The organism is Aliarcobacter faecis (assembly GCF_013201705.1).
GTDB lineage: Bacteria > Campylobacterota > Campylobacteria > Campylobacterales > Arcobacteraceae > Aliarcobacter > Aliarcobacter faecis.
In genome coordinates this window covers 1,787,819-1,903,161 of record NZ_CP053837.1, presented here as the reverse complement: position 1 = coordinate 1,903,161, position 115,343 = coordinate 1,787,819, and the positions used below count along the sequence as shown (strand labels likewise).

Annotated in this window: 117 protein-coding genes (2 of these 117 running past the window's edge); 67 read left to right on the top strand and 50 right to left on the bottom strand. The window is 27.8% G+C overall.

The window, feature by feature from the left end; translation table 11 throughout:
• The 4 genes in view from AFAEC_RS09565 to AFAEC_RS09550 are tightly spaced (each overlapping or abutting the next) and all read right to left on the bottom strand, a layout consistent with a single transcriptional unit that may run on beyond the window.
• Positions 1 to 52, bottom strand: the start of a protein-coding gene (locus AFAEC_RS09565; RefSeq protein ID WP_026805151.1) for an NADH-quinone oxidoreductase subunit NuoE family protein. 434 nt of this gene lie to the left of the window's left edge; only the first 52 of its 486 coding nucleotides appear in the window; the start codon lies at positions 50 to 52; its stop codon lies off the left edge, out of view.
• On the bottom strand, positions 52 to 1,683 hold the full coding sequence (locus AFAEC_RS09560) for an NADH-quinone oxidoreductase subunit D (protein ID WP_026805152.1): 1,632 nt from the start codon (positions 1,681 to 1,683) through the stop codon (positions 52 to 54). The genes AFAEC_RS09565 and AFAEC_RS09560 overlap by 1 nt, the downstream gene beginning before the upstream one ends.
• A complete protein-coding gene (locus tag AFAEC_RS09555) occupies positions 1,676 to 2,191 on the bottom strand; it encodes an NADH-quinone oxidoreductase subunit B (protein ID WP_026805153.1) in 516 nt (171 codons plus the stop codon). Before AFAEC_RS09555 ends, AFAEC_RS09560 begins: the two co-directional genes overlap by 8 nt.
• Entirely contained in the window at positions 2,182 to 2,544 is a 363-nt protein-coding gene (locus AFAEC_RS09550; protein ID WP_026805154.1) for an NADH-quinone oxidoreductase subunit A, read from the bottom strand. The genes AFAEC_RS09555 and AFAEC_RS09550 overlap by 10 nt, the downstream gene beginning before the upstream one ends.
• Before the next feature lie 254 nt (positions 2,545 to 2,798).
• Between AFAEC_RS09550 and AFAEC_RS09545 the strand changes: the two genes are divergently transcribed.
• Positions 2,799 to 4,613 carry a menaquinone biosynthesis decarboxylase gene (locus tag AFAEC_RS09545; protein WP_026805155.1) on the top strand — a complete coding sequence of 605 codons (1,815 nt, stop codon included), beginning with the start codon at positions 2,799 to 2,801 and terminating at the stop codon, positions 4,611 to 4,613.
• On the opposite strand, the gene AFAEC_RS09540 is transcribed toward AFAEC_RS09545, so the two are convergent.
• Both AFAEC_RS09540 and AFAEC_RS09535 read right to left on the bottom strand, forming a co-directional pair.
• A complete protein-coding gene (locus AFAEC_RS09540) occupies positions 4,610 to 5,077 on the bottom strand; it encodes a threonine/serine exporter family protein (RefSeq protein WP_026805156.1) in 468 nt (155 codons plus the stop codon). The genes AFAEC_RS09545 and AFAEC_RS09540 overlap by 4 nt on opposite strands.
• 1 nt (position 5,078) lies before the next feature.
• Positions 5,079 to 5,861: a threonine/serine exporter family protein gene (locus AFAEC_RS09535; RefSeq protein ID WP_026805157.1), complete on the bottom strand. Its 783-nt coding sequence runs from the start codon at positions 5,859 to 5,861 to the stop codon at positions 5,079 to 5,081.
• Between the two features lie 70 nt (positions 5,862 to 5,931).
• Between AFAEC_RS09535 and AFAEC_RS09530 the strand changes: the two genes are divergently transcribed.
• The 5 genes from AFAEC_RS09530 to AFAEC_RS09510 are packed head-to-tail and all read left to right on the top strand — an operon-like array spanning position 5,932 to position 9,036.
• Positions 5,932 to 6,264 (top strand): hypothetical protein, encoded by a 333-nt coding sequence (locus AFAEC_RS09530; RefSeq protein WP_026805158.1) that lies wholly within the window; start codon positions 5,932 to 5,934, stop codon positions 6,262 to 6,264.
• Entirely contained in the window at positions 6,251 to 6,886 is a 636-nt protein-coding gene (locus AFAEC_RS09525; RefSeq protein ID WP_026805159.1) for a type III pantothenate kinase, read from the top strand. The genes AFAEC_RS09530 and AFAEC_RS09525 overlap by 14 nt, the downstream gene beginning before the upstream one ends.
• Complete coding sequence (gene hisG / locus AFAEC_RS09520) at positions 6,864 to 7,472, top strand: ATP phosphoribosyltransferase (protein WP_026805160.1); 609 nt, start codon at positions 6,864 to 6,866, stop codon at positions 7,470 to 7,472. The genes AFAEC_RS09525 and hisG overlap by 23 nt, the downstream gene beginning before the upstream one ends.
• Positions 7,472 to 8,176 carry a class I SAM-dependent DNA methyltransferase gene (locus AFAEC_RS09515; RefSeq protein ID WP_034216077.1) on the top strand — a complete coding sequence of 235 codons (705 nt, stop codon included), beginning with the start codon at positions 7,472 to 7,474 and terminating at the stop codon, positions 8,174 to 8,176. The genes hisG and AFAEC_RS09515 overlap by 1 nt, the downstream gene beginning before the upstream one ends.
• 2 nt (positions 8,177 to 8,178) lie before the next feature.
• Complete coding sequence (locus tag AFAEC_RS09510) at positions 8,179 to 9,036, top strand: SdiA-regulated domain-containing protein (RefSeq protein WP_026805162.1); 858 nt, start codon at positions 8,179 to 8,181, stop codon at positions 9,034 to 9,036.
• Here the strand turns inward: AFAEC_RS09510 and AFAEC_RS09505 are convergent.
• The 13 genes from AFAEC_RS09505 to AFAEC_RS09445 all read right to left on the bottom strand — a co-directional run bounded on the left by AFAEC_RS09505 (position 9,033) and on the right by AFAEC_RS09445 (position 25,569).
• Positions 9,033 to 9,581, bottom strand: coding sequence for an SCO family protein (locus AFAEC_RS09505; RefSeq protein WP_026805163.1), 549 nt, complete (start codon positions 9,579 to 9,581; stop codon positions 9,033 to 9,035). The two genes, AFAEC_RS09510 and AFAEC_RS09505, sit on opposite strands and share 4 nt — an antisense overlap.
• Before the next feature lie 3 nt (positions 9,582 to 9,584).
• Entirely contained in the window at positions 9,585 to 10,634 is a 1,050-nt protein-coding gene (locus AFAEC_RS09500; protein WP_026805164.1) for an HD-GYP domain-containing protein, read from the bottom strand.
• Complete coding sequence (locus AFAEC_RS09495; RefSeq protein ID WP_026805165.1) at positions 10,631 to 12,721, bottom strand: ATP-binding protein; 2,091 nt, start codon at positions 12,719 to 12,721, stop codon at positions 10,631 to 10,633. The genes AFAEC_RS09500 and AFAEC_RS09495 overlap by 4 nt, the downstream gene beginning before the upstream one ends.
• A complete protein-coding gene (locus tag AFAEC_RS09490; protein WP_257119352.1) occupies positions 12,711 to 13,700 on the bottom strand; it encodes an Hpt domain-containing protein in 990 nt (329 codons plus the stop codon). The genes AFAEC_RS09495 and AFAEC_RS09490 overlap by 11 nt, the downstream gene beginning before the upstream one ends.
• 46 nt (positions 13,701 to 13,746) lie before the next feature.
• On the bottom strand, positions 13,747 to 14,493 hold the full coding sequence (locus AFAEC_RS09485; RefSeq protein WP_026805167.1) for a hypothetical protein: 747 nt from the start codon (positions 14,491 to 14,493) through the stop codon (positions 13,747 to 13,749).
• On the bottom strand, positions 14,484 to 15,818 hold the full coding sequence (locus AFAEC_RS09480; protein WP_026805168.1) for a diguanylate cyclase: 1,335 nt from the start codon (positions 15,816 to 15,818) through the stop codon (positions 14,484 to 14,486). The genes AFAEC_RS09485 and AFAEC_RS09480 overlap by 10 nt, the downstream gene beginning before the upstream one ends.
• A 1-nt stretch (position 15,819) precedes the next feature.
• Positions 15,820 to 16,785, bottom strand: a complete 966-nt coding sequence (gene trpS, locus AFAEC_RS09475) for a tryptophan--tRNA ligase (protein WP_026805169.1) — start codon at positions 16,783 to 16,785, stop codon at positions 15,820 to 15,822.
• Between the two features lie 138 nt (positions 16,786 to 16,923).
• Positions 16,924 to 17,463, bottom strand: coding sequence for a manganese efflux pump MntP (locus tag AFAEC_RS09470; protein ID WP_026805170.1), 540 nt, complete (start codon positions 17,461 to 17,463; stop codon positions 16,924 to 16,926).
• A complete protein-coding gene (locus tag AFAEC_RS09465) occupies positions 17,457 to 18,632 on the bottom strand; it encodes an MFS transporter (protein ID WP_026805171.1) in 1,176 nt (391 codons plus the stop codon). Before AFAEC_RS09465 ends, AFAEC_RS09470 begins: the two co-directional genes overlap by 7 nt.
• Positions 18,619 to 19,839 (bottom strand): MFS transporter, encoded by a 1,221-nt coding sequence (locus AFAEC_RS09460; RefSeq protein ID WP_026805172.1) that lies wholly within the window; start codon positions 19,837 to 19,839, stop codon positions 18,619 to 18,621. Before AFAEC_RS09460 ends, AFAEC_RS09465 begins: the two co-directional genes overlap by 14 nt.
• Positions 19,836 to 21,617 (bottom strand): ABC transporter ATP-binding protein, encoded by a 1,782-nt coding sequence (locus AFAEC_RS09455; protein WP_026805173.1) that lies wholly within the window; start codon positions 21,615 to 21,617, stop codon positions 19,836 to 19,838. Before AFAEC_RS09455 ends, AFAEC_RS09460 begins: the two co-directional genes overlap by 4 nt.
• Positions 21,610 to 23,394 (bottom strand): ABC transporter ATP-binding protein, encoded by a 1,785-nt coding sequence (locus AFAEC_RS09450; RefSeq protein ID WP_026805174.1) that lies wholly within the window; start codon positions 23,392 to 23,394, stop codon positions 21,610 to 21,612. The genes AFAEC_RS09455 and AFAEC_RS09450 overlap by 8 nt, the downstream gene beginning before the upstream one ends.
• A 90-nt stretch (positions 23,395 to 23,484) precedes the next feature.
• Positions 23,485 to 25,569, bottom strand: a complete 2,085-nt coding sequence (locus AFAEC_RS09445; RefSeq protein ID WP_026805175.1) for a TonB-dependent receptor — start codon at positions 25,567 to 25,569, stop codon at positions 23,485 to 23,487.
• A 111-nt stretch (positions 25,570 to 25,680) separates the two neighbouring features.
• Here AFAEC_RS09445 and AFAEC_RS09440 point away from each other — a divergent pair, with 111 nt between their 5' ends.
• The 3 genes from AFAEC_RS09440 to AFAEC_RS09430 all read left to right on the top strand — a co-directional run bounded on the left by AFAEC_RS09440 (position 25,681) and on the right by AFAEC_RS09430 (position 28,134).
• On the top strand, positions 25,681 to 26,652 hold the full coding sequence (locus tag AFAEC_RS09440) for a helix-turn-helix domain-containing protein (protein ID WP_026805176.1): 972 nt from the start codon (positions 25,681 to 25,683) through the stop codon (positions 26,650 to 26,652).
• Between the two features lie 110 nt (positions 26,653 to 26,762).
• Positions 26,763 to 27,062, top strand: a complete 300-nt coding sequence (locus tag AFAEC_RS09435; protein WP_026805177.1) for a metal/formaldehyde-sensitive transcriptional repressor — start codon at positions 26,763 to 26,765, stop codon at positions 27,060 to 27,062.
• A 10-nt stretch (positions 27,063 to 27,072) separates the two neighbouring features.
• Positions 27,073 to 28,134 (top strand): cation diffusion facilitator family transporter, encoded by a 1,062-nt coding sequence (locus tag AFAEC_RS09430; protein WP_026805178.1) that lies wholly within the window; start codon positions 27,073 to 27,075, stop codon positions 28,132 to 28,134.
• Positions 28,135 to 28,142: 8 nt separating this feature from the next.
• Here AFAEC_RS09430 and AFAEC_RS09425 read toward each other — a convergent pair whose 3' ends face one another.
• The 5 genes from AFAEC_RS09425 to AFAEC_RS09405 form a co-directional block, all read right to left on the bottom strand.
• Positions 28,143 to 29,234 (bottom strand): ABC transporter permease, encoded by a 1,092-nt coding sequence (locus AFAEC_RS09425; protein WP_026805179.1) that lies wholly within the window; start codon positions 29,232 to 29,234, stop codon positions 28,143 to 28,145.
• Positions 29,234 to 30,322, bottom strand: coding sequence for an ABC transporter permease (locus AFAEC_RS09420; RefSeq protein ID WP_026805180.1), 1,089 nt, complete (start codon positions 30,320 to 30,322; stop codon positions 29,234 to 29,236). The genes AFAEC_RS09425 and AFAEC_RS09420 overlap by 1 nt, the downstream gene beginning before the upstream one ends.
• Positions 30,319 to 32,019, bottom strand: a complete 1,701-nt coding sequence (locus AFAEC_RS09415; RefSeq protein ID WP_026805181.1) for an ATP-binding cassette domain-containing protein — start codon at positions 32,017 to 32,019, stop codon at positions 30,319 to 30,321. The genes AFAEC_RS09420 and AFAEC_RS09415 overlap by 4 nt, the downstream gene beginning before the upstream one ends.
• A 1-nt stretch (position 32,020) precedes the next feature.
• The gene (locus tag AFAEC_RS09410; protein WP_026805182.1) at positions 32,021 to 32,998 is read right to left on the bottom strand and encodes an efflux RND transporter periplasmic adaptor subunit; all 978 of its coding nucleotides are present in this window, start codon (positions 32,996 to 32,998) and stop codon (positions 32,021 to 32,023) included.
• A 323-nt stretch (positions 32,999 to 33,321) separates the two neighbouring features.
• Positions 33,322 to 35,319 (bottom strand): TonB-dependent receptor domain-containing protein, encoded by a 1,998-nt coding sequence (locus AFAEC_RS09405; protein ID WP_026805183.1) that lies wholly within the window; start codon positions 35,317 to 35,319, stop codon positions 33,322 to 33,324.
• Positions 35,320 to 35,474: 155 nt separating this feature from the next.
• Here AFAEC_RS09405 and serS point away from each other — a divergent pair, with 155 nt between their 5' ends.
• Positions 35,475 to 36,716: a serine--tRNA ligase gene (gene serS, locus AFAEC_RS09400; protein ID WP_026805184.1), complete on the top strand. Its 1,242-nt coding sequence runs from the start codon at positions 35,475 to 35,477 to the stop codon at positions 36,714 to 36,716.
• 280 nt (positions 36,717 to 36,996) lie between these two features.
• Here serS and AFAEC_RS09395 read toward each other — a convergent pair whose 3' ends face one another.
• The 12 genes from AFAEC_RS09395 to AFAEC_RS09340 form a co-directional block, all read right to left on the bottom strand.
• The gene (locus AFAEC_RS09395; protein WP_026805185.1) at positions 36,997 to 37,383 is read right to left on the bottom strand and encodes a hypothetical protein; all 387 of its coding nucleotides are present in this window, start codon (positions 37,381 to 37,383) and stop codon (positions 36,997 to 36,999) included.
• Entirely contained in the window at positions 37,380 to 38,999 is a 1,620-nt protein-coding gene (locus AFAEC_RS09390) for an EAL domain-containing protein (protein ID WP_026805186.1), read from the bottom strand. Before AFAEC_RS09390 ends, AFAEC_RS09395 begins: the two co-directional genes overlap by 4 nt.
• 63 nt (positions 39,000 to 39,062) lie before the next feature.
• Positions 39,063 to 39,506: a PAS domain-containing protein gene (locus tag AFAEC_RS09385; RefSeq protein ID WP_026805187.1), complete on the bottom strand. Its 444-nt coding sequence runs from the start codon at positions 39,504 to 39,506 to the stop codon at positions 39,063 to 39,065.
• A gap of 1 nt (position 39,507) precedes the next feature.
• Positions 39,508 to 39,894, bottom strand: a complete 387-nt coding sequence (locus AFAEC_RS09380; protein WP_026805188.1) for a chaperone NapD — start codon at positions 39,892 to 39,894, stop codon at positions 39,508 to 39,510.
• 4 nt (positions 39,895 to 39,898) lie between these two features.
• The gene (locus tag AFAEC_RS09375; RefSeq protein ID WP_026805189.1) at positions 39,899 to 40,864 is read right to left on the bottom strand and encodes a hypothetical protein; all 966 of its coding nucleotides are present in this window, start codon (positions 40,862 to 40,864) and stop codon (positions 39,899 to 39,901) included.
• Positions 40,861 to 41,346 (bottom strand): ferredoxin-type protein NapF, encoded by a 486-nt coding sequence (locus AFAEC_RS09370; protein ID WP_026805190.1) that lies wholly within the window; start codon positions 41,344 to 41,346, stop codon positions 40,861 to 40,863. The genes AFAEC_RS09375 and AFAEC_RS09370 overlap by 4 nt, the downstream gene beginning before the upstream one ends.
• A gap of 1 nt (position 41,347) precedes the next feature.
• Positions 41,348 to 41,950 carry a nitrate reductase cytochrome c-type subunit gene (locus AFAEC_RS09365; RefSeq protein ID WP_026805191.1) on the bottom strand — a complete coding sequence of 201 codons (603 nt, stop codon included), beginning with the start codon at positions 41,948 to 41,950 and terminating at the stop codon, positions 41,348 to 41,350.
• A complete protein-coding gene (napH, locus tag AFAEC_RS09360; RefSeq protein ID WP_026805192.1) occupies positions 41,947 to 42,750 on the bottom strand; it encodes a quinol dehydrogenase ferredoxin subunit NapH in 804 nt (267 codons plus the stop codon). Before napH ends, AFAEC_RS09365 begins: the two co-directional genes overlap by 4 nt.
• Positions 42,747 to 43,550 (bottom strand): ferredoxin-type protein NapG, encoded by an 804-nt coding sequence (gene napG, locus AFAEC_RS09355; protein ID WP_026805193.1) that lies wholly within the window; start codon positions 43,548 to 43,550, stop codon positions 42,747 to 42,749. The genes napH and napG overlap by 4 nt, the downstream gene beginning before the upstream one ends.
• Before the next feature lie 9 nt (positions 43,551 to 43,559).
• Positions 43,560 to 46,370: a nitrate reductase catalytic subunit NapA gene (napA, locus tag AFAEC_RS09350; protein ID WP_026805194.1), complete on the bottom strand. Its 2,811-nt coding sequence runs from the start codon at positions 46,368 to 46,370 to the stop codon at positions 43,560 to 43,562.
• A 123-nt stretch (positions 46,371 to 46,493) separates the two neighbouring features.
• Positions 46,494 to 47,486: a type IV pili methyl-accepting chemotaxis transducer N-terminal domain-containing protein gene (locus AFAEC_RS09345; RefSeq protein WP_026805195.1), complete on the bottom strand. Its 993-nt coding sequence runs from the start codon at positions 47,484 to 47,486 to the stop codon at positions 46,494 to 46,496.
• On the bottom strand, positions 47,483 to 48,148 hold the full coding sequence (locus AFAEC_RS09340) for a Crp/Fnr family transcriptional regulator (RefSeq protein ID WP_026805196.1): 666 nt from the start codon (positions 48,146 to 48,148) through the stop codon (positions 47,483 to 47,485). Before AFAEC_RS09340 ends, AFAEC_RS09345 begins: the two co-directional genes overlap by 4 nt.
• An 85-nt stretch (positions 48,149 to 48,233) precedes the next feature.
• On the opposite strand from AFAEC_RS09340, the gene AFAEC_RS09335 reads away from it, so the two are divergent.
• The 6 genes from AFAEC_RS09335 to AFAEC_RS09310 all read left to right on the top strand — a co-directional run bounded on the left by AFAEC_RS09335 (position 48,234) and on the right by AFAEC_RS09310 (position 52,515).
• A complete protein-coding gene (locus tag AFAEC_RS09335; RefSeq protein WP_026805197.1) occupies positions 48,234 to 49,151 on the top strand; it encodes a glycosyl transferase in 918 nt (305 codons plus the stop codon).
• A gap of 12 nt (positions 49,152 to 49,163) precedes the next feature.
• A complete protein-coding gene (gene moaA / locus AFAEC_RS09330; RefSeq protein ID WP_026805198.1) occupies positions 49,164 to 50,135 on the top strand; it encodes a GTP 3',8-cyclase MoaA in 972 nt (323 codons plus the stop codon).
• A gap of 99 nt (positions 50,136 to 50,234) precedes the next feature.
• The gene (gene rpsO / locus AFAEC_RS09325; protein WP_026805199.1) at positions 50,235 to 50,507 is read left to right on the top strand and encodes a 30S ribosomal protein S15; all 273 of its coding nucleotides are present in this window, start codon (positions 50,235 to 50,237) and stop codon (positions 50,505 to 50,507) included.
• A 121-nt stretch (positions 50,508 to 50,628) separates the two neighbouring features.
• Positions 50,629 to 51,027 carry an RrF2 family transcriptional regulator gene (locus tag AFAEC_RS09320; RefSeq protein ID WP_026805200.1) on the top strand — a complete coding sequence of 133 codons (399 nt, stop codon included), beginning with the start codon at positions 50,629 to 50,631 and terminating at the stop codon, positions 51,025 to 51,027.
• Positions 51,027 to 52,064, top strand: coding sequence for a DHH family phosphoesterase (locus tag AFAEC_RS09315; RefSeq protein ID WP_026805201.1), 1,038 nt, complete (start codon positions 51,027 to 51,029; stop codon positions 52,062 to 52,064). The genes AFAEC_RS09320 and AFAEC_RS09315 overlap by 1 nt, the downstream gene beginning before the upstream one ends.
• A 10-nt stretch (positions 52,065 to 52,074) precedes the next feature.
• The gene (locus AFAEC_RS09310) at positions 52,075 to 52,515 is read left to right on the top strand and encodes a CoA-binding protein (RefSeq protein WP_026805202.1); all 441 of its coding nucleotides are present in this window, start codon (positions 52,075 to 52,077) and stop codon (positions 52,513 to 52,515) included.
• A gap of 12 nt (positions 52,516 to 52,527) precedes the next feature.
• On the opposite strand, the gene AFAEC_RS09305 is transcribed toward AFAEC_RS09310, so the two are convergent.
• Entirely contained in the window at positions 52,528 to 53,679 is a 1,152-nt protein-coding gene (locus AFAEC_RS09305) for a HAMP domain-containing sensor histidine kinase (protein ID WP_225442372.1), read from the bottom strand.
• Positions 53,680 to 53,815: 136 nt separating this feature from the next.
• Positions 53,816 to 54,496 carry a homeostatic response regulator transcription factor HsrA gene (hsrA, locus tag AFAEC_RS09300; RefSeq protein ID WP_026805204.1) on the bottom strand — a complete coding sequence of 227 codons (681 nt, stop codon included), beginning with the start codon at positions 54,494 to 54,496 and terminating at the stop codon, positions 53,816 to 53,818.
• A gap of 195 nt (positions 54,497 to 54,691) precedes the next feature.
• Between hsrA and AFAEC_RS09295 the strand changes: the two genes are divergently transcribed.
• The 3 genes from AFAEC_RS09295 to AFAEC_RS09285 all read left to right on the top strand — a co-directional run bounded on the left by AFAEC_RS09295 (position 54,692) and on the right by AFAEC_RS09285 (position 58,208).
• The gene (locus AFAEC_RS09295; RefSeq protein WP_026805205.1) at positions 54,692 to 55,498 is read left to right on the top strand and encodes a peptidylprolyl isomerase; all 807 of its coding nucleotides are present in this window, start codon (positions 54,692 to 54,694) and stop codon (positions 55,496 to 55,498) included.
• A gap of 9 nt (positions 55,499 to 55,507) precedes the next feature.
• A complete protein-coding gene (gene fbaA, locus AFAEC_RS09290; protein ID WP_026805206.1) occupies positions 55,508 to 56,575 on the top strand; it encodes a class II fructose-bisphosphate aldolase in 1,068 nt (355 codons plus the stop codon).
• A gap of 136 nt (positions 56,576 to 56,711) precedes the next feature.
• The gene (locus AFAEC_RS09285) at positions 56,712 to 58,208 is read left to right on the top strand and encodes an aldehyde dehydrogenase family protein (protein WP_026805207.1); all 1,497 of its coding nucleotides are present in this window, start codon (positions 56,712 to 56,714) and stop codon (positions 58,206 to 58,208) included.
• Positions 58,209 to 58,254: 46 nt separating this feature from the next.
• On the opposite strand, the gene AFAEC_RS09280 is transcribed toward AFAEC_RS09285, so the two are convergent.
• Both AFAEC_RS09280 and AFAEC_RS09275 read right to left on the bottom strand, forming a co-directional pair.
• Positions 58,255 to 59,013, bottom strand: a complete 759-nt coding sequence (locus AFAEC_RS09280; RefSeq protein WP_026805208.1) for a response regulator transcription factor — start codon at positions 59,011 to 59,013, stop codon at positions 58,255 to 58,257.
• The gene (locus AFAEC_RS09275; RefSeq protein ID WP_026805209.1) at positions 59,013 to 60,287 is read right to left on the bottom strand and encodes a sensor histidine kinase; all 1,275 of its coding nucleotides are present in this window, start codon (positions 60,285 to 60,287) and stop codon (positions 59,013 to 59,015) included. The genes AFAEC_RS09280 and AFAEC_RS09275 overlap by 1 nt, the downstream gene beginning before the upstream one ends.
• Before the next feature lie 137 nt (positions 60,288 to 60,424).
• Here AFAEC_RS09275 and AFAEC_RS09270 point away from each other — a divergent pair, with 137 nt between their 5' ends.
• The 20 genes from AFAEC_RS09270 (at position 60,425) to AFAEC_RS09175 (ending at position 76,706) form a co-directional block, all read left to right on the top strand.
• Positions 60,425 to 60,658, top strand: a complete 234-nt coding sequence (locus tag AFAEC_RS09270) for a phenol hydroxylase subunit (protein ID WP_034216083.1) — start codon at positions 60,425 to 60,427, stop codon at positions 60,656 to 60,658.
• A gap of 15 nt (positions 60,659 to 60,673) precedes the next feature.
• The gene (locus AFAEC_RS09265) at positions 60,674 to 61,666 is read left to right on the top strand and encodes a ferritin family protein (protein ID WP_026805210.1); all 993 of its coding nucleotides are present in this window, start codon (positions 60,674 to 60,676) and stop codon (positions 61,664 to 61,666) included.
• A gap of 30 nt (positions 61,667 to 61,696) precedes the next feature.
• Positions 61,697 to 61,972, top strand: coding sequence for an MmoB/DmpM family protein (locus AFAEC_RS09260; RefSeq protein ID WP_026805211.1), 276 nt, complete (start codon positions 61,697 to 61,699; stop codon positions 61,970 to 61,972).
• Between the two features lie 20 nt (positions 61,973 to 61,992).
• The gene (locus AFAEC_RS09255) at positions 61,993 to 63,507 is read left to right on the top strand and encodes a YHS domain-containing protein (protein ID WP_026805212.1); all 1,515 of its coding nucleotides are present in this window, start codon (positions 61,993 to 61,995) and stop codon (positions 63,505 to 63,507) included.
• A gap of 11 nt (positions 63,508 to 63,518) precedes the next feature.
• Positions 63,519 to 63,878 carry a phenol hydroxylase subunit P4 gene (locus AFAEC_RS09250; RefSeq protein ID WP_026805213.1) on the top strand — a complete coding sequence of 120 codons (360 nt, stop codon included), beginning with the start codon at positions 63,519 to 63,521 and terminating at the stop codon, positions 63,876 to 63,878.
• A 3-nt stretch (positions 63,879 to 63,881) separates the two neighbouring features.
• Positions 63,882 to 64,940 carry an NADH:ubiquinone reductase (Na(+)-transporting) subunit F gene (locus AFAEC_RS09245; protein ID WP_026805214.1) on the top strand — a complete coding sequence of 353 codons (1,059 nt, stop codon included), beginning with the start codon at positions 63,882 to 63,884 and terminating at the stop codon, positions 64,938 to 64,940.
• A gap of 67 nt (positions 64,941 to 65,007) precedes the next feature.
• Positions 65,008 to 65,814, top strand: coding sequence for a sulfite exporter TauE/SafE family protein (locus tag AFAEC_RS09240; RefSeq protein WP_026805215.1), 807 nt, complete (start codon positions 65,008 to 65,010; stop codon positions 65,812 to 65,814).
• 30 nt (positions 65,815 to 65,844) lie between these two features.
• Positions 65,845 to 66,777 carry a malate dehydrogenase gene (locus AFAEC_RS09235; protein ID WP_026805216.1) on the top strand — a complete coding sequence of 311 codons (933 nt, stop codon included), beginning with the start codon at positions 65,845 to 65,847 and terminating at the stop codon, positions 66,775 to 66,777.
• 145 nt (positions 66,778 to 66,922) lie between these two features.
• Positions 66,923 to 67,237 carry a 2Fe-2S iron-sulfur cluster-binding protein gene (locus AFAEC_RS09230; protein WP_051487454.1) on the top strand — a complete coding sequence of 105 codons (315 nt, stop codon included), beginning with the start codon at positions 66,923 to 66,925 and terminating at the stop codon, positions 67,235 to 67,237.
• Entirely contained in the window at positions 67,234 to 68,181 is a 948-nt protein-coding gene (locus AFAEC_RS09225) for a catechol 2,3-dioxygenase (RefSeq protein WP_026805217.1), read from the top strand. The genes AFAEC_RS09230 and AFAEC_RS09225 overlap by 4 nt, the downstream gene beginning before the upstream one ends.
• A gap of 2 nt (positions 68,182 to 68,183) precedes the next feature.
• Positions 68,184 to 68,606, top strand: a complete 423-nt coding sequence (locus AFAEC_RS09220; RefSeq protein ID WP_026805218.1) for a GlcG/HbpS family heme-binding protein — start codon at positions 68,184 to 68,186, stop codon at positions 68,604 to 68,606.
• On the top strand, positions 68,606 to 70,063 hold the full coding sequence (locus AFAEC_RS09215) for a 2-hydroxymuconic semialdehyde dehydrogenase (RefSeq protein ID WP_026805219.1): 1,458 nt from the start codon (positions 68,606 to 68,608) through the stop codon (positions 70,061 to 70,063). The genes AFAEC_RS09220 and AFAEC_RS09215 overlap by 1 nt, the downstream gene beginning before the upstream one ends.
• A gap of 9 nt (positions 70,064 to 70,072) precedes the next feature.
• Positions 70,073 to 70,861: a 2-oxopent-4-enoate hydratase gene (gene dmpE / locus AFAEC_RS09210; RefSeq protein ID WP_026805220.1), complete on the top strand. Its 789-nt coding sequence runs from the start codon at positions 70,073 to 70,075 to the stop codon at positions 70,859 to 70,861.
• Between the two features lie 136 nt (positions 70,862 to 70,997).
• Positions 70,998 to 71,879: an acetaldehyde dehydrogenase (acetylating) gene (locus AFAEC_RS09205; protein WP_026805221.1), complete on the top strand. Its 882-nt coding sequence runs from the start codon at positions 70,998 to 71,000 to the stop codon at positions 71,877 to 71,879.
• 1 nt (position 71,880) lies between these two features.
• Positions 71,881 to 72,909, top strand: a complete 1,029-nt coding sequence (gene dmpG, locus AFAEC_RS09200) for a 4-hydroxy-2-oxovalerate aldolase (RefSeq protein WP_026805222.1) — start codon at positions 71,881 to 71,883, stop codon at positions 72,907 to 72,909.
• Positions 72,909 to 73,697 carry a 2-oxo-3-hexenedioate decarboxylase gene (gene dmpH, locus AFAEC_RS09195; protein ID WP_026805223.1) on the top strand — a complete coding sequence of 263 codons (789 nt, stop codon included), beginning with the start codon at positions 72,909 to 72,911 and terminating at the stop codon, positions 73,695 to 73,697. Before dmpG ends, dmpH begins: the two co-directional genes overlap by 1 nt.
• Before the next feature lie 136 nt (positions 73,698 to 73,833).
• The gene (locus AFAEC_RS09190; RefSeq protein ID WP_026805224.1) at positions 73,834 to 74,025 is read left to right on the top strand and encodes a 2-hydroxymuconate tautomerase; all 192 of its coding nucleotides are present in this window, start codon (positions 73,834 to 73,836) and stop codon (positions 74,023 to 74,025) included.
• 26 nt (positions 74,026 to 74,051) lie between these two features.
• Entirely contained in the window at positions 74,052 to 74,873 is an 822-nt protein-coding gene (locus tag AFAEC_RS09185; RefSeq protein WP_026805225.1) for an alpha/beta fold hydrolase, read from the top strand.
• A 12-nt stretch (positions 74,874 to 74,885) separates the two neighbouring features.
• Positions 74,886 to 75,824 (top strand): ketopantoate reductase family protein, encoded by a 939-nt coding sequence (locus AFAEC_RS09180; protein ID WP_026805226.1) that lies wholly within the window; start codon positions 74,886 to 74,888, stop codon positions 75,822 to 75,824.
• Between the two features lie 9 nt (positions 75,825 to 75,833).
• Positions 75,834 to 76,706, top strand: coding sequence for an AEC family transporter (locus AFAEC_RS09175; protein WP_026805227.1), 873 nt, complete (start codon positions 75,834 to 75,836; stop codon positions 76,704 to 76,706).
• Positions 76,707 to 76,813: 107 nt separating this feature from the next.
• On the opposite strand, the gene AFAEC_RS09170 is transcribed toward AFAEC_RS09175, so the two are convergent.
• The 3 genes from AFAEC_RS09170 to AFAEC_RS09160 all read right to left on the bottom strand — a co-directional run bounded on the left by AFAEC_RS09170 (position 76,814) and on the right by AFAEC_RS09160 (position 78,995).
• Complete coding sequence (locus AFAEC_RS09170; RefSeq protein WP_051487457.1) at positions 76,814 to 77,992, bottom strand: hypothetical protein; 1,179 nt, start codon at positions 77,990 to 77,992, stop codon at positions 76,814 to 76,816.
• A gap of 139 nt (positions 77,993 to 78,131) precedes the next feature.
• Entirely contained in the window at positions 78,132 to 78,524 is a 393-nt protein-coding gene (locus AFAEC_RS09165; protein ID WP_026805228.1) for an ExbD/TolR family protein, read from the bottom strand.
• A 3-nt stretch (positions 78,525 to 78,527) separates the two neighbouring features.
• A complete protein-coding gene (locus AFAEC_RS09160) occupies positions 78,528 to 78,995 on the bottom strand; it encodes a MotA/TolQ/ExbB proton channel family protein (RefSeq protein WP_026805229.1) in 468 nt (155 codons plus the stop codon).
• A gap of 61 nt (positions 78,996 to 79,056) precedes the next feature.
• Here AFAEC_RS09160 and AFAEC_RS09155 point away from each other — a divergent pair, with 61 nt between their 5' ends.
• The 11 genes from AFAEC_RS09155 to AFAEC_RS09105 are packed head-to-tail and all read left to right on the top strand — an operon-like array spanning position 79,057 to position 90,341.
• Positions 79,057 to 79,926 carry a 1-aminocyclopropane-1-carboxylate deaminase gene (locus tag AFAEC_RS09155; protein WP_026805230.1) on the top strand — a complete coding sequence of 290 codons (870 nt, stop codon included), beginning with the start codon at positions 79,057 to 79,059 and terminating at the stop codon, positions 79,924 to 79,926.
• Positions 79,927 to 79,941: 15 nt separating this feature from the next.
• Positions 79,942 to 80,463: a shikimate kinase gene (locus AFAEC_RS09150; protein ID WP_026805231.1), complete on the top strand. Its 522-nt coding sequence runs from the start codon at positions 79,942 to 79,944 to the stop codon at positions 80,461 to 80,463.
• Positions 80,450 to 81,745 carry a histidinol dehydrogenase gene (gene hisD, locus AFAEC_RS09145; RefSeq protein WP_026805232.1) on the top strand — a complete coding sequence of 432 codons (1,296 nt, stop codon included), beginning with the start codon at positions 80,450 to 80,452 and terminating at the stop codon, positions 81,743 to 81,745. The genes AFAEC_RS09150 and hisD overlap by 14 nt, the downstream gene beginning before the upstream one ends.
• Positions 81,745 to 82,047: a DUF2018 family protein gene (locus tag AFAEC_RS09140; RefSeq protein ID WP_026805233.1), complete on the top strand. Its 303-nt coding sequence runs from the start codon at positions 81,745 to 81,747 to the stop codon at positions 82,045 to 82,047. Before hisD ends, AFAEC_RS09140 begins: the two co-directional genes overlap by 1 nt.
• A complete protein-coding gene (locus AFAEC_RS09135; RefSeq protein WP_026805234.1) occupies positions 82,048 to 82,947 on the top strand; it encodes a polyprenyl synthetase family protein in 900 nt (299 codons plus the stop codon).
• A 1-nt stretch (position 82,948) separates the two neighbouring features.
• Complete coding sequence (hemA, locus tag AFAEC_RS09130; protein ID WP_026805235.1) at positions 82,949 to 84,271, top strand: glutamyl-tRNA reductase; 1,323 nt, start codon at positions 82,949 to 82,951, stop codon at positions 84,269 to 84,271.
• A gap of 29 nt (positions 84,272 to 84,300) precedes the next feature.
• A complete protein-coding gene (locus AFAEC_RS09125) occupies positions 84,301 to 86,007 on the top strand; it encodes a proline--tRNA ligase (protein WP_026805236.1) in 1,707 nt (568 codons plus the stop codon).
• A 3-nt stretch (positions 86,008 to 86,010) separates the two neighbouring features.
• Positions 86,011 to 86,874, top strand: a complete 864-nt coding sequence (locus AFAEC_RS09120; RefSeq protein ID WP_034216087.1) for a mechanosensitive ion channel family protein — start codon at positions 86,011 to 86,013, stop codon at positions 86,872 to 86,874.
• Entirely contained in the window at positions 86,849 to 88,081 is a 1,233-nt protein-coding gene (locus AFAEC_RS09115; protein ID WP_026805238.1) for a CCA tRNA nucleotidyltransferase, read from the top strand. Before AFAEC_RS09120 ends, AFAEC_RS09115 begins: the two co-directional genes overlap by 26 nt.
• A gap of 42 nt (positions 88,082 to 88,123) precedes the next feature.
• Positions 88,124 to 88,564 carry a DUF3015 family protein gene (locus AFAEC_RS09110; protein ID WP_026805239.1) on the top strand — a complete coding sequence of 147 codons (441 nt, stop codon included), beginning with the start codon at positions 88,124 to 88,126 and terminating at the stop codon, positions 88,562 to 88,564.
• Positions 88,548 to 90,341 carry an Lnb N-terminal periplasmic domain-containing protein gene (locus AFAEC_RS09105; RefSeq protein WP_026805240.1) on the top strand — a complete coding sequence of 598 codons (1,794 nt, stop codon included), beginning with the start codon at positions 88,548 to 88,550 and terminating at the stop codon, positions 90,339 to 90,341. The genes AFAEC_RS09110 and AFAEC_RS09105 overlap by 17 nt, the downstream gene beginning before the upstream one ends.
• A 41-nt stretch (positions 90,342 to 90,382) precedes the next feature.
• On the opposite strand, the gene AFAEC_RS09100 is transcribed toward AFAEC_RS09105, so the two are convergent.
• Positions 90,383 to 91,162 carry a TIGR02757 family protein gene (locus AFAEC_RS09100; RefSeq protein WP_026805241.1) on the bottom strand — a complete coding sequence of 260 codons (780 nt, stop codon included), beginning with the start codon at positions 91,160 to 91,162 and terminating at the stop codon, positions 90,383 to 90,385.
• A 54-nt stretch (positions 91,163 to 91,216) separates the two neighbouring features.
• Here AFAEC_RS09100 and AFAEC_RS09095 point away from each other — a divergent pair, with 54 nt between their 5' ends.
• Positions 91,217 to 92,038: an SDR family NAD(P)-dependent oxidoreductase gene (locus AFAEC_RS09095; protein ID WP_034216091.1), complete on the top strand. Its 822-nt coding sequence runs from the start codon at positions 91,217 to 91,219 to the stop codon at positions 92,036 to 92,038.
• Here the strand turns inward: AFAEC_RS09095 and AFAEC_RS09090 are convergent, their stop codons facing one another.
• Positions 92,039 to 93,271, bottom strand: coding sequence for an apolipoprotein N-acyltransferase (locus tag AFAEC_RS09090; protein ID WP_026805243.1), 1,233 nt, complete (start codon positions 93,269 to 93,271; stop codon positions 92,039 to 92,041).
• A 28-nt stretch (positions 93,272 to 93,299) separates the two neighbouring features.
• On the opposite strand from AFAEC_RS09090, the gene yajC reads away from it, so the two are divergent.
• From yajC to AFAEC_RS09070, 4 genes are all read left to right on the top strand, one after another.
• Entirely contained in the window at positions 93,300 to 93,575 is a 276-nt protein-coding gene (yajC, locus tag AFAEC_RS09085) for a preprotein translocase subunit YajC (protein WP_026805244.1), read from the top strand.
• Positions 93,576 to 93,637: 62 nt separating this feature from the next.
• A complete protein-coding gene (gene secD / locus AFAEC_RS09080; RefSeq protein WP_026805245.1) occupies positions 93,638 to 95,203 on the top strand; it encodes a protein translocase subunit SecD in 1,566 nt (521 codons plus the stop codon).
• Positions 95,203 to 96,171, top strand: a complete 969-nt coding sequence (secF, locus tag AFAEC_RS09075; RefSeq protein ID WP_026805246.1) for a protein translocase subunit SecF — start codon at positions 95,203 to 95,205, stop codon at positions 96,169 to 96,171. Before secD ends, secF begins: the two co-directional genes overlap by 1 nt.
• A gap of 27 nt (positions 96,172 to 96,198) precedes the next feature.
• Complete coding sequence (locus AFAEC_RS09070; RefSeq protein ID WP_154656338.1) at positions 96,199 to 96,369, top strand: hypothetical protein; 171 nt, start codon at positions 96,199 to 96,201, stop codon at positions 96,367 to 96,369.
• Here the strand turns inward: AFAEC_RS09070 and AFAEC_RS09065 are convergent.
• From AFAEC_RS09065 to motA, 3 genes are read right to left on the bottom strand one after another with little or no spacing between them, the layout of a single operon-like run.
• The gene (locus AFAEC_RS09065; protein ID WP_026805247.1) at positions 96,362 to 96,769 is read right to left on the bottom strand and encodes a hypothetical protein; all 408 of its coding nucleotides are present in this window, start codon (positions 96,767 to 96,769) and stop codon (positions 96,362 to 96,364) included. The two genes, AFAEC_RS09070 and AFAEC_RS09065, sit on opposite strands and share 8 nt — an antisense overlap.
• Positions 96,759 to 97,514 (bottom strand): flagellar motor protein MotB, encoded by a 756-nt coding sequence (gene motB / locus AFAEC_RS09060; protein WP_026805248.1) that lies wholly within the window; start codon positions 97,512 to 97,514, stop codon positions 96,759 to 96,761. The genes AFAEC_RS09065 and motB overlap by 11 nt, the downstream gene beginning before the upstream one ends.
• 2 nt (positions 97,515 to 97,516) lie before the next feature.
• Positions 97,517 to 98,275 carry a flagellar motor stator protein MotA gene (motA, locus tag AFAEC_RS09055; protein ID WP_026805249.1) on the bottom strand — a complete coding sequence of 253 codons (759 nt, stop codon included), beginning with the start codon at positions 98,273 to 98,275 and terminating at the stop codon, positions 97,517 to 97,519.
• A gap of 155 nt (positions 98,276 to 98,430) precedes the next feature.
• Here motA and AFAEC_RS09050 point away from each other — a divergent pair, with 155 nt between their 5' ends.
• The 6 genes from AFAEC_RS09050 (at position 98,431) to AFAEC_RS09025 (ending at position 105,661) form a co-directional block, all read left to right on the top strand.
• Entirely contained in the window at positions 98,431 to 98,775 is a 345-nt protein-coding gene (locus AFAEC_RS09050; protein ID WP_026805250.1) for a DUF6394 family protein, read from the top strand.
• Positions 98,775 to 101,240, top strand: a complete 2,466-nt coding sequence (gene leuS / locus AFAEC_RS09045; protein ID WP_026805251.1) for a leucine--tRNA ligase — start codon at positions 98,775 to 98,777, stop codon at positions 101,238 to 101,240. The genes AFAEC_RS09050 and leuS overlap by 1 nt, the downstream gene beginning before the upstream one ends.
• Positions 101,241 to 101,243: 3 nt before the next feature.
• Complete coding sequence (lptE, locus tag AFAEC_RS09040; protein ID WP_026805252.1) at positions 101,244 to 101,771, top strand: LPS assembly lipoprotein LptE; 528 nt, start codon at positions 101,244 to 101,246, stop codon at positions 101,769 to 101,771.
• Complete coding sequence (locus AFAEC_RS09035; protein ID WP_026805253.1) at positions 101,768 to 102,940, top strand: Mur ligase family protein; 1,173 nt, start codon at positions 101,768 to 101,770, stop codon at positions 102,938 to 102,940. The genes lptE and AFAEC_RS09035 overlap by 4 nt, the downstream gene beginning before the upstream one ends.
• Positions 102,927 to 105,044, top strand: coding sequence for a DEAD/DEAH box helicase (locus AFAEC_RS09030; protein ID WP_026805254.1), 2,118 nt, complete (start codon positions 102,927 to 102,929; stop codon positions 105,042 to 105,044). Before AFAEC_RS09035 ends, AFAEC_RS09030 begins: the two co-directional genes overlap by 14 nt.
• A gap of 101 nt (positions 105,045 to 105,145) precedes the next feature.
• Complete coding sequence (locus tag AFAEC_RS09025; RefSeq protein ID WP_026805255.1) at positions 105,146 to 105,661, top strand: rhodanese-like domain-containing protein; 516 nt, start codon at positions 105,146 to 105,148, stop codon at positions 105,659 to 105,661.
• A 24-nt stretch (positions 105,662 to 105,685) separates the two neighbouring features.
• Here AFAEC_RS09025 and AFAEC_RS09020 read toward each other — a convergent pair whose 3' ends face one another.
• Positions 105,686 to 107,392, bottom strand: coding sequence for a lysophospholipid acyltransferase family protein (locus tag AFAEC_RS09020; RefSeq protein WP_026805256.1), 1,707 nt, complete (start codon positions 107,390 to 107,392; stop codon positions 105,686 to 105,688).
• 126 nt (positions 107,393 to 107,518) lie between these two features.
• Between AFAEC_RS09020 and AFAEC_RS09015 the strand changes: the two genes are divergently transcribed.
• Positions 107,519 to 108,226 carry a hypothetical protein gene (locus AFAEC_RS09015; protein WP_026805257.1) on the top strand — a complete coding sequence of 236 codons (708 nt, stop codon included), beginning with the start codon at positions 107,519 to 107,521 and terminating at the stop codon, positions 108,224 to 108,226.
• Positions 108,227 to 108,244: 18 nt separating this feature from the next.
• On the opposite strand, the gene AFAEC_RS09010 is transcribed toward AFAEC_RS09015, so the two are convergent.
• Positions 108,245 to 108,481, bottom strand: coding sequence for a hypothetical protein (locus AFAEC_RS09010; protein ID WP_026805258.1), 237 nt, complete (start codon positions 108,479 to 108,481; stop codon positions 108,245 to 108,247).
• Between the two features lie 113 nt (positions 108,482 to 108,594).
• Here AFAEC_RS09010 and AFAEC_RS09005 point away from each other — a divergent pair, with 113 nt between their 5' ends.
• The 5 genes from AFAEC_RS09005 to AFAEC_RS08985 form a co-directional block, all read left to right on the top strand.
• Positions 108,595 to 108,900 carry a hypothetical protein gene (locus AFAEC_RS09005; protein WP_026805259.1) on the top strand — a complete coding sequence of 102 codons (306 nt, stop codon included), beginning with the start codon at positions 108,595 to 108,597 and terminating at the stop codon, positions 108,898 to 108,900.
• Positions 108,900 to 111,887 carry a transcription-repair coupling factor gene (gene mfd / locus AFAEC_RS09000; protein ID WP_026805260.1) on the top strand — a complete coding sequence of 996 codons (2,988 nt, stop codon included), beginning with the start codon at positions 108,900 to 108,902 and terminating at the stop codon, positions 111,885 to 111,887. Before AFAEC_RS09005 ends, mfd begins: the two co-directional genes overlap by 1 nt.
• 65 nt (positions 111,888 to 111,952) lie before the next feature.
• Positions 111,953 to 112,192 (top strand): hypothetical protein, encoded by a 240-nt coding sequence (locus AFAEC_RS08995; protein WP_026805261.1) that lies wholly within the window; start codon positions 111,953 to 111,955, stop codon positions 112,190 to 112,192.
• Positions 112,193 to 112,345: 153 nt separating this feature from the next.
• Positions 112,346 to 114,037, top strand: coding sequence for an autotransporter assembly complex protein TamA (locus tag AFAEC_RS08990; protein ID WP_026805262.1), 1,692 nt, complete (start codon positions 112,346 to 112,348; stop codon positions 114,035 to 114,037).
• Positions 114,034 to 115,343: the start of a translocation/assembly module TamB domain-containing protein gene (locus AFAEC_RS08985; protein ID WP_026805263.1), read on the top strand. Its footprint extends 1,459 nt past the window's final position; the window shows 1,310 of its 2,769 coding nt (coding positions 1–1,310); its start codon is at positions 114,034 to 114,036; the stop codon falls past the right edge of the window. The genes AFAEC_RS08990 and AFAEC_RS08985 overlap by 4 nt, the downstream gene beginning before the upstream one ends.

Below are 115,343 nucleotides of genomic sequence, written 5' to 3'. Positions count from 1 at the left end.
CATATTCTTGAAATTTTGCTTCATTTTGTGGTGTATATTTAAAACTACTCATTATCTATCAAACTCCCCAGCTATAAAATTCATACTTGCCATTGTAATAACTGCATCAGCAAGCATAGTTCCTTCAACAATTTTTGAATAAGATGCAAGTGAATAAAAACAAGGTGGTCTACATTTTACTTTATAAGGTCTTCCACTTCCATCACTTACAATAAAGAAACCTAACTCTCCATTTGCAGCTTCTGTTGAACTATAGTATTCTCCTTTTGGAACCATTATTCCCTCAAAAGTAAGTTTAAATTGATTCATCAAACCTTCAATATTTCCATAAACATCTTTTTTTAGAGGTAATACAATATTGGGAGCATATACATTGATTGCACCATCAGGAAGGTTTTTCATAGCTTGTCTAATAATTTTTATAGATTGAATCATCTCTTCAAATCTACACATCATTCTGTCATAAACATCTCCATGGCTTCCAATAACAATATCAAAATCAAAGTTTTCATATCCATAGTAAGGTTTATCTTTTCTTAAATCTCTTGCTACTCCAGCTGCTCTTAAATTTGGACCTGTAATCCCATTTTTAAGTGCAAAATCAGGTCTGATAACACCTACATCTTGAGTTCTATCTAAGAAAATTTTATTATGTGCAATTAAAGATAACGCATCATCTATACCTTTTTCAACAGCTTTTAAAACATTTTCTAAATCTTTATCAAAACCATCATATAAATCAAACTCTAAACCACCAATTCTTGTATAAGTGTTTGTAAGTCTAGCACCAGTTAATTTTGATAGTAGTTCATATGCTAAATCTCTTGGAGAGAATAGATACCAGAAATTTGTAAGTCCACCCATATCAACCATATTTGCAGCATTACAAACAAGGTGATCTATAATTCTACTTAACTCACCAATAATTACTCTAATTGTTTTTGCTCTAGGAGTTATCTCAATATTTAGCATCTCTTCGATAGCTTTTGCCCAACCAATGTTATTTAATATAGCACTACAATAATTTAATCTATCTGTATAAGGAATAACTTGAGAATAAGTGTGATGTTCACAGGCTTTTTCAAAACCTCTATGTAAATATCCAATCTCTGTAACACAAGCAGTTATTGTTTCACCTTCCATAGCAACGAAGTTTCTGATAGTTCCATGAGATGCTGGATGAGAAGGTCCTACATTTAAAAGCATTAAATCATTAGCTTCCTCTTTTGTATAACCTTTTGATTCAAGTAAAGGCGTCATCTCATCCATTAAATCTTCAGTCTCTGTACAAATTTGCCCTTTTGTAATAGTGTAATCTTTTCTTAAAGGGTGTCCAACAAACTGTTTGTGATTTAAAACTCTTTTTAAATTTGGATGATTTTTAAACTTAATTCCATATTGGTCATAAGTCTCTCTTTCTCCCCAATTTGCTGAATCAAAGAGGTCATAAATAGACTCTATTTCTAAAGATTCATCATCTACAAATGTTTTTAAAACAAACTCCTTTTTAAAATCACTTGTTCTAAAAATATAAATAACAGCAAAACGACTAGGAGTAGTATCTGGAAATTTTAGATAATCAATAGCTGTAACATCTAATAAAATTGTAAAGTCATCTTCTTTGAGTTTTAAAACAGTAGCTCTTAAATCTTTTGAATCAATTAATAAATCACATTTAAGCATCTAAAAATCCTTTATAATCTTTAACTCTATCTTTTATAACTGATTCAGTTTGAGCTTTTTCTTGAATTCTCATAATTGCATCAAGAACAGCTTCTGGTCTTGGTGGGCAACCTGCAACATATTCATCAACTGGAATAATTTGATCAATTCCTTGCACTGTTGCATAGTTGTCGTAAAAACCTCCACTACAGGCACAGGCTCCCATAGAGATAACCCATTTTGGTTCACACATTTGCTCATATATTTTTTTCAAAATAGGTGCTTGTTTATATGAAATAGTTCCAGCAACTATTAATAAATCAGCTTGTCTTGGTGAAAAACGTACAACTTCTGCTCCAAATCTTGAAACATCATATTTTGCTCCAGCAACAGCCATAAACTCAATTCCACAACAGGCTGTTCCAAATGCCATTGGCCAAAGAGAGTAAGATCTCCCCCAATTAACAGCAGCATCAAGCTTTGTTGTAACTATGCTATCGCCTAAACTTGATTCAATTCCTAATCCCATAATAAAGCCTTTTTCTTATAGATATAGATTAATCCAGCAAATAGTAATCCCATAAAGATAAACATTTTTACTAATCCAGCATATCCTAGTTCTACTACATTTATAGCCCAAGGAAACATATAAACTAATTCAACATCAAATAGTAAAAATGATATTGCAACTAAATAAAATTTTATTGAAAATCTTATTTTTGTAGTTCCTATAGGGTTTGTAACCCCACTTTCGTAAACAGAATTTTTAATTATAGAGTCTTTATTATTTGGTCCAATATATTTTGTTGAGACAAAAAATAAAGATAAAACTACTCCAATTACAATGAAAATAGTAGAAGCTAGGATTAACTCAAGTGACATATTTTTTCCTAATGAGTGAATTTTAAACTAAAAACGATTGTATCTTAATTTAAATTTTAAGCAAAGTTTATAGCATAATAAAACTATATTTATAAAATAGAATGAGAAAAAAAGTAATACTTATTTTAAATAGATTTATAAAGTTTTTATAATTAAAAGTTTATTTAAAAAAATTATTTTATTTTTTACTTAGTTTATCTTAAAGCATAAAATGATATAAAATCCAGATATTAAAATATATTTTAGGAATAAATATGAAAAAAGCCATAGAGATCTTAAAAAAACACAATCTTTTAAGAATTATTAATGATGAACTAGATATTAACCTTGAAATTCCCCATGTTGCTTATGTTGAAGTTAAAAAAATAGACTCTAAAGCAATTTTATTTACAAATGTAGTAGATAAAAAGAATGGAAAAAAGTTTTTAGAACCTGTTTTAATGAATGTTTTTTGTAATGAAGAGGCTGTTAGGCTTTTCATTGGAGATGCAGATAAAATAGGAGCAGAAATAGAGAGTTTATTAAAAATGAAACCACCTGTTACTTTTAGTGAAAAACTATCAACTTTGGGTAAATTATTCTCACTTAAAAATACTATTCCAAAAAAGTTAAAAACAAAAGGAGAATGTCAAGAAGTTATAAAATTGGGTAGTGATGCAAAATTAAGTGATTTGCCTATTATTACAACTTGGGAACAAGATGGTGGACCATTTATAACTATGGGGCAAGTTTATACTCAAAGTCTAAATGGAGAACTTAAAAATTTAGGAATGTATAGGCTTCAAGTTTATAGTGATAATACTTTAGGAATGCATTGGCAAATTCATAAAGACTCAAATCACTTCTTCCACGAATATAAAAAAGCTGGTAAGAAAATGCCTGTAAGTATTGGTATTGGTGGAGATCCTATGTATATTTGGTGTGGACAAGCTCCACTTCCTATTGGTATTTTTGAATTAATGCTTTATGGTTTTGTAAAAAATAGTCCAGCTAGACTTGTAAAATCTATTACAAATGATATTTATATACCAGAAGATAATGATTATGTAATTGAAGGTTTTGTAGATCCTAGTAAATTAAAAGTAGAGGGACCTTTTGGGGATCATACAGGGTATTATACTTTAGAAGAAGAGTTTCCTTTTATGGAAGTAAGTGCTATTACAAGAAAAAAAGAGCCAGTATTCTTGGCAACAGTTGTAGGGAAACCTCCTCTTGAAGATAAATATATGGGATATGCAACAGAGAGAATTTTTTTACCACTTTTAAGAACAACGGCACCATCATTAATTGATTACTATATGCCTGAAAATGGAGTTTTTCATAATCTAATTTTGGCGAAAATAGATACTTTTTATCCAGGACATGCAAGTCAAATGATGCATGCATTTTGGGGAGTAGGTCAGATGAGTTTTGTAAAACATGCAATTTTTGTTGATATTGATGCTCCAGAACTTACAAATCATGATGAAATAACAAAATATATATTAAATAGAGTAAATATAGATGATATTTTGGTTTCAAAAGGTGCAATAGACCATTTAGACCATACAGCTCCTAAATTTGCAGTTGGTGGAAAATTAGGGATTGATTGTACGCAAGGTGAGATAGCTGAAAGTGGGATTACTATTTTAGAAGATATTGAACTTTTAGAAAAAATGCAAAATATAAGTAAAGAGGTGAAAGCTCTTAAACAGTACTATAAAGATACAAAAAATCCTATTTGTGTTATAAGTGTTGAGAAAACTAGAAGTCAAAAATATCTTTTTGAAGAGTTAAAATCACTCTTTTCACATATAAAAATTTTGGTAATCGTTGATGAAAAAGCAAATGATTTGGAAAATCCTTATATGTTAATTTGGAGAGTAACAAATAATATTGATTCAAATAGGGATTTATATATAGATGGAAATACTCTTTGTCTTGATGCAACAAATAAAAATAGCTTTGATAATTTTCAGCGAAGATGGCCTGATGATGTTGATTGTACAAAAAGTGTAATTGATTCTCTAAGAGAGAGAAAAATTATTGATATAGATGATGAGTTTATTAAAAAATACCAGTTATATTAAATAACTGGTCGATTTAATCTTAAGAAGTATAGAGATGGTAAAACTAAACCAAAAGTAATAGCAAATAAAACTGCTATAGCTTTTAAGCCATTGTGAATAAAGAGTTCTATTAATTCGGCATTTGCCCCAAATCTATTTATATCTATTAATGTTATCATTGCACTAAAAGCATAAGTTCCAGGTAATACAGGAATAATAGAAGCAACTGTATAAACTGGTCTTGGGATTTTATATTTTCTTGACCAATATAGAGCAATTATTCCAATAATTGCTGTTGCTAAAAATGTTGAAATTTCTATTCCAAAATCAAGAGCTAAAAATATTGTTCTTAAATCATAAGTTATTGCTCCACCTAAAGCACAATATTTTAAAGTATGTTTTGGAACATTAAAAACCATTGCAAAGCCTAAAGAGGCGAAAGAAGCAAAAATTGCTTCAATAATTAATTTTAAAAGTAGTTCCATATTAAGCCTTCAATCCTAAAATTGCTATTGCTAATATTATTCCAACAGATGTTGCAAGAGTAAGAATTATACCCTCCATCCATCGCCCCCAACCCATCATCATATAACCTTTAAATGAGTCTAAAAAAGAGTTCACAAAAGCAAATCCAGGAGCTAGAAGTAAAACACTAGCTGCCATTGCAATATTTGGAGTTGAGGTAATTCCATATATTTTTGAAAAACCTGCAATAATTGTAGCTACAAAAGCAGTTATTCCAAAGACGATAATCATTACAAATCTTTTTCTTGATAACTCTTGTCTTACAAACATTGCAATACTTGAGGCTACAAATGTTGTTATTAGAGATATTAAATCTCCACCTTGTAAATAAGAAAAAGAGGAACAAGCAAGACCTACCATAAAAACAACTAACCAACGATTATAGTAGTTTGGCTCGATTTGTTTTAAAATATTGTATAAATAATTTATGTCATAGTTTACTTCATTCTCTTTTTTCTCCATTTTTAAAACAATATTTTGAATTTCACAAACTATACTCATATTTATTGGTTTATGATGAACTCTTCTTGTTGTTGTAACACTTTGCCCGTGATATAGAGTTGTAAGAACAATTGCAGATGGAATTAAAGATAGTTCAACACTTGAAGCTCCGAGAACTTTTCCTAATCTTTGTGCAGTTTGTTCTATTAAAATACTCTCTGCTCCATATTCACTCATTAAAACAGCCGCTTTTATAATACCTCTTGTGATTGTTGATTGTTCTTTATGAGAAATGTTTTCCATTTTTTTCTTTTTCTTTTAGATTTTATGAAATTATACAAATTTTGTTATAATAAAGGTTTTAAGGATATTAATGAGAGAAATTACAGAGTATTTTGCAAAGAAGAAAATTTTATTTAAAGAGTTTAAAGAGATTTTACCAAAAGAGGTAAATAGTAGGAAAAAGATAGGAATTTTTGTAGGAACTACAATAGATTTGAAATTTTATGCAATATTTATAATAGATTCAAAAAGTAGATTTATCCGAAAAAGTGCAGATGAATTGATAGTTTTATCAAATATTTTAGCTTCTTATGTAGGGCATAATTTTAAGGTAAAAGAGCTTTTAATAAAAAGTCCTTTATGTTCAAAAGCAAAAGAGTATTTAAAAGATAATGGTTGGAGTATAAGAGTTGATTTTATGTGATATTGGAAATACAACTTTCCATTTTTTAATTGATGGAAAGCATAAAAAATATTTTTTAGATGAAAAAATACCAAAATTTAAAGATGATATTTTTTATATAAGTGTAAATGAAAAAGCGACAAAAAAGCTTTTAAAGGTAAATAAAAAAGCAAAAGATTTAAGCTCTTTTATCAAATTTGATACCGATTATTTGGGAATGGGGCTTGATAGAAAAGTAGCTTGTACTTTCTGTGAAAACTCTATAATAGTTGATGCAGGAAGTGCTATAACAGTTGATATCATAGAAAATTCTACTCACAAAGGTGGATTTATACTCCTTGGAGTACATAGTTTTTTTAAAAGTTATGAGAAAATATCAAAAAAATTAAAAGTAGAAAAAACAGATTTTGAAAAAAATATTAATTTAGATAAAATACCGCTTCAAACAAAAGATGCTATTTTATATGCTTTGATGAAATCTATCATTTTGCCTATCAAAGAAGTAAGTTTTAATAAAAATATAATTTTTACTGGTGGAGATGGAGAGTTTTTATGCCAGTTTTTTGAAAATAGCCAATATAAAAAAGATTTAATATTTGAAAATATGAAAAGGATAATAGATGCTAACAATTGCATTGCCTAAAGGAAGAATTGCAGATGAGACTCTTGATAGATTTGAGAAAGCTTTTGGAGAGAAATTTGTTTTTGAAGATAGAAAACTTATTCTACAAAAAAGTGGTTTTAAATTTTTAAATGTAAGAAATCAAGATGTCCCAACTTATGTTATGCATGGAGCTGCTGATTTAGGTGTTGTTGGACTAGATGTTTTAGAAGAAAAAGAGTATGACTTAATTAAACTTTTGGATCTGAAATTAGGAAGATGTAAAGTTGCTTTTGGCTTAAGAGCTGGTGAAAAACTAAATTTAGATAAAAGTAAAATTACTATTGCTACAAAACATGAAAAAATAGCAAAAAAATATTTTGAACAAAAAGCTATGGCTGTTGAGATTATAAAACTTTATGGCTCTATTGAATTAGCTCCACTTGTAGGTCTTTGTGATTGTATAGTTGATATCGTTGAAACAGGAGAAACTATGAAGCAAAATGGTCTTGAAGTAGGTCCTACAATCATGGAGAGCTCAGCACATTTAATAGCGAATAAAAACTCTTTTTATGCAAAAAAAGAGGCAATTTTTGATTTAAAAGATAAAATAGAAAAATACTTATAATGACAAATTTAGATTTATATGCAAAAATAGAACCATATTTGGATTTAGAAGAGGCAACTTACTCTCTTCATAAAGAGTTTATGAGGTTTATTATGGAAAACTCTTTAGATAATATTTTAGATATTGGTTGTGGAAGAGGGTATTTTTTAGAGAATTTACGAATAAATGGTCTGAAATATTTAGGTATTGATAATAGTTTAACTCAAATAGAAGTTTGCAAAGAAAAAGAGTTAAATGTAACAAAACAGAGTTTAAAAGAGCTAGTAATTGAGAAAAATAGCTTTGATTGTGTAGTTGCTATTTTTGATGTTGTAAATTTTGTAGATAAAAAATCTTTAGAAGATTTTTTTAAAAATATTTACTCTGTTTTAAATAAAGATGGCTACTTCTTATTTGATATAAATACTCTTTTTGCTTTTACAAATATTGCTGAAGGTTGTATAAATATTAATTTAGAAGATAGATTTATAGCAATAAATTCAGATTTTGCAAAATCTAAACTTATTACAAATTTCTTTTTATTTGAGAGAGATGAAGATAAATATATAAAAAATAGTGGACAAATAATTCAAGAGTATTATAAAAATAGTTACTTAGAAAGAGTACTAAAAGAGATCGGTTTTTCAATAGTTGAAAAAAGAGAACTTTTTTTATATACAGATAAAGAAGCTGATAAAATTATGTTTATTTGTAAGAAGAGATAAATTTGAAAAAAGTTAAATTTCTCTTAATATTTTGTTTAACTATTTTTGGTATATCGCACTATACAGATTTAGATGATAAGTTGCTTTTCAATATTTTTCATCAAAAAGATAAAAACTTAATTAATGAAAATGAGCATATTTATAGTTTAAAAGAGATTAAAGATATAAAAAAGAATCTTTCAGGAATAACATATAATGAGCTTAGTGATACTCTTTTTCTTATAACAAACTCTCCAAGAAATATTTATGAATTAGATAAGAATGGTGAAGTTTTAAGAAAAATAGAGTTAAAAGGTTTTAGAGATACTGAAGATTTAACACATATAAAAGATAATTTATTTGCTATTTTAGATGAGGAGTTAAGTGCTTTTTATATTGTAAATATCTTTGATGATACAAAAGAGGTATCTATTAATAACTCTATCAAACAATATAGTTTTGATGTTAGAAACTTTGAAAACTTTGGTTTAGAAGGTATAAGCTATGATATACAAGAAGATGAATTTTATATTGTAAATGAAAGAAATCCTAAAAAAATTGTTTTAATAAAAGGGCTTATGAATAACTCTGAAATAGAGGTTAATATTAAAAATAAACTTCTTGATAATAACACATACTTAGGCGATTTTTCAGCTATTCATTTTGATTCTATAAAAAGAGCATTTTACATTTTAAGCCAAGAATCAACACTTTTAGGAAGAGTTGATGATAAAAAAGATTTTAGTAAATATTTAGATTTAAATAATAATGAAATCTCTTCAAAAATGGTAAATCCTGAAGGAGTAACAAAAGATAATGAAGGGAATATTTATATTGTAGGAGAGCCAAATCTTTTTTTAAGTATTAAAAAAAAGATTTAGTTTGAAAGAGCTTTTATAAGTAATTTTATATCATATGGGTGTGTAATATAAATTTTATATAGTTTATAACTATCATTTTCTCTTTTAAAAAGATATAAATTTGATGAGTGTGTTATTTCTAATACACTTTCATTAATCAATAAATTAAAATCTTGTTTTAGTTTATTAATTTGAGATGAGTCATTATATATCCCATTAAATCTTTTATCAAAACTTTTAGCAAAAATATCAGGTAGATTTGAAGGTATTTTATAATCTATATTTGCAAAATAAAAAGGTATATTTAGATTTTTTTCATCTAGTTTTTTATAGATTTCAGCTATCTCAGTTAAAGATGGAATACAAACTGTAGTACAAGCAACATATCCAAAATATACTAAAGCAAATTTCTCTTTTTCATTTTCTAAAAACCAAGGTTGAGTAGGAGACTCTTTTATTGATATTTCACTAAGATTTTTATTTGTAAAATTACTTAAAAATGGAAAAGAGAAAAATAAAACTAGAGTTAAGACAAGTATAGAAATACCAAAAACTTTTTTAAACATAAATTACTTTTCTTCACTTTCAAATTGATGATAGATATCTTTTACTTCTTCGATATTTGCAATAAACAGATCAATAAGTTCTGGATCGAAATGTTTCTCTTTTTGCTCCATTAAAAAATTAATTGCATCTTTGAAATTCCAAGCTTTTTTATATGGACGAATAGATGTAAGAGCATCAAATACATCTGCAATTGCAGTAATTCTTCCATAAATATGTATTTCATCACCTTTTAATCCTTTAGGATAACCACTTCCATCAAACTTTTCGTGATGAGAAAGAGAGATTATTGCTCCTGCTTCTAAGAAAGGATTTTTTGTACCTTTTAAAATCTCATAACCAATAAGAGGATGAGTTTTCATATGTTCAAGTTCTTGTTTATCTAATTTTGCAGGTTTTAGTAAAACATCATCTCTTATACCAATTTTTCCTAAATCATGAAGAGGAGAAGCGTGAAAGATTTTATCTTGTTCCTCTTTATCTAAGCCATAAGAACGAGCTAATAATTTTGAGTAGTGAGCAACTCTCGCAATATGACTTGCTGTTTCAGGGTCTTTGTATTCAGCTGTTTTTGATAACACTAAAAGAGTTTCATACTCTCTATCAATTAAATTTTGAGTGGCTTTTTTTACTTCAAGTTGTAGATTTTCATTAAATTTATTTAATATCTTTTGTGATTTTTTAAGTGTAAGAAGATTTTTTATTCTTAATTGAAATTCACTAATATGAAGTGGTTTTGATAGAAAATCATTTGCTCCTGCTTTAAGTGCTTGGATTTTTATAGCTTCATTATCTCCAGCAGCAGTTATAATTACACTTAAAATCTCTGGACATAATATTTTTGCTCGTTCAATTAGTTCTGCACCATTCATATTTGGCATCATATAGTCTGTGAGCATTATATCAACTGGATTATTTATTAAGTATTGTAAAGCATCAATAGGATTTAAAAATGATTTAAGTTCTATATCTTTTCCCATCTCTTTTGTAAGTTCTTCAATCAAAGTTATATTCATAGGTTCATCATCAACTGCAATTATATAGATATTACTCATTTTACTCCTTTACTAAATTTATTTAAAATATTCTCTAATTTTGTTGTATCAATAGGCTTACTTAGATAATCATCCATTCCAACAGAGATGAAATACTCTTCATCTCCATTTGATGCATTTGCTGTTAGTGCAATAATTGGTAAGGTATCATCAAAGGCTTCTCTTAGTTTCTTAGTTGCTTCAATACCATTTAATTCTGGCATATTTATATCCATAAGTATAAGGTCATAACTCTTTTCCATCGCCATTTCTACAGCTTTTGCCCCATTTTCGGCTATATCATATTTGATACCATAATTTTTTAATAGCTCACCTATAAGTATTTGATTTACTGGATAATCTTCTGCAACTAAAATATTTAAATTAAATTTTATATCCTCTTTATTCTCTATTTTTTGAGTTGTTCCATTTATAGCATTGAATTTTCTTAAATGGTTATATAAAGCTGAGTTTGAATGTTCATAATCCTCTACAAAACTTATAGCTGGGGCATCTTTTTTACTATCTTTTATTCCAAGTAGAATAATCTTTGGATTAGGTTTGATTTTTAGCCAATCATTTAAATACTCTTTTGAATTTGTAAGAACTATTTTTTCTTCTTTTGACTCTTGAAGTCTAGATGTAATTTGAAAACTATCTAAAATAGTAAATCGAAGGTTAAAATATCTTAGTTGATTTTCAAGCATAGAGTATGAATCTAAAGCCTCTCTTGAAACTATAATTTCACTTTTTTCATACATAGATGAGAGATTTTCTTTTAAAAAGCAAGTAGAAAGTTCTAATTCAAACTTAAATGTACTACCTTTTTCCTCTATACTATCTACTTTTAAAACTCCACCCATTAATTTAACATAAGAGGCACTAATATTAAGTCCAAGTCCTGTTCCACCAAATTTTCTTGTAGTTGAACTATCAACTTGTGTAAAGGCATCAAAAATAGTTTTTTGTCTCTCTTTTGGAATACCAATTCCTGTATCTTTTACACTAAATTTTATTCTTTGGCTATTTTGTGAAGATGAGATTTTCTCAATATTTACACTAACAGCTCCATTTGTTGGAGTAAATTTTATGGCATTTGAAACTAGATTTGTCAAAATTTGTTTTAGTTTTAAAGAATCGACAATAAGACATTCCGAGATTGCTGGGTCTATATTTATACTAAAATTTATCTCTTTTTTATTTGCAATTGGTATAAAAATCATTAAAGAGTTTTCAAACTCTTCAAATGGGTTTATTGAGACTAAGTCTAATTCTACTTTTTCACTTTTTATTTTTGAGAAATCTAAAACTTGATTTACAATACTTAAAAGAGTTTTTGTTGAGGTCTCTATAATATTTACAAATTTTTGTTGCTCATTTGTTAAAGAGGTTTGTTGTAAAAGATGAGTAAATCCAATAATTCCATTCATAGGAGTTCTTATCTCATGGGACATATTTGCTAGAAACTCTGTTTTAACTTGTTCTGCATTAACAGCTTCTAAATGATTTTTTTCAGCTTTTTGTTGTAACTTTTTCATTCTTAAAAACTGATTTTTTGATAAAGTTATTATATAACTTAAAACTAAAGCTTCAGCTACTACCATAACAATGTGTAAAAGTACATATTCTAAACCACAACCATAAGAGAAAATCTTAATAGGATCACCATTTATTGAGAAGTTATATAGTTGCAGATAGTTAAAAATAATGTGATGTAATGCTATAACTAAACTAGCTAAAAGCATAGGTTTTAAATCTTTATAAATAGTTAAAACAGCAAGAGCTATGAATACATGAAAATGCATCTCTATTCGTCCAAGATGTTGTTGTATAAATAGTGCTGAAAAAAACATTAAAACAATAGCTGCAATTAGTCTAAAATATAAGGTTCCAGCTAGGGTTAAATAAGATATTCCTGCTATTGTTAAAATTAATCCACTTGCAATTATTCCTAATGTATAAGTTTCATAATATTGAGAAGTTATAAATATTGCAACAAAAGCATGAATTAGAATAATCCATATCATTACTTTATCTGCTTGTAAATACTCCTCTTGTAAATCATATTTTGATTCATTTTTGAAAAGTAAAATTATATTATTTATCATATATTTCCACTCTCTTTACCTCTTCTTCAATTATTTTTAATAGTTGATTTATTTTTTCTAATTTATTCATTTGTTCAGTATCATTTTCTAAATTATCTTCAATCTCTTTTGCTAAAGATGAAATTTCTTCAAATCTTAAAGTTGAAGCTGAACCTTTTATATTGTGTGCAAACATTTTAACTAAGTCAATTTGCCCACTTTTTAAGGCTTCATTTAATTTAACAGTAGTCTCTTTTGTATTTGTAATAAATTTATCAATCAAGTTAAAAATTATCTTATCTGGAAGTTTTAAAGCTTCTTTAGTTTTTTCAAATAGTTGAAAACTATTTTCACTTTTTATATCTTCTTTAATAATATTTTTATTATCCTCTTTTAAACTCTCATTTTCTAATAGAGTGATATCTGTAAGTATAAAAAGATAGTAGTATGTTTTTTCAAAAGGAATTTTTTGAACTCTTACCCAGAAAGTTCTAATTTTCTCTTGTTTATCTTTCATAAGAGCTTTATAGATTTTATTTGGATTATTAACTACCTCTTTTATCCAATTGAACTCTTTTGAAAACTCTAAATAGCCATCTTTAGGGATAAATAGATTTGAGATACATTTATATTGATGATTAAACTCTTGTAGATTTTCAATAGCAAAAAGGTCGAAAAACTTTTGACTAATTTGTTCAAATCTATTATCTCTTTTTATTATCAATATCTCATCAATATGATTAAAGAAATTGTTTAATATTACTTTTTCAGATTTAAGTTCATTTGTTCTATTAATAAGGTTTGTAATATCTTCTCTTAAAGCAATAAACTCAACAATCTCATTTTTATCATTTAAAATAGGGGCAATTGTTGAGTGAACATAGTAATTCTCACCATTTTTTGAACGATTTTTTATAACTCCTTGCCAAGTATTTTTTGCTAAAATAGTTTTCCACATTTGACGGAAAAAAGGTATAGTTGAATCAGGATGTCTAACAATATTATGAGAATTTCCTATTAATTCTTCTTTTGTATAACCACTTATTTTACAGAATTGTTTTATTTACATAAGTTATTATACCTTGTGGATTTGTCTTTGAAACTATTACTGATTTATCAATAATATCTTGATATTGATGAAAAATCTTTATATTTTCTTCATTTCTTCTTTGTAGATGGATGTAGATAAAAATACCAATTACAATAAGAAAAGATAAAAATAAAAATTTTAATATTTCAGTTATTATTAGATGATTTAGTCCATTGTCTTTTTCTTTAGAAATTAAATATCCTATAAAATCATCATAAATATTTGTTATAGGTATAAAAGTATAAATAGTACTAACTGAAGATAGATTAATTGATGAAATAGAGAAAGGTTTTTTTAACTCTAATTTATAAATTAAAGAGTTAGATAAATCTTGTAAATCATTTTTTGTTAAACTATCTTTATTTAACTTCTCTTTTTCAAGAAATATATAATTTTTATCAAGATTTGTGTTTAACTCCTCTATCAATTTTGAAAGAGCTATTGGAGTTTGATTTGAACCAACACTTTTTTCATCTTTTATAATATTTTCAGGCAATAATTTACTAATAATCTCTTGATGTTTTAGTTGTAAATTATATGTACTTCTTAAATTTGTAATTTTCTCTTTTAAGTAACTACTTTTTGTAAAAGTAAAATCTATATATAAAAAAGTTGCAAAAAAGGTAATACTTGTTATGAAAAACCAAATCTGTTTACTTGAAATATTTACTCTATTCTCTTTTAAAATATTCTTTATAAACATACCTTATTTCTTCCAGAATTTTTTGCTTTATATAGGGCTTCATCTACTCTTTTAAATAAAGAGTCTCTCTCTTCATTTTTATGAAATTGACTAACTCCAATTGAACAAGTAATATGATTTACATCTTTGAATTTATGTTTTTCAATAGTTGCTCTTAGCTTTTCTCCTACTAAAAAAGCTTCATCTATACTTGTTTGTGGAAGCATTAAAATAAACTCTTCTCCACCCCATCTAGCAACAATATCTGTATTTCTTGAACAAACTGTTAATATTTTGCTTACCTCTTGTAAAATATAGTCTCCTACTAAGTGACCATATATATCATTTACTTTTTTAAAATAATCAATATCTAAAAGTAGTATAGATAGATATTGCCCTTGATATCTATTTGCTTTTGAAATTTCATAATCTAAAAAAGAGTTAAATTTTCTTCGATTATAGAGTTTTGTTAAAAAATCAAAAGAGGCATTCTCTTCTAACATAGAAGTTTTTGATAGTAACTCTTCATTTATTTTGGAAATTCTATTTCCCTCTTCTTTTATAAAATCAACCCATTTATTGTAAATAATTCTTAATAACTCTTTTTGAGTTAAAATACCTGTAATCTCTTCATCATCATTTGTAACAACTATTCTTTTAAAATGTTTATCTTTTATAAAATTTATTGCTTCATCAATTGTTGAGTATTCATTTAAAGTATAAACAGGCTTCGACATATACATATTAATAGGATTTTGTAGATTTGAATTTTTATAAATTAAATTTATAAAATCTTTTGTTGTAAAAATCCCAATTGGTTTATGCTCTTCATTTATCATAATAATAGAATCGCTATTATTATCTTTCATCATTTGTATTGCTTGAATTGTTGCTGTATTTTCATAAGTTGTTGTTGCTTTATATTGCAAAATCAAAGTTGCAATAGTCTGTTTTTTCATCAAAATTTTTGGGTCAATGTTGTTTATTATATCGCTATAAGAGAGTAATCCTATTAACTCATCATCTTCAACTATAACCATATATTTATCTGAATCTTCTACTTCATTTAAAACAGTAAAAATATTTTCATCTCTTTTTAATACTCTTGCCTTTGTTAGATTTAACTCTTTTAATAAAATATTTTCATCTAAATTTCTTAATTTATAATCAATTAAGTCTGTAATTGTAAGTAGATAAAAAGTTTTGTGTTTATCTATTGTATTTTCAATAACAACTATATTTCTAAGGTTTGAAGAAGCCATTAAAATTATGGCTTCTTTTAAAGATTTTTCTATATTTATAGAGATTATATTTTTTACTGCAATCTCTTCAATTGTTAGTATCATTTTAAATTAATCCAATAGTGTCTTTTATAATTTCCATTTTAGTTTTTGCTATTTTTCTAGCTTTTGAAGCTCCAAATTCTAAGATTTCTCGAACCTCTTTTTTATTGTTTAAGTAGTACTCTCTTTTATCTTCATAAGGAGCAAAATACTCCTCGATTTTTGCTAAAAGAGTTTGTTTAAAGTGACCATATCCTTCACCAGCTGTTTCATATCTAGTTCTTAAATTTGCTAATTCATCTTCATTCATAAATAGTTTAGATATAGCATAGATATTACAGTTTTGCCACTCTTTTACCTCATTTAACTCTTTTGAATCAGTTACTATTCCCATAACTTGTTTTTTTCTTATTTTAGGAGTTGTAAACATATCAATAGTGTTGTTATATGATTTTGACATTTTTGCTCCATCAGTCCCTGGAACTGTTGCTACAACTTCATCAACTTTTGCAATAGGCAATGTAAAAATCTCTTTATTATAAGCATGATTAAATGATATGGCAATATCTCTTGTCATTTCAACATGTTGAATTTGATCTTTTCCAACAGGAACAATATTTGAGTCAAATAGTAAAATATCAGCAGCCATCAAAACTGGATATGAAAAAAGTCCATGATTTGCCTGTATTCCTCTTGAAGTTTTATCTTTATATGAGTGAGCTCTTTCTAAAAGCCCCATAGAAGTATGATTTGATAATATCCAATATAATTCAAGAACCTCTTTTACATCATGTTGTATCCAAAAAGTTGATTTTTCTGGATTTATTCCAAGTGCTAAAAAATTAATAGCAGCTTCATAAGAGTTTTTTTCTAAACTCTCTTTATCTTTTACTGATGTTAAAGCGTGATATGATGCTAAAAATGCAAAAAGTTCACCATCATTTTGTGACTCTATCATTTTTTTTACCATACCAAAATAGTTTCCTATATGAATAGTTCCTGAAGGTTGAATACCTGATAAAATTCGCAAAATCAATTCTCCTGTTTTTTGCGCAATTATATCAAAAGTATCTAAAGCAAGAGTTAATCATATTTTTCATTTTTATAAATTTAAATGATAAATAGGAGTATCAAAGTTTGTATAAGAGTTTAAAATTAGAGTTAAATCTTAAAAAAGTAAAATTTTAAATCCTATTAGTATTAAAACAACTCCACCTAAAATTTCAGCTTTTTTCTCATATTTTTCACCACCATGATTTCCTACATAAACACCAATATAGCTTATAATAAAAGTAGTAAATCCTATAATAAATAGTGATAAATAGATATTTACACTAAAAAGATGTAAACTATATCCAGCCGCCATTGCATCTAAACTTGTAGCAATAGCAAGAGTTAATAAAATCTTATTTGTTACTTGAGTTATCTCTTCTTCAATATTTTCATTAAAAGCTTCATATAACATTTTCCCACCAATTGCAAGAAGTAAAAGAAATGCTACGATTTTATCATATCCTTGAATATACTCTCTTAATCCAATTCCACCTAGAAAACCAATAAATGGCATTAAAGCTTGAAAAATCCCAAAAAATATTCCTGCTTTTAGAGCCATAGTTTTTATACTTTGTTTATTTTTTATTCCAAGTCCGATAGAAACGGCAAATGCATCCATAGATAGAGCAAATGCCAAAATTAAAACTTCTAACATACAATTCCTCTTTTTTTATATAAGGCGGAAATTATAACTAAAATAGCAAAAATAAAACTTGCAAACAAAAAAGGAGACTCAGGAGAGATTTTGTATAAAACTGTACTTAAAAGAGGTCCAACAATTATTCCAAAACCTTGTGAAGATGAAACTGTTCCTGCTGCAACACCTTGTTCATTTGCTTCTACACTATTTGCAGTAATTGCCATAAATGCAGGCATTATCATACCTAAACCAATAGTTCCTATACAAAAAGCAAGAGTTAATTCAACTTTTGTTGATATTAAAGTTATTAAAAAATATCCTATTGTTGCAAAAATTGAACCTAAAATTAACCAAGTTATAGATTTTACATTTTTTAGTTTTGAAACTACAATTTGAGTAGCTATAAATACAACTCCGATTATTGCTAAGATATAGCCAGTAGTTTTTGCAGTATCTATTTCATTCATTTGAAATTTATCTAAGATAAAAAATCCTAAACACACTTGAGAAGTAACAATACTAAACATAGTAATAAACGAAGCAATCATTGGAAGTCTTAATCTTTTATCAAAAAAGTGTAAAGGAGTATCTTTAGTTCTTTCTATTTTTTTATCTTTTTCTAAAAAGAAAACCACCATAAATACTGCAATTAAAGGTAAAATAGCAGCAACATAAAGTGGAATAGCAAGTCCAAAACTAGCTAATGCTCCACCAACAATTGGTCCTAAAATCATTCCTAAACCATTTGAAGCCCCAATACTTGCCATATAAGAAGTTCTTTTTTCTGGACTTACTTTATCTGCAATTAAAGCATTTGTTACAGGTGGAACAGCTGAATAAAATACTCCTATTAATAATCTAGTTGCTATTAAAACTAAAAGTGAAACAATAACTAGAGGAGGAGTAATTACTGCATAATTTACGAATAGTGCTAAAATTAAATATGAGATAAAAAAGCCAAAAATTGCAAGGAGTAAAATATTTTTTCTTCCATAAATATCACTTTTTTTACCCCAAAATCTTGATAATAAAATCCAAGCAATTCCAGCAAGTGCGACCATAACTCCTGCATGCCACTCTTGTAAACCTAATTTTCGTATGATTGGTCCAACAACAGCTAAAAAAGCCATCATTGAAGATACACATAAAATTGTTATAACCATTAAAGGTTTAATCTCTTTCATAATTTCCCTTTTTTATTATATATTCTATTTTTGTTGATAAATATATTGATAAAAGCCCTATTAAGGCACAAATTAATATGATTTTTTCATAGCCTAGAATTCCTGACATAGATACTGATAGTGAGCTAAATAATATTCCTGAAAACATATAAATACTATGTTGAATAGCAAATTGTGAAGCAGGAGTTTTATTTGAGGATAAATCCATCATAAGTGTTGTCATAAGAACTTGTGAAGGAGTGTAAAACATAAATATAACTCCTATTACAAACATTACTAAAAAGTCATTATTATGATTTTTAAATAACAATAACATCATTAATATTCCAATAAACTGTCCAAAAGCTGCAATGATTAGAATATTCTTTTTCCCAAATTTATTTATTACATAAGAAGCACCAAAAGAGGCTAGAAATCCTATTCCATAACCAACTATATGAACTGCAAATCCTATTTTATCTAAGCCCCAACCTAAATCAACTAAAAGTGGAGTTGTAAGTCCAAAGGCTGAACTAATAGTAGCTGGGTATAAAAAAAGTAAAATAAACCAAAGTTTCATCTCTTTTGTTTTCCAAAAAGTAAAAAATTGTTTAAAATCAATCTTTTCTACAAAATGCTGATGTTTCATCGTTGATTCACTATAAAAAAATATTTGTATTAAAGATATTGTTGTAACGATTGCCATAATAAACATAGTAAAGTGCCAACCAATTTTAGAATAGAGTATAAGTCCAACTCCTCCACCTAAAACCATACCAATAAGTCCACCAGCTGTTTTAATAGCATTTATTATAGAACGCTCTCTTTTGAAAGTTATTTTAAATGCAAAGGCATCAAGAGCAATATTTTGAGAAGCTGCAAAAAAAGCAAAAAGTATCACTAAAAAAATAATGGCAGTTAAATGTTCATCTATATGTAAAATAGAAATTGTCAATATTGATAATACCATTAACGATTGAAAAATGATAATCCAAGCTCGATAATGTCCCATCTTTTTAAAGTATATTTTATCTATAAAAGGTGCCCATAAAAATCTAAATACCCAAAAAAGTCCAATCATATAGATAAAGCCAAGATTTTCTAAAGAAACTCCATTTTGTCTTAAAATTCCAATAAAGGCTTCCATAAAGAAGCCTAAACCTAAAAATTGAGTAGTATATAAACTAAACAACAAAGTCATTTGTGACCAAGTTAATTTTTTTTTCACAAAGTTCCTTTATTGTTTATATTCCACTCTTTGACTCTTTGTTGAGCTTCAAACATAGAGTAGTATTTACCTTTTAATGAAACTAAATTTTCGTGTCTTCCTTGCTCTTTTAATTTTCCATTTTCTATAACCAAAATATTATTTGCATGAGAAATAGTTGAGAGTCTATGAGCTATTACTATGACAGTTTTATCTTTGATTAGTTCATCTAAAGCACTTTGAACTGCAACTTCACTTTGTGTATCTAAAGCACTAGTTGGTTCATCTAATATTACTATTGGAGAATCTTTTAGTATGGCTCTTGCTATACTTATTCTTTGTCTCTCTCCTCCACTTAAGCTTCCACCAATTTCTCCAACTTTTGTCTCATAGCCTTTTGGTAATCTTGAGATAAATTCATGTGCATAAGCTTTTCTTGAAGCTTCTAAAACTTCTTCATCACTTGCATTTGGTTTACCCATACGAATATTATTTAAAATAGTATCATCAAACAAATATACATCTTGAAATACAACAGAGATATTTTTCATTAAAGTTTGTGGTTCTATGTTTTTTATATCTACATCACCTATTTTTACACTACCTTTTATTGGGTTATCATATCTCATTATAAGTTTTGTAATAGTTGTCTTTCCACTTCCTGATGGTCCTACAATTGCTGTTAAAGAGTTCTCTTTGATATTTAAAGAGATATTTTCTAAGACTTTTTGATTGTTGCTATCGTAGTTAAATGAAACATCATTAAACGATATATTGAAATTTTTTGGTTTTTGTATTGGTTTTATAACTTCAAACTCTTTTGTATCAAGTAATTTTTTAATATTTCTAAATCCAGCTTCCATTGTGTCAAATACACTTGCTACTGCTAAAAAATTTGCAAAAGGTTCACTTAGTCTTGAAAGAATAACTAAAAGAGCCAATAGTGTAGCAACTGTTAATTCTCCTTTTAAAATAAAAAGTGTTCCGATTACTAAAATAGTTAAAAACAAAAATTCAATTAAAGTATTCATCACAACCATAGGAATAGATGAACCAAATAGACCTTGTTTTTGAATTTTTCTTACATTTGAAATTGATTTTTGAAGTTGTTGAGCATTTTTTCCTATTTGATTAACAGCTCTTAAAACAGGAAGTCCTTGGATATATTCAACTGTATCAGCTTCAAGTGTAGAGTTAGCTTTAGCTATTTCATTTTTCTCCCATTTTGTACCTTTTCTACTCCATTTATAAATTGGTATTGATAAAATAATTGCAATTAAAAGTGTAAGAGCAAGTATTGGGTCTATAAAAAAAGTAGCAACTATTATAACTATTGGTACAACTGCTACTTCAAAAAACATTCCTGCAATTATTCCCATATGTAAAACTGAAGAATCAACATCACTAGCTAATATGGAGTTTAATTCACCTGTTCTATATGAATAGAGTTTTTGTAAAGGCATAGTTTTTATTTTTTCACCTAATCGTACTCTTAAGTTATGAGTAGTCTCTACTAAATCACCAGAGTAGTTAAAATGACTAGCTTTCCACTTAAAGATAAAAGAAACTAAACTTAAAATTGTAATAGTAGCAAACCAAAATAAGGCATCGTTCAAATTGAAATTATCAGCAAAGATAGTATTTAATAAAGGATAAAAAAATGCAAAAGCTAATCCTTGAAAGGCAAATGAGATAATAAAATAAAAATAGCTTTTTTTAATCAGATGCTCTTTTCCTTTTGCAACTTCAAGTGTGATTTTATAAGAGTCCCAAAATGAAGAGTGTTTTTCTTTATTCATTATCTACTCCTTTTTCTAGATTCCATAAACTAGCTTTTTCATAATTACTCCAAAGATTACTATAAACACTTTTTGTTTTTAAAAGTTCTTCATGTTTTCCAATTTCACAAATTTTTCCTTCATCAAATACTATTATTTGATCAGAATCTTTGATAGTAGAAAGACGATGAGCTATCATAATTACTGTTTTATTTACAGTTAAATTTGCTAAAGCTTTTACTATCTCTTCTTCATTTTCAGGATCTGCAAAAGCTGTTGCTTCATCAAGTACAATGATTGGAGTATTTCTTAAAATTGCTCTTGCAATTGTAATTCTTTGTTTTTGTCCACCAGAAAGATTTGCCCCTCTATCCCCAGCCATTGTTTCATAACCATTAGGTAAACTTAAAATAAAATCATGAATTTGAGCTGCTTTTGCAGCATTTATAATCTCTTCATCTGTTGCATTTAAATTTGCCATTTTGATATTGTTATAAATTGTATCTTGGAATAAAAAAGTATCTTGAAAAACAAAAGAAACAGTATTCATCAAAGTTTCACTAGAAATTTCTTTTATATTAATGTCATCTATTTTTATAGCACCACTAGTTACATCCCAAAATCTAGGAATAAGTTTAGCAACAGTACTTTTCCCAGCACCACTAGGACCAACAAGTGCTGTTACATTTCCTTGATTTACTTTAAAACTTATATCTTTTAAAGTATAATTATCTACATTGTCATATTTAAAAGATACATTTTCAAACTCTATATCAAAGTTTTTTACATCTTTAGGCTCTTTTGATATTTCAAGAGATTTAACTTCTAAAACTTCTTGAATTTTAAGTGCAGAAGTTTGAGATTTTTTAATATGATTATTTATCCACATAAGTGGCATCATAGCATCTGCCATTCCTGTACTTAAAAACAAAGCACTAATAAAAGCAAATAGTTCAAGTGAATTAAAATTTAAAAGAATAATTCCTGTGATTAGAACAGCTATTAAAGTAGGGAGCGGACTTAGAATAATCATTCCAAGTTTTGCACTAAAAGCACTTACATTCATCCAATGATGTAGATTGTTTTTATAGTCAATTAAAGCATCATTATATCTTTTAAATGAAGTTGTTCCATCATCAAAAGTTCTTACAACAGGCATAGCTTGTGCAAATTCAATAACAGCCTTATTTATATCTGATTGGCTTTGTTCATACTTTTGTCTTAAAACTTTTGAATCTTTCAAGGCAAATGACATAGTAATCCAACCTAGAATAAATACACTAAGTGTTGCAATAGCAAATCTATAATCAATAATTAAAAGTATAATTAAAGTAGTAATTGGTGCGATTATACTTTTTGCAATCATAGGAGTACTATCTGCAACAAAAGCATGTAGAGTTTTTACATCATCTTGAACTACTTTTTTTAAAGCTCCTGAACCATTTGAAATAATATATCCTAAAGGAACAGTTGCTAAATGTTGTGATAGTTTTGTTCGTAATATTTGCTCTAAATGAAAAGCACCTAAATGAGAGACCATAAAACTACCCAATCTTGCTAAAAAGGCAAGGATAGTTAAAGTTGCTAATAAAAGTATAGTATTAAACAAATCTAATTCAACTCCAAATATAACTAAAGGCGTATTTAGTAAAATATGAGTTAATGCAAATGATAAAAGCAATAAGCTTAAAATTAAACTTATTGCTCCAATGCTTGACATTAACATAGCTATTCGAATTTTAAATTTAACAGGTGATATAATAGCCCAAAGTCCCCGTTTTTGTTTTTCTTTTTTCATGATAAAATTCCTATAAAATTTTTAAGATAGAAAGTAAAGTAGATATTTATCTACTTTGCTTTAAAAGAATTATTTTTTATTTAATAAGTATTAAAATTTATAAATTGCTCCAATTCCAAACTGTCTTGGATCATTAAATCCAACCCAAGAAGAGCCAGCTTTTGACATATATGAAGTTACATAATCTTCATTTGTAATATTATTTATATAACTATAAATATCCCAATCTTTGAATTTATAACCAATTTTTGCATTTGAAACTATTCCTCCATCTGCTCTAATTAATCTATCATTATTTGCTCCATCAAGATAACTTGTTTTCCCTTTTGCATTAAAATCTAATCTTCCATAGATTCCATTATTTGCTAAATATGAAATCCCTAAATTTGCTGTGTAAGAAGGAGTATTTTCTATCTTTTCTCCATCATATTTTCTAGTTCCATTATCATAATCGTCATATTTTGCTTGGATTAATCCAACTGCTCCAAAAATAGTTAAATTATCAGTTAAAAAGTATGTACCATCAACTTCTATACCTTGAGAATGAGCTTTTTTAGCATTACTAGTAGCAAATACAGTTCCTCCCATAAGCTGTTTATAAACATGAATATCTTCTATATTCATTCTAAAAATACTTGTATTTAAAGAAAAATCATCTCCTATATATTTTGTTCCAACTTCATAATTTACTGATTTTTGTGGTTCAAAAGTATTGTCTTGTTCTTTTGAAGTTGAAGGATAATAGTTAAATCCTCCTGGCATATAACCTTTTGAAATTGAAACATAAGTTGTTAAGTTATCATTGATTTTATATGAAAGAGCAGCTTTGGGTAAAAAAGTATTCCAAGTTTTTTCAGCATTATATGGTACATCAGGCATTGGCATACCTGCCCAGCTTGATTTAGCTATTACATCTATCTCTTTTTTGATTTTTTGGTATCTTCCACCTAAAGTTAATTCAAAATTTTCTCCTAATGGAATCATAGTTTGTCCAAAAATAGCTTGTGTTTTACTATTTGAATCTGAATAAGCATCTCCTATATAAACAGCTCCAAAATAGAGTTGTTCTGCACCATAAGGACCTTGTTTTCTATCTTCTTTATCAAAATATAGTCCAGTTACCCATTTTATATCTTGATTTTTACTTGAAATCTTAAGTTCTTGAGAGTAAGTATCAAGTTCTGTATAATTAAATTGTTTTAATCCATCACTTGCAGTATTTGCTCTATTATCTGTATCAAATTCTGAATCATAGTCTGTTTTTTTATGAGTTGTTGTTGAATCAATTTTTATTTTTTCAAGTTCATAAGATAGATTTAAAGCTTGTGATTTTACCTTTGTTTTATCCCAAGCAGGTATATCAAAGTTTGCATTTTTGGCATCTTTTCGTTTTAAACTATTTATATCAAGACTTGGGTCTGAACTAAATCCATCCATAAAATATTTTTTTTGATAGTTATCTGCAACTGTTAGTTTTGCAGATAGGTTATCTGTTGGTTTATATAATAAAAATCCACTTGTTTTTCTATCATTTTTTTCATTGGCATGTTTATTCATACCTGGATAGTGATTTTCTATCCAACCATCAGTATGATTAAAAGAGCCATTTATTCCAGCAAATAGTTTATTATCTATTATTGCTCCACTTGTATTTAGTTTTGTATTTAAAGTATTGTCATTTCCATACTCTGCTCCAAGTGTTCCATGCCACTCATTTTTAGGGGCTTTTGTAACTATATTTACAACAGCTCCTATTGCATCTTTCCCATAAAGTGTTCCTTGTGGTCCTCTTAGAACTTCTATTTGTTCTACATCTGCTAAGCTAGGATTATAATCATATCTATCATAATATGGAACTCCATCTACATAAATAACAACTGGATTATTATTTGTAAACACAGAAGTATTTAATCCTCTAAATGAAACCATAGCTCCATTTGTGGCATTTAATAAATTCATATTTGGAACTTCTTTTGCTATATCAGAGATATTTTTAATTCCTTTTTGCTCTATATCTTCTTGAGTAATCACAGTAATACTTTGAGGAACATCTTGAATATTTTCTTCCATTTTATTTGCACTTACTGTTATATCATCAAGTTTAATTGTTTGGTTTTCATTTGCAATAAGTAATGAACTTACAAATAAAGAGACAAAAATTTTATTTTTTAACACTTTTTTTCCTTTTATCTATATTTAAATAAGTACATATTATAATAATAACTAATATCAACTTCAAGTAAAAATTTAATATATAAGTATTATTTTTTATGATTAAGGTTTTAAATGTCTTATAACTTCACTATGGATAATCTAAATGAGTTTATGAATTTATCTTCTAGAAAAGATTGTTCTATTATTTTTCCAAAAAATATTGGACAAATAATTTGTGAAAAAGAGATAATAACTAATGATATTTTACTTTTTAAAACACAGACTTTATCAAATGAAAATATAGCTATTTCTCAAATCTCAAAAATAGAAGGTCTTACAATAAATCTTTGTATAGATGGAAAAATTAAATATAAAGATAATATTCTTAAAAAAACAGCCAGCTTTAAAAAAAATGATACTTATATAAGATATTTAAGTGATTGTGATAGCACAATAATCTTAGATAAAAATCAACATGCAAGATCTTTAGGAATAGTTATAAGAAATGATTTTTTAGAAGATAATATTTGGAACGCTATTTCTTATAAAAAAGAAGATTTTATAAAATCTTCTTTAGACTTTATATTTAAGAATGAAAATTCAAAAAATATAAAATTGGCAAAGGAGCTGTTTTATTCACCTTTTCATAATGGTAATTTACATAATATTTATATTCAAAGTAAAGTTTTAGAGATAATTTATAATGAACTTAATGATATAAATAGATGTTTTTGTGTAGATAAATGTAGTTGTGAAAAAGTTAAATTATCAAAAGAGGATATAGACTCTTTATATAAAGCAAGAGACATTATTCTTTTAACTCATGATTTCCCTGATTTGGCAACTTTAGCTAGAAAAGTTGCATTAAATGAGTTTAAACTAAAATTTGGATTTAAAAAAATATTTAATACAACTCCAGGAAATATGATACTTGAACATAAAATGATTCATGCAAAACAACTTTTAGAAACTAGTGAATTTTCTATTAAAGAGATTTCAACCTTTGTTGGATATAAGTATCAACAAAGCTTTACTAATGCTTTTTTTCAATTTTTTAAAGTTTTACCAAAAGATGTTATGAAAACAAGAAAGTATTACTTTTAAAATTTTTATTTAAATATTTTCACTTGTAATATAAAAAGTTAATTTTTTTTAAGCTTTTCTATTATACTATACCCCTATATAGTATATTGAATATTTTAAAGGATAAAAGAATGGCATATTGTTGTGATGTAGAACGAAAAAAATTACAAAATAGAATAAATAGAATTCATGGGCAAGTTCATTCACTAAAAAATAGATTTAATGATGAAAACTTAAAATTAGAAGATGACCCTTATGAGATTATTAGGCAATTAACAGCAATTAAAGGTGCAGTAAATGGAATGATAAACTCATACATAGAACACTTTGCAAAAGGGCATATGATAGAAAATATTAAAAATGGAAGTTCTGCTGATGCAGAAGCACAAATAGATAATCTTTTAGAGATTATAAAAGTATATGGAAAATAAAGGGGATAAAATGGCAAATTGTAATTTTGGATTAAATGATCATAAACCATTTTTAGGTAAAGGTAAAGAAGATAATCATCATCACAACTATGATAAAGAGCATAAACATAATTTTGTAAATAATTCTTCAAAGCAAAAATTTGTATTTAGTACAAAAAAAGAAGAGCATATACACTCTCATAATCATACCGTTAGTTGTGGTCATGAGCATGGAGTATGTGGACATACTCATGATCATAGAAGTGCAGATAAAAAAGTTTTAAAATGGGCTTTATCAATAACAATGATAACTATGTTTGTAGAGTTCTTTTATGGATTTTTATCAAACTCATTAGCTCTTATTTCAGATGCAATTCATATGTTTACACACTCTTTTGCTTTGATTGTTTCACTTGTTGCAATAATAATAGCAAGTAAGGTTGCACCGATTTCTAAAACTTTTGGCTATTATAGAATTGAAGTTTTAGCTGCTTTTATAAATGGAATAACTATTATTTTATCAATAATTTGGATAGTTTATGAAGCAGTTGAAAGATTTTTAAATCCTCAAGTTATTGATATAAAAATGGCAATGATTGTTGCAATAATTGGGCTTATTGTAAATATTATTACAGGTATTATTTTAATGCAAGGGGATAAAGATAATATAAATTTAAAATCAGCATTTATTCATATGTTAAGTGATGCTTTATCTTCGGTTGCAATTATTGTAGGTTATATTGTAATTTACTATACTTCTTGGTATTTTATAGATATTATTTTAGCAGTTTTAGTCTCTCTTGTAATTTTAAAATGGGCTATAGATATACTTAAAAACTCTACAAATACTCTACTTGAAAGCTCACCTGTTGATGTAAAAGAGGTTCAAGAATATATTGAAAAAAATGAAAAAGTTTTAGAGTTACATGATATTCATATTTGGGAGATTACTCAAGATATGTATAATATGACAGCTCATGTAAAAATAGACAAAAAAGATTTACAAAATTATGAAGAGATTTTAAATCGAATAAATCATAATTTAAAAGAGAAATTTAAAATAGTTCATACAACTTTTCAGTTTGAGTGGTAGGATTGTAACTATCCTCTTTTATTATTAAAAAAGAGGATAGTAATAGCTAAAGATACAACACCAAGTAAAAACATTGGAACTAAACTTGTAAAAGCTATACTAAAACTAATATCTTTTAGAAATATCCCTTTTATTAACTCCAAATAATATTTTAAAGGAATAAAATCTGTAAATGGTTGCAACCAACTTGGCATATTTGAAATAGGAGTTGCAAAACCTGAAAGCATAAAAGATGGAAGTAATACTACAAAACTTCCTAAAATAGCTTGTTGTTGGGTTTTTGAAATAGCAGAGATAAAAAGTCCAACTCCCGACATAGAAAATAAAAATACAAAAACACTTAGATACAAAAGTCCAAAAGAGCCATTAAAAGGAATACCAAAAATAAAAATAGCAAAAAATAGTATAAGTGTTGATTCTAAAATACTTATAAATAGTGCTGGTAAGAGTTTTCCTAAAAGTATTTCAAATGAGTTTAGAGGAGATACTAAAATCTGTTCAAAAGTACCTAGCTCTCGTTCTCTTGCTATTGATAAAGATGTTAAAAGCATAGCAACAACCATAGTAATTGAGCCAAATAGACTTGGAATTATCCACCAAAAATTATCTAAATTTGGGTTATAAAAAGTTCGTGGAATGATATTAATTTTAGAAAAATGCTCCTCTTTTTTAAAGTAGTTTAGGATAATTTGATTTATATAACCCTCTACCACTTGAGCTGTATTTGATTTTCTTCCGTCTAAAATTAGTTGAATATTTGCATTTTGTTGTTGAAGATTTTTTACAAAATCATTGGGGATAACTATAAATGCGATAGCTTTTTGAGTATTGATTAGCTCTTTTCCCTCTTCATAACTTTTCACAAAAGTAAGAGATTTTATTCTAGTTGAACCTTCAAAATTTCGAACTAGCTCTTGACTAGTTTTGCTACTATCTTGATTTAAGATTATTAAATCTATATTTTTAACTTCTAAAGTTGCAGCAAAAGAGAATATCAAAACTTGAAAAATAGGTGGAATTACAACGACAATTAAGCTTTTTTTATCATTTTTTATAGATAAAAACTCTTTTTTTATTAGAGCTAATAATCTTTTGAACACTATAAATCCTTTTTAAGTTTTTTAAGAACTATAATAAAAAATATCGTACTTACAACAAGCATAGCAAAGATATCTACGATAAATATTTCATAGATATTTCCCACTAAAAATATTGTTTGTAGGGACTCAACAAAATATCTAGCAGGGACAATCAAAGTAACAATTTGTAACCATTGAGGCATATTATCTATTTCAAATAGAAAACCAGAAAGTAAAAAAGAGGGTAAAAACCCTGCAATTAGAGAGATTTGAGCTGCTACAAATTGGTTTTTAGCTAAAGTTGAAATAGTTAATCCTATCATCAAAGAGGAGATTAAATATATTGAACTTATAACTATAAGCATAAAAAAGCTTCCAATAAATGGTATCTCATACCAAAAATATGCTACAACAAAACATAAAAGCATAGAGAGCATTCCAAGAGCAAAATAGGGGATAATTTTCCCTAAAATAATTTCAGAAATTGTTGCTGGAGTTGCCATAATAGCTTCCATAGTTCCTCTTTCCCACTCTCTAGCAACAATTAAAGCTGTTAATAAAATACCAATTAAAGTCATCACAATAGCGATTGAACCAGGGATTAAAAAATATCTACTTAAAATTGGTGGATTAAACCAATATCTTGAAACTACTTTTATAGCATCATCTTGTACAATATTATTCTTTTTTGCCCAAAGTTTTACTACTCCATTTGCATAATTTTGTATAAGTCCTGCACTATTTGGCTCTGTTCCATCTGTAATTACTTGGATATTATATTTTTCATCAATTCCAAAATCATTCTCTATACTTAAAATGGCTTTTATCTCTCCTTTTTGCATAGCTTCTATTTCAAAATCTTTATTTTTACTTAAATTTACATCAAAATATTTTGAAACAACAAAAGAGTTTATTAAAGTATTTGAAGCTTGATTTTCACTTTTTGAAACTATTGATATGGGGATTTTATTTGCATCAAGACTAACAGCATAACCCATTAAAAAAAGTAAAATTAAAGGTAAAATAAATGCTATTAGAATTGAACTTGGATCTCTAAAAATTTGTAAAGTCTCTTTTAATAGAAGGCTTTTTAATCTTCTAAAATTCATTTTATATCTTCTTTATCATATTTTGTAACTAAAGTTATAAATGCATCTTGCATTGAGGCATTCTCCCCTACAAGTGCTTTTAACTCGTCTGGAGTTCCACTTGCTATATTTTTACCCTTATAAATTAGCATTATTTTGTCACAATATTCAGCTTCATCCATAAAGTGAGTAGTTACCATAATAGAAACTCCTTTTTTTACCAAACTATTTATGTGTGTCCAAAACTCTTTTCTAGTTATTGGATCAACTCCAGAGGTTGGTTCATCTAAAAATAGAACTTTTGGTTCGTGAATTACTGAACAAGCTAGGGCAAGTCTTTGTTTTATACCAAGAGGTAAAATTTGTGCATTCATTTTTAGATAGTTTTTAAAATCAAATATCTCTATAATCTCTTTTATTTTTTTATCTCGTAACTCTTTTTCTATTCCATAAACTCCTGCAAAAAACTCTAAATTATCTTTTATTGATAAATTTCCATATAATGAGAACTTTTGAGCCATATATCCAATAGAAGTTCGTATAGTTGATTTTGATTTATATAAATCTTCGCCCAAAACTTTTGCTGTTCCAAAAGTTGGAGTTAAAAGTCCACAAAGCATCTTAAAAGTTGTAGATTTCCCAGCACCATTTGGTCCTAAAAATCCAAATATTTCACCATTTCCTATCTCAAAATCTATATTGTCTGTTGCTATAAAATCACCAAACTTTTTAGTTAAATTTTTTGCTTCGATTAACTTTTTCTCTGATTTTTCCTGAAATTTCATATTCTCCACAAGTTTTGAGTAGGGTTTTGTTTTTACATTTAAAATATCAACAAAAGAGTCTTCAAATATTGGTTCAACCTCTTCTATTTTTATACTATTTCCTAAAGTTTGGATAATCTCTTTTGGTAAAAACTCATTTTTAAGAAGATTTACTCTTATTTTTGCACCAACTAAAACGGCATCTAATACCTCTTTTTGTTCCAATATTTTTGTAAGAGCATCTCTTTTTTTATAAAACTCTCCACTTACTAAAAAAACTCTATTCTTCATATTTTGTCTAAACTCTTTTGGAGTTCCTTGATATAGACAATCTCCTTCATTTAGTAAGATAACTTCATCACACATATCAGCTTCATCAAGATAAGAGGTGCTCCAAACTACTGCAATATCATCTTTTAATAACTCTTGTACCATTTTCCATAAATCTATTCTAGAAATAGGATCAACTCCAACACCTGGTTCATCAAGTAAAAGAAGTTTTGGCTTTTTTATCAAAGCACAAGCAAGTCCAACTTTTTGTTTCATTCCGCCAGAGAGCTTTCCTGTTAATCTATCTTTAAAAGGTTTTAGTGAAGTAAATTCCAAAAGTTCATCTATTCTCTCTTGTAAGTTCTCAACACCTTGTAAATTTCCATAAAGACTAAGGTTTTCATAGATACTTAAATCTTCATATAAACCAAATTTTTGTGGCATATATCCTATTTGTTGTAAAAATTCACTTGTTGTGTTTGGCATTTGATAACCCAAAACTTCAAGTTTTCCAAAGCTAGGTTTTAATAAACCTGTAAGCATTCTAATAAGGGTAGTTTTTCCTGCTCCATCAGGTCCTACAAGACCTGTGATTTTCCCACTAGAGATTGAAAAATCTATACTTTTTATAGCTTTATTATTGATAAAGTTTTTTTCAAGTTTTAAAGCTTTTATTATTTGCATTTTATTTTGCTACTTCTAAAGTTACAGGCATTCCTTGTTTTAGTTTATCATCAAAGTTTTTTATAATCACTCTAAAACTATAAACCAAATCTGCTCTTAACTCTTGAGTCTCTATATTTTTTGGAGTGAACTCAGCTATAGGTGAAATGAAAGAAATATATCCATTATATGGCTCTTTTCTTGAATCACTAAAAACCAATATTTCAAGTCCAGTTTTTATATCTCCTAATCTCTTCTCATCAATATAGGCTCTAACCCATAATTCATCACTTTTTGCTATTTCTAAAACAGTTTCACTTGGATTTGTAATTGAACCAATTTCTTTATATCTTGAAAGAATTGTACCATTAACAGGAGAGGTAATTATTGTATCTTTTAAATCAACTTTTAGTTTCTCTATTTGTGCTTCTAAAACTTTGATATTTGATTCTTGTATTTGTACATCTTCAATTCTATAACCATTTTTTAGTAGTTCATAATTAGCTTTTGCTTTTTCTAAAGTAGCAAAGGATTGTTTATAACTGAGTTCAGAAAGTATAAAACTTTGTTCTGAAACAGATTTTGTTTTATATAACTCTTTTTGTCTTGTATATGTATCAGTTGTTTTTGCTAGACTCATTTTTGCTTCTTCAAAATTGGCTTTTGCTTGAGAAATCTCTTCCTTTCTAAAACCAGTTTTTAACTTTTGTAATTCAAAATTTGAAGACTCTAACTTTGCCTCAAGTTCTTTTAATTGCTCTTTTAAATTTTGATTTTCTAAAGTTACTAAAATTTCATCTTTTGATACATTTTGCCCTTCATCTTTTTTTATATCTTCTATTTTACCTGTAAATCTAAAGCCCAATTTTACAGTTCTTTTATCAATGTTTCCATAATATTTTGTTTGACTTTCTTTATTTATAAAGAACTCATTATATATTTTCCATGATATTAAAACAAATATTAAAATGGCTAAGGTTATAATTATTTTCTTTTTCATATTAATCCTTCAAAAATGAGTTTAAAATATAAGATATATGTTCTTTTATTATACTTACTAATATCTTCAATACTTTTATTTGTGTGATTTTTTAAGCCAAGTCTTTGTTAAAACCTAAACTTGTACTCATTTGTTTAAGATTGAACTATACAATTATTATACTTACTAATATCTTCAATACTTTTATTTGTGTGATTTTTTAAGCCAAGTCTTTGTTAAAACCTAAACTTGTACTCATTTGTTTAAGATTGAACTATACAATTTTTTAGTTTAAATGGTAGATTTAGAGTTTATAAATAAGGTTAGACCTTATTTATAATAAATTAAAACTCATATTTTAGAGCAAATCTATAATCTCTTCCCATTTCGTGTCTATATTCGCCATTTCTATCTAAAGTTGTATGTTTTCCATAATCTTTATTTGTTAAGTTATTAACAGCTAAAAATATAGTCCAATCAGAATTTATATCATATTTCATATTAACATCATGTGTTGTATAACCACCTCTTACAACAGGATTATCTATTCCACCAACAGCATTTAAAGTATAATCAAAAACTAAGTTTTTCATAGGTTCAATTCCAACATTCCAAACAAATTTATCACTATCATAAGCTCCAATTCTTCTTAGAGTTATAGACTCATCAACTCCAGGTACAATACCAGAATCATCATTTATAGTATTTGTTTTAACTTTTGTAAATCCTAAAGCAGTTTGAAAAATATCATAAGCATAAGATAATTTCAATTCATAACCTTTTGATTCAAACTCATTTGAAGCATTGAAAATATCAACCAAAGTTCTTCCACCTTCTCCACTTCCACCATTTGTAGCTTTTGCTATTATTACATCTTTAATTTTAGTTTTAAATACATTTGCATTGAAACTTAAATAATCATCATTTAATAATGTATCTCTTTTTTCATATTTGTATCCAGCTTCATATCTTTTTGATTTTTCAGGATCAAGTTTTGATGAATATTGTGTATCTTTTTTGATATTTGTCATCCAAGTAAATGGTATAATTCCACCCATTCTACTTGCTTGTCCGTAGTTTGCATAAATTAAAGAGTTATCTGTGATAGCATAATCAAGTCCGATATTTGGTGAAAATGTATCTCCTGTTGCTTTTCCAAATCCAGTTTCAAAACTGTAATCATCAAATCTTAATCCATAATCAATCCCTAAATCAGAAATTTTTGTTCTACCTTGTAAAAATATAGCCTGATTTTTTGAGTTTACATCGGAATATTTTGTAATTGCTTTATCCAAATTATGTGGGTCAAAACTTCCTTTTCCATATTCTTTTGAATAATCAACTCCAAGAGAAATTTTGTTTTCCCAAGAAGATACATCAAAATCAAAATGATTTTGTACTTTTAAACCAAAAGTATCATTTTTATAATCTTTATTTTGTGTTTTTCTATCAATTTTTACTTCACTAAAGTTTAGATTTGTTTCTAAGTTTAGTAAATCATTTGGATTGTAGTTGTGATTTAAAGCATAGTTTGTTGTTGTCATTACTATCTTTTCAAGTTTTGATGGGTCAGTATTTAATCCAACATCACTTCCAGCTTGTCCCCACTGATATATTCCATTGTTTTCATTTTGACTAATAGTTGCTCTTAAATCATTGTTTTTTGTATCTAATAAACTTAGTTTAAATAGATAATCTCTATCTTTATATCCAGTTGCTAAAACTTTATCTCCTGCTCCATTTTCGTAATTCTCACTATTTACTCCACCAATACTTACATATGCTCCTAAATTTTCATTAAAAACTGAATATGCAGTTGCATTTCCTAGTTTTTGTTCAGCATTTGTATTATAACCAGCTTTAAAAACTGTCCCATGATTTTTTCCATTTTTAACAAAATCTTGTGCATCTTTTGTAGTCATATTTATACTTCCACCCAAAGCTCCACTCTTTGAAGCGTCAGTAGATGTTTTGATATCTACAACTTTTAGTAATTCAGGACTAACCCCTAATTCATTTCCTCTATGTTGAAACATATTTTTCCCTTGCTTTGCTCCATCGAGTGAAATATTTAGGTTTGAGCTTTCAATACCTCTTAAATATATCCTTTGTGCATTTTTTGCACCACCACCAATCTCTATTGAAGAGTTGTTTTTTAACATCTCTGTAAGAGAGTTTTCTTGGTGTTGTTCTACTTTTTGTAAATCAATATTTACTGTATTTGTATTTGTCTCTTTTTTCTCTTTTACACTAATTTCATCAAGAGTAATTGTTTGAGCAAATATTAAAGATGGGGCTAATATTAAAGATAGTTTTATAAGCTTAATATTATTTGTTTTCATTATGTTCCTTTTATAATATATAATTATTGCAACTAAGTTGCAAAAATGAATTCTAATAAAATGCAACTTAGTTGCATATTAATTGTAGAGATTTATTTCAGCCTAAATGGTTTGTTTTTTGGATATAATCGCCAAAAATTATATAAAGAGTTAATATGATAGATATAAAATTACTACAAAATGAGTTTGAAAAAACTAGCCTTTCTTTACAAAAAAAAGGAGTTTCAAATGAAGTTTTAGAAAATCTTAAAACTTTAGCTTTAACAACAAAACAAAAAAGACAAATTATGGAAGAAGTAACAGCTGAACAAAATTTGTTAACTAAAGAGTTTCCTAGATATAAAAAAGAGAATCTTGATACTAGTGAGCTTCAAGAAAAAATTAATAGTTTAAAAACTAAAAAACAAGAATTTGAAGATGAGGTTAGAAACCTAGAAGAGCAACTTTCAAATATTGTTTTAGGAGTTCCAAATCTACCAGATGAGGGTGTTCCTTTTGGAGCTGATGAGAATGAAAATGTAGTTTTGGAAGTAGTTGGTACTAAACCAACTTTCTCTTTTACTCCTAAAGAGCATTGGGATTTATCTTGTGATTGGCTAGATTTTGAAAGAGGAGTAAAGCTTGCAAAATCAAGATTTACAGCACTTAAAGGCGATGGAGCAAGATTAGAGAGAGCTTTAATAAATTATATGCTTGATTTTAATAGAGAAAGAGGATTTAATGAGTGGTATGTACCATTTATGGCAAACTCAAATTCACTTTTAGGAACAGGGCAACTTCCAAAATTTGCTGATGATTTATTTAAAATAGAGGGTGAAGATTTATATCTTATTCCAACAGCAGAAGTTAGTCTTACAAATCTTTATAATGATGAGATTTTATCTAAAAATGAGCTACCTTTACTTCTTACATCATATACACCTTGTTTTAGAAAAGAAGCAGGAAGTGCAGGGCGAGATACAAGAGGACTTATAAGACAACACCAGTTTGATAAGGTTGAAATGGTTGCTATTACATCTGCTGAACAATCTGATGAGGTATTTGAAAAGATGGTTCAAACTGCTAGTGATTTATTAAGCTCTTTAGGGCTTTGTCATCAAAAAGTACAACTTTGTACAGGAGATTTAGGATTTAGTGCAGCAGTTACAATAGATTTAGAGGTTTGGTTACCAGGTCAAAATAAGTATAGAGAGATTTCATCTATTTCAAATACAAGAGATTTTCAAGCAAGAAGAGCAAAAATAAGATATAAAGATGATAAGAAAAATATTTTTGTTCATACTTTAAATGGTTCTAGTTTAGCTGTTGGAAGAACACTGTTAGCTATTATGGAAAATTATCAAAATGAAGATGGAAGTGTTACTATTCCAGAGGTATTAAAACCATATTTAAAATAAAATAAAATTTTAGAGATATAAAAAAAAGGGAAAGTTTTAAACTTTCCCTTTTTTTATTGAGTTTTATTAAAAAAATATTAAAAAAAATACAATATAAAACCCAATTGGAGAGAACGACCTTTTTGACAGAGATTTTACCCAAAAAATGAAACATTTTTTACTAAGGAGAGATAAGTGTAAAAGGTAAAATCTCTTGATCGTTGAAATAATACAATTTTGAAACTTAAAAAATGCTATTTTATTGCTATGTTTATAAATAAAATTTGGAATTTAGTAAAAATTATTTTACAAAAACTTTAGAATCATAAAGTTTATTATCTACTTTTACTTCAATATGACCCTTTGTTACAGTATAGAATTTAAAACTATATTCATAACCTATCACAATATTTTTATTATTTGTTATAGGGATTTTTTCTTGAAAGTTCCCTATAGAGTTTCCTATATTTACTTCAATTTTTGAGTTATTTGATATTTTCCCAAAAATCGCTATCTTTACATAACAAATACCATTATAATCATTTTGAGTAGTTGTTTTATGCTGAATATTCTCACCCATTTTATTTTCATCATATATTGCAACTGCAAAGGCTTTATAAATATCATCAGAGTAAGAGTTAGAAAAAAAAGAGAAGAGTAAAAAAATAATACCTATTAATTTTGTCATAACTGTTTAGGTTTACCTATATAATAACCTTGTGCAAAATCTATTTCTAACTCTTTTAAGTGGTTAAAAATCTCTTGAGTTTCAACAAATTCAGCAACAGTTTTTATTCCTATCTTTTTTGCAAAGCTTGAGATTGTCTCAATAATAATTTTTTGTTTTTCATTTGAAGTTATATTTTTTATTAAAGAGCCATCAATTTTTATATAATCAACATTTAATTTTAAAAGGTGTTCAAAATTTGAATATCCACTTCCAAAATCATCTATTGCTATTTTTGCTCCAATAAGTTTTACTTTATTTATAAAATCTAAAACTTCATCATAGTTTTCAATTCCTTCTGATTCTAAAATTTCAAAAGTAACTCTTGAAGCAGTTCTTGTTTTTTTTAAAGTTTTAATTATAAAATCAACTGTCTCTTTATTTTTTATATCATCAATAGATAAATTTATAGAGAAAAAATCTCTTTTTCTTTTAAAAGTATTACAGGCATTTAAAATAACTCTTTGTGAGATTTTATGATATAACTTTATCTTTTTTGAGAAATTTAAGAATTTAAAAGGGGAAATTATATTTCCATTTGAGTCTTTTAGTCTTACAAGAGTTTCATAAGCTAAGATTTCACTATCATTTACATTCACAATTGGTTGATAAAAACAGATAATTCTATCTTCTGCAAGAGCTTTTTTTATCTCATAAGCCATATTTATATTATCTTTATATTTCTCTTCAATCTTCTCATCTTCATTATAAATAAATACTGTTTCATGTGAATTTTTTGCCATACTTACAGCAATATCAGCTTTTGAAAGAAGTCTATTACTTGCTTTTGCTATTCCAACAGAAAAACCTAAAGATATAGTTTTATCTTCTATTAAATACTCTTCATTTTCAAGTATAGATAAAATTTGGAAAGCTTTTTCTTTTAATTCATCATAAGAAAAATTATCATAATAAGTAATTGCAAATTCATCTCCACCAACTCTATAAGCTTTTAATCTATTTGAAAAAAATCTATTAGCTACTTCTTGAAGAATTTTATCTGCATTATAAATTCCAAAAAAGTCATTTACCTCTCTAAATCCATCTATATTAAAAATCATACAAGCTTTTGGATTGGTTTTTAAAATATCTAAAAGTATTTTTTGTCTATTTGGTAATTTTGTAAGTAAATCATAATATGTTAATTTGTAGTTTTCTTCTTCTAAAATTGCTTGAGAAGTTATATCTCTAGCAATCCCAATAATCCCGATTACTTTACCTTCTTCATTATAAAAAGGGGCTTTGTTTATTTCAAAGTGTCTTAAAACACCTCTTATTGTTCCACACTCTTTTACTGTAATTGCTTCAAGCTTTTCTAAAACTTCTAAATCAGATTCTTGACAATTTTCTCCAAAAGTATGCCAATTTGGACTATTTGAAAATCTATCTCTCTCTTTTTGTACAAAATATAGGTCATTTTTCCCAATAGCATCTTCTGGAAGAGCATTTAAAAACATTTTGCAAGTAGCATCATTTGCATAGATATAATTTCTATTTAAATCTTTAATCCATAATAAATCAGGAAGATTTTCTGTAATTAGTTTAAGAAGATTTTCTGATTTAATAAGATTAGACATTTTTTTCCTTATTTTATTTTTAAAATTCGGATATTATATCATCAAAAGCTTAGTCTTAGGTTGTTATTCATAGCTAACTTTCCTTATTTTTTCATTATTTTTAATTTTTAACTCATCATAAAAAAGCTGAAATTTCTTTTTTTCTTCAAAAGATATTGGTGTTCTAATTGATTTATACTCTACAATTTTCCCATCTTTTAAAACACCTGAGATTTCAGCATAAACCCAATAAAATCCACTATCTTTTCTAAGATTTTTTACAAAACCACTCCATTTCCCTTTTGTTTGTAAATCTTCCCAAAGCTCTTTGAAAATAGATTTTGGCATATCAGGATGTCTTACAATATTATGTGATTTTCCTATAAGTTCATCAATACTATAACCTGAAATTTCTGCAAAAGTTTCATTTGCATAAGTAATTATTCCTTTTAAATCGGTTCTTGAAACTATAAGTTCATCTATTGGTACAATAGTCTCTATTAAAAAATTACCACTATTAAATTGCATATTATTTTCCTGTTTCATCAAACTGTTTTGCGAAACCTATTAAATCTTTTCTTTTTAAATCACCATGATAAACAATATCTTCAACTCTTACATCTTTATCATTTAAAACTTTTGGAACAGCATCAGAATTTTCTAATACTTGCATGTGGCTAGCTAACTCCTCTTCGCTATAACTCATCTGCATATCTGCACTACCAATGTATGGAATTGCTTCAATAACTTTTAGTTTTTTTAGCTCCTCTTCTACATTTTCACCTTCAATAGTAATAATTATTCTTCCTTTTTCATCATGCATATGATAATCACAAACACCAGATTTTTTTAGATTTTCTATAACACTATCAAGATACTTTGGTAGAGTTTGTACAACTATACTTGAAATATTCATTTTTTTACTCCTTTAAATTATAAAAGTTTATATGTTCGTCATCACTTGCGACAAAAAGTTCATCTTCATTTAAGAATAAAATATTTGTCAAAATTGCTTTATTGTTTATAAGTTTATATAAAATCTCTTTTGAATTTGTATCAAAGACAGCAACACTATTTTGTTCATCAAAACAGAAAGCTGCTTTGTTTGAGCTAGGACTTAAAGCTCCTGTATATATTAAAAAATTTGTACTTAAATAGTAAGGTTTAGAAAAACCAAAATTGTAAATAGCAACCCTTCTATCTTGTCCAGCTGTTAGTAATCTATCTTTTTTTACATCAACTTGAAAAACTCTATCAACATTTTGTCCTTTAAAAGTTTTTGTTTTTTTAAAGGTTTTAATATCAATTTGTGAAATTATTCCACTCTCATCTGCAACAAAAAGAGTATCTTTCTTTTCATTTAAAACAAAGTGAGAAAAAGAGGATTGAGAAATTTGTAACTCATTTAAAATTCTCTTCTCTTTTATATTATATATATAAATTTGATTCGATAAAAGTGCATAGATTATATTTTGGCTATCTAAAAACTTTGCATAAGCTATAAAAAGTCTATCTTTATGGCTTATGATATTTTCTAATTTTTCATTTTCATAGATAAAAATATCTCTTCCTCCACTTTGACCTTGAGATAAAATTAGAATTTTATTATCTATTATATCTGTACTATAAACCTTACTATCAATTGCTTGATTTGTAAAATCTTTGATTTTCTCTATTTCAATCTTTTTTATTAACTCTTTTTTCTCTATATCAAAAATATCAACACTACTAGCAGTTGTTGAAGCTAGAAGAAGATTCTCCTTTAAAACTAAGTTTGTAACTCCACCACTAGCTTTTAAAGAGAATTTAGGATTTAACTCTTTTATATCATTTGAATATAGATTTAAAATAAAAACAAAAAATAAAATATATTTTAAAAATTTCATAAACTACTTACCTTTATTGCATTTGTTGGACAAACTTTTATACAAAATCCACAAGATGTACAATTTGTATTTATACTTGGACGAAACATCCCTAAAAAATTTATGGCATCATCTAAACAAGGGTCTTTACAGGAAAAACACATTGTACTTTGCCAAGATAGACAAGATAATACATCAATATCTATTTTAGCTTCAATTTGCTTTTTATACTCTATATCTAAAACCTTATTTTTACAAGCTTCTGCACATAAATTACAATATGTACAACCTGAATTTGAAAAATCAAGTATTGGTGTACCATCATTGAGAATTTTTATAATACTCTCTTCACAAACTTTTTCACAATCTTTAGTTTTACACTCTATACAGTTTGTCAAAAAAAGATTAATATCTTTAAAATAGGGTGGTCTTATAGCTGTTTCTTGCTTTTCTTTTGTTTTAAAAGGTTTTGCAAGAGAGCTAAAAAGCTCTCTTCTTTGCATTTTATTTTACACCTTCTGTTACAACATCAATTAAGTTTGATTTATCATTTAAATCGCTACTTCTAAATTCTGGTGCAAAGTTGTTTTTTGGAACATTTACACTATTAGATTGTGGAGCATGGCAAGCTGAACAGTTAAATCTTGCATTTGATAAATGATCTAAAGGTTTAATAATAGGTTTTAAATCACTACTATTTGCTACTTCTTTTCCATCTCTTTCTAAATTACCATCTTTAGCAATAGCAACCGCTTCTCTAAAGCTTGTAAAGTGAGATTTTGGAATAGGAGTTGCTCCCATTGATTCTGCAACAGCTGGATCATGACAAGCTGTACATTGGTTATTATCTATTGTAATAGGAAGCATTCCTTCTGTATCATGTGGAATCATAGGTGGAGCATTTTCAAATGCTCTTTTAATTTTTGTACTTCCACCAGCTGGATCTGTCCCATATTTTGTCTCATCACTTACAACTTTATCTTCAGAGAATAAAGTATCTTGTCTAAGACCAATAGAATCATCTTTTATAGTTTTTGTTGCAGCAAAGCTAATTGTTGTAACTATCGCAGCTACAAATAGACTTAAAGTTAATTTTCCTAACTTCATTTTTTATCCTTTATATAGTTTCTTATTGAAAAATTAAGTGCATCATCGTCGCACACTTCAACACATCTAGCACAAGAAGTACACTCTTGTAATACAGGCTCACTTGATTTTGTAATCATATGAAGTACTTGAACTTCAGGACAAACAACCTTACATTTCATACAAGCAGTACATTTTTCGTGGTCGTGATGAACTCTAATTAGGCTAAATCTTCCAATTAGTGAATAAAATCCACCAAGAGGACAAATATGCCCACACCAACCATTTTTTAAAACAAATAGATCAAACAAAAATATTACTAAAATTGTAGCCCAACCAAATCCAAGACCAAATATTATTCCTCTATGTACCATAGATACAGGAGATACAAGTTCAAATGCTGTTACTCCTGTAACTATTGATAAAATCAAAGTAAGTGCAACTGCCCAGTATCTAATATTTCTTGATGCTGGTTGATTCTTCTGAATTTGTTGGAAATTAAACTTTCTTCTTAAATAATTTGCAAAATCTGTTATTATATTTACAGGGCATACCCAAGAACAAAATGCTCGTCCTCCAAGAATAAAGTAAAATATAGCTACTAAAAAAGCACCTAGTAAAATATCAAAAGATAATATTGCACCTGCAAATAACATTTGAAGTACTGCAAAAGGGTCACTTAATGGAATTTTTTCAAAAATTAATGAGGCACTTAAATTTCCCATTAAGATATTTATTCCATATATATTTGCAAGACTATAAAGAACTAAAATAGAGATTTGTGTAAATCTTCTAGCTATTAAAAATCTATACTTTTTCATTCTAATAAATCCTTCATATCACTATTTAGCGAATCTATTGCATTCTTTTTATTGATATTTGTTTTTGTTTTCTCTATTGTTGCATTTTTTACTCTTTTTTCATCTTCTTCATCCCAACCTTTAATATAGTGGTCTCCTGCTTTTCCAAGAGCAACTTCTCGTGGAAGTACAAAAATTGCTGGTTTTTCAGTAATACAGGCTTTTTCACAAAGCCCACAACCTGTACAAATATCTGTATTTACAACTGGTTTTAAAAATGCATGTTTTCCTGTTCGTTCATTTTTTTCATAAACTATCTCTATAGCCTCTCCTAAAATTGGACAGGCTCTATAACAGGCATCACATTGTATTCCCCAAAAAGCAACACAAGATTTTATATCAACAACAGCAACTCCCATTTGCATCTGTTTTATTTCAAATGCACCTTCACTATTTCTTACTTTTTTCTCATCTAGTGCATCTGTTGGACAAATAGGAACGCAAGGAATATCAACACACATATAACAAGGAATATCTCTTGGAACAAAGAAAGGAGTTCCTAAAGGTAAATTATCACCAGGTTTTGCTAATTTTAGTGTATCAAAAGGACAAGCTTCTACACAAAGACCACACTTAATACAAGTTGCTAAAAAATCACTTTCAGCAAGAGCTGCTGGTGGTCTAAGTATTAAAGAACTAGCCTTTACTTCACTTAAATATGCACTCCAAGTTAAACCACCAAGAATAGCTAGACCTAATGCTCTAGCACTTTTAAGAAGAAATTTTCTTCTATCTTCTTGATAGTTTTTTACTATATTCATCTTTTATCCTTATGCTTTGTAAATTTTTACCGCACATTTTTTAAAGTCTGTTTGACCTGATTGTGGACAAGTTGCATCTAAACAAACTTTGTTTATAAATACTTTTTCATCAAACCAAGGAACAAAAACTAATCCTCTTGAAGGTCTATTTCTCCCTCTTGTTTCAACTCTTGCTTTTACTTTTCCTCTTCTACTTTCAACCCATGCAAGTTCACCTTGTTTTACACCATATTTATTTGCATCTTCTGGGTGCATATAACAAAGTGCTTCAGGAACTGCTCTATAAAGCTCTGGAACTCTCATAGTCATAGTTCCACTATGCCAATGTTCTAAAACTCTTCCTGTACTAAGCCATACTGGATACTCTTCATTTGGTATTTCAGGTGGATCCATATATGGTCTTGCAAAGATTTTTGCTTTATTTTTTAGAGATTTTTTAGTTTGGTCTTTAACTCCTAATAAATCTCCTTGAGCTAACTCTTTTGCTAATGTTCCATAAAATGCAAAATCACTATTTGGATTTGCTAGTTTTGCATAAGGGTCATATTTTGTATTAAATCTCCAAGATGTCTCTTTTCCATCAACAACTGGCCATTTTAACCCTCTTACTTTATGATAAGTATCAAAATCTGCTAAATCGTGTGCATGTCCTCTTCCAAAATCTGCATACTCTTCAAATAGATATTTTTGGATAAAGAATCCATAACCTTTCCATGGTTTTCCATCACTTCCTAGTACATTTCTATTATCTCCAAATGCTTCACTATTATCAAAACCAGCTTGTATTGGGTCTTTTTGGTCTGCTTTGTATGATTTTGCTCTATTATTTGCAAATAAAATCTCATACATTGTTGTATTTTCATTGTATCCCATAGCTTTTGCAGCCTCAATCATACTTGGAAGTTTTACCTCACCATTTGTACTAAGTAAGCTTTGTTCACCCCAAACATCTTTTACTGTAAATCTTTTAGATAGCTCTACCCATTGCCATGTATCACTCATAGCATCTCCAACAGGAACTACTTGTTGTCTCCAAAGTTGTGTTCTTCTTTCAGCATTTCCATATCCACCCCATTTTTCATAAATCATAGCAGATGGTAAAATAAGGTCTGATACTTTTGCAGAAATTCCAGGATATCCATCTGATGTTACGATAAAGTTATCCATCTCTCTTGCTGCTTTTATCCAGTGAGTTGCACTTGCTGTGTCTTGATATGGGTTACAAACATTTACCCAAGCAAATTTTATATTTCCATCTTCGATATCTCTATGAATTTTCATAATATGTTGAGTACCTTTTGGATTTATAGTTCCAAGTGGTACATTCCATACTTTTTCAGTAATTTCTCTATGTTTTGGATTTTCATTCATCATATCTGCTGGAAGTCTATGCGTAAATGTTCCAACTTCTCTTGCTGTTCCACAAGCACTAGGTTGTCCAGTTAGTGAGAATGCTCCACTTCCAGGATGTGCTTGTTTATTTAGTAAGAAGTGAACATTATATGAAAGTGTATTTACCCAAGTTCCTCTTGTGTGTTGGTTCATTCCCATTGTCCAGAAACTTACAACTTTTCTATCTTTTTCAATATACCAATCTGCTAGTTGTTGAAGTTTTTTCTTGAATACTTCAATATCTTCATCAGGGTCTCCTTTTGAGATTTTTGCAACATAATCAAGAGTATAAGGTTCTAGGAATTTTTTGTACTCTTCAAAACTAATCTCCCAGTGAGCAAGACCAGTGTTTTTATTTACCATTTTATCACCAGCTTTATATCCATAAGGAGCAAGAGCTGGAGCTTCTGTTTCAGAGACAGTTTTTTCCATCTCTTTAGAAATTATTTCCATTTCAGCTTTTGAATATTTTCCATCTATTATAGATTTCTCGTCACTTCTTCTCATTCCATAGCCAATATTAACTGGACTTGCAGCAAAAACAATATGCTCTTTTACAAAATCCCAATCAATAGCTTCTGGACGATTGTAAACAATCTCCCTAGCAATATAATTCCATAGAGCTAAATCTGTATTTGGAGTAAAAATTATTTCCATATCAGCAATATCAGAAGTTCTATGTCTATAAGTAGAGATATTTATAACTTTTACTTTCTCAGGATCACTTAATTTTCTATCAGTTACTCTTGACCATAAAATAGGGTGCATTTCAGCCATATTTGAACCCCAACAAACAACAGTATCTGTTAGTTCAATATCATCATAACAACCACTTGGCTCATCAATACCAAATGTTTGATAAAACCCAACAACCGCACTTGCCATACAGTGTCTTGCATTTGGATCAATAGCATTTGATCTAAATCCAGCTTTCATCATTTTAAGCGCTGCATAACCTTCCATAATTGTATATTGACCACTAGCAAATACACCAATTCCTTCTGGACCTTTCTCTTTTAAAGCTTTTTTAATATGTTTTTCCATCTCATCAAAAGCTCTTTTCCATGATATTGGAGCAAAATCACCTTTTTTATCAAATTCACCTTTAGAATTTACTCTTAAAAGAGGAGTTTTAAGTCTATCAGCTCCATACATAATTTTTGCATTAAAGTATCCTTTAATACAGTTAAGCCCTCTATTAACAGGAGCTGCTGGGTCACCTTTTACTGCAACAATTTTTCCCTCTTTTGTTGCAAGCATAATTCCACAACCTGTTCCACAAAATCTACAGGCTGCTTTATCCCAACGCCAACCACTTTCAGCATTAGATGCTTGTGCTTGAAGCTCTGATGGTACACTCATACCAATAGCTGCTGCTGCACTTGCTACTGCTGAACTTTTTAGAAAATCTCTTCTTGAAAGTGACATTTCTTCTCCTTTTGAAATAAATTTTTAAACAATAAATATTAACAAATAGGGGAATTAAATGCCTTGACACTAGTCAAATTATTTAATCAATTAAGTAATTTATAAGTTGTAAAAATAAATAAACTATTTACTTTTACAAAATAGCATAATTTTTTCAAGTTCGTTTTTAAGTTCCATTAATCTTTTATTTGAGTGAAGGAGTTGTTCTTGAGTTTGAATAGCTATATCTTCACTTCTATTTAGCTGTTTTGAGATATCACTTTTATCTTGAAGTTCATTTATAATCTCATCAAATTCGCTTGTTAGTTCTTCTAGTTTATATGAAGCATTTTTTGATTGTTCTAGGGCACTATTTGAATCAATAATTGCACTATTTATTTTATTTAAAAAGCTATTGAACATATTACTAGCTTCTATTAATTCTCCTTCAGCTTCAATTTTTAGTGGTTTTAAAGGCTCTTCTAAATCTTGATCCATTATTTTTTTAGACTCTTCAATAAATTTTAGAGCATTTTTTTCCATAGTTTTTAGCTCTAAAAAACTATATAAAATAAGTAAAACTATTAAAAGAGCGAAGAAATATTGAGTATTTTTTAAAAAGTTTATTTTTTGTTCACTATTTATTGTATGAAGGCTTACAAGAGCATCAACTTCAGATAACAAAATAGAGTTTGAATTATAAATATTGTTTACAATATTTGTAAGTTCATCTTTTTTAGATTCATCTAAAAGTAGCTCTTTGAAGAGTTCTATATTTTTAAGAAAATTTGTCCAAAGGAGTTCAACTTTTAACATCTGTTTATCTATTTTTATATTTGGGGAATCTTTTAATTTATCTAAATTATTACCACCTTTTAGACTTGAAAGGTTGTATATAAACTCGCTTATACTCTCATCTAGTTCATTTTGATTAGCTGTTTTATTTGAGTATAAGTAGAATATATTTTTAGAGATATTTTGAGTTAGCATTCTTTGTTTTCCAGCAATATTTATAATCATTGCATCTTTTTGATTTTTATTATTTAAATAGATTGTTGTTGTAACGATACTACTCATTAAAAGAGTAAATAAAATTCCTAATATTTTGATTTTTGTACTAATGCTACTTTTTTTCATATTGCTACCCCCGTAAAAATTGAATTTAATGCAAATTTATTTTTAATTATAATCTCTTGATTTTCAATATCAATTATATCATCTCTTGAAAGTTTTTTTAGAACTCTCGATAAAGTTTCAGGTTGAATGTGTAGCATAAAACTAACTTCTTGTCTTTTTAAGCTATTAAACATTTTTAAATCTTGAACTAACATATAAGCAACTTTTGCTGTTGCATCAAAAACCAACTCTCTATTTACTAAACATTGAAGTTGATGACTCTTATTTAAAAGAGAGTTCATAAGCTCTTTTACAAGAATATTATTATCTAAAAAGTGTTCTTGTAGTTTTAAAAAATCTACAGATAAAACTATTGAATCTTCTATAAAAGAGGCATTTGAAAAACAGTAAATATCACTACTATTAATAGAGCTAAGTTCACTAATAAGTGAATTAGAGTAAATATGATATAAAAATATTTCATTATCAAATTTATCATATTTATAAATTTTTATTAAGCCACTAACCAAAAAAAGAAGATGATTTTTTACATCTGTTTCATAAAATAAAATTGTATCTTTGTCATATTTTGATATATGTGAAAAATTGCTTAGTAATTCTATTTGATTATTATTTAGATTTTTAAAAAAATCTAAACTTTGAATACTCTCTTGAAGTGTCATAAAAATCCCTAAATAGTTTTATTTAAGCAAGTATATATTAAGCTTGTACAAAAGACAATTAAAACGCTATATAATCGGAGAGACAATGGATTTTAGAATTTTTATAAAAGCAGTTGGAACTGGAATTAAAGGAAATAGAGATTTAACTTTTGATGAGAGTTATGAAATAGTTAGACAGATATTAAAGCAAGAACTAACAGAAGCACAAATAGGTGCTTTTTTGATTGCTTGGAGAGTAAAACTTGAGACTAGTGAAGAGTTTAAAGGAGCAATTAAAGCTTTAAATAGTTTTATTAAATATAAAGAAGTTCCAAACTCTTTGAATTTAGGATATAACTTTGATGGAAGAGAAAAATACCCATATTTATTTCCTTTATATGAGACTATTTTAGAAGAGTTTTTCAAAAAAAATAGCGATGTAGAAAAATTAAATCTTGTTATTAGTGGAGATTTATTACAACCAGCAAAAAAAGGAATTACTACAAAAGATATATTTGAAAATTTTGACAAGGGTCAATATTTACACTACTTTGATAGAGTAGAATACTTAAACGAACTAAGTAGTTTAACATCTCTTAGAAATGAACTTAGATTAAGAACAGCTTTTAATACAGTTGAAAAGCTTTTAAATCCATCTAAGAGTGAATATGGAGTTTGTGGGGCATTTCATAAGCCTTATGTATCTAAATATCTTGATATGTTTGAAAATGATTTTAAAGATATTACGGTTATAAGAGGAAATGAAGGTGATATTGAAATATTTAAAGATTCAAAATTTTGGCAAAAAAAAGATGGACAAATTTTGGAAACAGAGTTTTTCTTAAAAGATTATGGAATAAATTTTGATAGAACTTTTGAAAATATAACTTTGGAAGAGAATTTAAATATTTTAAGAAATTATGATGATGAGATTTTAAAATTAGCGAAATTTAATGTAGCTTTATATCTTATTTTCGCAAAAAGAGTAGCTAATCTTGATGAAGCTTGGCAAAGGTTAAATTAAAAAAGGATTTGAATGCTTATAGATGGATTTGGAAGAAAGCATGACTATTTAAGAGTATCTGTAACTGAAAGATGTAATTTTAGATGTCATTACTGTATGCCAGAGAAACCATTTTCTTGGGTTCCTAGAGAGAATTTATTATCTTATGAAGATCTATTTAAATTTATAAAAGTAAGTATTGATGAGGGTATAAAAAAGGTTAGAATCACAGGAGGAGAACCTCTTTTAAGAGATAATTTAGATTATTTTATAAAATTAATAAGTGATTATAAAAGTGATATAGATTTAGCTCTTACGACAAATGGTTTTTTACTTCCACAAATGGCACAAAAATTAAAAAATGCAGGATTAAAAAGAATAAATATATCTCTTGATACTTTAAATCAAGAAAGAGCAAAACAAATAGCACAAAAAGATGTTTTAGATACAGTTTTAGAAGGTATAAGAAAAGCAAAAGAGGTAGGATTAAAAATAAAAATAAATTGTGTACCTTTAAAAGGGATAAATGATATTGATATTTTAGAGGTTTTAGAGTTTTGTAAAAAAGAGGGTTTTCCAGTTAGATATATTGAGTTTATGGAGAACTCTTTTGCAAAAAATAGTGCAAAAGGTTTAACTTCGAATGAAATTTTAGAAATTATTTCTAAAAAATATCCAAATTTTGTAAAAGTTCTAAGAGATACAACTTCTCCAGCTCAATATTATGCTTTAGAAGATGGATATGAGTTTGGAATAATCGAACCACACAAAGATGATTTTTGCTCATCATGTAATCGTATTAGATTAACAGCTGAAGGTTTTTTGATTCCTTGTTTATATTTTGAAGATGCAATGAGTATAAAAGAGGCAATAAGAGCAAATGATATAGATAAAGCAACAGAAGTTTTAAAGTTAGTTTTAAAAAATAAACCAGAAAAGAATAGATGGTCAAATGCAAGTGATAATAAAGTTTCAGGAAGAGCTTTTTATCAAACAGGTGGATAATTTAAGAAATTTAAAGTAAATATAAAGCAAACTTTATATAAAATTCGCACCTATTTTCATTTGGAAATAAATTTACATTATACCTATTAGGAGGTCAAAATGGCTTTAGATCAGGAATTAAAAGCAAGTATTATAGCAAAATATGCAAAAAAAGATGGAGATACAGGTTCAGCTGAAGTTCAAATTGCACTATTAACAGAGCAAATCAAAACTTTAACAGAGCATTTAAAAGTATTTAAAAAAGATCACTCTTCAAGATTAGGTCTATTAAAAATGGTTGGAAAAAGAAAAAAACTTTTAACATATTTAAGAAGAACAGACTATGCAAGATTTACTGAATTAGTTGCTTCTTTAGGAATTAGAGCAAAATAATTTTTCTTTAGAAATTTAAAAAAGGGACTATGGTTTTTCATAGTCCCTTTTTTTATACACAAAGATTAATCATAGTTTTTGTAGAATAAAGAAAAATTATGAATAATGGAAAAATTATAATATGTTATTAACAAAAAAAAGTGAATATGCACTACTATCTTTAATATCAATTGCAAAACATCAAGAACCTATAAATGTAGATATTTTATCAAAAGAGCTTGAAATCTCTAAATCATTTTTAGCAAAAATAATGCAAAATTTAGCAAAAGCAGAATTGGTTATATCTCATAGAGGAGTAAATGGTGGTTTTGTTTTAAATAAACCAATAGATCAACTTACAATTTTAGAGATAGTTGTAGCTGCTGAAGAGCGAAATCCTATGGTTTTTGAGTGTTCTGACTCGATTGATTCTTGCCCAAATAATAAAGCAAAACTTTGTAACATTTGGCCACTTTTAAATAATTTACAATTTAGAGTAAATGATTTTTTAGCACAATTAACTCTAAAAGATATAGCATAATGAGACTTTTTCATATATCGCATACAGATTTAGATGGTTTCTCTTGCCAATTTCTAACATCAAAAGTTTTCTCTAAAACTCACTATTTTAATGCAAATTATGGAGTAGAGGTAAAACTTAGTATTTCAAAAGTTTTAGAAGATATTAAAAATCACAAAGATGAAGAGATTTTATTAATTATTAGTGATTTGAATTTAACTTTACAAGAAAGTATCGATTTAGATATAGAGATAAATAGATTAAATAGTGATGGTTTCAAAGTAACTTTACAGCTTTTAGATCATCATATAACTGGTAAAAAGAGTGCAGAAAAATTTGATTGGTATTTTTTAGATGATAAAAGATGTGCTACAAAGATAGTTTATGATTATCTTTTAGAAAAGTTTAATGCTAATATCAAAAACTATGAAAGCTTAGTAAATTGTATAAATGCAGTTGATATTTGGCTTGAAAAAGAGAGAGATAATTTTGAGTTTGGAAAAGTTTTAATGTCAATGCTTATAAAAGCAAGAGAGATAAACTCTATACTATTTCCTAATCTTGATAGAGAGTACAAATTTTATTTACTTGAAAAAGCAAAAGATTTTTTAAGTTTTGAGAATGCAAATATAAAGTTAGATAATGAAGTTCATTTTTTAAAAAAAGAGTTCTTAAAACTTGATAATTTTGATGATACTTTGGATAATTTAAGTGCAAAATATCTTGTAAAAACTCTTGAAACTATCAAAGAAGAATTAACAGTTGTTTATAAAGAGCAAAAAGGTCTTTTAACTTATTGTTTAGGTGCTATTTCTATTCCTGCTAATACATTTTTAAAAGCAAATAAAGATTATGACTTTTTTATAGATATCAATAAAAAGGGAAATGCCTCTTTTAGAGCTGATGGAAAACTTGATGTTTCACTTCTTGCCCAAAAGATTGCAAATGGTGGTGGACACATAAATGCAAGTGGTGGAAAGTTTGAAGATTTTAAAGAGAGTATTGATTATTTATCAGTTAAAATGTATGTTCAAGAAAAACTTGACAATCTAAAGTAAGGAGAATATTATGGAGTGCGAATTTCCAACAGTAAACTCAAATAAAGATGAGATAAAAGCTATTTTTGAGGAGATAAAAACTATTGCAATAGTTGGGCTTTCTCCAGATAGTGAAAAAGCATCGTATAGAGTGGCAGAGTATTTAAAAAATGCTGGTTTTAAAATAGTTCCAATCTATCCAAAAGAAGATGAGATTTTAGGTGAAAAAGTTTATAGAAGCTTGGTTGAAATACCATTTGATATAGATATGGTTGATATTTTTAGAAAACCAGATGCTATTGCTAAAGTTGTAGATGAAGTTTTAAAAATAAAAGATGAAAAAAATATTAAAACTGTTTGGTTTCAATTAGGTTTAGCAAACAATGAAGCTGCACAAAAGGCAAAGAGTGCAGGGCTTAATGTTGTTCAAAATAAATGTACAAAGATAGAGCATAAGGCTATATTTAATTAACTCTTTTGATTTTTAAGTTTGAGTAGGATTAACTGTGTTGTAAAAAGTTATTTTTGCAACACATCCACTAATATTATCTTTTCTATTTTTTATTGATATTTTTGCATTTAAAGCATCACTTGCAATTTTGGCCAAATAAAGTCCTAATCCAACTCCATTTTTAGTTCCCATTTTTTTAAAAGGAGCAAAAACATCTATATTCTCATCAATTCCACTACCTTCATCTATTATTTTTATAACTATTTTCTCATCTATTTTTTTTAGTTTTATTAAGATTTTATGGTTATCAGGGGTAAATTTTATGGCATTTTGAACAAAGTTTTGCAAAATTTGATTAAATAGAGTTATTCTAATAGATGTATGTAAACTTGAAACATTTGATGTAAAAATTGTATCAATTCCTCTTTGATTTGAAAGCATTTTATAATCATTAGTTTTTCTTTTTATATAATCAACTAAATCTATTTCAATAGGACTTTCAAATTGTGCTCCTTCAGTTCTTCCAATGTCTAAAATAGAGCTAATCATTATATTCATATCATCAATTTGTTTAACTGTAAGTTTTAAAGCCTCTTCATACTCCTCTTTTTCTCTACTTTTTTTAAGCAATAGCTCATTTTTTAGTTTCATAACAGCAAGTGGAGTTTTAAGCTCATGAGCAATTCCTACAAAAAGCTCTTTTTTAAATTTTACATAAGTTGCAATTCTATTTGTCAAAGAGTTAATAGAGTTTGCAAGAGTTAAAAATTCATCTGGTAAATCTTTTGTATCAATTTGACTTAAGCTCTTTTCATCCATATTTGATAATTTTTTATTTATTTGCATAATTGGTTTTAAAAGTGATTTTGAAACAATAAGTGAATATAAAAGCATTAAAATAAAACCTGGAATTGCCAAAATAAAAAGATTTTTAAAAATAATTGAGTATAAAAGATTTCTTTCAAGGGTTATATCTTTTGTAATTTGTAAAGCTGTACCATCTACTAAAGGATAAATTAGTTTTAAATAATATTCATCGTTTTTTTGAAAATTTAAAAACTCTATTTTTTGTATATGTTCTGATATTAGTTCTATAGATTGAGATTGTGTTTTTACTGGCTTAAAACTATCTTTTATATACCCTTGTTCTATCTTTTTTGCTTGATAAAGTAAATTTTCTTGCATATTATCATAAAAAGAGCTTTTGGCATATTCATAAAAGATAAAAGAGAGGATTATTATAAACAAAGAGGAAGCAAATATTAGTTTTCTATAAAACTGTTTATAAATGCTTTTACTCTCCATTTTGCAAATTTAAAAGTTATTTATCTTCTGCTTGATTTGGATAACAAAATCTGTAACCTCTTCTTCTAATTGTCTCAATAGTTGAGATATTTAGAGGTTTATCCATTTTTTGTCTAATTTGGTTAATTGCAACTTCAATAACATTTGGAGTTACAAGTTCTGGCTCTTCCCAAATAGCATCTAATAGTTGCTCTTTACTTACAATTTGGTCTCTATGTCTAGCTAAGTGTGTTAAAACTTCAAAAGGTTTACCTTTTAGTTCAATCTCTTCACCTGCATATTCTATTTTTTCTTCATCTGGATTTATAACTAAATCATCAATTTCAATAATATTTGTTCCACCAAATCTTAGTCTTGCTTCAATTCTTGCTAGTAAAATATCAAAGTCAAAAGGTTTTTTAATAAAATCATCAGCACCAGATTTTAGTGCTTCAATTTCACTTTCCTTATCATCTCTTGCTGAAATAATTACAACAGCAGTTCGTGAACTTCTATTTTTAACAATTTTGCATAATTCAATCCCATCTCCATCAGGAAGCATCCAATCTGTTAAAACTAAGTCATAGTTTCTAATATCTATAAAATATTCAGCATCTTTGTAGTTTTCTGCAGTATCAACTTGATATCCAAAATCAGTCAATCCCTCTTGCAGAGTTCTATTTAATGTAATCTCGTCCTCAATTATTAAAATTCTCATAAAAATCCTTAAGTTAAATTTAATCTTAAATTTGTTCGCAAGTATATCATAAAAAATTCAAAATTTAAAGCTTTTTTAAGCTAAATGTTAAAAATTGTAAATATATTCATAAATATGGTTTAAAAATAGCGATAAATAAACTATTTATTAACTCAAAATAGATAAAATACCGCAAATTAAATTCTAAGGAAAAAAATGAAAAAAATAGTTACAAGCTTTGTAGCATCGTTGGCATTAGCTTCAGCATTAAATGCTGCAGAAATTTATGCAACAGTTGATGGAGAAAATATTACAAAACAAGATATTGAGATGATTATTCAAGACCCAAGAATAGATCTTGATAAAATTCCAGCAGAAGCTAGAACACAAGTTGTTGATCAGGCTATTAATAAAAAATTATTAGCAAAAAAAGCAATTAAAGATGGTATTGAAAAAGATGCTCAATATGTTGAAGCTATAGGAAAAATTAAAGAAGATTTAGCATTTCAAGTTTGGCAAAAAAATGAGGTTGATAAACTAAAATTTAGTGATGCTGAAAAAAAAGATTTTTATGAAAAAAATAAAGATAAGTTTAATATTCCAGAAACTTTTGAAGCAAGTCATATTTTAGTTGATACTGAAGCAGAAGCTCAATCAATTATAAATGATTTAAATAAAGCTAGTAATAAAGAGGCAAAATTTAAAGAGTTAGCAAAAGCTAAATCAAAAGATCCTTCAAAAAGTAATGGTGGATATTTAGGAAAATTTGCAGCTGAACAAATGGTTCCAGAGTTTGCAAATGCAGTTAAATTATTAACAAAAGGTGGATATTCAAAATCTCCAGTTAAATCACAATTTGGTTACCATGTTATTTTATTAAAAGATAAATTCCCAGGAAAAGTATTAGCATATAATGAAGTTGAGGGAGAAATTAATCAAGTTTTAATTGGAAATAGTTTTGGTAAAAAAGTAAAAGAGCTTATTGAGAATTTAAGAAAAGACGCAAAAATCGTAATTAAATAAGGAGATTAGATGGGTGTTTTAAATGTTGTAAATGCTGGAGTATTAACAGGAAGTGAAGCTAAAAAGCTTTTCAGGTTTGCAAAAGAGCAAGGTTTTGCAATTCCTGCAGTAAATGTTGTAGGAACAGATTCAGTAAATGCAGTTTTAGAAGCCGCAACAAAGGTAAAATCTCCAGTTATTATTCAATTCTCAAATGGTGGAGCAGGTTTTTATGCTGGAAAAGGTTTAAAAACTGCTGATGCTGCTGTTTTAGGTGCAATTAGTGGAGCAAACCATGTTCATATTATGGCAAAAGCTTATGGAATACCTGTTATTTTACATACAGATCATGCTGCAAAAAAACTTTTACCTTGGATTGATGGATTAATTGAAGCTGGAGCTGAACACTTTGCAAAAACAAAAAGACCTCTTTTTACATCTCATATGTTAGATTTAAGTGAAGAGAGTCTTGGAGAGAATATTGAAATCTGTGTTGAGTATTTTAAGAAGATGAATAAGCTTGATATGATGATTGAAATTGAACTTGGAATTACTGGTGGAGAAGAAGATGGTGTTGATAACTCAGATGTTGATAATGCACTTCTTTATACACAACCAAGTGAGGTGGCATTTGCTTATGAAGAGCTTAGTAAAGTTGGAGAAAATTTTACAATAGCTGCTAGTTTTGGAAATGTTCATGGTGTATATAAACCAGGAAATGTAGTTTTAAGTCCAAAAATTTTAGATAATTCTCAGAAATTTATTGAAGAGAAGTTTAAAACTATTAAAAATCCTGTTGATTTTGTTTTCCATGGAGGTTCAGGTTCTCTTTTAAGTGAAATTAGAGAAGCTATCTCTTATGGTGTTATTAAAATGAATATTGACACAGATACACAATGGGCAACTTGGGATGGAGTAAGAGCTTATGAGGCTAAATATAAAGGGTATTTACAAGGACAAATTGGAAATCCTGAAGGTGAAGATAAGCCAAATAAAAACTATTATGACCCACGAAAATGGCTAAGAGCAGGACAAGAGACTATGATTGCTAGACTTGAAACTGCATTTAGTGACCTTTTAGCTTTAAATAAAAACTAAAAAACTCTTTTTTTGTATCTATTTGTAACAAATAGATACAAAATCTTATAAAATAAATCTCTTTATGTTATTGTAACTCTAATGCTATTTTTATATGTTAGTATTTTGATACTTAATATCAATAAAGGAGTTTATTATGATTTATGAAAGACCACAATACAAAGAACAATATGAAAATTTTATAGGTGGAGAGTGGATTGCTCCAAATAGTAAAGAGTATTTCCAAAATATTTCACCAGTTGATGGGAAAGCTCTTACAAAAATCCCAAGATCAAATGAAAAAGATGTAGATTTAGCAATAGAGGCTGCAAAAAAAGGCTTTGAAGAGTTTAAACATACATCAGTTACACAAAGAAGTGCTTTATTAAATAAAATAGCTGATGTTGTTGAAGCAAATCTTGAAACTTTAGCTGTTGCAGAAACTTTAGATAATGGAAAAGCTATAAGAGAGACTTTAAATGCAGATTTACCACTATTTATAGACCATTTTAGATATTTTGCATCAGTAATTCGTGCAGAGTCTGGAACAGTTGCTGATTTAGATGAAAATACTATCTCTCAAGAAATTTATGAGCCTTATGGAGTTGTTGCACAAATTATTCCTTGGAATTTTCCACTTTTAATGGCTGCTTGGAAATTAGCACCTGCTATTGCTGCTGGAAATTGTGTGATATTAAAACCAGCTAGTTCAACACCACTTTCAATTTTACTATTCTTAGATTTAATAAAAGATGTATTACCAAAAGGTGTTATAAATGTTATAAATGGAGCAGGAGGAAAAATAGGAGAATATCTTGTAACACATCCAGATATTAAAAAAGTGGCATTTACAGGAGAAACATCAACAGGGCAAGAGATTATGAGATATGCCACAAAAAATATTATCCCTTCAACTTTGGAGCTTGGTGGAAAATCTCCAAATATCTTCTTTGAATCAATTATGCAAGAAGATGATGAGTTTTTTGATAAAGCAATAGAAGGGTTAGTTTTATTTGCATTTAATAGTGGAGAGGTTTGTACTTGCCCTTCAAGAGCTTTGATTCAAGAGTCAATTTATGAACCATTTATAAAAAGAGTTATTGAAAGAGTAAAAGCTATAAAATTAGGAAATCCACTTGATACAGAAAATACAATGGGTGCTCAAAATTCACTAAATCAAAAAGAGAAAATTGCAAAATATTTACAAATTGCAAAAGAAGATGGTGCTGAGTGTTTAGTTGGTGGAGATATTTATCATTCAACTATAAATCCAGATGGATTTTATATAGAGCCAACAATCTATAAAGGACATAATAAGATGAGAATTTTCCAAGATGAGATTTTTGGACCAGTTTTATCTGTTACAACTTTTAAAGATGAAAAAGAGGCTATCCAAATAGCAAACGATACAATCTATGGTTTGGGTGCTGGAGTTTGGTCAAGAGATGCTCATCAAATTCATAGAGCTTCAAGAGCTATTGAAGCAGGAAGAATTTGGGTAAATTGTTATCATTTATATCCAGCTCATGCCTCTTTTGGAGGATATAAAAAATCTGGAATTGGAAGAGAAACACATATGATGATGTTAAATAATTATAGACATACAAAAAATATATTAACTTCTTTTAATACAAAAGCTTTAGGATTCTTCTAAAATATAATTAAGCCCATATTTTATGGGCTTAAAAATAGCTCAAAGTTTATAAAAGTTCTATTTTATAACCTGTATTATTTTGATTTACTATTAAATCTTTATGTATTTTACTTCTTAGTCTAAATAGTACACTTCTAAATGCTGCATAACCAGCTGGTTCATCTTGCCAAATAGCATATTCAAGTTGCTCTTGAGATACATTGTGTCCAGGGTTTTCACAAAGATATTTTATAATTTTTATCTCTTTTGATGTTAGTTTTACAGGTTCATCTCCATAATATAAAATCTCTTTCTCTTTATCATATAAATAACCATATTTAAGTTGAATAGTCCGTGATTTTTGCTCTTGATTTAACTCTAATTTATGAATTAAAGTTTTATTTACATTCTCAATAGCATCTAGTTTTATATTTTTTTGTCTATCCTCTTTTGCTTTGCTTAGTGCTATTTCTATTGCTGCATGAAGGTTTGACTTTTTATAAGGTTTTAATAAGTAACCATAAGCAAAAGCCTCCGAAGCTTTTTTTATTGTTGCAAGTTCAGAGTTTGCAGTTAAAAAAACAACAGGAACAAAAGGCATAGTGATTTTTAACTCTTTTGCTAATTCAATACCTGTTGTTGGACCTTTTAAATAGATATCCATTAAAATCAAATCAGGAACTACCCCTTTTTCTAAAATACTAAGAGTTTTACATTTATTTGGTGCAATTCCACAAGGCTCATATCCCAAATCTACCAAATTCTCTTTTAAATTTAGGGCAATAATTGATTCATCTTCTACTATTAGAATTTTTACTTTACTCATTACTCTTCCTCTTCTTTTGAAAATATAATATTACACTCTAATCCTCTATTGTTTTTAAAATCTAGAGTTCCATCTAATTGGTTTTCTACAATAGAGTGAATTAATTGCATTCCTATGGATTCACTTTTATATAGGCTATTTATATTTTTTAAACCCTCTCCATTATCCCTGATTTTTACATTGATTTTATCTCCTATCTTTTTTATATGAATACAAAGTAGATTATCTCTATCCTCTTTAAAAGCATATTTTAAAGAGTTTACACATAGTTCATGGATAACCATACCAATTTGAATACATCTATTTGTTGAAAAAATTATTTTATCTATATGTAAATCTACTTCCAATTTTGTATTTTGAGATATATATAACTCTTTTATATCTTGAACCAATCTTTTTATATAATCTTGTAGATTTATAGAGGCTAAATTTTCACCTAAGTATAAAAACTCATGTACTAATGCCATAGTATTTATTCTACTTTTAGCTTGTCTTAAAATATATTTTATCTTATCATCATCTGCTCTTCTTAATTGCATAGCCAATAAAGATGAGATAATTTCCATATTATTTTTAACTCTATGGTGAATCTCTTTTAATAAAACCTCTTTTTCATTTAAAGATCTTTGAATTTCTAAATTCATATTTTTAATTTTTTTATTTATCTCTTGTTTTTTAGTAATATCTCTACCAAATGCACAAATGTACTCTTTGCCTTCAAAAATAAAACTATGTCCAGATACTTCAACAGGAAAAATATCTCCACTTTTTTTTCTTTGAGTTGTTTCAAGTAGAAAGTTATTAGTATTTTTTATCTTTTGCATAGTCTCTATAGCTGTTTGTCTATTGAAATTTGTATCAAAGACTTCAAGATATTTTCCTATTAATTCATCTCTTCCATAGCCCAAAATATTACAAGCAGTATCATTTAAATATACTATTTTTGCATCTATTGTAAACCAATAGATAGAATCAACAGAATTGTTTAATACAAACTCATAAGGAATTAATCTCTCTTTATCTTTATCTTTTAACTCTATATAAGATTTATAGACTCTTTGTATAGCTTTTTGCATATGAGTTAATATAAAAAATAGTAAGAAAACACTAAAAATAAGAAAGATAAATAGTAAATTTAGGGTTGAACTATAACTATTGCTAAGTTGGTCATATATAAAATAGATAAAAGTTACACCGATAATCAGATAAAAAACTGAAAATTTAGCAGGAATATGTTTGTTGTTATTTAGAAAATTTCTCTTTATTAAACTCATATAATTGCCTTTCATCTTTTTTATGTATTCTAACAAATTTTATTTCATTTGTTTTCTTTTGCGAATAATTTGCGATTTTGTTTAATTACTATTCGATTGTTTTAAGAGATAAATTATTAAGCCATTTAGGAGGTCTTATGTACGAACTTATGCCAAATGAGAAAAAATTTGTACAAGTCATAGATTTAAAGAATAATGGATTTGTAGAGTTTAATTTTGCAGTAGGTGAAGCTATTATGAATGTAGAACTTATGTTACCACACAAAGCTTTTATTGAGTTTTGTCAAAACAATAGAGTATCTTTTTTTACAAAAGAGCAAGAAGAAGAGCTACTAATTGATAATAACCATTGGAAATATGGTTTAAACTAAATTTAAGGAGAGAATATGGAATTAAATATTGCAAGTATTGAAATTGAACCAAAAAGACATACATATAAACATGTTGCTAAAAGGTTAGGTGAAGATAGACCAGCTTCAAGATATGAAGAAGCTGTTCTTGATGCACAACCAACTGAGAATTTTCATTATAGACCACAATGGGAACCTGAATTTGAAATCTATGATAAAAATAGAACAAAAATTAAAATGAATGATTGGTATGATTTATTAGACCCAAGAAAGTTTCATTATATGTCATATGTTTCAACAAGAGCTTCACAAAATGCCGCAAATGAGCAAAGTTTTGAGTTTATTGAAAAAAGAGGTTTAGTTAATTTTATTAAAAAAGATAATTTACAAAAAGTATATGATTATTTAACACCATTAAGACATTATGAATATGGTGCAAATATGAATAATCTTACAATTGTAGATAGAGTTTATGGAACAGCTATGATGAGTGCTTGTCTATTTCATGCAGAAGATAGAATTGGAATGGCTCAACATATAACAAAAATTATTTTACTTCTTAGTGAGAATGATGTTTCAAAATTAGATGCAGGAAAGGAAGCTTGGTTAAATTGTCCTAAATGGCAAGGTTTAAGAAAAGCTGTTGAAGATTCACTTGTAGAAAAAGACCCAATTAGATTATTTGTTAAACAAAATATTGTTTTTGACGCTTTTGTAATTCCTTTGATGATTAATGAGTTTTCAAAAGAGTTAATACAAAATGATGAAATGACATTTTCAATGTTGAGTGAATTTATAGTTTCTTGTTATGAAGAGACAGTTAAATGGCTAGATAGTGTTTTAAAAGTTATGGTAAATGAATCAAATGAAAATAGAGAATTATTAACTTCTTGGATAAAAGAGGATATAGAAATTATTGAAAATTCAATGGAATCACTAGCTACATTTTCAAGTAATCCTAAAGAATCAATATCAAGAGTGAAGCTTGAATTAATTGAAAGATTAAATAAATCAGGAATAAGTTTATAAAACTTATAAATTAAATAAAAAGGTGAATATATGTCAGCAAGTATAGCATTATTATGTCTTCAAGCAACAGAAGATGGAAGAGCAATAGCAGAAGCTATAAAAGAAGATAATGAGGGTGTAATAATTACAAATAAACCAGCAATGATTCAAATTGAGCGGCCAGAAAGAATAACTATAAAAGCTTCAACAGTATCTCAAGCTTTAGGAAGAGATTGGAATCCAGAAGAGTTACAGTTAGTATTGATTTCTTTAGGTGGACAAGTTGATGAGACAGATGAAGAGTTTATAGTTTATTGGAATAATTAATATTAAATAAGGGAGATATTATGAGTGTAGAACCTAGAAAAAAAAGATTAAATAAAAAAGATGCATATAAATATATGACGAGACTTGGTTGGAATCCAACTTATCAAAAAGAGGAAGATGTTTTTCCATATTTAGAAATGGAGGGATTAAAAATTCACGATTGGGAAGCTTGGGAAGATCCATTTAGAATGACAATGGACTCTTACTGGAAATTACAAGCTGAAAAAGATAAAAAGCTTTACTCAATTATAGATGCATTTGCTCAAAATAATGCACAAAAGAATATTACAGATGCAAGATATGTAAATGCTTTAAAACTATTTTTGACAGGTGTAACTCCACTTGAATATAAAGTTGTTCAAGGTTTTTCTCATGCTGCAAGAGCTTTTAAAGGAGAAGGTGCTTCTATTGCTTGTCAAATGCAAGCTATTGATGAGTTAAGACATTTCCAAACTCAAGTTCATACTATGAGTCATTATAATAAATATTTTGATGGTTTTCATAGTTTTCCTATTATGCATGATAGAATTTGGTATTTATCTGTTCCTAAATCATTTGGTGATGATGCAAGTACAGCAGGACCTTTTGAGTATTTAACTGCTATTTCATTCTCTTTTGAGTTTGTATTAACAAGTCTATTATTTGTTCCTTTTATGAGTGGAGCTGCTTATAATGGAGATATGGCAACAGTTACATTTGGTTTTTCAGCTCAAAGTGATGAATCAAGACATATGACTTTAGGTCTATCTGCTATTAAATTTATGTTAGAGCAAGATGAGGCAAATGTACCCATTGTTCAAAAATGGATGGATAAGTGGTTATGGAGAGGTTATAGAATGTTAGGTCTTGTAGCTATGATGATGGATTATATGCTACCAAATTCACCAACTTCATGGGCGGAAGCAGTTGAGTTATATATAGAGCAAAACTGTATGGCACTATATAAAGATTTAGAAAAATATGGAATTGTAATTCCTATGGATTTAGTAAATACAATTGTTGCTGAAAAAACACATTTACCTCATCAAGTTTGGAATATTTTTTATAATCATACAAATGCGGCAAATATTCATATTTGGATGCCAGATGAAAATAAAATGAATTGGTTAAGTCAAAAATATCCAGATACTTTTGATAAATATTATAGACCAATGTTTGAAAGATATATTGAATTAGAGAAAAAAGGTGAGAGATATTATTCAGAAACTTTACCTATAATTTGTCAAACTTGTCAAATTCCATTAGGATTTACAGATATTGAAGGTGGCAACCCTCATGTTTATACACATAAGACATCTGAATATAACGGTGAGATTTTCCATACTTGTTCTAATGGTTGTAAAAATATATTTGATGCACAACCTGAGAAATATATTCAAGCTTGGTTACCTCCTCATCAGATTTTCCAAGGAAATTGTGGTGGTGCTACAATTCCAGAAGTTTTAAAATGGTATCAAATAGAGTATGGTGTTGATAATATGGATTATGTAGGTTCACCTGATGAAGCGATGTGGAATAAATTAAAAAATATATAAAAGGAGAAAAAATGGCAATTCAATCAATCGGAGAATATCCAATTATAATGAAAGATGATGTGAAAAATTTTCATGGAAATCAGTTAGTTTATCTTTATTGGTATGGACATAGGGTAGTATCTTCTCCTAGAGCTTTTCCTTTATCTCCTGATATGCCTTTTGGTGCAATAATTTCGGATTTAATTCCTATAACATATAAAATTGAACCAGATTATGAAAATTTGGATTTTGATAAAACTGAAGTTATTTGGGAAATAGATGGAAAAAGAGTAAATCCTGATTTCTCAAAAAGTTTAAAAGATAATGGTGTAGGACATAAATCTTTTATAACATTTATAACACCTTCTTTAGTAGGGAAAGTAGGAGCATAAATAATGGCTTATAAATTAGAGATAGAACCAACAGGGGATATTGTTGAAGTTCAAGAGGGGCAAACTCTTCTTGATGCGGCACTAAGACAAGGGGTTTATATCCCTCATGCTTGTAATCATGGTCTTTGTGGAACTTGTAAAGTTGAGGTTTTAGAAGGTGAAGTTGATTATGGTAATGCTTCATCTTTTGCTTTAATGGATAGTGAAAGAGATGATGGATATTGTTTAGCTTGTACAGCAACTATTACTGAAAATGTAGTTATTGAAGCTGATATAGAAGTAGATATAGATGCAAGAACTATTCCTATAAAAGATGTTTGGGGAACAGTAATAAAAAGAGAGATGCTAACACCTAGAATTTTAGGATTATGGATAGAGCTTGATGCAGATTTGGATTTTCAAGCAGGGCAATACATAAATTATCATATTCCAGTTTTTGAAGAACCAAGAGCTTTCTCTTTAGCAAATCAACCTAGTTCGGGAAGAGTTATTGAATTAAATATTGGAATAATTCCAGATGGTGAGGCAACTCCTTGGATTCATAAAAATGTGAAAGTTGGAGATAAAAGAAAAATTACTGGTCCTTTTGGAAGATTCTTTGTAAAAAAATCTGCAAATAAACCTATGATTTTCTTTGCTGGAGGTTCAGGACTTTCTAGCCCAAAATCTATGATTTTAGATGAATTAGAAAATGGTTGTACTCTTCCAATAACTTTATTTCATGGAGCAAGAAATAAAGAAGAGCTTTATTATGCTGAGCTTTTTTGGGATTTAGAGAAAAAATATCCAAATTTTAGGTATGTTCCTGTTTTATCAGCAAATGAAGATCCCTTTTGGAGTGGTGAAGTTGGCTTTACAAATGATGTTGCTAAAAAGATGTATGATGGAAAATTTGATGGAAATAAAGCATATTTATGTGGACCTCCTATGATGACAGAAGCTTGTATAAAAGTTTTAATGCAAGGAAGATTATTTGAAAAAGATATTCATACAGAAAAGTTCTTCTCAAAAGCAGATTTATACTCAAATAGTGTAAAAAGTCCACTTTTTAAATCTATTTAAAGATACAATTACAATTGTATCTTTTTATATAATATAGGAGATTTCTATAAATTAATAAGGTTTATTTATGTTAGATATACAAACAATAATCTATTTTTTAGCATTAGGCTCATTTGTAGGTGTTATTGCTGGACTTTTTGGAATAGGTGGTGGTGGAATGATAGTTCCTATTTTAACTATCATATTTTTAAATAATAGTGTGATTGATGAGAAAAATGTTGTTCATTTAGCATTAGGAACATCTATGGCTATTATAATAGTTACTTCAATTTCAAGTATAAAAGCCCAGCAAAAGAAAAAAGCAATAGTTTGGGATATTGTAAAAATGATGGTTCCAGGGATTATAGTTGGTACTTTTTTAGCAACTTTTATAGCTTCTAAGTTAGATTCATTTTATCTATCAATAATATTTGCTTCTTTTATGTTTTACTCTTCAATTCTTATGTTTATGGGTAAAAAACCAAAATCAGAAAATAAAATATTTACTCCTAAAACTCATATTATTTCAGGTGGAGTAATAGGGGCTTTATCCTCTTTAGTATCAATTGGTGGAGGGATTATGAGTGTACCTTATTTATTGTTACAAAATATTGATATTAAAAAAGCTATTGCGACATCCTCTGCTATTGGTTTACCAATAGCGATTTCAGGAACAATAGGATATATGATAAATGGTTGGGAATATAGTTCACTAGATAATTATACTTTAGGATTCATATATCTTCCTGCCTTGGTTTGTGTCGCATTTGCTAGTTATTTAACTGCACCAATAGGAGTAATGTTAGTACATAAGATAAATGTAGATTTAATGAAAAAGATATTTTCACTTTTAACTTTGGCATTAAGTATTAAAATGTTGATTTCAGTATTTTAAAATATATAATAATTTTTTAGGAGTTGTACTTTGAGTTATAAAAGAGTTGGAATAGTTGGTGTTGGAAATGTAGGTTCATCAATAGCTTATAATTTAGCATTTCAAGATATATGTGATGAGATTTTATTAAAAGATATAAGAGAAGATTTTACAAAAGCTGTTGCTTTAGATATCTCTCAAGCCATTAGTTCTATAAACTCTAAAACTACAATAAAAGCAACTTGTAGTGATGAAGAGTTTAAGGATTGTGATATTGTAGTTATTACAGCAGGAATTGCTAGAAAACCTAATATGAGTAGAGATGATTTGCTTTTTACAAATGCAAAAATAATGAATTCAATTGTACAAAATGTTGTTAAATATAATAAAGATTCAATTTTAATAATAGTATCAAATCCACTAGATGCTATGGTTTATTGTGCCTTAAAAGCTTCAAATTTTCCAAGAAATAGAGTTTTAGGAATGGCTGGAATTTTAGATAGTTCTAGAATGTCATATTTTATAAAAAAGAAAATTGGATACAAAAAAATAGAAGCTATGGTTTTAGGTGGACATGGAGATGATATGGTTCCTCTTATAAAACATACAAAAGTGGATGGGATACCTTTAGATGAAGTTTTAAATGAAAATGAGATAGAAGATATTATAGAGAAAACAAAAAATGGTGGTATAGAAATAGTAAAACTTCTTCAAACAGGTTCAGCATATTTCGCACCAGCTCAAGCAACAGTTTTAATGCTTGAAGCAATATTAGAAGATAAAAAAACAGCTTACCCTTGTGCTGTTAATCTTGAAGGTGAATATGGATATAAAGATGTAGTAACAGGAGTTCCTATTGTTTTAGGAGAAAAAGGTGTTCTACAAATTATAGAAATGGAACTTTCAAGTAAAGAAAAAAAAGAGTTTGCAAACTCAGTAAACTCAGTAAAAACTTTGATTAAAAAGTTAGAAGAAAATATTTAACCCTACTATAAAAGAGGAGTTAATCTTCTTCTTTTTAATTTCTCAAAAAAACCTTATTTTGCGATTAATCTGCGAATATTTTTAAGTAAAGTTCAAATAGTTAAAAAGCCAAAAGCTTTTTAAACATATAACTTAAGGATAAGCTTTGAAATATGATGTTTTTGTGAAAGATAAAATTCAAACTCAAAAATGTACTGAAGATAAAAACTTGATGGATAGTTTATATGTATTCAAAGATTTAGTGCCAAAAGCTTGTCACAATGGTGCTTGTGGTTTATGTAAAATCAAAGTTCATAAAGGTTTTTTTATTAAAGACAAAATGAATAGAAAACATATATCTCAAGAGGAGGAGAACGACAATATTTTATTGGCTTGTAAAGTTTTTCCAAAATGTGATATGGAAATCGAATTCATATCAAAAAAGAACGATAGCATACTTAATTTAAGGAGAGCAAAATGAGTGGAGTTATGAGAATAGGACATGTTGATTTAAATGTATTAGATATTAATGTGTCAAGAAATTATTATGTAAATATTATGGGAATGGAAGTAACTAGAGAAGATAGTGATGGAACACTTTATTTAAAATGTTGGGATGAGTGGGATAAATATAGTTTAGTATTAAGACCTAGTGATGAGGCTACATTTAATAACGTTGCATATAAAGTTCAAAAAGACTCAGATATTGATGATTTAAAAGCAAAAATTGAAGCTTATGGAGTTTCAACTGAAATTTTACCAGCAGGAACTGTTGTAGAGTGTGGAAGAGTATTAAAATTTATTGCTCCAAGTGGTCATGAATTTAATCTCTATGCTGAAAAAACTTTTGTTGGTAAAGATGTAGGTTGTACAAATCCTAGACCTTGGCCATTTGAAGGTAAAGGAATTAAAGCTCACTGGATAGATCATGCTTTATTAATGTGTAAAGGTCCAGAAAAGGTTATGGAGGGAACTAAATTTTTTCAAGAAGTTTTAGAATTTAGCTTAGCAGAGCAAGTTTGTGTTGGTCCAAATGGTTCACTTCAAGCTGCTACTTGGTTATCAAGAACTTCAACTCCTCATGATTTAGCATTTGTTGCTGGTCACGAAACTGGTATGCATCACTTTGCATTCTTTTTAGATGGATGGAATGATATTTTAAGAGCAGCAGATGTTATGGCTATGCATAATGTAAAAATAGATGTAACTCCACAAAGACATGGTATTACAAGAGGAGAGACGATTTATTTCTTTGACCCATCAGGACATAGATTGGAGACATTTGCAGGATTAGGATATTTAATGCAACCTGATATGCCAACTGTAACTTGGACAGAAGATGAATTATGGAGAGGAATTTTCTACCATACAGGTCAAGAAAATGGTGCTTTTACAACAGCTTATACACTTTGTGCATATAAATAGATATGAATATAGTAGTTGAGAAAACAATATCAAGGCAAGCAGCAATTGAAGCTTGTCTTTGTGCTATTGAAAAAGCCGAAGAATTAGATATTGAAATTAATGTATCTGTTACAGATAATAAAGGTTTAGAGATGGCTTTTATTAGAATGGAAAACTCTTTTATCCACTCTATTAATATAGCTAAAGATAAAGCTTATACAAGTGCTAGTTTTGGTTTTCCAACTGCACAGTGGACACAAATTTTTAAACAGATGCCTCATTTAGAGCAAGGTTTTTCAAATAGGGATAGATTGATCCCTTTTGGTGGAGGATTACCAATTTTTGAAAATGGTGTTAAAGTTGGTGCGATTGGTGTTTCTGGTGGAACAGAAGACGAAGATATAATTTGTGCAGAGTATGCAATTAAAAAAATAGGATTAGAATAATGAAAAAAGTACAACACTATATTAATGGAAAATTTATGGATTCACAATGTGGTGAATTTTTTGATAACTTTAACCCAGCAACAGCAGAACTAATCTCTAAAGTAGCTCTTGGAAGAGAAGCTGAAGTAAATGCAGCAGTTGCTGCTGCAAAAGCAGCACTTACAGGGGAATGGGGACAGATGAAATTAAACGATAGAGTTGCTTTAATGTATGAAGTTGCAAATGAGATAAATAGAAGATTTGATGATTTTTTAGAAGCAGAGTGTTTAGATACAGGAAAACCATACTCAATTGCTAGACATATTGATATTCCAAGGGGTGGAGCAAACTTCAAAGTATTTGCTGATACTATGAAATCTTATGCAGACGAGGCATATAGAGCTGATACTCCTGATGGAAAAACAATGCTAAATTATAGTATGAGAAAACCAAAAGGGGTAATTGCTGTTATCTCTCCTTGGAATTTACCACTACTGCTTATGACTTGGAAAGTAGGTCCTGCTATGGCTTGTGGAAACTCTGTTGTAGTTAAACCTTCACAAGTTACACCAACAACAACTTCACTTTTAGGAGAAGTTATGAGTAAAGTTGGAGTTCCTGCAGGTGCTTATAACGTTGTTCAAGGAAAAGGAAGTATCACAGGAAATCTTCTAACAGCTCATAAAGATATAGATGCTATTACATTTACAGGTGAAACTGTTACAGGTGAGATGATTATGAAAGCTTGTTCTGTTGGAGTAAAAGATGTATCTTTAGAACTAGGTGGAAAAAATCCAGCAATTATTTTTGCTGATTGTGATATGCAAAAAGCAGTACATGAAACAACAAGATCTTGTTTTGCAAACTCTGGACAGGTGTGTTTGGGAACTGAAAGAGTTTATGTTCAAAGAGAGATTTTTGATGAGTTTGTTTCAAAACTAAAAGAATCAGCTTCAAAATTAAAACTTGGAGTTCAACATGATGAGAGTGTTGATATGGGTCCACTTGTAAGTGCTTCTCATAGAGATAAAGTTTTAGAGTACTATGAGATTGCTAAAAAAGAGGGTGCAAATATAGTTTTAGGTGGAGGAGTTCCTAAAATGGAAGGTTCTTTAGCAAATGGATTTTGGATTGAACCAACAATTTGGACAGGATTACCAGAGAGTGCAACAGTAGTTCAACAAGAGGTATTTGGACCTTGTTGTCATGTTACTCCTTTTGATACAGAAGATGAAGTTATACGAATGGCAAATGATACAAAATATGGATTGGCTTCTACAATATTTACTGAAAATTTAGATAAAGCTCATAGAGTTGCTTCACAAATTGATTCAGGAATTGTATGGATTAACTCTTGGTTCTTAAGAGATTTAAGAACACCATTTGGTGGAATGAAAGCCTCAGGTATAGGAAGAGAAGGTGGACATCACTCATTAGAGTTCTATACAGAGCTAAAAAATATTTGTATTAAAATGTAAAGGCAAAAAATGGAAAAAGCAAAAATTGAGAAATATGGAAATGAGTTATATGAAGCACTGAAAAATCAAAAAACAATTGAGCCTATTACTTCAAGAGAGCTAGATTGTACTATTGAAGATGCTTATGCTATTCAACACCATTTTTTAGCAAGAAGATTAGCTGATGATAAATCAAAGATTATTGGTAAAAAAATAGGGGTTACATCAAAAGTTGTAATGGATATGTTGGGTGTTCATCAGCCAGATTTTGGATATTTACTATCAGATATGATTTATAATGATGGCGATGTAATAGATGTAACAAATAGTATGATTCAACCAAAAGCAGAGGGTGAAATAGCCTTTGTTTTAAAAGAAGATTTAATGGGACCAGGTGTTACAACAGCTGATGTTTTAAGAGCTACAAAGTTTGTAATGCCTTGTTTTGAAATAGTTGATTCAAGAATTAAAGATTGGAAAATAAAAATTCAAGATACTGTTGCAGATAATGCCTCTTGTGGTTATATAGTATTTGGTGGACAGTTTGCTAATCCAAGAGATATAGATTTAATGACTTGTGGAATTACACTAGAGAGAAATGGAGAACTTCTTCATACAGGAGCTGGAGCAGCTGCATTAGGAAGTCCTGTAAATGCAGTCGCTTGGCTTGCAAATACACTTGGAGAATTTGGTGTAGGTTTAAAAGCAGGAGAAGTTATCTTATCTGGTGCATTATGTGCTATGGTAACTATTCAAGCTGGTGATAATATGACAATAAATATTGGTGGAATTGGTTCTGCTTCGTGTAGATTTGTATAATAAATAGTAATTTTTAAAGAGCAACTTGTTGCTCTCTTTAGAGTTTGCTTCTTTAGGTAAAATTTATTTTTACCCTTAAAAGAAGTTAATATAGAAAAGGTCCCTTCAAAATGGGGACAATTTTTAAGGAATAAATATGAAAATTAATTGTGCATTAATTGGGTCTGGAAATATTGGAACAGATTTAATGTATAAACTTCAAAGAAGTGAAGTTTTAAATCCATTATGGATGGTTGGAATTGACCCAGATTCAGATGGATTAAGAAAAGCAAAAGAAGCAGGAATGAAAATAACTCACGAAGGTGTTGATGGTTTAATTCCTTTTATAAAAGAAGATGGAGTAAGAATTGCATTTGATGCAACTTCAGCCTATGTTCATGGAGAAAATAATAGAAAATTAGCAGAACTAGGAGTTATGGTAATAGACCTAACACCAGCAGCAATTGGACCATTTTGTGTACCTTCAGTAAATTTAGATGAATTATTAAAACAAAATGCCCAAAATGTAAATATGGTAACTTGTGGTGGACAAGCAACTATTCCTATGGTAGCAGCAGTTTCAAGTGTGCAAGAGGTTGATTATGCAGAGATTATTGCAACAGTTGCTTCAAAATCAGCAGGTCCAGGAACTAGAGCAAATATTGATGAGTTTACAGAAACAACAGCACTTGGAATTGAAAAAGTTGGAAATGTAAAAAAAGGTAAAGCTATTATTATTTTAAATCCAGCAGAACCACCACTTATGATGAGAGATACAGTTCATTGTCAAACAAAAGATGAGCCAAATAAAGAGGCAATTACAAAATCTGTTCATGAAATGATAAAAAAAGTACAACAATTTGTACCAGGATATAAGCTAAAAAATGGACCAGTTTTTGATGGAAATAAAGTTTCTATTTTCCTTGAAGTTGAAGGATTAGGAGATTATTTACCAAAATATGCTGGAAATTTAGACATTATTACAGCAGCTGCTACAAATATTGCAGAAAAAATGGCTGAAAAAATCAAAGGAGCATAATATGGATTTAAGAGGTAAAAAAGTAACAATTCATGATATGTCTTTAAGAGATGGAATGCACTCTATTAGACATCAATTTACATTAGAGCAGATGAAAAATATGTCTAAAGCTATGGATGAAGCTGGTGTTCCTATGATAGAAGTTACTCATGGAGATGGTTTAGGTGGTAGTTCACTTAATTATGGGTATGGCTTACATAGTGATGAAGAGTGGATTGAAACTGCTGTTAAAAATGTAAAAAATGCAAAGATTTCTGCACTTTTACTTCCAGGAATTGGAATTGTAAAAGATTTAGAAAGAGCTGTAAAAAAAGGAATTACAACTGTTAGAGTTGCAACACATTGTACAGAGGCTGATGTTTCAGCTCAACATATAAAAGCAGCTGTTTCTATGGGGCTTGATACTGTTGGATTTCTAATGATGGCTCATATGGTTACACCTGAAAAACTTTTGCAAGAGGCTTCTAAAATGGTATCTTATGGAGCAAATTGTATCTATGCAACAGATTCAGCTGGATATATGTTACCAGATGATGTAAGTGCTAGAATTGCAATATTAAAAAAAGAGTTTGGAGATGATATAGAAATTGGTTTTCATGGACACAATAATATGTCAATGGGAGTTACAAATTCCCTTGCAGCCATTGAAGCAGGAGCAAATAGAATAGATGCAAGTTTAGCTGGATTTGGAGCAGGTTCTGGAAATACTGCAACTGAAGTTTTAGTTGCTGCATTAAATAGAATGGGCGTAGAAACTGGTATAGATTTAAATAAAATTGAAGATGCAGCAGAAGATATAGCACTTCCTATTATGGGACGACCTACAAGAATTTCAAGAGACTCTTTAACTTTGGGTTATGCTGGAGTTTACTCATCATTTTTACTTTTTGCTAGACGAGCTCAAGAGAAATATGGAATTGATGCTAGAGCATTGTTGGTTGAATTAGGAAAAAGAGGAATTATTGGTGGGCAAGAAGATATGATTGAAGATTTAGCACTAGATATGGCTAAAGCAAAAGGATTAATATAATGGGTTTAGATAAAGCAACAATAGAAAAATTGGCAAAACATTGTGAAGATGCCGAATTAGAAGCTTATGAGATAACAAAAATTACAGATGATTATCCAGATATGAGTTATGAAGATGCTTATGAGATTCAATGGACTGCAAGAAGAGCAAAAGAATCAAGAGGGCATAAAATTGTAGGTATGAAAATGGGATTAACTTCTCAAGCAAAGATGAAGCAAATGGGAGTTCCAAACCCTTGTTATGGATATTTAGCTGATTATTTTAGCTTTGGTGATGGAGCAGAAATTAAAATTGATGAGTTAATTCACCCAAAAGTTGAAGCTGAAATTGCTTTTGTTTTAAAAAGTGATTTAAGTGGACCAGGGTGTCATATAGGAGATGTTTTAGCTGCAACTGATTTTGTAATGCCTGCTGTTGAGATTATCGATTCAAGATATAAGGATTTTAAGTTTGATTTAAAATCTGTAATTGCAGATAACTCTTCATCTTCAAGATATGTTACAGGTGGACAAGCTAGAAGTGTTGAAGGTCTAGATCTAAAAACTTTAGGTGTTGTTATGCAAATAAATGGGGAAGTTGTAGAAGTAGGTGCTGGAGCTGCTGTTTTAGGACATCCTGCAACTGCTATTGCTATGCTTGCAAATATGCTATCAGATAGAGGAGAAATTTTAAAAGCAGGAACATATATTCTTTCAGGTGCAATTACAGCAGCAGTTAGTGTAAAAAAAGGTGATAATGTTACTGTTAAATTCCAGAATTTAGGAACAGTATCATTTAGATTTATTTAGAAATCGAACATTTTTTAAAAAAGCAACTCGTTGCTTTCTTTAGGATTTGCTTCTTTAAAGATGGCTTTGCCATCTTGCTAAAAGAAGTTAAAAGATAAGGTCCCTTTAAAAATGGGACATTTTTAAAGGAATATGTATGCCAATAGCAATGATAAATATTATTGAAGGAAGAAGTGATGAAAAAAAAGAGAAACTAATAGAAAAAGTTTCTCTTGCAATTGCCGAATCACTTGATGCACCTATTGAAACTGTAAGAGTTATTATAAATGAGATGCCAAAGCAACACTTTGGAATTGGTGGAAAAAGCGTTAAAAAAATGGGTAAATAAAAATTAATTTATAAGTAGGAGAGAAAATGTCAAATCCAGAGATAGCAAATATTGTGAAAACAGGTAGTTTTAATACAAACTATCATGATTTAGGAAAAGGTGAAACAATAATCTTTATTCATGGTTCAGGACCAGGGGTTTCAGCTTATGCAAATTGGAGATTATCTATGCCAGTTCTTGCTGAAAAGTTTAGAGTTATAGCTCCTGATATGGTTGGATTTGGTTATACAGATAGACCAGCAGGAATTAAATATAATATGCAAAATTGGGCAAAACAAATTATTGATTTAATGGATGCTCTTGATATCAAAAAAGCTCATTTAGTTGGAAACTCTTTTGGTGGAGCATTAGCTTTATATTTGGTTATTAATCATAAAGAGAGATTTGATAAATTGGTTTTAATGGGTGCAGTTGGAGTTGAGTTTGATTTAACTTATGGACTTGATAAAGCTTGGGGATATACTCCAAGTATTGAAAATATGAAAGAGTTACTTGATATTTTTGCTTATGATAGAAGTATTGTAACAGATGATTTAGCAAAATTAAGATACGAAGCTAGTATTCGTCCAGGTTTTCAAGAGTCTTTCTCTTCGATGTTTCCAGCTCCACGACAAAATGGGGTTGATTTAATGCAAAATGATGAACAAGATATTAAAAAAATTACAAATGAAACTTTAATTATTCATGGAAGAGAAGATAAAGTTATACCTTTACAAAATTCTATTAGATTAAATCAAATTATCTTAAAATCTCAATTACATATTTTTGGTCAATGTGGACACTGGACTCAAATTGAGCATAAAGATAGATTTAACAATCTATTATTAAATTTCTTTTTGGAGAAATAATAAAGGAAGAGTATGAGATTTTTAGTTTTGGGTGCTGGTGGTATAGGCTCTTATTTTGGCACAAGGTTAATAAATGCAGGTCATGATGTAACTTTTGTAGCAAGAGGAAAGCATTTAGAAGCTTTACAGCAAGGAAAGTTGAAGTTGCAGCACCCGGACTTCTTTTTTGAAAAGAAAGTTTTCTCCTATTCATTAAATGAAATTAAAAAAATTGAGGCACACAATTTTGATGCTGTTTTATTAACCACTAAATCAACTTCAACTATATCTTTGGCAAATGGCTTAAAACAGTGGTTTGCTAATGGTAAAAAACACCCATATATTATCTCTTTACAAAATGGAGTAGATAATGAAGATAACCTTTCTAGCGAATTAGACGAAACCTATATAATTGCAGGACTTACAAGAAAAATTGGTGCTCATATTGTAAGTCCTGCTTTTATTGAAGCAAAAGGTAGTGCGGAAACAATTTTAGGTGCTATCAAAAAAACACCACAAAACCAGATTTTTTTAAAAGAATTGACAGATATTTTTAATAAGGCATTAATACCAACACAAATTTCAAAAAATATAAAATTAGAATTATGGAAAAAATTAATAATAAATAATGGTGTAAATGCTATTTGTGCACTTTTAAGAAAAGAGACACAAGTTGTAACACAAGATGAAAAATTATCAAAAATAGTTTATGGGCTTATGAAAGAGACAGCACAGGCAGCTTTAAATCAAAATATAAATATTTCGCAAAAAGATGTTGATGAGATGTTTGAACTAATCAAAAAATTTGATTCTATAAAACCTTCTATGTTGGTTGATGTAGAGAATAATAGAGAGTTAGAATTAGATGAAATTTGTACAGTTGTAATAAAAAACTGTGAAGCTCAAGGTAAAGATGCACCATATACAAGAACAATATCTTCTTTACTTGAATTTACTTATAAAAACTCTTAAGGCTCTATATTGGTATATAAAATAATCGAAATACTTTTTCCAGTATTTGTTATAGTTTTAATAGGAATAATTTATTCAAAAAGAGTAAAAATTGATATAGACTCTATAAATAAAATCAACTTAGATATTTTTATCCCTTTTTTGGTTTTTTACTCTATTGCGACTCAACTACCACATATTTCACATCTTGGTTATTTCTCTTTAGGAGCTGTTATTGTCGTATTTGGTTCAGGAGTGCTTTTATATCCATTTGTTAAATTAATGAAAATAGATATTAATAGTTTTCTACCTGCTATGATGTTTAATAACTCAATAAATTTAGGGCTTCCTTTGGCACTACTATCTTTTGGACAAGAGGCTATGGCTTTGTTTATTGCCTTATCTTTGGTTCAAGTTATTGGACAATTTACAGTTGCTGAAATGATGTATGGAGGAAAAATAGATTTAAAAGCAATGCTTAAAAATCCAGTAATTATTGCAACAATTTTTGGACTATTTTTCAACTATTTTAATATCTCTTTTCCCAAAACTATCAATATTAGCCTTGAATTATTATCTCAAATTGCTATTCCTTTGATTTTGTTTGCTCTTGGAGTTAGACTTTCAACTGTAAAGTTTGAGAATATAAAAATAGGAATTTTAGGAGCTATTTTATGTCCACTTTCTGGACTTATTATGGCATTTTTGGCTATTTATATTTTTAATTATAGTGAACTTCAACAAAAACTTTTAATTCTATTTGGACTACTGCCAACAGCTGTTTTAAATGCAATTTTGGCTGAAAAATATAAAAAAGATTCTGCTATGGTAGCTTCGATAGTTGCAATTGGAAATCTATTTACAATTATTTATCTGCCAATAGCACTATATTTTTTACTTTAGGATTTTTATGAAATATTATATTCTACTTCTTTTAGGAGTAGCTTTTTGGTTTGGAAGTTATATTTTAGAAAGTTGAAATCCCCTCTTTTAAAAAGAGAGGATAATTATTAGAATTTGTAAGATAGAAAAACTCTATATGTATCAGTATTGTCTTTTGGTAAGATTTTTTTCTCAATCTCTACATGTTCAACTTCAGCTTTAAATAAAATATCTTTATAAACTGGATAAATAAACATTGTTCCTACAGCAGTAACATCACCTAAAGCATTCTTATTTGAGAAAGATTTTCCAGCATAAGGAATAAGAGTTGCATCTAAAATAGGTACAACAATAGCTCCTACAACAGTATTTGTATCCTCTCTTGTAGGAACTCCACCACCATGAACTGGCATAGCTGTAAATGGAGTATCAGATACTCCTAGCCCCTCTCCTAGATAAACTTCTCCATTTGTACTTCCATTGTAAGCAACTAAATAACCCAATTTCCAAATACCTAAAGGACCTGTTGCTTTAGCACCAAATAGTTGCCCTTTTTTATCCTTTTGAGTTTTATTATAAGAGTTTAAATATTGAGCAGATAGTGTATGGTTGCCTACTTTATAATCAGTTTGAAAATATGTAGCATTTTTATCATCATTTGAAGTTATACCATTTAGATTAAAATATTGAGCTTGTAGGGTTAAATTCTCAATAGATTCATTTTTTAAATAAGCTGTATATGCTCCATCTTCTATTTTCTCAAAATTTGCTATATCTTTAGAACTATCAGCTCCTTGATACTTATTTACATAACCAGCAATAATTGTTGTATTTGGAATATCTCTATTTGTCAATAAATAAGCCTCAAAAGAGTCTTTTACTATTGTTTCAGAAGATTTTCCTTCTAATGCTGAACTTAGAAGAGGTGTTTGGATAAATTGTCTTCCCGCTTTTATTGAAGAGTTATATAAAGTATACTCTAAATAAGCCTCGGATAATATAGCCCCAGAATCATAAAAATTAGTAACTCTATCATTGTTTATATTTTTAATATCATCAGTGAAAATATGAGAAGCTTGAAATGTTGCACCAGCTTTAAAACCATAAAAACTATCTGTTATAATTCCTAGCCTACCACCAATAGCAAAAATATCATCAGATTTTGCATTCCCCAAGAAATTTGAGTTTACATAAGCAGTTTTTACCTCTCCACTTACTTTTGAATTTTTAAAAGCATCTTCTAAATTATCTGCAAGTAGGGGAGCTGATAATACAAATGAAGCAATTATGCTAAGATTTTTTTTCATTTTATAACCCTTGATTTAAAATTTGTTATTTAAGAAAATCAATCTTGAAACTATTTTCCTAAATCTTAAACAGAATATATTTTAATTAAATCGCAGTTTAATCGCTTTTTGTAGATTTAGTATATTTGATGATTAAATATTATTTCTTCTCTTCATTTGTTACAAGAGCAAGATTATTCAAACTATATTTTTGGAGTAAGTCTAAAACTTTTACAACTCTTTCATAAGGAACTTTTTTATCAATTTTTACTATCACAGAATTTTCTTTGTTTTTTATAGCTTTTAAGTTATCTTCTAAAGAGTCAAAAGATACTTCTATTCCTTTTATAGCTAGTTTATTAACACTTAATTCAATAAAAACTTGCTCCTCTTTTATCTGTATCTCTTTTGCATTTGATGTTGGTAAATCAAGCATAAGAGCTACTTCCTCTTTTTTAAATACACTTGTTATTATAAAAAATATAAGTAGAATAAATACAACATCAACAACTGGCGTCAAATCTAAAGTTAAGGGGTCTCTTCTTCTTTTCATTTTTTAACCAATTAACTCTTTTTTCGCTTTTACTTCGATAGTATCAATGGCTGAAATCAAGTGATTATAGGCTATTTGATGGGGAATTGCTACAACAATTCCACTAACAGTAGTAATCAAAGCAACCGCAATTCCTCCTGTAACCATTGCAGGGTCACCTAAACCTTTTACAGTAATCTCTTCAAATATCATATAAATACCAATAACTGTACCTAAAAGTCCTAATAATGGAGAAATAATTGCAATATTTCTTATAATAGTAATCCCAAATTCTAATTTTTTTGTCTCATATTCAATTTGAGCTTCAAGAGGTTTGCTTCTATCAAGTTTATCTTTTATTTGAAGAATTACTATATTTTTTCTGTAAAGTGTAAGAAATTTCCAAATAATAATAGTAAATCCAATAATATTTAAAAATATCAAAATATATACAATGGCTCCACCTTTATCTATAAACTCTAAAATATTCATATAATAGCCTTTTTAATTTTTTGTAGTATTATATTGAAAAATTATTTATAGATGGATATTTATGCAGTTTTTTAACTCAAAAATAGATGAAATAAGGCTAAATGGTCAAAAATATTTTGTAAAAAGAGATGATTTATTAAGTAATGATTTTAGTGGAAATAAAGCTAGAAAATTTCACTATTTCTTAGATAAAGATTTAAGCTTTTTTAAAAAGATTATTTCACATGGAAGTATTCAGTCAAATGCAATGTACTCTCTAAGTATATTAGCTAAAATAAAAGGTTTAGATTTTATTTATTATGCTAAAAATCTCCCAAGTTATTTAGAAAAAAATCCAAGTGGAAATTATAAAGAGGCTCTTAAAAATAAGATGATTTTAAAATTAGAAGAGTTAAAAAATAATTTTTTAGAAGATGAACTTTTTATACCTGAAGGAGGAGCTTTAAAAGAGGCAAAATATGGTTTACAAGTTTTAGCAAATGAGATTAAAAGTTGGGTAAAAGAGCAAAAATTAGAAGATACAAAATTAAAAGTTTTTTTACCAAGTGGTACAGGAACAACAGCTCTTTATTTACAAAAATATTTACCTTTTGAAGTTCTTACTTGCTCTTGTGTAGGAGATGATGAGTATTTAAAAAAACAGTTTGATATGTTTGAAACTACAAATCATCCAACAATTTTAAAAAAAGAGAAGAAGTATCATTTTGGAAAGCTCTATAAAGAGTTTTATTTAAAACATTTAGAACTTTTAGAAAAGACTAATATCGAATTTGACCTGCTTTATGATAGTTTAGGATGGATTGTTTTTGAAAACTATGTAAAAAATTTTGAAAATAAAGATAATTATACTTTTTTATATATTCATCAAGGAGGAGTTTTGGGAAATGAAACAATGCTTGAAAGATATAGATATAAATTTACTAATATTTAGATATAATCCACAACTATGAAGAAAAATAATATTATACTAATTGGTTTTATGGGTGTTGGAAAAGGCACAGTTGCAAGAGCTTTGGTTAAAAATTCATCAATGTATGCAATAGATACAGATGATTTAATAGAAAGTATGGAAAATAGAAAAATTAAAAAGATTTTTACTATTGAGGGTGAACCATATTTTAGAAGTTTGGAAAAAAAGACTGCTTTATGGCTTGAAGAAAATGTACAAAATACGATTATTTCAACAGGTGGAGGATTTTTTAAACAAGAAAATCTTGCAAATATTGGAACAATAATCTATCTTGAATCATCTTTTGAGGGTATATTAAAAAGAATAAAAAAAGCTCCAAATGCAAAAAATAAGCTTAAAAAAAGACCACTTTTACAAAACAAAAAAGAGGCTTTAAAGTTATATAATAACAGAAAAGTGGAGTATGAAAAAGTTGCAGATATTGTAGTTAATGTTGAAAATAAAGATATAAATCTTGTTGTTAAAGAGATATTAGGAAAAGTAAATGAGAATAATTAATACAAAAGATAAAAACTTTAAAGTAGAGTTTGAAAATATTTTACAAAGAGCAAAAAGTGATATAAAAGGTGTTTCAAAAATAGTTGAAAATATTATTGATGAGATTGTAGAAGATGGAAATGAAGCTTTAAAAAGACATATTGAAAAATTTGATAAATGGATAGTAAAATCTGATGATGATTTACTAATTTCACAAGATTTAATGAAAAAAGCCTATGATAATTTAGATGAAAATTTAAGAGCTTCTCTTCACAAAGCTTTTGATAGAATTAAAAATTATCACGAAAAACAGCTTCCAAAATCTTGGATTGATTTTGAAGATAATGGAACTATTTTAGGACAAAAAGTAACTCCTGTTGATAGAGCAGGGCTTTATATTCCTGGTGGGAAAGCTGCTTACCCAAGTAGTCTTTTGATGAATGCAATTCCAGCTCTTGTAGCAAAAGTAAAAGAGATAGTAGTTTGTACACCAACTCCAAATAATGAGGTAAATGAGCTACTTTTAGCTGCCTGTTATTTGTGTAAGGTTGCAAAAGTTTATAAAGTTGGAGGGGCAAGTGCTATTGCAGCTATGGCTTATGGAACACAAACAATTTCTAAAGTAGATGTTATAACAGGACCTGGAAATATTTTTGTAGCAACAGCTAAAAAGATGGTTTTTGGTGAAGTAAATATTGATATGATAGCAGGTCCATCTGAAATTGGAATAATAGCTGATGAGAGTGCAAATGCAAAATATGTAGCTTTTGATTTATTATCTCAAGCAGAGCATGATGAGATGGCAAGTTCTATTTTGATAACTACAAGTGAATTTTTGGCAAAAAATGTAAGTCTTGAAGTTCAAAATATCTTAAAAACTCTAAGTAGAAAAGAGATTGCACAAAAATCAATAGATGATAGAGGATCTATTATTGTAGCTTCAAATATGGATGAAGTAATAGAACTTATGAATGAAATAGCACCTGAACACCTTGAAGTTATGACAAAAAATCCTTTTGAATTACTTCCTTATATAAAACATGCTGGAGCAATATTTTTAGGTGAAAATACTCCTGAACCAATAGGAGATTATATAGCTGGTCCAAATCATACACTTCCAACAGGAAGTACAGCTAAATTTTATAGTCCTTTAAATGTGGAAAATTTCTTGAAAAAAAGCTCAATTATTAGTTTTTCAAAAAAAGCTATCGATGAGTTAGGAGAAGCTTGTGCATTATTAGCTGATACTGAAGGGCTTGAAGCTCATGCAAAAAGTGTAAGAGTACGATTGGAAGATAAATAATGTCAAAATTTAAAGATTGGTTTACTGAAGATGAAGATGATATCTTTTTTGGAAGTCCAAAATCAAAGTTTTTTGATATTATGGAGCAAACACATAGAGATCTAGTTGAAGATGAACTGGATAAAGTTTTTGAAAAATTAGCTATTTTGGAACTTATTGTAAGTCAAGGAAAAGATGAAGATTTTGATATAAACTCATATTTACAAGAGTTTAAAGAAAAAAATCAAGATGATGTAAACTCTATGAAAAAAGGTCTTTATATGGAAGTTTCTGGAGAGATTATTAGTAGGTTGGATAGTTAAGTGGAAGTTTTAGAAAAAGTAAAAGAACAGATAAAAAAGTTTATAGAAGTTTGTGCTTATCCAAAGGCTTTAGAGTTATTAGACCAACTTGCAACTGGAAAGATGCTAAGAAGTAAGCTAATAGTTAAAATTGCTGGAGTAAATGAAGAGTCTATAAAACTTTGTGCAATAGTTGAGATGATTCATGCCGCATCACTTTTACATGATGATGTAATAGACGAAGCAGTTACAAGAAGAGGAAAACCATCTATAAATGCACTTTATAGTGATAAAACTTCTATTATGTTTGGAGATATTTTATATTCAAGAGCTTTTACAGAATTATCGCAAATGGATAAAAATATAGCTTATCATATCTCAAACTCTGTTACAAAACTTAGTATTGGTGAGATGATGGATGTTGATTTAACAGATGCTTTTAATAGCTCTTATGAGAATTACTTGATTATGATTTATAATAAAACAGCATCATTAATAGAAGCTAGTGCTAGAAGTGCTGCTATTTTAGCAAATCTTGATGAGGAAAAATATGCAAGTTATGGAAAGAATTTAGGACTTGCTTTTCAAATGATTGATGATATTTTGGATATTACACAAGATGAAAAAACTTTGGGAAAACCTGCTATGTTGGATTTTGTTGAAGGAAAAGTAACTATTCCATATTTATATCTTTATGATAGGGTTGAAGATAAAGAGTATTTAAAATCTTTATATAAAAAAGAGTTAGATGAAAAAGAGTTAACTTGGATAAAGGTACAAATGCAAAATACAAATGCCTTAGATGATGCAATAAAAGAGGCAAAAAATATAGGACTTTTAGCAATTGACTCTATAAAAGATGAAAAAAATAGTATTGAATTAGTTAATATCATGAAGGCTATGATAGAAAGAGATTTTTAATATGGGTTATTTAGTAATTAGTTTTTCACATAAAAATATTGATATAAAACAAAGAGAAAAATTAGCTTTTAGTGCAGATGAAGATAAAGAGAGATTTATAAGACAACTTTTAGATTTTAGTTTTACAAAAGAGCTAGTTTTATTATCAACTTGTAATAGAGTTGAGATTATAGGAAAAAGTTCAAATATAAAACAAAGTAGTAAAAATATTATTGAAAAATTAGCATACTATTCAGGGCTAGATTTTGATTTTTTATATGATAGAGCAGATATTTATGATGGAGATGCCGCTGTTCACCATCTTTTTGCTGTTGCTTCAGCTCTTGATTCACTTGTAATTGGAGAGACACAAATTGTTGGACAATTAAAAGATGCTTTTAGATTTTCGCAAAGTAAAAATTTCTGTGCAGAACATATGTCAAGAGTTATGCACTATGCTTTTAAGTGTGCAGCACAAGTAAGAACAGCTACAAGTTTAGGAACTGGTTCAGTCTCTGTTGCTTCAACAGCAGTTGCAAAAGCAAAAGAGTTAATAGGTGATACAAATGGTGTAAAAGCTTTAGTTATAGGAGCTGGAGCTATGAGTGAGTTAGCAATTAAACATTTAATTGCTGCTGGATTTAGTGTAACACTTACAAGCAGAGATATTAAAAAGGCTCAAATTTTAGCAGATAGTTTTCTTTCAGAGAGTACTAAATCACAAGAAGTAAGAGTTGAAGTTGAGCCATATTCAAATTTGGAAGATTTACTAGAGAGTATTCCAGTAATGATAACAGCAACATCAGCTCCATATCCAATAATCACACAAGAAAATGCACCAGTTTCAAGTATAAGTAGATATTGGTTTGATATTGCAGTTCCAAGAGATATAGATGAAAATATCTCTATGTTTGATTTAGAAATATATGCAGTTGATGATTTACAAGAGATTGTAAATGCAAATATGACACAAAGGTCAGCTCAAGCAAAAGAGGCTTATACTATTGTAGGTCGTTCTACTTTGGAGTTTTATGACTGGTTGAAAAATTTAGATATTGAGCCTGTTATTAAAAATTTGTATCTAAAAGGTGAACAAATTATAGATAAAAAGCTTCAAAATGCTATAAAAAAAGGTTATGTTCCAAAGGAGTATGAGGATAATATTAAAAAACTTTGTCAGACAATTATTACAGAGTATCTTCATCTTCCATCAAAACAGTTAAAAAGTATTTCAAAAAATATGGAGTGTGATTTAGTTACAACAACTGTGCAAAATATGTTTACACAAACAGCAAATAATGTTGAATCTTTAAAATGTGAACATATTTCAAAATCAAATAATTAATAAATATTTAAAAATATAGGAAAATTTATATGAAATTTAGCAAACTTTTTATTCCAACAACAAAAGAGATGCCATCAGATGCAACTTTACCATCTCATCAATATTTAGTTAGAGGTGGATTTGTAGCACAAACAGGTGCAGGGATTTATGATTTTATGCCTTTAGGAAAAATTGTATTAGATAAGATAAAAGCAATTGTAAAAAAAGAGATGGATGAAGCAGGAGCTTTAGAGGTACAATTTGGATTTGTAACACCACTTAGTCTTTGGGAAGAGTCAGGAAGAGACTTAACAATGGGTAGTGAAATGTTAAGATTTAAAGATAGAAAAGGTGGAAACTTTGTCTTAAGTCCTACAAATGAAGAAGCTGTTGTAAATATGGTAAAAAATAGAGTTACTTCATATAAAGATTTACCATTACATTTATATCAAATAAATACAAAGTTTAGAGATGAAGCACGACCTAGATTTGGGTTAATGAGAGGAAGAGAGTTTTTAATGAAAGATGGATACTCTTTTCACTCAAATGAAGAGGATTTAGTTAGAGAATTTAATCTTATGGAAGCTACATATAAAAAAATATATACAAAATTAGGACTTAGTTTTAGAGTAGTTGAAGCTGATAGTGGAGCTATTGGTGGAAGTGGCTCTAAAGAGTTTCATGTTCTTGCTTCTAGTGGAGAAGATACTATTGTAGTTTGTTACTCTTGTGAATATGCAGCAAATATAGAAGCAGCTAAAAGAAAAAAAGTTAATTATGATTTTTCTAGGGGTGAAGAGAAAAAAGTAGAAACACCAAATTGTAAAACTATTGATGAAGTTGCAGATTTTTTACAAGTTCCAACATCTCAAACTCTTAAAGCAGTTATAAAAAAAGCTATCTTTAAAGATGGCTCAAAAATAGTTGTTTTTTTTGTAAGAGGAAGTGATGAGTTAGAAGAGACAAAAGCCTTAAACTCTATTGATGCTTTAGAGCTTATTGAAGCAAATGAAGATGAGATAAAAGAGGTAGGATTAGTTGCAGGATATTGTGGTATTAAAAATCTGGTAAAAGATATTTTAGTAGTAATTGATAGTGAATTAGAAGCTTCAAACTCTTTAGTTTGTGGAGCGAATGAAGAGAATTATCATCTTATTAATGTAGATTTAACTAAAATAGCAAATTTAACTTTTAAAGATTTAATTGCTGTAAAAGAGGGTGATATTTGCTATTGTTGTGGTGGAACTTTGTCATATACAAAAGGAATTGAAGCTGGACATATTTTCCAACTAGGAGATAAATATTCTAAAGCTATGAATGCAACATTTTTAGATGAAAATGGAAAAGCAAAACCATTTATTATGGGATGCTATGGAGTTGGAGTTTCAAGACTTGTAGCAGCTATTATTGAACAAAATCATGATGATAAAGGTTGTATTTGGACAAAAGAGACAGCACCTTTTATGGTTGATATTATTGTTTCAAACTCAAAAAATGAAGAAGAGGCAAAAATAGGAGAAGATATTTATAAAGAATTAAAAAATTTAAATATTGAAACTATTTTAGATGATAGAATAAATGCTAGATTTGGTTTTAAAATGGGTGATTTTGAGCTTTTAGGTTTCCCTTATGCAATAATTATAGGAAAAAAATTAGCTGAAGGCTTCGTTGAAATAGTAGATAGAAAAACTTTGGAAAAAGTTGAAGTAAAAGTTGAAGATATTGTAGAAAAAATTTTTAATTTAATAAAGGGGTAAAATATGGATATAGAAAAAGAGTTAAAAGAGGAAGTTGTACAAATCACAAAAGATTTTGACAAATTGATTCCAGATAATATTCTTGAACTTCTAATTAAATATTCACTATCATTTCTAATGGCAATTTTAATATTTGTAATTGGAAAATGGTTTGCCTCAAAAGTTGTGAAAATTTTAGGAACAGTTTTAAAAAAAGCTGGAGTTGAAAGCACTTTAGTTAGATTTTTACAAAATATTGTTTATTATGTTTTAATAACAGTTATTGTTTTAGCTGCATTAAATAAGATTGGTGTTGAAACAACATCATTTATTGCTATTTTAGGGGCTGCTGGTTTAGCAGTTGGTTTGGCTTTAAAAGATTCATTAAATAATTTTGCTTCAGGTGTTATGATTATTTTATTTAGACCATTTAAAGCAGGAGATAGTGTAAATGCTGGTGGTGTTAGTGGAACTGTAACAGAAGTTACAATTTTTAATACAGTTTTTTTAACAGCTGATAATCAAAGAATAATTGTACCAAATGGAGCTATTACAAAAGGTTCAATTACAAATGTAAATGCAAATTCTACAAGAAGAGTTGATTTAGTTATAGGGATATCTTATGAGGATAATATTAAAAAAGTAAAAGAGATTTTAACAAATATTATAAATAACAATCCAAAGATTTTGCTTGATAAACCAGTTTCAATAAATGTTGCCGAATTAGCAGATTTTTCAGTTAATTTATCAATTAATGTTTGGGTAAATACAGGTGATTATGGTTCGGTTAAAGCTGAACTTTTAGAGACTATCAAAACAACATTTGATGAGGTTGGTATCTCTATTCCTTATCCAAAACAAGATGTATATCAATATAGTAAAAATTGAGATACCAAAACTATTAGTTCTTATCTTAACAAAACTACAAGAGAGTGGTTATAAACCATATCTTGTAGGTGGTTGTGTAAGAGATTTCTTTTTAAACAAACAAAATAAAGATTTTGATATTGAAATTTTCAATTTAGACTCTTTAGAAAATATAGTTCCTATTTTAGAAAACTTTGGCAAACTTAATAGTGTTGGAAAATCTTTTGGAGTTTTAAAACTTCATACAAAAGAGCTAGAGTTTGATTTCTCTCTTCCTAGAACAGAAGAGAAAACTGGTAAAACTCATAAAGATTTTTTAGTTAAAACCAATTCAAAATTATCATTTTTCGAAGCTGCAAAAAGGCGAGATTTTACTATAAATGCTATTTATTACGATTACTTTTCAAATAGTTTTATAGACCCATTTTTTGGAATAGATGATTTAAAAGATAGAAAAATAAAACATATAGATGATAAAACTTTTGTAGAAGATAGTTTAAGAGTTTATAGAGCTATTGGCTTTGCTTCAAGATTTGATTTTGAAATAGATTTAAAAACAAAAGAGTTATGTTTAAATATCATTAAAAATGGTGAACTAAATATTTTGCCAAAAGAGAGAGTTTTTGAAGAGTTAAGAAAGCTTTTTTTAAAATCTTTAAAACCCTCTATTGGATTAAAACTTTTTGATTATTTTCAAATCTTTTCTATAAATTTTGAAAGTAGTTATAAAGCAGTTGATAATTTTGCAAAAGATTTAAAAGATAAGAATTTGAAAGATTTTAGAAAACTATATCTATTTTTCACGATTTTTCTTAAGAATTTAGATGAAAAAAAGATTTTAAAGTTTTTAGAAAAGATTACAAATGATAAGAAATTTATAGAAAATATTTTACTTTTATCTGAAAATTCGACAAATTTTGATGAAAAAGAGTTAAAAAAGTTATCTTTAATTTTAAATTTAGAAGATTTGATTTTAGTTGAAAAAGCTTTAGAAAAAGAGAATATCTTAAAAATAGAAAATTTAGCAAAAGATTTAAATATTTTTGATAAAGCTTTAAAAATAGAGGTTTTAGGAAAAGATTTAATTAATTTAGGATTTAAAGAGTCAAGAGAGTTTAAAGAGATTTTAGATTTTGCTTTGAATTTACAAATAGAAAAAGGTTCAAATAAACAAGAAATAATAGATAATATTATAAAAAAGTATAAAATTAAAATATTTCAAAGTTAAAAATTAATACAATCACATATTTTAAAAAAGGAGATAGAAAAGATGAAAAAAATACTTTCGGTAGTTGCTGCTTTAGGACTTGCTAGTTCTTTATATGCAAATAATACAAATACAGGATGTGGGCTTGGTTCTATAGTTATCAAAAACCAAAACTCTTCAGTTTTACAAGCTTTAGCAGCTACAACAAATGGAACTTCAGGAAACCAAACTTTTGGTATTTCAAGTGGTACTTCAAATTGTAACAAACCATCAAACTTTGTTTCAAATGATAGATTAAATCAATTTGTAAATGAAAATATGGATGAACTTGCTATGGATATTTCAGCAGGAAAAGGTGAAACTTTAAATACAGTTGCAACTTTAATGAATGTTGAAAATAAAGATGAGTTTGCTTCAAAATTACAAGCAAATTTTTCTGATATTTATACAAGTGAAAAAGTAAGTTCAGCAGAAGTTATAGATAACATTGCAAAACAAATCTAATTTTATAAAATTGGGGTTTAAATTTTTTATATTTAAACTCCTTTTTTTTACTACTCTTTTTTCAAGTGATATTGAAATTTTTATAGAAAAAAATAAGATCTATGAAAATCCTTATTGGGCAAAACTTCTACACTATAGAAATGGTGAAAGCGAGATAGATTCAACTAACTTTTTTGTTTCTAAAGAGGGAAAGTATGATTTAAAAAAAGAGTTAATTGAGACTATAAAATCTTTAGAGAATAATGAAAATGATATTTTATGCAGATTTCCACTAAGAGTTGAGTGGTTAAAAGAGCAAATTCCAAATTTACAAAATAGTATAAAATCTTATAGTTGTGAAGAGTTAGATAAATATTTGGATTTAACAGATGCAAAATTTGTAACTTTGGTTTTTCCAACCTCTCATATAAACTCTCCTGCATCTATGTATGGACACACTTTTTTAAAGATTTCAAGTAGTAAAGATACTCCACTTATTTCAAATGCTATAAATTATGCTGCAAAAACAGATGAGAAGAATGGGCTTATTTTCGCTTTTCAAGGAATTTTTGGTGGATATGAAGGAAGATACTCTATTTTACCTTATTATGAAAAATTAAAAGAGTATAACAATCTTGAGCAAAGAGATGTTTGGGAGTATGATTTAAATTTAAATCAAGAAGAGATTAAAAAATTAACTCTGCACTCTTGGGAGTTAAAAGACTCTTATGCTGACTATTTTTTCTTTAAAGAGAACTGTTCTTATGCTATTTTATGGCTTTTAGAAGTTGCTAGACCAACTCTTGATTTAGTAGATAATTTTTTATTTAAAACTATTCCTCTTGATACGATTAAACTAATTTCAAAAAATAATTTGATTGAAAAATCAAATTATAGATATTCAACTATGAAAAAAATGAAGTTTATTGTAGATGAAAAGATAGAAAATAGAGCTTATATAAAAGAGTTTTTAAATGAAGATAAAAATTTAGAAGAGAGTTTAAGTAAAGATGACAAGATTGCATATTTGGATTTAAAGAGTACATATTTACAGTATGAAAGAGCTGAAAATAGGCTTGAAAAAGGTGAATACACAAAAAAATATCTGAATATCTTAAAACTAAGAAGTAGTTTTAAGGAACCTTCAAGTTTTGATATAAAAGAACCTATAAACCCTATAAACTCTCATGATTCAGCAAGAATTAGTTTATTTTATAACTCAAATGATAGTTTTTTATTTGGTATAAAACCAGCTTATAGCGATATTTATGATATTGAAGATGGTTATTTAGAAGGAGCTTATATTGATTTTTTTGATTTAAATTTAGAAAAAAAGAAAAATAGTAGTTTAAAACTAGATAGATTTACTTTTCTAAAAATAAAATCTCTAGCTTCACAAGATTTACTATTTAAACCAATTTCTTGGGGAGTTGATGTAGCAATCGAACATTTTAGTGATGAACTATTTTTTAAGCTAAAACCAGAAGCTGGAGTCTCTTATAGTTTTTTTAATACAATTTTTTACTCTAATTTAGTTTCAAATGTTTTATATAAAGCAAATGAACAGTATATCTCTTTGGGTTCTAATGTAGGATTTATAATAAATAGTTTTCAAAATATAAAATTTGGTAGCTCTTTTTCTTATGATAAATACAATGAAAAATTTGAAAATAGGGTTTTTGAAGCATTTTCTACTTATAAAATAGATAGAAATTTAGCTTTAAATCTAAATTATAAAAACAATAATCTAGAAAAAAAACAAGATATTTTTAAATTTGGTATTTATTACTATTTTTAACATATGTAAATAACTTTTACATACATAATAGTCAGAAAATATTATATAATCTTTTCTTGCCCCAGTCTATATATGGCGAAATCATATTTTATTGGGTCAAGATTATCAAACTCTTTTAGTTTATTTGTTATTTCCAAAGCAGATTTTAAATCATAACTCTTTCTATCTAAAAGCCCAAGTTTTACTGATACATTAAAAGTGTGAGTATCAAGTGGTAAAATCAAATCTTTTTTGTCAATATTTTTCCATAAACCTAAATCCAAATTATCATCTCGTACCATCCATCGCAAAAACATATTCCATCTTTTATATGGAGCATTCCCAATCTCTTTTATAAACCCTTTTTTATCTCTTTTTAGAGGATTTCCTATTAAAAAATCAAAACCTTGTGAGGAGTAGTTTGCTTTTAATTTGATTTTTTGTATCACAAAATCAATCCCTTCTAAAACACAATTATCTTTTTTATACCCATCATAGAACAAATCTTCTAAATTATTTTCATTTTTTAATCTTCTAAAAGTTTTGAAAATGGCTATTACATCAGCACTATTTTGGAATCTATAATAGTGATTTTTAAGCTCTTTTTCAATCTCTTCTTCACTTTTATTTAAAAGAGAAAAATCTAAACTATCTAAAAATTTTACTATTAATTTTGCATTTCCATAAGCAAACAAAGCACATAAAAGTATGGCAAAATCATCATTTTGTCTTTTTGCTACTAATAGTGGATCAGGTTTTTCATAACTTAATTCAAAATTTGTATTTCTACTATTTGACTCAATATCTAAGAGTTCTTTTAATTCTTTATCTTTTTTTAGCATTTTAACCCAAAACTTATTTTTGGATATAATAGCCAAAATTTTATTAGGAATATAATGCAAAATATATTAATTACGGGATGTTCAAGTGGAATTGGGCTTCAAACAGCACTTATTTTAAAAGAGAATGGAATAAAAGTTTATACAAGTGCAAGAGATGAAAAAGATGTACAAAAACTTAGAAATTTAGGTTTTGAAACTTTTAAAATTGATGTTCGGAATAAAGATGAGATAAGTTATGCCTTAAAAATTATTTTGCAAAATGATAAAAAACTAGACTCTGTTTTTAATAATGCTGGTTTTGGACAACCAGGAGCTGTTGAGGATTTAAGTGTGGAAGTTTTAAAAGAGCAATTTGATACAAATTTTTTTGGGCTTCACGAAGTAACTATTCAAACTATGAAAATATTTAGAGCTCAAGGTTATGGAAAACTTATTCAACATAGTTCTGTTTTAGGAATTATCTCTTTAAGATTTCGTGGTGCTTATAATGCTAGTAAATATGCTATTGAAGGGCTTTGTGATACTTTGAGATTGGAAACTTTAAATAGTAATATTTTTGTAAGTACTATAAATACAGGTCCTGTTACTTCAAAATTTAGAGAAAATGCTTTAAATAATTTTAGAAAAAATATTAAAATAGAAGAAAGCTTTTGGGAGAGTAGTTATAAAAATGAGCTAAAAGCTAGGCTTGAAAATAAAGATGATAAATCAGCTTTTAATCTTCCAGCTTCAAGTGTTGCAAATATAGTTTTGAAAATTTTAAATAGTAAAAAACCAAAGCCAAGATATTATGTTACAAAAGCAACACATATTTTAGGCTTTGCAAAAAGAGTTCTAAGCCAAAGTTGGCTTGATAAATTACTTGCAAAAGTATGACTAAGGCTTATAAACTCTATTTGGACTCCCATTTACAGTATGAAAAATCATAACACCATATTTTTTTGAGTAATATTTTAAAAGTAAATGTTGTAAAGTTGGCTCGATTGATGGAATAAACCAAGCATTATTTGATATAACCATCATATATTTTGTTTCATTTAGATTTTCAAAAATTTTATCTGTTGTTGCTTCATAACAAATAGCATTTCTAAATTTTTCACCTTTTATTAAAAAATCTGTAGCAGTAGAGGCTTTTGAATAATCACTAGCCCCATTATAAAAAATATTATTTATTAAATCAACTAAAAATTTTGGAAGTGGTATCTCTTCACCAAATGGAACAAGTACAACTTTTTTTGCAACTTCATAATTTCCTTCAAAAAAGTGATAAGAAGCATTGAAAATTTCTCTATTTTCTAGATATAAAGAACCAACTATAATATCAATATTATAAGAATATTCTAATAATCTATTTAAAATTTCTGGCTTTTTATTTAAGACAAAAGAGAAAGCAGTTTCAGGTAAAACAACTAAATCTTTTTTTTGTTCTATAGCTTCTTCTATTTTTGCAAAATTATTCTCAATTAAATCATTTACATACTCTTTTTGCCATTTTAAATCTTGATTTACCATCATTTGAGGCATTGAAATATTTATGTTTGGCTCTGCTAAATTTATATTTTTAGAAAAATCAAGTGCAAAAATCATTATAAATAAAGCAATAAATCTAAATTTTTTTAGATAAATAAAAAGTACTAAAGAGATAATAATTAGTGCAAAAGCCAATTTTGAAGTGCTAAAATATGAGTCAATAAAAAGAAGTTCTAGTTTTAACCAATTAAATCCAAAAGGAGAGATAAATGTAAAAATAAAGATAGCAAAGCTTCTAAAAATTAGATTGTCAATTAAAGCAAATAAATGAAATATTATTCCAAAAACTATACCAATCCCTAAAAGAACAATTGGAAAAATATATGTTAAATCATAGTATTGAAGACTAATTGCCATCCAATTACACCAAAAAATTCCAGTGAAAAAACCAGCAAAAAATAGAGACTTTTTAGGAATACTCAAAAGAAGATAAATTCCAAAAACTCCAAAAATAGAGTTGATGATTTTTATTTCAAAACTAAAATGGCTAAAATAGATAAAAGCACTAAGCATAAGTGCTGTTATGAAGCCTTTTATTATATTTATTTTGTTAAAATGATTGGTTTTTAATAAAAACATTATAAACTACTTTTTAAAAGGAAATTTAATGGAAGGTCAAAGTGCAGATATTTTAAGCTCATTATTACCTCTTGTTGCATTATTTGCAATATTTTACTTTTTAATTATTAGACCGCAACAAAAACAAGCGAAAGCTCATAAAGATATGATTGCAGGTCTTAAAAAAGGTGATAAGATTGTAACAAATGGTGGCTTAATGGTTGAAGTTGTTAAGGTTGAAGAGACATATTTTTTAATCAAAAACAACGATAATTCAGAAATGAAATTAGCAAAAGAGTTCGTTGCTAGATTAATAACTGAATAAATTATATAAGATATGAAATTTCATATCTTATACTTTCAAATCTCTTATTTTAAGGATTAAAATTGAAAATTTTTAATTTCAAACTCGTTATTTTTATAATTAGTATTATTTTTGGTGTTATTTTTGCTATCCCATCACTTTTACAAACAGATTATGGAAAAAAAATAAATTTAGGTCTTGACCTTCAAGGTGGACTTCATTTGCTTTTAGGTGTAAATACTCATGAAGCAGTAACTTCAAAGATGAAATCAATAGCAACAGCAGTTAAATATTTTAGTGATGATGAAGAACTTTTAATAGATGGATTAACTGTTGAAAATGATAATGTTGTTTTTTCTGTTTTAGACAAAGATGAGATGCCTAAAATAGACAAAATGTTAGCGGAGATTAGTGGTTTAGAAATCTCTAAAGATAATTTAGAATATAAATTAAAGCTTACAAATGAAGAAGTTTTAAAAACTAAAGATTTTTCTGTTGTTCAAGCTGTTGAGACTATTAGAAATAGACTCGATCAATTTGGGCTTAGTGAACCAACTGTTCTAAGACAAGGTGAAAGCGATATAGTTGTTCAACTTCCAGGTATTAAAACAGCTGAAGATGAAAAAGCAGCTAGAGATTTAATCTCAAAACCAGCAAATCTTGAGCTTATGGCAGTTGATGAAGATAAAAATGAGCAAGTATATCAAATGACTAGCTCACAAGCTGCAGCTTATGGAGATTTGATTTTAGAGGATACAAATAATCCAAATAAAAAATATTTAGTTAAAGAGATACCAATTTTAGATGGAAGTCAAATTGTTGATGCAAAAGTTGCATATAATCAATCAAATCAGCCAATTATTAATTTTACTCTAAACTCGGCAGGAGCTAGAATTTTTGCTGATTTTACAGGAAAAAGTGTTGGTAAAAGATTAGCAATTGTACTTGATGGAAAAGTTTATTCAGCTCCAAATATTAATGAAAGAATTGGTGGTGGAAGTGGACAAATTTCTGGTGGATTTACGGTTGCTGAAGCAGGAAATGTAGCAATTGCTCTTAGAAGTGGAGCATTATTAGCTAGTGTAAATCTTTTAGAAAAAAGAAGTGTTGGACCATCTCTTGGAGCTGATAGTATAAAGGCTTCGATGATAGCACTAATTAGTGGAACTGTTTTAATTTTCCTATTTATGATAGTTTATTATAGAAGAGCAGGACTTATTGCAAATATTGCTCTTATTGCAAATGTTTTTATTCTTTTAGCTGTAATTGCTCTTTTTGGAGCTACTTTAACACTTCCTGGTATGGCTGGAATTATTCTTACAATTGGTATGGCAATTGATGCCAATGTAATTATTAATGAGAGAATTAGAGAAGTATTAAGAAGTGGTGCAAGTGTCCATAAAGCAATAGAAGATGGATATTCAAATGCTCTTAGAGCTATTATTGATGCAAATATTACAACTTTACTTGTAGCAGTTGTTTTATACGCTTATGGAAGTGGTGCTATAAAAGGTTTTGCCGTTACTATTTCAATTGGAGTTTTAACATCAATGCTTACATCAATAGTTGGAACTCATGGTATTTATCAAGCAATTTTGCCAAAAATTGCAAAAGATAAAAATAATAAAAAATGGTTTGGAGTTGCATAATGGAAATTTTTAACAATAGTAAAACTTATGATTTTATGGGTAAGAAAATTACCTTTTTAGCTATTTCTGGAATTTTAATTATAGCTTCAATTTTTCTATTATTAACTAGAGGTTTAAATTATGGTATTGATTTTATTGGTGGTACAATAGTTCAAGTTAAATATGATGGTCCTGCACCAATAGATAAAATAAGAGAAGTTTTAGAAGGTACTAAATATGCTGGGTCTAATGTAACAGAGTTTGGAAACTCTGAGGAAGTAACTATTAGATTTACAGGTAGTTCAAGTGATGTAACAAATGATATTAGTGATCAAATGAATAAGATTTTGGTTCCAACTGGAAAATTTGAGATTAGAAAAATTGATATGGTTGGAGCAAAAGTTGGTTCAGAACTTAAAACAAAAGGAACTATGGCACTTATTATGGCTCTTTTAGCTTTGCTTATATATATAGCAGTTAGATTTGAGTGGAGATTTGCTATTGCTTCTGTTATTGGTCTTATTCATGATGTTATTATTACTTTAGGACTTTTAAGTCTATTTAAAATTGATATAAATCTGGATATGGTAGCTGCTATTTTAACCTTAGTTGGATATACAGTAAATGATACTATTATTGTAAATGATAGAATTAGAGAAAGTTTATATACAAGTAAAGAGAGAGATTTAGATAAATTAATAAATGAATCAGTTAGTAGAACATTATCAAGAACAATATTAACATCTTTAGCAACACTTTTTGTTGTTTCAACAATGTTAATATTTGGTGGTGAAATTATTTATGCCTTCTCCTTTACTCTATTTGTAGGAATTATAATTGGAACATACTCTTCAATTTTTGTAGTTTCTCCATTTATTAAATTCCTAGGATTTAATATTGATGCTTATAGAAGTAAAGAGGCTCAAAAAGAGGCAAATAGAAAAGAGAAAGAGAAGTTAAGAGCTATGTATGAACAAGGAAGAGTTTAAAACTCTTCTTTTGAAAAAGGCTTAATTATGAATTCAATTAAAGTTTTGATTTCAATTATTATTGCATTGACAATTGCTGTTATAATAATTTTTTCTATAATATTAAATAATGATACAAAAAAAGAGAAAGAACAAGTAAATAAAAATCCAAGCTCTATTCAACAAAGAAAAGATGCATTAAAAGAGGTTTTTAAATAGACTCTTTTTTTAAGAGTAAAAAGATAAAGTAAGCTCCAAAAAAACTTATTGGTGCTAAAACATATTTATAAATATATCCATCAACTACCAAATATCCAAAAAAGTTTAGAATAAAAATAAATATCATAATTTTTAAAGTTGTATCAATATATTTATTTAAAGAATCTATTTTTAGATATTCAAGCTTTGTCAGAACTATTACTAAAAAAAATAGATTAATAATTAAAGAAAAAAATGAGGCTTCATAATCTTTTAGATTTATGATATTTAATATTTGCACAAAAATAGATATAAGAACTACAAAAATTGAACCAAATTTTGAAATAGCATTTAGTTCAAAAAATTTCTTTAAACAACATTTTGAAGTTGGCCAAAGAAGCCTAGAATTTTTATTTTTCATCTCTTATCTTATCAAAAATAGATTCAATATCAACTTCCCCACTATTTTCAAAGTTTTTCATAGTGTGTAGTTCAAAAACAACAACCTTTTTATCTTTTAGATTTGAAGAATTACTTGCACCAAAGCCTGATGAAAAGAGTCTATCTCTTGGGATATTAAGTCTTATTAATTCTCTAATTACATTATTAGCTCTTGCAGTTGATAAATCTAATGCATCTTGATATTTTGATTTTTTAACTTCATTCTCTTCAGCATAACCTTTTACATTTATTTCTGTATCACTTGGAAGTGTTTCAAAAAGTTTAGCTAAACGTTTAAGGAAACTAGGGGCATGTTCATTTGTAATATCTGCTTTTCCTGATTCAAAGATAAGTTGAGCAGGAATTGTCATAATACTTCCTTCTGAAGATTCAATAATATGTCCACCTTTAATTCTTTTATTTTCTAATTCATCAAGTTTTGAATAAGCTTCCATTATCATTTTTTGACCCTCTTCAGAGTCATCATTAGGGTCATCTGTTGTTGATTTTTCGCTTTTATCTTGCTCTTTTAAAGTATCAGCTGCGGCATTAAAATTATAAATTTTTATAAACTCATCTTTTAATGCTTTTTGTTTTTCAATATTTGCCGAAGCTAAAGCATATAAAGCAATAAAAAGAGCTAGTAAAAGACTTAAAAAGTCTGCAAAAGGAACAGCCCACTTTTCACCAGCAGGACATTCACACTTACATTTTTTTTTAGACATAATTACACTTTATATGGCATTGCAGTTACCATTTTTGTAAGTTTAAGTTTAAGCTCACCTGGTGCATCACCTCTAGCCATACCCTTACAAGCGGCCACAATTAGTTGTTGCTCTTTTATTACTAAATGAGCTTTTGCTTTTAGTTTATGTCCCCAAGGACCTAAAAACATATAAGATCCAGCAATACCTGTAACAGTTGCTGTAAATGCTCCAGCAATACCAGCAGCCATTTCAGCAGGATTATCAAGTTTTTGAAGTGCTAGGATTAGTCCAAGTACTGCTCCAACAAGTCCCATTGTAGGTGCAGTTTCTCCAGCTAATAACCAATAATGAGAAGCTCCATGATAGTAGTGTTCAGTCTCTTCAATAATAGGTTCAAGGTTTTCTTCTATTTGTTCCTCTTTACTACCATCAACAACCATACTTAAAGCCTCTTTTAAAAAATCATGGTTAATATTCTGGATATCTTTTTCTAATGCTAAAACACCCTGTTTTTTTACAACAATTGCGTATTCAATTAATTCATCAATTCTTGCTTCAAAGTTAATTGGAAGTTTTTTAAAAACTAATTTAATCTCTTTAAAAGCAGCTTTTACTAGATGAGATTCAGTTGCAGTTATTGCTGCAAGCATAGCTGTAGGAATAACGATAAGAAATGAGGTAAAGTGCAGAAGATGAAGGGGATTTCCTCCCTCCATAATATCTCCTACTGAAATAGAAGTAAGTGCGCCTATCATTCCTATAAGTACTGATAAATCCATTTATTATCCTGTGAAAAATTTAGTTTTATTATATCTTAATTACTTAAAAATTTGCTGTCATAATTTATATATCTTTTTAAAAAGTGGATTTTTATCATTTTTTAGATATTATGTTTGCCTTATTTTAGAAAAACAAATATAAAAAAGGATGCAAAATGAATTGGGGAAAAGTTACCTTTATCTTTTTTACTTTAATGTCTCTTACAACAACGGCTGGATTTTTATATGAGCAAAATGTAGTTGCTCTATTTGTAGCTGCTGGGGTTAATTTAATCTCTACAATATTAAAAATGGGTGTTAAAAATCTTTTATCAGCAGAGCTACTTGCAAGCTCACTTGTTGCAGATTTACACTTAATTCCTGCATTTTTGGTATTTGTATTTTCTGGAAATTTAAAATTGGTAATAGCTTTGGCAATAGGTGCAATTATTGCAAATTTATTTTCAGTTGCTTTAACTTTAATTGAGAGTGCTAAAAATAATGATAAGGATGAGTTTTGATAGAATATAATTCAAAAAATATTGAAAAAAAATGGCAAGATTTTTGGCAAGAAAATGGCTCTTTTGAACCAAGTGAAGATTATAAAAAAGAGAAAAAATATATTTTAAGTATGTTTCCATACCCAAGTGGTAGAATTCATATGGGACATGTGAGAAATTATTGTTTAGGTGATGCTTTTGCTAGACATTTTAGAAAAAATGGTTTCAATGTTCTTCATCCAATAGGTTGGGATAGTTTTGGAATGCCTGCGGAAAATGCAGCTATAAAAAATAAGCTTCACCCAAAAAAATGGACTTATGAAAATATTGATTATATGAGAGAAGAGTTAAAATCTTTAGGATTGTCTTTTAGTAAGAATCAAGAGTTTGCAACAAGTGATGAGCTTTATACAAAGTGGGAACAAGAGTTTATCATTAAAATGTATGAAGAAGGAATTGTTTATAGAAAAAGTGCAACAGTAAATTGGTGTAATGATTGTCAAACAGTTTTAGCAAATGAGCAAGTTGTTGAGGGTTGTTGTTGGAGATGTGATAATGAGGTTGTTCCAAAAGAGATGCCAGGTTATTATATAGCAATTACAAAATATGCACAAACTTTACTTGATGATTTAAAACTTTTAGAAAACTCTTGGCCATCTCAAGTTTTAACAATGCAAGAAAACTGGATTGGAAGAAGTGAAGGTTTAGAGTTTAAGTTTGATTTATCTATGGAATCAAGAGGGAAATTAAATAGAGTATTTACAAAATATTTTGTATTTACAACAAGACCTGATACTATTTATGGAGTTACTTATTCAGCACTTGCTCCTGAACATCCAATAGTAAAATATATTTTAGAAAATGAACTTTTACCAAAGAATAAATTAAATGCAATAAAAAATATGCAAAAAATCCCAGAAAGAGAAAGGGGAGCTTTAGAAAAAGAGGGAATTGACCTTGAAATTGAAGCTGTTCATCCATTAACTGGACAAAAAATACCAGTTTGGGTTGCAAATTTTGTTTTAAGCTCTTATGGAGAGGGTGCTGTTATGGCAGTTCCAGCACATGATCAAAGAGATTTTGAGTTTGCAAAAAAATATAATTTACCAATTAAGCAAGTAATTATTGGAAGTAATGGAGTTGTAGAAAAACCAACAGAAGCTTTTGTTGATGATGGAATTTTAATTGATAGTGAGAGTTTTTCAGGACTTAAAAATAGTGATGCAAAACAAGCAATTATTTACCACTTTGAACAGAACTCTTTTGGTATTAAAAAGATTAATTTTAAATTAAGAGATTGGGGAGTTTCAAGACAAAGATATTGGGGAGCTCCTATCCCTTTTGTACATTGTAATAGTTGTGGATTAGTTCCTGAGAAGTTGGAAAATCTTCCTGTTGCCTTACCTAGTGATGTTGAGATTACAGGGGAGGGAAATCCACTAGACCTTCATCCTACTTGGAAAAAATGTTCTTGTCCAAATTGTGGTAAAGAAGCAACAAGAGAGACTGACACTTTAGATACTTTTGTTCAATCATCTTGGTATTTTTTAAGATATGCAACAAATTATAAAAAATGGAAAAAAGAGGGAATCTCAGAAAGTGATAGCTCTTATTGGATGGATGTTGATCAATATATTGGTGGAATTGAACATGCTATTTTACACCTTCTATATGCAAGATTTTTTACAAAAGTATTAAAAGATTTGGGATATACAGAATCAAATGAACCATTTAAAAGACTTTTAACTCAAGGCATGGTTTTAAAAGATGGTGCAAAGATGTCTAAATCAAAAGGAAATGTAGTAGATCCAGATATGATTATAGATAAATATGGTGCTGATACAGCTAGACTATTTATTCTATTTGCTGCTCCACCTACAAAAGAGTTAGAGTGGAATGATAGTGCTGTCGAGGGTGCTTATAAATTTATAAAAAGATTTTATGAAAGAGCGAAAAATGTAACAAAAGTTGGAATTGATAACTTTAAAAATCTTGAACAAAACTCTTTAAATAAAGATGAAAAAGAGGCTAGAAGAAAAGTATATGAAGCTCTTATTAAATCAAATGAGGTATTTAATAAAACTTATGCTTTTAATACTTTAATTGCTTCTTGTATGGAGGCTTTAAATGCTCTATCTGCTCAACAAAATGATAGTGTTTGGGCAGAAGCTTACTATATTTTAACAAATATTTTAGAGCCTATTATTCCTCATGCTAGTTGGGAATTAGCAAATAAATTGTTTGAGCTTAAAAACTTTGATAATGTTTTAGAAATAAAAGAAGAGGTATTTACAAAAGATAGTATAGTTTTAGCAGTTACAATTAATGGTAAAAAAAGATGTGAGATTGAAGTAAGTCCAAATGCTTCAAATGATGAGATTTTAGCTTTAGCAAAACAAAATTCTGCTAAATGGTTACAAGATTTTACAATTATAAAAGAGATTGTTGTTCCAAATAAGCTTGTAAATTTTGTAATTAAAGGATAAAAAATGAGAGTTTCTAAAGGTTTTTTAGTTTTAGTTTTTACAATAATTCTTGGTCTTACTTTTACAGCTTGTGGATATAGACCAAGTGTAAATTATGCAAAACAAGAGATGAGAGGAAATGTTTTTGTAAGATTAAATGTTAGTTTAGAAGACCCTAGAAACTCTGTTTTAGTAAAAGATGCTGTTACAAAAATTTTAATCCAGAAATTGGGTTCTAATATGGTTGATAACGAGAAAGATGCTGATGTTGTTATGGATTTAGGAATAAATAGAGTATCTATGGAGACTTTACAATATGATAGAGATGGATATAATAAATTATATAGAGCGAATGTATTTATTGGTGTAAAATATTTTAGAAAAGATAATAACAATAAAGTAAAAAGCTTTACAGTTGATGGTGAACATGATTTTGCAATTGAAACAGGAACTAGTATAAATGACTCTCATAGATTTGATGCAATTACAAAAGCAAGTGATAAAGCTGTAACTGAAGTATTATCAAGAATGGCAGTGTCATCTTTTAAATGAGTTTAAAAAATTTAACTTTAAAAGAGTTTTTGGAACATAAAACTCTCTATTATGACAAAATAGATTATAGTTATATAAAAAAATCTGCTGATATTTTGTTAAAACATATAAAACTTCCTTTTACTATTCATATTGTTGGAACAAATGGAAAAGGAAGTACGGGAAGATTTTTATCTTATTATTTATATAAAAATGGTTTTAAAACTCTTCATTATAGCTCTCCACATATAAAAAAATTTAATGAACGAATTTGGATAAATGGAAGTGATGTTAGTGATGAGTTGTTAGAAATATCTCATAATTTCTTACTTAATATTTATGATGAAGAACTTTTAAATAAGCTTACATATTTTGAATATACAACTCTTTTAGCTTTTTATATAGCAAAAGATTGTGATTATTTGGTACTTGAAGCAGGACTTGGTGGAGAGTTTGATGCTACAAATGTGGTAAAAAATGACTTAAGTTTAATTACAACTATTGGGCTTGATCATATCTCTTTTTTAGGGGATACCATAGAAAAAATAGCTAGAACAAAGATGCGTTCAGTTGATACAAAAATGATTATAGGTTATCAAGAGTTTGAAGAAGTTTATGAGACAGCAATTAAAGTAAAAGATGAGCTAAAAATTGAATTTAATAGAAATATAGAGATTTTAAAAGTTGAAGATTTTAATATAGATTATAATTTCTCTTTTGCTAACTATTTAAAAAGAAATTTAAGTCTGGTTTTAAAGGCTTTAAATGAGTTGCCTTTTTCTAAAACTAATCCTATAAATCTTGAAATCTTTAATTCAACACCACTTTTTGGAAGATGTCAAAAAATAAGAAAAAATTTAACTATTGATGTTGGGCATAATCCATTAGCTGCTACTGTTTTACTAAAAGAGTTTGAAAATAAAAAGGTAAATTTAATCTATAACTCTTATGCTGATAAGGATTATAAAGAGGTTCTTACAATTTTAAAACCAATTATAAAATCTATATTTATAATAGATTTACAGGATACTAGGATAGTTAAAAAAGAGAAATTAATAGAAGTTATAGATGAGTTAAATTTGGATTTAAAAGAGGATTTAAATTTTAAAGAAGATGAAGAGTATTTAGCTTTTGGTTCTTTTTTAGTTATTGAAAAGATTTTGGAAAAAATAGGTTATGAAAACTCTTGAACAACAACTGCAAGAGCTATATTTACAAAAGCAAGAGCTAGAAAGTAAAATATTAGAGTTAGAGAACTCTATAAAAAATCAAACTATAAAAGAGAAAAAAGAGTTTTCAAAGCTTGAAAAAATCGAGCTTTTTAGAAAAACTTTTATTTGTAGAGAAGATATTTTTGCAAAAAAATGGAAGAGTAAAGATGGTTTAAAAGAGGGGTTTAGTCCTGTAACTTCTACTTTTATGGGGGAAGATTATCTTCCTTTTACAAATAAAGATTTAGAAGAGCATTTAAGAGGAAATGTTTTTTTAGCTTCATATTTAATAAATAAAAATCAAGAGTGTAAATATGTTGTTTTAGAGCTAAATAGTGAAGATGTTTTTAGGCTTCAAAGAGCTTTATTAGAGCTAAATATACCAGTTTCTTACTCTCTTAGTTCATATAACTCTATTTTTGCTTGGATATTTTTTAAAGAGATGATAAGTTCAAAAATAGCATATAGTTTTTTATATTTTCTACAAAAAAAGGCAAATATTAGTGCAAAACTCTATCCAAATAGTGAGTTTGCAACAAGAGAAAAATTAGGAAATTATATAGAGCTTCCTTTACAACTTCAATATAGAAATAAAAACCGTACAGTTTTTTTAGATATTAATACAAAAAAAATTTATAATGACCAGTGGGGTTATTTATCAAATATAAAAAGAGCTACTAAAGAACAAGTATATAGTTTTGCTAAAGTTTTAAGCCCACAAAATGCACAAAAAGATTTGAAAAATATAGATTTTCCACTTAATAGTTTTGAGATTATTTTAGATAGTGGAATTAAAATTCCTATTATAAATCTTTCAAAAAGTTTTATAAGTAAATTAAAATCTTTTGCAACTTTTGAAAACCCTCAAATAAAACTTCTATTATCTTTGCGAAAACCACTATATAATACTCCAAAATATTTAAAAGGTTATGAAGAGAGTAGTGAATTTTTAACTCTTCCACGAGGATTAAAAGAGTTGATCTTCTCATATTTTAAAGAGAATTTACTAAATTTTAGTGTAAAAGATAATCGTATTTTTGAAGAAATAGAGACAAAAGAGATTAAATTTACTCTAAGACCAGAGCAAGAAGATGCTATAAGAGAGATTTTAAAATTTGATAGCTCTATTTGTGTAGCACCACCTGGATTTGGTAAAACACTTATTGGAGCAAAAATCTTTGAACAAAGAGCAGTAAAAACTTTGATTATTGTAAACAAAAATATGTTACTTGACCAGTGGATAAGCCGTTTTGTGGACTACTTTGGATATAAGAAATCTGATATTGGATACTTAGGAAAGAGTCAAAATAAGCTTAATGGAAATATAGATATAGCTACTATGCAAAGTTTAAATAATAGTGTGGAGATAATAAAAAATTACACTCAAGTAATTGTTGATGAGTGCCATCATATTCCTGCCTTGACTTTTGAGCAGATTGTAAAAAACTTCAAAGGAAGATATATTTTAGGGCTTAGTGCCACACCAAATAGAAAAGATGAGCTTGAAGCTATTTTATATCAGCAATTAGGCTCTATCTCTTATGAGTATAAAAAGCCAAAAACACACTCAAATAAGTTACAAGTTATAAAAACAGAGTTTACAAGTTCTAGTGATAACTACTCAACAATAATAAATGAATTGGTTGTAGATGAAAATAGAAATCAAAAAATTATAGAAACTATAAAGAAAAATGTTGATAGAAAAATACTTCTTTTGAGTGATAGGATTGAACATTTAAATATTTTAGAAACTATGTTAAAAAATGAAAATATTCCTTTTATTGCAATTCATGGAAGTCAAAATAGAAAAGAGCAAGTAGAAAATATGCAAAAGGTAAAATCTAGCTCTTTGATATTAGCAACTAGCTCTTTTTTTGGAGAAGGGATAGATTTCCCCCATTTAAATACTATTATTTTTGCAACTCCCATCTCTTTTTATGGAAGATTGATACAATATTTAGGGAGAATTGGAAGAGGAAATCAAGAGTGTTTAGCTATTGATTTTTTAGATTCTAAAAATCCTATGTTAAACTCTACTTACAAAAAAAGGCTTGAAGGCTATAAAAATATGCATTATAAATAATAATTATTTATAATAAAAATAAAACTTCTATATATAAATATTTATTATATTTTAATACTCTTTTTTATACACTAAAAAATATTTTTTATTAGGAGTTAATTATGAAATTAGGAAAAATTCTAATTGTTAGTTCGTTGTTATTTAGTTCAGTTTTTGCAGCAGAGTTTTTAAGTTATGATGCATATAGCAAAAAATTAAAAGAGGAAGCAAAACAATCAGGAATGATGGCAACAACTCAAGAGGTAAAAGATGCCCTAAATGCAAAAGATTGGGCAGTTGTTGATGTAAGAACTATGGAAGAGTGGGCCGGAGCTGCTATAAAAGGTTCTCAAAGAGTAGGGCGTGAAGCTCCTGAAAAAGCTTTAGAAAATATTGTTTTAGATGATGATGGAAAATTTATAAAAGATAAATTAATTGTTGTTTGTAATACAGCTTCAAGAGCTGCTATTGAAGCACAAGCTTTTAAACAAATGGGATTTACAACAGTAAAAATATATGAAATAAACAGATGGATTGATGAGTGTAACCCTGTTGTTACAAAATATACAGCTGGTGAGCATAAAGAAGGAACTAAAACTAAGTTTGGTAACTATTATGCTGAGCATTGTAAAAAATAGATAAAAAGTAGAGATTTCTACTTTTTACAAAAAATATCTCTGTTTTATATGCTCTTTGATTTTATCTATTTCAACTAAAATAAATCCATCTACACAGCCGTTAAAATCTTTATCAACATTAAAATCTAAAAATTTAACTCCATCATCTTGTGTTAATTCACTATATTGCTTATATAATGGTGGAATTGTTACTCCAATATTTCCTAATGCCGATTTTAAAGCTCTAAAATCTTCTTTTATATCTCCTAATTTAAAAAAATCTCTTAAATCATAAATATTATTTGTATAGTAATAAGGAGTTTTTGCTTCTACTAATCTTCTAGGTTCACTAAAATAGTGACTATAATAAAATACAATTAAATCTTTTGCAATTGCTGGAAAAGTTCCTGAAATAGAAACAGGTCCAAACATATATTTTATATTAGGATTTGCTTTTAAATATGTTCCAATTCCAAACCAAAGATAATCCAATGCTCTTGTTCCCCAATATTTTGGTTGTACAAAACTACGACCTAGTTCTACTGAATTTTGAAGATAAAAGATAAATTCATCATTAAATTTAAATAAAGAGTTTGAGTAGAAACCTTTTGTACCCAATCTTTTAAATACTAAATCAGAGTTGGCAATTCTATAAGCTCCTATAATCTCTAATTCACTTTTATCATATAGAATTATATGTTGGTAATAAATATCGTATTTATCAGTATCTCTTTTTTTATTTACACCTTCTCCAATTTTTCTAAATGAAAGTTCTCTTAATCTTCCAATCTCCTTTAAAACAATAGAATCTTCTACATAGTCATATAAATATATTTTTTTTCCATCATTTGTTTCACCTAAAAGTTGAGATTTTTTTAGCTCATTTAGTAAATCGATTCTACTAACAGGATGAGCTATGGCATTTTGTGTTTGAAAGAATGATTTTTTACCATTTTTTAAAGCATAAAGATGTTTTTTATATAAATTTATTAAAAAATCTTTATTTAAACCTCTTGGAGTAAGATTTTCATTTGGAATTATTTGTCCAATTTTTATATTTATAATTTTTGATTTTTTATTAAACATCTCATTTGATAATAAAAGAGTTGAAAAAGTTTTATTTAATAAAGAGATTGTATAAAAAGTTTTAGAATTTTTTGCATCTAAAAATATTGGTAAAATTGGTGAATTACTATTTTTTGCAAAATTTAAAAAACCTTTATTCCAAGAAGGATCTTTTATCCCTTTTGGTGTAGCACGACTTACTTCTCCTGCTGGAAAAATAATTAAAGCTTCTTCATTGTTTAAAGCTTCATATACTTTTTTAATACTCTCTTTTGTTTGCCTATCTTTGTAATTATCTATTGGAATAATAAGAGAATTTAAAGCTTCAAATCCAACTAAAAAATCGTTTGCTAAAATTCTTACATCTTTTCTTACATTACCAACTAATTTTAATAAACATAGAGCATCAAGTCCACCTAATGGGTGATTTGCAATAATTATAACTTTTCCACTTGTTGGAATATTTTGTAAATCATTACTTGAAACTGTATAATCAAAGTCGAAATACTCTAATACATTATCTACAAAATCAAAACCTTTTAAATGAGAATTTTGTGATAAAAATTTATTTATTGAATCCTCATGGACAATTTTTTTTGCTATTTTAAATAGGGATTTTTTTAGAAAGTTATCTTTTTCTTTTATTTTTGGAAATTTTTTCTCTATCTCTTTTTCTATATCAATCATTTGTTACTCCTCTTCTATGAAAATTTTAGATAATCAAAGTTTCAAATTAGTTACATAGCTATAGGTAAATCAAAAAGTTTTTAAATGAGATGTGTTAAAATCATTTTATTTTATATAGGAGATTTTATGAGTAAATCTGATATTACAAATATATTTACAATTTTGATTATGGCTTATGGTTATTCAAATAGCAATAATATTGTCTTTATGGTTGGACTTTTTGCTTTTAGTGGTGCAATTACAAATACTTTAGCAATACATATGCTTTTTGAAAAAGTTCCATTTTTGTATGGAAGTGGAGTAATAGAGAGTAAATTTAAAGAGTTTAAACTATCTATAAGAAATCTTTTAATGGAGCAATTTTTTACAAAGGAGAAATTAAATAATTTTTTTCAAGATGAGATGAATAGTGCAAAAACAAATATTAATTTTGAAAAAATATTACAAAATACAGATTTTACTTTGGCTTTTAACTCTTTAAAAGAGTCAATTATGCAATCACCTTTTGGTGGAATGATTGCTATGTTTGGTGGAGAGGGTGCAATAGATGGATTAAAAGAGTCATTTATACAAAAACTCCAAAGTTCTATTATTGAGATATCAAAAACACAAACTTTCCAAGAGACAATGAAAGAAACTTTGAAAAATGAAGATTTTACAAATGATATTTATAATAAATTAACTTTAATTGTAGATTCAAGACTTGAAGAATTAACTCCAAAAATGGTTAAAGATATAGTACAAAATATGATAAAAGATCATATGTTTTGGTTAGTTGTTTGGGGAGCAGTTTTTGGTGGATTAATTGGGTTTATAGGAGCTTTGGTCTCTTAAAACCAAAGCTAAAGAAGTTTATGTATAGTAGGTAAAAACTTTTTCTTCTGTTTTATTTTCATCTTTTATAGAGTTTTTTAACTCTTCTAACTCTTTTTCTATTTTGCTTTTTTCATCTTCAATTCTTTTAATTACAGCTTTTAAAGTCTCTATTTCATTATGTAAAATCTCATTTCTTTTTTTTAAGATAAAAGCTTCATTCTTTGATTTTTCAGCATCTTCCATAGCAAGTCTACTTAATAATTCATAGTTCATAATAAAAATCCTTACAAAATAATATTTCATTATACAATAAATAGGCTTTTTAGTAGTAATTGGGCATAAAACTTTTATATGATAAAATCTTGCAATTTTTTTTAAGGTTTACAATGATTACAATTGATGTTTTAGTTTTATTAGAAGTAGATGGTTTACAAGATAGAGAGAAGTTTGAAAAACATATAAAAAAAGAGGGTTTTATAAAAGTTGAAAATGAGGATTTTGTATATACAGGAAACTCTACAACTACAACTATGGCAACAAAAGCTTATATTTTGGAAGTTTTTAAAAAAGGTTTACAAAAAAGTGGTTTCCAAGATGCTTCAATTGTTTTTTTACTAAATGAAACTCCGTATCCACCTTATATTTGGGATAAAAATACAAATGATTTTGAATTAAGTGAAGATAAAAAATAGTGAAAAATATATATGAGTTTTTAAAAAATTTAAAAAATGAAAAAAGATTAAAAGATTGCCAACTTTTAATAGTAAATGATGACACACAAGCTCAAATAGCTTCTCACATAGTATCTTTTTTAGGTTTTAAACCTTTTGTAATGGCTGATTTTAGAGCAAATTTCAAAGATGATTTACTCTCTTTTAGTGATGAACTTCAAGATATTACAAAAACTTTGCAAGATTTTTATACTTACAAAAAAGAGGATAAAATCCTTATTTCTCCTTTACGAACTATCAGTTTTCCTATGCCTAAAAAAGAGTGCTTTGATGAACTTAAAATAAATTTTGCTGATAAATTAGATTTACAAGAGTTTAAACAAAAACTTTACTCTTGGGGGTACTATTTTGTTGATATTGTTACAAGTGCAGGAGAAGTATCTATTCGAGGGGATATCTTTGATATAGCACCACTTGGAAGTGATTTTGGATATAGAGTAAGTCTGTTTGATGATGAAGTTGAAAGTATTAGAAAATTTGATATAGAAGATCAAAAATCTCAAAAAGAGGAGCTAGAAAGTATTACTATAACTCCTGCTTTTTTGGCTTTAAGTAATGATAATTTTGAAGAACTTAGCCAAAAAGTAGAACTAAGTTCAAGTGATGCTTTTATAAAAGATATACACTCTTTAGGTTTTTGGTATTTAGATAATCTTGCATACTATTTACCTCAAAATATGAACTCTTTTATAACTCAAGAAGCTTTGAATGAGCTTGATGAAGCATATATTTTTGAAGAGAAAAGATTAAATAAAGATAAGTTTCTTACTATTCCTCAAATATATTCAAGTAAAAATTATAAGGAAATAGCTCCACAAAATATAAAAGAGTTTATCTCTTTTCATAAAGATAAGAAAATTACTCTAATCTCTACTAGCGAAGCTAGAATTAAAGCACTTGAACTTCCACTTGATGAAAAGGGTATAAAATATCATTTTAGTGATGAAATAATAAACCTAATGAGCGGTGATGAACTTATAATTTCTTTAAATAAAGAGGTTAAAAAAAGAAAGAAAAAAAGAGTAAAACTAGTTGTTGATGAATTAGTAATTAATGATTTTGTTGTTCATGAAAAGCATGGAATTGGTATTTATAAGGGAATAGAGCCAGTTTCAATTATGGGTGCAAAAAGAGATTTTGTGGTAATTCATTATCAAGGGGAAGATAGGCTTCTAATTCCTGTTGAAAATATCGATACTATTGATAGATATGTAGCTGATGGGGAATCTTATGCAATAGTTGATAAGTTAGGTCGTGGAAGTTTTACAAAACTTAAAGAAAAAGTAAAAGATAGACTTTTTGAAATAGCAAATGATATTATAAAACTAGCAGCTGCTAGAGAGCTTGTAAATGGAATAAAAATCTTTATAGATGACTATTTAATAAAAAGATTTCAAGAAAAAGCTGGATTTACATATACAAAAGATCAAACTAGAAGTATAAATGAGATTTTTGCTGATATAAGCAGTGGAAAAGTTATGGATAGGCTTTTAAGTGGTGATGTTGGTTTTGGGAAAACGGAAGTTGCTATGAATGCTTTAATTGCTGTTATAAATAGTGGTTATCAGGCTATTTTTGTATGTCCTACAACACTTTTGGCAACTCAACATTATCACTCAATAAGTAAAAGATTTAAAGAGTTTGGTATAGATGTTTTTAAGCTAGATGGAAAAACCAGTACAAAAGAGAAAACTTCTATCAAAAAAGGTTTAGAAGATGGAAGCATAAAATTTGTTATTGGAACACACTCTTTATTAGATATAAAAACAGATAATTTAGCTCTTGTCATAATAGATGAAGAGCATAAATTTGGTGTTAAACAAAAAGAGAAATTAAAAGGACTTAGAGAAGATGTACATATTTTTTCTATGAGTGCAACTCCAATTCCACGAACTTTAAATTTAGCCTTATCAAAACTAAAAGGTATGAGTTCTCTTCTTACACCTCCTAGTGAAAGATTAGGAGTGAGAACTTATGTTAAAGAGTATAGTGAAGCACTTATAAAAGAGGTTATTTTAAGAGAAAAAAGAAGAGGTGGACAACTATTTTATGTACATAATAATATTGCTTCTATTGAAGAAAAAAAGAAAGATTTATCACAAATTGTACCAAATATAAAAATAGATATTATTCACTCTCAAATAAAACCCTCTGATGCAGAAAAGATAATAGAGAATTTTGAAAACAGAGAGTTTGATATTTTATTAGCAACTTCAATAGTTGAAAGTGGGATTCATCTTCCAAATGCAAACTCTATAATAATTGATGGAGCAGATAGATTTGGAATTGCTGATTTACATCAATTAAGAGGGAGAGTTGGACGAAGTAACAAAGAGGGATTTTGCTACTATGTAGTTGAAGACAAAAGTAAGATTACTCCCGAAGCTATAAAAAGATTAGTTGCTTTAGAGTCAAACTCATATTTAGGAAGTGGAACAGCTTTAGCTCATCAGGATTTAGAAATAAGAGGTGGTGGAAATATCATAGGAGCTGAACAAAGTGGACATATAAAGCAAATAGGGTATGGTTTATATCTAAAAATGCTTGAAGATACACTAGCCGTATTAAGTGGTGAAACTAAGTCAAATGAACAAAATATAGATATAAAATTAGCAATTTCAGCATATATTAGTGAAGATTATATCAGTGAAGATAGAATTAGATTAGAACTTTATAGAAGATTAAGCAAGGTTTTAAATAAAGAGGCTTTATATGAAATAGAAGAGGAGATGGAAGATAGATTTGGAAAACTTGATACTCCTACAAAACAGTTTATGGAGCTGATTTTAATAAAGATTTTAGCTTTACAAAAAGGTATAACTCAAATAAGCTCTTATGAAACAAATATAACTTTTGTAAAATCTGATGGAGTAAAAGAGAGTATTAAATCAAGAAGTAAAGATGATGACGATATTATAAGTAGTACTTTAGAATATTTACGAAAATAGATAAAAATTTCAAAAAAATTTTGTATTTTGAAAAGATTAGAAAAATATATTAAGAGGGATAGTTTATGCCATTTTTAGAAGAAGAGAAAGAGGAGCTTTTAAAAGTAAAATTTGTAGGTGAAACAGTTATAAAAAGGTTTGAGCAAATAGGTATAGATTCTTTAGAAAAGTTATCAAATAGTAGTGTAGAAGAGATAACACAGATTGTTTCAGATGTTTTAGGAAGTAGCTGTTGGAAGAACTCTCCACAAGCAAAAAAAGCTGTTCTTAATGCCATTGAATTTGCAAGAATGAAGCTTAAATAGATTTGTTAGAATTAGAGATTAAAGTTATAAAATGATAAGATATTTCAAAAAAGAGAGATTTTAAAATTTATATTTCAGCAACTGAACATAAAATTATATGAATTATTTGTAGTTTAAGTAGAGTTCAGGAAAATCTTAAAATAAAGAGAAAAATTGTTTAAAATATTTTTAATTATTGGAATTTTATTTTTAAATTGTTTTGCAAAAGAGATAAAAACTATTGATTTCTCTGGAGATATTGATTTAGTTTTAGGAGATTTTTCTAAATCAAATCTTGAAAAAGTTTGTGATATCTCATATCCAAGTTTTTATAAATTCTGGAAAAAGAATCCTGTATTTAAAGAGAGTGATATAGTGATTTGTAGAGAGTTGTTAGAAGATTATATGGAGAGTTTAGGTTTTTATAACTCTTTAGTCTCTTATACAATAGATGAAGATAAAGCACATTTTGATATCAAAAAGAATGAACAGATAAAAATATCTTCTATAAAAATTGATGATGAATTTAAAGATTTGATAGAGTTAAAAGTAGATGAAGGTTTTAAATCTTCAAATTTTACAAACTCTAAAAAATATATATATAAATATTTGCATGAAAAAGGTTATGCAAAAGCAATATTAGATGCAAAAGCTTATGTTGATATTGATGATTACAAAGTTGATTTAGAGTATAAAATAACTAAAAATAATCTACAATATTTTGGTGAGACAAATATTCAAAATAATGCAAATGTAGATAATGAACTTTTGCAAAGAAATATTGAATATAAAAAGAATCAAGAGTATAGTTCTACTTTAATAGATAAAACTTATGAAAACTTTTTTAATTTTGGTATTTACAAATATATATCAGTTGAGCCAAATTTAGACACTAAAGAAGATATAATCCCTATAAATATAAAATTAATTGAAGGTGATTATAGAGAGACAACTTATGGTATTGGTTATGATACAGATACAAAAGCAAGATTTAAAGCTCAATATAAAAATGAGAATTTTTTAGGAAATTTAAAACAATTTACAATTGGAACAAAGATAAATAGTGAAGGTTATAATATTTACAACAATATTTATAACCCATATTTTATAAGTGATGATATCTCTTTAAATAATGATATCTCTTATGAAGATATGAACTATAAAAGCTACTCCCAAAAAAAGATTGAAGAAAAACTATCTTTTTCAAAAGATTTTTGGAATTTATCACATACTGCTGGAGTTTTACTTGAACACTCTACAATAAAATCAGATTTACAAGAGTATAAAAGTGGTAGTTATCTTTTAAATTCATTTTTTTATCAAACAATTTTTGATAGAAGAGATGATATTTTAAATCCTAAAAATGGTTATTATTTATCTTTTTATATTGAAAATGGGAGTAAATTAATAGCTAGTGAAATGGATTATATAAAAACTCAAAGTGAATTTAGATATATAAAAACTTTTGATAAATTTACAAGTTCATTTAAAACTACTGTTGGAACACTAAATAAAGATTTACCTATATTTAAACACTTTTTTGCAGGTGGAGATTATAGTAATAGAGGGTACTCATATCAGCAAGTAGGAAAGAAAGACCCAGATGACAAACCTTATGGTGGATTATCTATGATTGATAGTAGTTTGGAGTTTGAATATGCTTTAAATAAAGATTTAGGATTGGTAACTTTTTTTGACTCTACAATGTTAAGTCTTGAAGAGAATAAATTTAATGATAAATTTTATAACTCTTATGGAGTTGGAGCTAGATATTATACTCCTATTGGACCATTTAGAGTTGATTTTGGTTTTCCAGTTGATAATGGTGGATTTGTATTTCATATAGGAATAGGACAAGTATTTTGAGAAGTTTAAGAGTTTTAAAATATCTATTTTTTACGATAATTGCTCTATTTTTTGTAGTTTTTTTAGCACTTATAACTTCAAATCAGCTAACACAAAAAATATTTGAATATGTAAGTTCGGAATTTCCTTTAAAATATAGTAAGGTAGAAGGAAGTTTATATAGTGGAATAAAAGTTGAAAATTTAAATTATGATGATATGGTAAAAGCTAAAAGTTTATATATAAAACCTAGTCTTTTATCACTTTTAGTAAAAGAGATTTATATTTATGATTTGAAAATAGAAGAAATAACTTTAGGAGATAAGCTATTTTTATTTATAAATGAGCTAAATAAACCTAAGGAAGAAGAAAAAGAGGAGAGTAGTTTTGATATTCCATTCTCTCTTTTTATAAAAAATTTTGAAGCAACACTTTATAATTTTGCTTATGAAGAGCAAAAAATAGATGAGGTATTTTTAAAAGCAAAAAATCTTAGTTCAAACCTAAAAGATACTATAAGTGGAGATGTTTTTACAAATATAAAATCAAATTTAGCAAATATACAAGCAGATATAAATTTAGATAACAATAACTATAAAATAGAATCAAGAATAGATTTAAAAGAGTATGTAAAATCTCTATTTTTGCTTCAAGCAAAAGGGAATTTGGAAAAAGTAGATTTTTCTATAAATAGTGAACAATTAAAAGTTGAAAATATTGAGCAAAAATTTGATATCAAAGATTTTAAGCTTTTAGGAAATTATGATATTAAAAACTCAAATCTTGAGATTTCTAGCCTAAATTCAAATTTAAAATATGGTGAAATATTTTCAAATATAGAAGCAAAAGCAAAAATGCTAAACAATGATATAGATAGTTTAAATTTCAATGTAGATTTAAAAACAACTATAAAAAAGAGTATTTATGAAGCTTTACAAAGAGATATTGAAATAAAATCAAATTTAACTGGAAATTTAAAAGAGATAAAATTTAAAAATGTTTTAGCTTCAAACCAAATAAGTATTGATAAAACTATTTTGAAAATAGAGGATTTACCTTTAAATGGTGCTGTAAAAATAGATAATAAAAATATAGATATTTTTGCAAACTTATATCTAAAAGAAATTGGAAATATAAAGATAAATAGTTCATATAAAAAAGATATTTTCAAACTAGATTTGGAGTCAAATATAGTAAATTTAAAGTTAGATAGTAAAGATTTTAAGAAAATTATTTTTGATTTAGATATAAAAAACTTAAACCCAAATAATTTTTATGAACTTGACAAAAGTATAAAAATCTCTAAGATTAAGGGAAAAATAAAAGG

What these genes read in the sequence shown, in the direction of transcription:
- AFAEC_RS09560 (WP_026805152.1), bottom strand. Translation starts at nt 1,683, where the DNA reads ATGCTTAAATGTGATTTATTAATTGATTCAAAAGATTTAAGAGCTACT.
- AFAEC_RS09555 (WP_026805153.1), bottom strand. Translation starts at nt 2,191, where the DNA reads ATGGGATTAGGAATTGAATCAAGTTTAGGCGATAGCATAGTTACAACA.
- AFAEC_RS09550 (WP_026805154.1), bottom strand. Translation starts at nt 2,544, where the DNA reads ATGTCACTTGAGTTAATCCTAGCTTCTACTATTTTCATTGTAATTGGA.
- AFAEC_RS09545 (WP_026805155.1), top strand. Translation starts at nt 2,799, where the DNA reads ATGAAAAAAGCCATAGAGATCTTAAAAAAACACAATCTTTTAAGAATT.
- AFAEC_RS09540 (WP_026805156.1), bottom strand. Translation starts at nt 5,077, where the DNA reads ATGGAACTACTTTTAAAATTAATTATTGAAGCAATTTTTGCTTCTTTC.
- AFAEC_RS09535 (WP_026805157.1), bottom strand. Translation starts at nt 5,861, where the DNA reads ATGGAAAACATTTCTCATAAAGAACAATCAACAATCACAAGAGGTATT.
- AFAEC_RS09530 (WP_026805158.1), top strand. Translation starts at nt 5,932, where the DNA reads ATGAGAGAAATTACAGAGTATTTTGCAAAGAAGAAAATTTTATTTAAA.
- hisG (WP_026805160.1), top strand. Translation starts at nt 6,864, where the DNA reads ATGCTAACAATTGCATTGCCTAAAGGAAGAATTGCAGATGAGACTCTT.
- AFAEC_RS09515 (WP_034216077.1), top strand. Translation starts at nt 7,472, where the DNA reads ATGACAAATTTAGATTTATATGCAAAAATAGAACCATATTTGGATTTA.
- AFAEC_RS09505 (WP_026805163.1), bottom strand. Translation starts at nt 9,581, where the DNA reads ATGTTTAAAAAAGTTTTTGGTATTTCTATACTTGTCTTAACTCTAGTT.
- AFAEC_RS09500 (WP_026805164.1), bottom strand. Translation starts at nt 10,634, where the DNA reads ATGAGTAATATCTATATAATTGCAGTTGATGATGAACCTATGAATATA.
- AFAEC_RS09495 (WP_026805165.1), bottom strand. Translation starts at nt 12,721, where the DNA reads ATGATAAATAATATAATTTTACTTTTCAAAAATGAATCAAAATATGAT.
- AFAEC_RS09485 (WP_026805167.1), bottom strand. Translation starts at nt 14,493, where the DNA reads ATGTTTATAAAGAATATTTTAAAAGAGAATAGAGTAAATATTTCAAGT.
- AFAEC_RS09480 (WP_026805168.1), bottom strand. Translation starts at nt 15,818, where the DNA reads ATGATACTAACAATTGAAGAGATTGCAGTAAAAAATATAATCTCTATA.
- AFAEC_RS09470 (WP_026805170.1), bottom strand. Translation starts at nt 17,463, where the DNA reads ATGTTAGAAGTTTTAATTTTGGCATTTGCTCTATCTATGGATGCATTT.
- AFAEC_RS09465 (WP_026805171.1), bottom strand. Translation starts at nt 18,632, where the DNA reads ATGAAAGAGATTAAACCTTTAATGGTTATAACAATTTTATGTGTATCT.
- AFAEC_RS09455 (WP_026805173.1), bottom strand. Translation starts at nt 21,617, where the DNA reads ATGAATAAAGAAAAACACTCTTCATTTTGGGACTCTTATAAAATCACA.
- AFAEC_RS09450 (WP_026805174.1), bottom strand. Translation starts at nt 23,394, where the DNA reads ATGAAAAAAGAAAAACAAAAACGGGGACTTTGGGCTATTATATCACCT.
- AFAEC_RS09440 (WP_026805176.1), top strand. Translation starts at nt 25,681, where the DNA reads ATGTCTTATAACTTCACTATGGATAATCTAAATGAGTTTATGAATTTA.
- AFAEC_RS09435 (WP_026805177.1), top strand. Translation starts at nt 26,763, where the DNA reads ATGGCATATTGTTGTGATGTAGAACGAAAAAAATTACAAAATAGAATA.
- AFAEC_RS09430 (WP_026805178.1), top strand. Translation starts at nt 27,073, where the DNA reads ATGGCAAATTGTAATTTTGGATTAAATGATCATAAACCATTTTTAGGT.
- AFAEC_RS09420 (WP_026805180.1), bottom strand. Translation starts at nt 30,322, where the DNA reads ATGAATTTTAGAAGATTAAAAAGCCTTCTATTAAAAGAGACTTTACAA.
- AFAEC_RS09415 (WP_026805181.1), bottom strand. Translation starts at nt 32,019, where the DNA reads ATGCAAATAATAAAAGCTTTAAAACTTGAAAAAAACTTTATCAATAAT.
- AFAEC_RS09410 (WP_026805182.1), bottom strand. Translation starts at nt 32,998, where the DNA reads ATGAAAAAGAAAATAATTATAACCTTAGCCATTTTAATATTTGTTTTA.
- AFAEC_RS09405 (WP_026805183.1), bottom strand. Translation starts at nt 35,319, where the DNA reads ATGAAAACAAATAATATTAAGCTTATAAAACTATCTTTAATATTAGCC.
- serS (WP_026805184.1), top strand. Translation starts at nt 35,475, where the DNA reads ATGATAGATATAAAATTACTACAAAATGAGTTTGAAAAAACTAGCCTT.
- AFAEC_RS09395 (WP_026805185.1), bottom strand. Translation starts at nt 37,383, where the DNA reads ATGACAAAATTAATAGGTATTATTTTTTTACTCTTCTCTTTTTTTTCT.
- AFAEC_RS09390 (WP_026805186.1), bottom strand. Translation starts at nt 38,999, where the DNA reads ATGTCTAATCTTATTAAATCAGAAAATCTTCTTAAACTAATTACAGAA.
- AFAEC_RS09385 (WP_026805187.1), bottom strand. Translation starts at nt 39,506, where the DNA reads ATGCAATTTAATAGTGGTAATTTTTTAATAGAGACTATTGTACCAATA.
- AFAEC_RS09380 (WP_026805188.1), bottom strand. Translation starts at nt 39,894, where the DNA reads ATGAATATTTCAAGTATAGTTGTACAAACTCTACCAAAGTATCTTGAT.
- AFAEC_RS09375 (WP_026805189.1), bottom strand. Translation starts at nt 40,864, where the DNA reads ATGAAATTTTTAAAATATATTTTATTTTTTGTTTTTATTTTAAATCTA.
- AFAEC_RS09370 (WP_026805190.1), bottom strand. Translation starts at nt 41,346, where the DNA reads ATGCAAAGAAGAGAGCTTTTTAGCTCTCTTGCAAAACCTTTTAAAACA.
- AFAEC_RS09365 (WP_026805191.1), bottom strand. Translation starts at nt 41,950, where the DNA reads ATGAAGTTAGGAAAATTAACTTTAAGTCTATTTGTAGCTGCGATAGTT.
- napH (WP_026805192.1), bottom strand. Translation starts at nt 42,750, where the DNA reads ATGAAAAAGTATAGATTTTTAATAGCTAGAAGATTTACACAAATCTCT.
- napG (WP_026805193.1), bottom strand. Translation starts at nt 43,550, where the DNA reads ATGAATATAGTAAAAAACTATCAAGAAGATAGAAGAAAATTTCTTCTT.
- napA (WP_026805194.1), bottom strand. Translation starts at nt 46,370, where the DNA reads ATGTCACTTTCAAGAAGAGATTTTCTAAAAAGTTCAGCAGTAGCAAGT.
- AFAEC_RS09345 (WP_026805195.1), bottom strand. Translation starts at nt 47,486, where the DNA reads ATGAAAAAAAGTAGCATTAGTACAAAAATCAAAATATTAGGAATTTTA.
- AFAEC_RS09340 (WP_026805196.1), bottom strand. Translation starts at nt 48,148, where the DNA reads ATGACACTTCAAGAGAGTATTCAAAGTTTAGATTTTTTTAAAAATCTA.
- AFAEC_RS09335 (WP_026805197.1), top strand. Translation starts at nt 48,234, where the DNA reads ATGGATTTTAGAATTTTTATAAAAGCAGTTGGAACTGGAATTAAAGGA.
- moaA (WP_026805198.1), top strand. Translation starts at nt 49,164, where the DNA reads ATGCTTATAGATGGATTTGGAAGAAAGCATGACTATTTAAGAGTATCT.
- rpsO (WP_026805199.1), top strand. Translation starts at nt 50,235, where the DNA reads ATGGCTTTAGATCAGGAATTAAAAGCAAGTATTATAGCAAAATATGCA.
- AFAEC_RS09320 (WP_026805200.1), top strand. Translation starts at nt 50,629, where the DNA reads ATGTTATTAACAAAAAAAAGTGAATATGCACTACTATCTTTAATATCA.
- AFAEC_RS09315 (WP_026805201.1), top strand. Translation starts at nt 51,027, where the DNA reads ATGAGACTTTTTCATATATCGCATACAGATTTAGATGGTTTCTCTTGC.
- AFAEC_RS09310 (WP_026805202.1), top strand. Translation starts at nt 52,075, where the DNA reads ATGGAGTGCGAATTTCCAACAGTAAACTCAAATAAAGATGAGATAAAA.
- AFAEC_RS09305 (WP_225442372.1), bottom strand. Translation starts at nt 53,679, where the DNA reads ATGCAAGAAAATTTACTTTATCAAGCAAAAAAGATAGAACAAGGGTAT.
- hsrA (WP_026805204.1), bottom strand. Translation starts at nt 54,496, where the DNA reads ATGAGAATTTTAATAATTGAGGACGAGATTACATTAAATAGAACTCTG.
- AFAEC_RS09295 (WP_026805205.1), top strand. Translation starts at nt 54,692, where the DNA reads ATGAAAAAAATAGTTACAAGCTTTGTAGCATCGTTGGCATTAGCTTCA.
- fbaA (WP_026805206.1), top strand. Translation starts at nt 55,508, where the DNA reads ATGGGTGTTTTAAATGTTGTAAATGCTGGAGTATTAACAGGAAGTGAA.
- AFAEC_RS09285 (WP_026805207.1), top strand. Translation starts at nt 56,712, where the DNA reads ATGATTTATGAAAGACCACAATACAAAGAACAATATGAAAATTTTATA.
- AFAEC_RS09280 (WP_026805208.1), bottom strand. Translation starts at nt 59,013, where the DNA reads ATGAGTAAAGTAAAAATTCTAATAGTAGAAGATGAATCAATTATTGCC.
- AFAEC_RS09275 (WP_026805209.1), bottom strand. Translation starts at nt 60,287, where the DNA reads ATGAGTTTAATAAAGAGAAATTTTCTAAATAACAACAAACATATTCCT.
- AFAEC_RS09270 (WP_034216083.1), top strand. Translation starts at nt 60,425, where the DNA reads ATGTACGAACTTATGCCAAATGAGAAAAAATTTGTACAAGTCATAGAT.
- AFAEC_RS09265 (WP_026805210.1), top strand. Translation starts at nt 60,674, where the DNA reads ATGGAATTAAATATTGCAAGTATTGAAATTGAACCAAAAAGACATACA.
- AFAEC_RS09260 (WP_026805211.1), top strand. Translation starts at nt 61,697, where the DNA reads ATGTCAGCAAGTATAGCATTATTATGTCTTCAAGCAACAGAAGATGGA.
- AFAEC_RS09255 (WP_026805212.1), top strand. Translation starts at nt 61,993, where the DNA reads ATGAGTGTAGAACCTAGAAAAAAAAGATTAAATAAAAAAGATGCATAT.
- AFAEC_RS09250 (WP_026805213.1), top strand. Translation starts at nt 63,519, where the DNA reads ATGGCAATTCAATCAATCGGAGAATATCCAATTATAATGAAAGATGAT.
- AFAEC_RS09245 (WP_026805214.1), top strand. Translation starts at nt 63,882, where the DNA reads ATGGCTTATAAATTAGAGATAGAACCAACAGGGGATATTGTTGAAGTT.
- AFAEC_RS09240 (WP_026805215.1), top strand. Translation starts at nt 65,008, where the DNA reads ATGTTAGATATACAAACAATAATCTATTTTTTAGCATTAGGCTCATTT.
- AFAEC_RS09225 (WP_026805217.1), top strand. Translation starts at nt 67,234, where the DNA reads ATGAGTGGAGTTATGAGAATAGGACATGTTGATTTAAATGTATTAGAT.
- AFAEC_RS09220 (WP_026805218.1), top strand. Translation starts at nt 68,184, where the DNA reads ATGAATATAGTAGTTGAGAAAACAATATCAAGGCAAGCAGCAATTGAA.
- AFAEC_RS09215 (WP_026805219.1), top strand. Translation starts at nt 68,606, where the DNA reads ATGAAAAAAGTACAACACTATATTAATGGAAAATTTATGGATTCACAA.
- dmpE (WP_026805220.1), top strand. Translation starts at nt 70,073, where the DNA reads ATGGAAAAAGCAAAAATTGAGAAATATGGAAATGAGTTATATGAAGCA.
- AFAEC_RS09205 (WP_026805221.1), top strand. Translation starts at nt 70,998, where the DNA reads ATGAAAATTAATTGTGCATTAATTGGGTCTGGAAATATTGGAACAGAT.
- dmpG (WP_026805222.1), top strand. Translation starts at nt 71,881, where the DNA reads ATGGATTTAAGAGGTAAAAAAGTAACAATTCATGATATGTCTTTAAGA.
- dmpH (WP_026805223.1), top strand. Translation starts at nt 72,909, where the DNA reads ATGGGTTTAGATAAAGCAACAATAGAAAAATTGGCAAAACATTGTGAA.
- AFAEC_RS09190 (WP_026805224.1), top strand. Translation starts at nt 73,834, where the DNA reads ATGCCAATAGCAATGATAAATATTATTGAAGGAAGAAGTGATGAAAAA.
- AFAEC_RS09185 (WP_026805225.1), top strand. Translation starts at nt 74,052, where the DNA reads ATGTCAAATCCAGAGATAGCAAATATTGTGAAAACAGGTAGTTTTAAT.
- AFAEC_RS09180 (WP_026805226.1), top strand. Translation starts at nt 74,886, where the DNA reads ATGAGATTTTTAGTTTTGGGTGCTGGTGGTATAGGCTCTTATTTTGGC.
- AFAEC_RS09170 (WP_051487457.1), bottom strand. Translation starts at nt 77,992, where the DNA reads ATGAAAAAAAATCTTAGCATAATTGCTTCATTTGTATTATCAGCTCCC.
- AFAEC_RS09165 (WP_026805228.1), bottom strand. Translation starts at nt 78,524, where the DNA reads ATGAAAAGAAGAAGAGACCCCTTAACTTTAGATTTGACGCCAGTTGTT.
- AFAEC_RS09160 (WP_026805229.1), bottom strand. Translation starts at nt 78,995, where the DNA reads ATGAATATTTTAGAGTTTATAGATAAAGGTGGAGCCATTGTATATATT.
- AFAEC_RS09155 (WP_026805230.1), top strand. Translation starts at nt 79,057, where the DNA reads ATGCAGTTTTTTAACTCAAAAATAGATGAAATAAGGCTAAATGGTCAA.
- AFAEC_RS09150 (WP_026805231.1), top strand. Translation starts at nt 79,942, where the DNA reads ATGAAGAAAAATAATATTATACTAATTGGTTTTATGGGTGTTGGAAAA.
- hisD (WP_026805232.1), top strand. Translation starts at nt 80,450, where the DNA reads ATGAGAATAATTAATACAAAAGATAAAAACTTTAAAGTAGAGTTTGAA.
- AFAEC_RS09140 (WP_026805233.1), top strand. Translation starts at nt 81,745, where the DNA reads ATGTCAAAATTTAAAGATTGGTTTACTGAAGATGAAGATGATATCTTT.
- hemA (WP_026805235.1), top strand. Translation starts at nt 82,949, where the DNA reads ATGGGTTATTTAGTAATTAGTTTTTCACATAAAAATATTGATATAAAA.
- AFAEC_RS09125 (WP_026805236.1), top strand. Translation starts at nt 84,301, where the DNA reads ATGAAATTTAGCAAACTTTTTATTCCAACAACAAAAGAGATGCCATCA.
- AFAEC_RS09120 (WP_034216087.1), top strand. Translation starts at nt 86,011, where the DNA reads ATGGATATAGAAAAAGAGTTAAAAGAGGAAGTTGTACAAATCACAAAA.
- AFAEC_RS09115 (WP_026805238.1), top strand. Translation starts at nt 86,849, where the DNA reads ATGTATATCAATATAGTAAAAATTGAGATACCAAAACTATTAGTTCTT.
- AFAEC_RS09110 (WP_026805239.1), top strand. Translation starts at nt 88,124, where the DNA reads ATGAAAAAAATACTTTCGGTAGTTGCTGCTTTAGGACTTGCTAGTTCT.
- AFAEC_RS09100 (WP_026805241.1), bottom strand. Translation starts at nt 91,162, where the DNA reads ATGCTAAAAAAAGATAAAGAATTAAAAGAACTCTTAGATATTGAGTCA.
- AFAEC_RS09095 (WP_034216091.1), top strand. Translation starts at nt 91,217, where the DNA reads ATGCAAAATATATTAATTACGGGATGTTCAAGTGGAATTGGGCTTCAA.
- AFAEC_RS09090 (WP_026805243.1), bottom strand. Translation starts at nt 93,271, where the DNA reads ATGTTTTTATTAAAAACCAATCATTTTAACAAAATAAATATAATAAAA.
- yajC (WP_026805244.1), top strand. Translation starts at nt 93,300, where the DNA reads ATGGAAGGTCAAAGTGCAGATATTTTAAGCTCATTATTACCTCTTGTT.
- secF (WP_026805246.1), top strand. Translation starts at nt 95,203, where the DNA reads ATGGAAATTTTTAACAATAGTAAAACTTATGATTTTATGGGTAAGAAA.
- AFAEC_RS09070 (WP_154656338.1), top strand. Translation starts at nt 96,199, where the DNA reads ATGAATTCAATTAAAGTTTTGATTTCAATTATTATTGCATTGACAATT.
- AFAEC_RS09065 (WP_026805247.1), bottom strand. Translation starts at nt 96,769, where the DNA reads ATGAAAAATAAAAATTCTAGGCTTCTTTGGCCAACTTCAAAATGTTGT.
- motB (WP_026805248.1), bottom strand. Translation starts at nt 97,514, where the DNA reads ATGTCTAAAAAAAAATGTAAGTGTGAATGTCCTGCTGGTGAAAAGTGG.
- motA (WP_026805249.1), bottom strand. Translation starts at nt 98,275, where the DNA reads ATGGATTTATCAGTACTTATAGGAATGATAGGCGCACTTACTTCTATT.
- AFAEC_RS09050 (WP_026805250.1), top strand. Translation starts at nt 98,431, where the DNA reads ATGAATTGGGGAAAAGTTACCTTTATCTTTTTTACTTTAATGTCTCTT.
- lptE (WP_026805252.1), top strand. Translation starts at nt 101,244, where the DNA reads ATGAGAGTTTCTAAAGGTTTTTTAGTTTTAGTTTTTACAATAATTCTT.
- AFAEC_RS09035 (WP_026805253.1), top strand. Translation starts at nt 101,768, where the DNA reads ATGAGTTTAAAAAATTTAACTTTAAAAGAGTTTTTGGAACATAAAACT.
- AFAEC_RS09030 (WP_026805254.1), top strand. Translation starts at nt 102,927, where the DNA reads ATGAAAACTCTTGAACAACAACTGCAAGAGCTATATTTACAAAAGCAA.
- AFAEC_RS09025 (WP_026805255.1), top strand. Translation starts at nt 105,146, where the DNA reads ATGAAATTAGGAAAAATTCTAATTGTTAGTTCGTTGTTATTTAGTTCA.
- AFAEC_RS09020 (WP_026805256.1), bottom strand. Translation starts at nt 107,392, where the DNA reads ATGATTGATATAGAAAAAGAGATAGAGAAAAAATTTCCAAAAATAAAA.
- AFAEC_RS09015 (WP_026805257.1), top strand. Translation starts at nt 107,519, where the DNA reads ATGAGTAAATCTGATATTACAAATATATTTACAATTTTGATTATGGCT.
- AFAEC_RS09010 (WP_026805258.1), bottom strand. Translation starts at nt 108,481, where the DNA reads ATGAACTATGAATTATTAAGTAGACTTGCTATGGAAGATGCTGAAAAA.
- AFAEC_RS09005 (WP_026805259.1), top strand. Translation starts at nt 108,595, where the DNA reads ATGATTACAATTGATGTTTTAGTTTTATTAGAAGTAGATGGTTTACAA.
- AFAEC_RS08995 (WP_026805261.1), top strand. Translation starts at nt 111,953, where the DNA reads ATGCCATTTTTAGAAGAAGAGAAAGAGGAGCTTTTAAAAGTAAAATTT.